This is a genomic window from Amycolatopsis roodepoortensis (assembly GCF_024628825.1).
Lineage (GTDB): Bacteria > Actinomycetota > Actinomycetes > Mycobacteriales > Pseudonocardiaceae > Amycolatopsis > Amycolatopsis roodepoortensis.
Genome location: NZ_CP102415.1, coordinates 1988257 through 2101771, shown reverse-complemented (window position 1 = coordinate 2101771; position 113515 = coordinate 1988257). Strand labels below are relative to the sequence as shown.

Below are 113515 nucleotides of genomic sequence, written 5' to 3'. Positions count from 1 at the left end.
TACGTCGTCGAAACGATGGGGCAGTCCAAGATCGTCGTCTTCCGCGCCCTGCTCGACGGAGACGAGGAACGCGCCCAGCGCGCGAACACCGCCTTCCAGGACGCCTACGAGAAACTCGTCGCCGACGGCCACTGCGAGCCGATCCCCGGTGCCGAGCAGACGATCCAGGAACTGCGCGCCCAAGGCATGAAGGTCGCGCTCACCACCGGCTTCGCCCCCGCCACGCAGAACGCGATCCTGGACGCGCTGGGCTGGCACGGCCTCGCCGACGCCGTGCTGGCGCCGGGCGAGGGAGTGCGCGGCCGCCCGTACCCCGACCTCGTCCTCGCCGCCGCCCTGCGGCTCGAAATCACCGACGTCCGCGGGATCGCCGTCGCCGGTGACACCGCTTCGGACGTCCAGACCGGGCTGCGGTCCGGCGCCTCGATCGTCGCCGGCGTGCTCACCGGATCGGCGAAGAAGCCGGAGTTCGAAGCCGCCGGCGCCACCCACGTCCTCGAATCCGTCCGCGACCTCCCCGCCCTGCTGTCCCCCAAGGAGCTTTGACGACATGAAGAAACTCGCGGCCACCGCCCTCGCCGGGCTGCTCGCCCTGACCCTGGCCGCCTGCGGCGGAACCGCAGGCGGAGCGGCGGGCGACCAGACCGTCACGCTGTACACAGTGGACGGTCTCGAAGACTGGTACGCCCAGCGCTTCGAGGAGTTCAAGGCCAAGACCGGGATCACCGTCCAGGCCGTTACCGCCGGATCGGGTGAGGTCGCCTCCCGGGTGGAGAAGGAGAAAGCCAACACCCAGGCCGACATCCTGGTCACGCTCCCGCCGTTCATCCAGCGGGCCGCGTCGCAGGGCCTGCTCGCCGCCACGGCGCCCGCCGGGATCGACCAGGTCGCCGCCGGCCAGAAGGACGGCCAGGGCCGCTACTTCGCGATCATGAACAACTACCTCAGCTTCATCCGCAACCCGCAGGTCTCGCCCAAGACCTGGGACGACCTCCTGTCCCCGTCGCTCAAGGGCAAGCTCCAGTACTCGACCCCCGGCGAGGCGGGCGACGGCACAGCGGTCCTGCTGCAGCTCCAGCACGTCCTCGGCGAGCAGGGCGCACTCGACTACCTCGCGAAGCTCGAAGCCAACAACGTCGGCCCGTCGTCCTCCACCGGCAAGCTGCAGCCGAAGGTGGCCAAGGCCGAGATCCTGGTGGCCAACGGCGATGTCCAGATGAACCTGGCCGCGATCGAGAAGAGCGGTGGTTTCGAGGTCTTCTTCCCGGCCGACGCGCAGGGCAAACGCTCCACCTTCGCGCTCCCGTACTACGCGGGCCTGGTGAACAACGCGCCGCACGCCGAGAACGCCAAGAAGTTCCTGGACTTCCTGCTCTCGCCCGAAGTGCAGGGCAAGGTCGTCGACGCCTTCGGTGCCCCGTCGCGGACCGACGTCACGTCGTCCGGCCCGCGGGCGGACAAGGTGAAGGCCGCCCTCGACGGCGTCGAGATCTGGCAGCCCGACTGGAACGCCGTCCTCGCGAAGCTCGACGCCGACCTCGCCGCGTACAAGAAGGCCGTGGGCCGATGACCCCGGCGGTCGAATTCCGCGGGGTCTCCGTCCGCTTCGGCCAGACGACCGCCCTCTCGCCACTGGATCTCACCGTGGCGAGAGGGGAGACGCTGGCGATGCTCGGACCGTCCGGCTCCGGCAAGTCGACGGCCTTGAAGGCGCTCGCGGGTTTCGTCGTGCCGAGCACCGGCCGGGTCCTTCTCGACGGCGAGGACGTCACCGAGCTCCCGCCGCATCGCCGCGGCCTCGGCGTCGTCGTGCAGAGCTACGCGCTGTTCCCGCACATGCGCGTCGAGGCGAACGTCGCTTTCGGCCTCAAGGCACGGAAAACGCCTCGGGCCGAGACGGCGAGCCGGGTCGCCGAAGCGCTGGAGCTGGTCGGGATGGGCGAGTACGCCCGTCGTTACCCGCGTGAGCTTTCGGGCGGGCAGCAACAGCGCGTCGCGCTCGCGCGGGCACTGGCGATCCGGCCACGGGTGCTGCTGCTCGACGAACCACTGTCCGCTTTGGACGCCGCCCTGCGCGAGGACATGGTCGCGGAACTCCTGCGGCTGCGGGCCGAACTCCCCGACACCACGCTGATCTACGTCACCCACGACCAGGGCGAGGCACTGGCGCTGGCCGACCGGATCGCCGTCATGCGCGACTCGAAGCTGGTCGAACTCGGCCCGAGCCGCGAGCTGTACCAGCGACCCTCCACGGAGTTCACCGCGAGCTTCCTCGGCGCGTCCAACCTCATCCCGGTCGAACTGATCCAGGCCGACGGGACCAGGGTCCGGCTCGGTGACCGCGAGCTGGCGGCCGATCCGTCCGGGACCTTCCGGGCGGGGCAGCCCGTCGCGCTCGGCGTCCGGCCGCACCGGGTCGGGATCACCGAGGCGGACGCCCCCGGCGCGCTGCCCGCGGTCCTGCGTGGGGTCCAGTGGTGGGGCACGGGCTTCCGGCTCGACCTCGAACTCGCGCACAACGGGGACGAGGTCCGGGCCGAAGTGCCGGACATCGAAGGGCTTCCGAGGGTGGGGGAACGGGTCGGAGTGTCCATTCCGGACGGTTGCCCGCTGGTGGGCGTCGGATGACCGGCCTCGCGCTCGCCACCACGGCGACGGCATCGGCGCGGCGGCGGGAGAAACAGCCAGGACGTGGTTGGTTCCTGCTGCCGCCGGTGCTCGTCCTGCTCGGCTTCTTCGGCTACCCGCTCGTGCTGGTCGTCCTCCAGTCCCTGGAATCGAAGACCGGCGAGTTCGGCTTTTCGGTGTGGCTGGAGGTCTTGGGCTCGGCGGAATTCCGGGACGCCGCCTGGAAGACCGTCGCGCTCGCGCTCGGCGCCACCGCGGGTTGTGTGGTGCTGGGGACGTTCCTCGCGCTGGTGATCGCGTTCGTGCCGTTCCCCGGCGCGCGGACGCTTTCGCGGCTGGTGGACACCGTGCTCGCGTTCCCGTCGTTCCTCATCGCGCTCGCGTTCACCTTCATCTACGGCAGCGCCGGGATCCTGGGCGCGGGCGGGTTCCTGTACTCGCCGTTCGGGATCCTGCTGGCGGAGATCACCTTCTACACGCCGTTCGTGATGCGGCCGGCGCTCGCCGCGTTCGGCCAGGTCTCGTCGGCGCAGATGGAGGTCGCGGCCAGTCTCGGCGCGAAACCCGGCCGCGTGCTGCGCCAGGTGATCCTCCCGGAAGCCTTGCCGTCACTGGCTTCCGGTGCCTGCCTGACCATGCTGCTGGCGATGAACGAGTTCGGCATCGTGCTGTTCCTCGGCGCCAAGGACGTCACGACGCTGCCGATGCTGGTCTACGGCAAGGGAATCGTCACCTTCGACTTCCCGCAGGCGTGTGTCATCGCGGTGGTCAACGTCGTGTTCTCCCTCGCCCTGTACGGAACCTACCGGCGACTGACGAAGGGAGGCCGTCGTGCTGCTGTGGACCAGGCGTAGCCGCGTCCTGCTGTGGGCGGTGTTCGCGGTGCTGTTCACCGCGATCGTGCTGGCACCGCTGCTGATGATCCTGCTGGCGTCGGTCGCCGGGAACTGGACGGGACTGCTGCCGGGCGCGCTCACCGGCTCGCATTTCGCGCAGGCGCTGTCCGGGGAGACGTTCGCGAGTCTTTCGGTGAGCATCCAGACCGGGGTCATCGCGTCGCTGGTGTCGGTGCTGCTGGGGACGTGGGCCGCGCTCGCCGCGCAGTCCGCGCCGTCCAAGCTGCGGAAGGCCGTCGACACCCTGTTCCACCTGCCGATCGCCGTGCCGTCGGTGGTGCTGGGGCTCGCGCTGCTGGTCGCGTTCAGCCGCCCGCCGCTCGCCTTCAACGGCACGCGCTGGATCGTCCTGCTGGGCCACGTGATGATCCTGCTGCCGTTCTCCTACAGCACGGTTTCCGCCGCGATCGCGCGGATGGACCCGCTGCTGGCGCAGGCGGGGGCGAGTCTCGGCGCTTCGCCGGTCCGGGTGCTGCTGCGGGTGCGGCTGCCGGTCCTGCTGCCGTCGATCTCGGCGTCGGCGAGTCTCGCGCTGGCGATGTCGATGGGCGAACTGGGCGCGACGATGATGTTGTACCCACCGGACTGGCGCACGCTGCCCGCGAGCATTTTCGCGCTCACGGACCGGGGACAGGTGTTCCTGGCGTCGGCGAGCACGGTGCTGCTGCTGGCCGTCACCCTCGCCGGGGTGGTGATCCTCGGTCTGGTCCGCGGCCGCGCGGCGCAGCGTTGATGCAACCCTCGGTGAGCTTCATTCCGTCCTGGAACCATGATGAACGCAGCGAAGACGCTGGGCGCGGGGCTCGTGCTCGCCGCGACGGCGGCCTGCGGGGCGGGCGGCCCCGGAGCACCGGCGGACACGAGTACCCCTCCGGTCGTCACCACACCTTCGGATCTGCCCACCTCGCTCCCGGCGAGCCCACCGGGAGCGAAACCACCGATGTCGCGTCCGACCGTCGGCCCGCCGCCCTCGGACAAGATGCTGCCGCCGTCCCAGGTCGAAACCCAGCTGCCCGCACAGGTCAGCGCCGAGAACGGCGGCCTGAACGTGCACCTCGAACTGAGCGGCTGCGACGAGGCGAGGGCGAACCTCGCCGAAGAGAACGCGCAGCGGGTCGTGGTCGCCGTGACCATCGACCACGGGAAGCCGGGACAGATGTGCCCGCAGGTGATCCGCTACGCCGTCCTGCCGGTGAAACTCGCCGAGCCACTCGGCACCCGGACCGTCGTTTTGTGAACGGTCCGGGATGCAACCCCGCGGCGGCTTCGTTCCGTCCCAGTCACATGAGGTACTTAACGAATGTCATCGGCCTTGGCCTGATCGTCGTTGCGGTATCCGCTTGCGGGGCGCAGAACCAGGCAGCGGAGCCCGCGGCCGGACCCGGGAGCGGCACCCTGAGTACCGTGCCGCCGTCGCCGTCCGCGCCGCCGTCCTCCTCGCCTGTGCCCGCGCCGAGCAGCAAGCCGGGGAGTCAGCCGGGTGTGCCGGGCGCGCCTCGCCAGGAGGTTCCGGAAGGCAGCACCAAGCTGCCGGACAAGCAGCTCGACGCGTCGGCACTGCCCGCGGACTATCCGCGTGAGGTGTACACCAGCAACGGCGGGACGGTCCTGAACGTCCGCGGCCAGGAAGGCGGCTGCGGGCACGCGACGGCGGAGGCCGCGCAGCAGGATGGGACCAGGGTCACCGTCAACCTGACCGAACTGAAGGGCCAGACCGGACAGATGTGCACGATGGACATCCGGCATCCGGTGATCTCGGTGACGCTGTCGGCGCCGCTGGGCGAGCGGACCGTGGTCCTGAAGCAGATGCGATAACGCTCGCGGGCGCTATGCCGCGAATTCCGTGAAGGCCTCCTTGCCTACCCTGAAGGTAGTGAAGGAGGCCTTCACGGACGTCTCAGCGGAAGCTGATCTGCAGCACCGGTTCCGAAGTGGCCTCGAAGAAGTCGTTGCCCTTGTCGTCGATGACGATGAACGCGGGGAAGTCCTCGACCTCGATCTTCCAGACCGCTTCCATCCCCAGCTCGGCGTACTCGAGGACGTCGACCTTCTTGATGCAGTCCTGCGCGAGCCGCGCGGCCGGGCCGCCGATCGAGCCGAGGTAGAACCCGCCGTGCTCATTGCACGCGGCGGTCACCTTCTTGGACCGGTTCCCCTTCGCCAGCATCACCAGCGAACCGCCCGCGGCCTGGAACTGCTCGACGTAGGAGTCCATACGGCCCGCGGTGGTCGGGCCGAAGGAGCCCGACGCGTAACCCTCGGGCGTCTTCGCCGGGCCCGCGTAGTACACGGGGTGGTCGCGAAGGTACTGAGGCATCTCTTCGCCCGCGTCGAGCCGCTCGGCGATCTTCGCGTGCGCGATGTCGCGGGCGACGACGAGCGGACCGGTCAGCGACAGGCGGGTCTTCACCGGCAGCTGCGAGAGCTGCGCGCGGATCTCGGCCATCGGCCGGTTGAGGTCGACGGTCACCACCTCGTCGGACAGGTCGTCCTCGGTGACGTCCGGCAGGAATTGCGCCGGGTCGCGTTCCAGCTGCTCCAGGAAGACGCCGTCGGCGGTGATCTTCGCCTTCGCCTGGCGGTCGGCCGAACACGAGACGGCGACACCGACCGGGCAGGACGCGCCGTGGCGCGGCAGGCGGATCACCCGGACGTCGTGGCAGAAGTACTTGCCGCCGAACTGCGCGCCGATGCCGAACTGGCGCGTCATCTCCAGCACCTGCTGTTCGAGGTCCACGTCGCGGAAACCGTGGCCCAGCTCGGAACCTTCGGTGGGCAGGTCGTCGAGATAGCGGGCGGAAGCGAGCTTCGCGACCTTCAGGTTGAACTCCGCCGACGTGCCGCCGACGACGATCGCGAGGTGGTACGGCGGGCAGGCCGCGGTGCCGAGGCTGCGCAGCTTCTCGTCGAGGAACTTCGCGAGCCGCTTCGGGTTCAGGACGGCTTTCGTTTCCTGATAGAGGAACGTCTTGTTCGCGCTGCCGCCGCCCTTGGCCATGAACAGGAATTCGTAGCTCGGGTCGCCGGCTCCATCTTTATGATAGAGCTCGATCTGCGCGGGCAAGTTGGTGCCCGTATTGCGCTCGTCCCAGAAATTCACCGGCGCCATCTGCGAATAGCGCAGATTCAACTCCTGATAGGCGTCGAAAATACCGCGGGACAGCGCGCGCTCGTCGTCGGCGCCGGTGAGCACGCCCTCGCCGCGTTTGCCGATCACGATCGCGGTGCCGGTGTCCTGGCACATCGGGAGGACGCCGCCGGCGGAGATCGCCGCGTTGCGCAGCAGGTCCATCGCGACGAACCGGTCGTTGCCGCTGGCCTCGGGGTCGTCGACGATCGCGCGCAGCTGCGCGAGGTGTGACGTGCGCAACAGATGCTGGATGTCGGTGATCGCGGTTTTGGCGAGCCTGGTCAGCGCCTCGGGCTCGACCTTGAGGAACTTCCGGCCCGCGGCTTCGACGACCTCGACACCTTCGGTGCCGATCAGCCGGTACTCGGTGCGGGTGTCCTTGGCGAGGGGAAGGACTTCGGTGTACTGGAACGTGGTGGGCGCCACTGCGCGGGCTCCTTTGCCGGCATCGGGAACCCGCCCACGGTACCCAAGCCCGGGGCCCGGCCCGGAGAGGCCACGGCGGAAGTAACCGGGGCCACTGGCGGTGGGTGCCGGCGCGCGTGGGTCGTGAGTGGCGTTTCGGGTTCTAACCCGAAACGCCACTCACGACCCACGGGACCGAGTGCAATTCCCGTGCTGCAATTTGTCGTCGCGCCGGACAAAGAGTTCGGGAGGCCGGGCCCACCCCGACGGACCCGACCTCCCGGGGAAAGCGATCCGGGTGCGAACACCCGACCGCGAAGACTTATTACCTGCTCGACGGTCTCGTGACGCAGGTCATAAGTCAACGCTGCCGAACGGGTGTTGCTTTTTCGAGCCGAAACGGCTCAATCGCATTACGAAGCGTAGGCGCGCAGGCGGTCCGCCCGCTCACCCTGACGCAGCTTCGACATGACCTCTCGCTCGATCTGCCGAACGCGCTCACGGGACAGCCCGAAGTGCTTGCCGATCTGGTCGAGCGTGCGCGGCTGGCCGTCGTCGAGGCCGTAGCGCAGGCGGATCACCTGGGACTCGCGGTCGTCCAGCGTCGCGAGCACGCGGCGCAGGTCGTCCTGGAGCAGACCGGAGATCACGGCGCTCTCGGCGTCGGTCGCCTCGGAGTCCTCGATGAAGTCACCGAGCGGGGCGTCCTCCTCGGTGCCGACCGGCATGTCGAGGCTCACCGGGTCACGCGAGTGGTCGAGCAGGTCGGAGATCTTGTGCGCCGGGATACCCGATTCGGCGGCCAGCTCCTCGTGGGTGGCGTCCCGGCCGAGCTGCTGGTGCAGGTCGCGCTTGATGCGGGCCAGCTTGTTCACCTGTTCCACCAGGTGGACCGGCAGCCGGATGGTGCGTCCCTGGTCGGCCATCCCCCTGGTGATGGCCTGGCGGATCCACCAGGTGGCGTACGTCGAGAACTTGAACCCCTTGGAGTAGTCGAACTTCTCCACCGCGCGGATCAGACCCAGGTTCCCCTCCTGGATCAGGTCGAGCAGCGGCATCCCCCGGCCGGTGTAGCGCTTCGCGAGCGAGACCACGAGGCGGAGGTTGGCCTCCAGCAGGTGGTTCTTCGCGATGTGGCCGTCACGCACCAAGGCGGACATCTCCGAACGCCGCTTCGGCGTGAGACCCTCGGCCGTGTCGAGCATGTGCTGGGCGAACACGCCCGCTTCGATGCGCTTGGCCAGCTCGACCTCGTCGGCGGCGGACAGCAGCGCCGTCTTGCCGATTCCGTTGAGGTACACGCGAACGAGGTCCGCGGCCGGGCTCTGGGCGTCGAGGTCGGCGTCGGTGAGCGCCCCCGTGCTCACCGGCTCCTGGGTGGATTGCGCCGGGATACGGCGCTCGCGAATCCCGCGCGCTTCGCGTTCGAGAGTCTGGACTGACATTCTGCCTCCCCGGTCACGGGCTGAACGTGCTGCGGTCGTCCGCCGGGTCCGTCTCGGTGTAGCAGGCCCTGTGGAAAACCGGCTACTCCTCCTCGGCCCAGCTTGGCTGGACACTTGGCTCAACGCCGGGAGGTCCGAAAACGTTCCCGGCCGCTACAGAGGAGACGGGCGGCTGACCTGGGGCGTTGCTCCACCAACCCTGAGCTTTTCCTGAGAATGCCCGTGCCGGGGAGAAAGAAACGTGGTCTAGACCTCTATGAGGAGGGTGAACGGACCGTCGTTCACGCTCCGGACCGCCATCATGGCCCCGAACCGGCCGGTTTCGACCCGCGCGCCGCGTTCGCGCAACGCGTCGACGACGGCCGTCACGAGGGGTTCGGCGACCTCCGGCCGGGCGGCCGCCGTCCAGGACGGACGGCGGCCTTTGCGGGTGTCGCCGTAAAGAGTGAACTGGCTTACGACGAGCAGGGGAGCGCCGGTGGTGGCGCAGGACTCCTCGTCGCGAAGTATGCGAGCTTCGTGCAGTTTGCGTGCCATCGTCGGCACCTTGGACCCGTCGTCGTCGGCGTGGATTCCGAGCAGCACCAGCAAACCCGGCTCGTCGATGGCACCGGTCACCTCGTCGCCGACGGTCACGCTCGCTTCCGTGACCCTCGCCACCACCGCCCGCATCAGACGGCGGGGAGGAGCATGCCGTGCCGGACCAGCTCCCGGACGACGGGCAGCGCGGCTTCGGCCAGTTCCTCCGGTTCGAGGCCCTGAGCGGCCGCCAGGAGCACGATCAGGTCCTCCATGGGAAGCGCGCCCTGGCAGCCCGCGAGCAGCCGCGTCGCGAGTTCGTCCACTTCATGCGACCACCCGGGACCGTCCGTGCGGTGCAGCCGCTGGACGGTGGTGGACCAGCCCTCCTCGCCCGGCTCGGCGACGCTTTCCAAGAGCACGGTTTCCGGCACCCGGAAACGGACATCGAGGAGCGAATCACCGTTGGCGCGAAGCCATTCCACCCGGTCCAGCCAGTTCGAGGCCTCGGCGCCCAGCGGGTCGTCGTAGGCCTGGCGCAGGTCTTCGCACACGATCGTCGGGGTCGCGCCGTCCGCCCGCCGGAGCGTGACGAAGCCGAACCCGATGCCCTGGACGTCGTTTTCGTCGAACCAGTCGAGCCACGCTCCGGATTTCGCGCGGCCTTCCGGGGACCGGGGGTCGATGCCCGCGTCGCGCAGCCACGTGCCGACATACAGCCCCGGATCCGCGATGTCCCGCTGGACGAACCACGCGTCGGTCTCGGCGGGCAGCCAGCGGGTCACCCGATCGCCCCAGTCCTCGCCCTTCACGTGCAGCCAGGACGCCAGGAGCTGGCCGGTGCCGCCGTCGTTGAGGAAGCCGGGCAGCTGCCGCACCACGAGCGCGCTGGCGTCGTCACCCGCGAGACCGGAGTCGCGGTAGGTGTAGTCGACCCGCGGCGGGCCGACCACGAACGGCGGGTTGCACACGATCTGGTCGAACCGGCGCCGCGCGACCGGGGCGAACCATTCGCCCCGGACGAGCTCGACGTCCAGTTCGTTGAGCCGGAACGTCGCCGCGGCCAGCGCGAGCGCGCGGGCCGAGACGTCGGTCGCGGTGACCTTCTTCGCGTGCCGGGTGGCGTGCAATGCCTGGACGCCGTTGCCGGTGCCGACGTCGAGCAGGCTGCCGACCTCACGGCGGCTGGTCGCCCGGATCAGGCTGAGCGAGGCGTGCCCGACGCCGAGCACGTGGTCTTCGGGCACGGTCGTGCCCAGGACGTCGGCGTCGAGGTCGGAGACGACCCACCACGAGCCTTCGTCGTCGCCGTGCGGGCGGACGTCGAGACCGGCCCGGTAGCCGTCGGCGGCCGGCACGAGCAGCGTCGCGGTGACCGCGTCATCGAGGGACAGTGGCGCGAAAGCGGCCTCGACGTCCTTCTCCGGTTCGGTGGATCCCAGCAGGAACAGCCGGATCAGCGTGCCGAGTTCACCCGCGTCGCGGGTCGCGCGGTGGGCGAGTTCCGGTTCGCCGCGGCCGAGGGCGCCGTGCGCGGAACCGAGGGCGCCGACCACGCCGTCGGCGTCGTACCCCGTCCGGCGGAAGGCGTCCCGCAGCCTCGCGCAGACGTCGTCGGACAGGTCGGGGAGGGCCGCTCGTGTGCTCACGGTGGGTAATACTGCCAGGATTGGGTCGTGAGCCTCGAGAGTGTCCTGGCACCGCTGCAGGCGGCGCTGCCCGGATTGGAAGACCTGTACACCGACCTCCACCGGCATCCGGAGCTGTCGTTCGCCGAAACCCGTACCGCCGCCGAGCTGGCGCGGCGTCTGGAGGCCGACGGCTACGAAGTGCACACCGGTATCGGGCGCACCGGCGTGCTGGGCGTGCTGCGCAACGGCCCCGGCCCGAAGGTGATGCTGCGCGCCGACATCGACGCGCTGCCGGTCGAGGAGAAGACCGGGCTGCCGTACGCGAGCACCGCGCGCGGAGTCGACGCCGAGGGCCGCGAAGTCCCGGTGATGCACGCTTGCGGCCACGACATGCACGCCACCTGGCTATCCGGCGCCGCCTCGCTGCTCGCGGCCGGCCGCGAGCACTGGTCCGGCACGCTGATGGTCGTCTTCCAGCCGGGGGAGGAAGCGGGAGACGGCGCGGCCGGCATGGTCCGCGACGGGGTCTTCGGGCCCGCCGGCAAACCCGACGTCGTGCTCGGCCAGCACGTCGTACCCGGTCCGGCGGGGTGGGTGCTGACCCGGCCGGGCGTGATCATGGCGGCCACCGACGCGCTCCGCATCACCCTGCACGGCCGCGGCGGGCACGGCTCGCGTCCCGAGACCACGGTGGATCCGGCGGTGCTCGCCGCGTCCGTGGTGCTCAAGCTCCAGACCATCGTGTCGCGGGAGATCTCGGCGACCGAGTCGGCGGTGGTGACCGTCGGGTCGCTGCACGTCGGCACCGCGCACAACATCATCGCCGACCACGCCGTCCTCGAGGTCAACATCCGGTCGTTCGACCAGGCCGTGCGGGAGAAGGTCGTCGCGGCGGTCGAGCGGATCGTCCAGGGCGAGGCGGCCACCGCGGGCGCGCCGAAACCGCCGGAGATCGAGCGGATCGGCGCGTTCCCGGTCACGGAGAACGACGACGCGGCCACGGAGGGGCTCACCGCCGCCTTCCGTGACCACTTCGGCGAGGGCCGGGTGATGCCCGCGCCGCTGGTCACCGGCAGTGAGGATTTCAGCGAGTTCGGCCGCGCGGCCGGCGTCCCCTCGGTGTTCTGGCTGGTCGGCGGCATGGACGAAGGCAAGGTGATCGCCGCGATGACCGCCGGGCGCTTCGAACAGGACATCCCGTCGAACCATTCGCCGCTCTTCGCGCCGATCCCGCACCCGACACTTTCGGCGGGTGTCGAGACGCTCGTGGTCGCGGCTCTGCACCGGCTCACCCACCCGGGTGTCGGATGAGCCCGGCGAGTGGGAGCATGGAAGCCGGAGGTGGTGCTGTGAACGCGCCCGCCCACGGTCCCGAACCGAGGGAACCCGCTCCGGTGCTGATCACCGAAGCCGCCCCGTCCTACGAAGACCAGCTGGCCAAGCGGAAGCGGAAGTACATCATCATGATGTCGTTCCGCATCCCGTGCCTCATCCTCGCCGGGATCTTCTACGAGACCTGGTGGCTGGCGCTGGCCCTGATCGCGATCTCGATCCCGCTGCCCTGGGTCGCCGTCCTGATCGCCAACGACCGGCCGCCGCGCAAGAGCGAGAAGGTCAATCGGTACCAGGCCGAACCCACGCGGATCGAGAGCTCTGGTCACCGCGTCATCGACGGCGGCTGACCCGTTTCGCCCTCGTGAGTGGTGAGGACGGTTCTGGCCGAGGGGGTCTGGAGCGGGGTGTCGCGAAAGCCACTTTCGGGACATCAGACGTCTCGAAAGTGGCTTTCGCGACATGCTCACCAGGACGGTTCTGGGTCCGGCCAAGCCCAGCACCCAGCAGAACCCCGGTACCGAATGGCTCTGGCCTCGTGAGTGGTGAGGACGGTTAGAACCGTCCTCACCACTCACGAGGGGTGGGACTACGGCTGCGGCCCGACCTTCGAAACCGCCTGGGCACCCAGCCGCGTCCCGGCCCGAAGCACCTCCGCGGTGGACTCGCCGCGCAGCCACGCCGCGAGCACTCCGGCGTCGAACGCGTCCCCGGCGCCGGTGGAGTCGACGCATTCCGCGGGCTGCGACGGCACCGAGGTGATGGTGCCGCTCGCGTCGACCCAGCTGGCGCCGTCGAGACCGGCGGTGACCACGACCTCGCCGACGTAGTCCAGCAGTTCCTTCGCCGCCTCGGGATCGCTCGACCCGGTCAGCGCGACCAGCTCGCTGGTGTTCGGCATCAGCAGGTCGACGCCGCGCACGTCGTCGAGGAAGGCCGCGGGATCGGTGATCAGCGTCGCCGCCTGCGGGTCGACCGACGTCGTCAGCCCGGCCTTCTTCGCCGCCGCCAGGGCCGCGAGCGCCGCCGGCCGCGACGACGGGTACAGCAGGACGTACCCCGAGAGGTGCAGGTGGCTCGCCCCGCGCAGCGCCGCCTCGGTGACGTCCTCGGGGCTGAACTTCGCGTTGGCGGCGCGGTCGGCGAGCATGCTCCGCTCACCGGCGCCGTCGACGAGCACGACGACGCAGAACGTCGGTTCCTCGGGGTCCACCGCGAACTCGCAGCGGACGCCCGCCGCCTCCAGTTCGCTCTTCACCATGCGGCCGCCGGAGTCGTCGCCGATCCGCGCGACCAGCGTGGTCTCCGTGCCCTCGGCCCGCAGCCACAGCGCGGTGTTCGCGCCCGCGCCGCCGCTGGTGAAGTGGACCTTCGCGCGGATGTCGCCGCCGTGCGGGATGGGGCCTTCGTGCCGCGCGACCACGTCGAGACCGACGTCGCCGACGACGACGATGCCGCTCATGCGGCGGTCCCGGCGAGCGCGACGGCGACCGAAGCGGCCAGTTCCGCGTTGGACAGCACCAGCGCCTCGTTCGCGTCCAGGCTCACGCCTTCGCTGGCGGTGTGGAAGTGCTCCAGCAGCACCGGCGTGACGTCCTTGCCGTGCACGCCGCGCGACTTGAGGAGCTCCAGCCCTTCGGCGAGCAGCCGGTCGTGCAGTTCCTTGTCCATTTCGGACGCTTCCGGGATCGGATTCGCCAGCAGGACACCGGAATCCGCGTGTGCCTGGTGGGCGGCGATGACCGAGGCGGCCTGCGCGGAGTCGTCGACCCGCCACGGCACCTCGAAACCGGACGAGCGGAGGTAGAACGCGGGGAACTCGCCGGTGCGGTATCCCAGCACCGGCACCGAGTTGGTCTCCAGCACTTCGAGGGTCGCGGCGATGTCGAGCACCGACTTCACCCCGGAGCAGACGACCGTGGTCGGCACCTTCGCGAGCACGCCGAGATCCGCCGACACGTCCCAGCTCTGCGCCGCTCCCTGGTGCACGCCGCCCAGCCCGCCGGTGGCGAACATGCCGATCCCGGCCGCGGCGGCCAGCGCCGCGGTGCTCGCGACCGTCGTCGCCCCGGACCGGCCGAGGCCGACGGCCGGACCGATGTCGCGCAGGGAGAGCTTGTCCAGCTCCGCACCGGGCGCGCAGACGCGTTCCAGTTGCTCGCCGGTGAGGCCGATCAAAGGGACGCCGTCGAGGACGGCGATGGTCGCGGGGACGGCGCCGCCGTCGCGCACGACCTTCTCCAGCCGCCGGGCGACGTCGAGATTGCGGCCGGGCGGGAGACCGTGGGAGAGGATGGTGCTCTCCAGCGCGACGACGGGGTCACCGGCGGCGAGGGCGGAGGCGACCTCTTCGTGAAGGGACAGTTGCGGAGTCACGAACGAACATCATCGGTGATGTGGATCGGCGTCACGCCATCGGGTCAGTTCGTTCGCGAGGTTCGCGCGTGCCTTGCTCTCCCAGCGTGCCCGCGCGATGTCACTGCGGTAGAGCCGCGGCCTGGCCAGCAGGTTCTCCAGTACGGCCACGCGTCCTGCCCGCCAGTCCTCGTCCGAATAGATCGAGTACTCCTCCCGGACACCGCTCGCGTACTCCTCGTAGCGCTCCGGCGGCGCACCGAGGATGGCGAGGTCGGCGTCGAGCAGCGCCGTGGCGAGCAGGTCGTCGTCCGGGGCGGCGTGGTGGATCGTGCTCAGGACCAGCTCTTGGGCACGCTCGACATCCGTCTCGGGGACGCCGGCGTTGGTGAGTTCGTCGCGCGTCCAGGCAGCGCTCGCCCGTTCGTCCTCGCCGGGACGGGCGTCGTAGACGACGTCGTGCGTCCACGCCGCGACGGCGACGAGGGCGCGTTCGCGGGAGCCCAGGCCGAAGGCGACGGCGAGGTCACCGCTGTCGTGGGCGACCGCCGTGACATGCCGGAGATCGTGGTAGCGGCGATGCGGTTCGGCGTAACGGGTCTGGAGGTCGTCCCACGCGACGGCGGCGAGTTGGTGATCGCCGCCGAGCCGGGTGATCGCGGTGGGCCACTCCATCAGTCGAAGATCCCGCGCGCCTTGGCCACCTCGTGCAGCCAGCCTTCGAGCTGCGGCTCCCACTTGACCCGCTCCAGCGCGGCGTGGTCGACCTTGAACAGGCCGAGGAACTCCTGGCCGCGGCCGCCGAACCCGCCGCTCTTGGACACCCGGACACGTTTGGTCACCTCCAGCACGACCTGGGTTTCCGACGGCGAGGACAGGAAGGTCACCGCCACCGAGGTGAACACGGGGGCGAACCGCGGCGAAGGGGTGAAGCGGATCTCCTGGAAGAACGGGAGCTGCTGGACGGCGCCGTTGATCCGGCCGCGTTCCAGTACGGCCTCGCGGAAGACGAACCCGATCCGGCTGAAGGCGTCCAGGATCCGTTTCTGCGCCGGCAGCGGCTCGATCGCGGCGGCGTCGACGTCGACCGGGTCGGTCACGGAGTTCGCGATGTCCAGGCAGGTCTGCAGGCCGACGGCCATCCCGTTCAGCGGTTTGCCGAAGACGCTGGAGATCGGCGTCTCCCAGGGAAGGGCCACCTCGAACGGGAGGCGGACCTGCTGTCCCGGTCCGATCCGCTCGTTGCCCGCCAGCTGCTGGGTGCCGAATTCGAGGTCTTCGACGCCGGGGCGTCGTTCGTCCGGGAGGGTGACCCTGGCGAGCAGCTTCACCGAGAGGCCGTTGATCTCTTGATCGACTTCGCCGCCGAGCAGCAGGACCTCGCCGCGCAACGGGCGGCCGGGGGAGATCGTGCGGTCGAGCAACCGGGCGTCGATCTTCGCCCCGCCCGAGCCGAATGTCGCGAGCACCTTCTGGAACATGGGCGAGATCCTGCCAGGTCGTCGGTGTGCGCAGGAGGATTTGGGGCACAATGGAGGGGTGAGTACACAGACCCTTCCGAAGCCGGATACCCGTCCCGAGGGCACCGACGGCACCGACGACGATTCGCCGAAGATGTTCCACTACGTGCGCAAGAACAAGATCGCCGAAAGCGCGGTCATGGGCACGCACGTGGTGGCGCTGTGCGGTGAGGTCTTCCCGGTGACGAAGTCGGCGAAGCCCGGTTCGCCGGTCTGCCCGGACTGCAAGAAGATCTACGACGGCCTCAAGCCGGGCGACTGAGTGTCCGTCCGGTGTCCGAAACCGGACAAAATCTGAAAATCCTTCACATGGCGGCTGCCCGTCCCGGTCTTCGCTGGTAATCAGTACGCGCCAGCGAAAACCCGCCGGGACGGAGCCTTCATGCGTAGAACCGGGATCGTGCTCGCCATCGCCGCGTTGGTCGCGGTGTTCTCACCCGCCGCCGCCCAAGCCGTCACCGGCTGGACCACCGTCGGCTCGGACAACGCCCGCCCGCTCGACGAGGGCCAGGGCCTGGCCACCATCGAACGGCCGTCCGGGACGATCTACCGCTACACCGGGATCGCGACCGTTCCCGTGAACCTCTCGTCCCAGGGCTGGAACCACGTCGGCGACCCTGGCTCCGCGCAGGGCTGGTACGTCGAGCCGTACCAGCGCGACGACCGGGGAGCCAAGCTCTTCCGCGTCGAGTCGCCCAACGGGACGTGGGCGAACTACACGCACGCGCTGGAGTCGTGGGAGGCGAACAACAACTCGTTCGCCGCCGTGACCCCCGACGCGCGCTGGATGGTGGCGGGCGAGTGGGGCACGATGGACCGGCTCCTCGTGCACCCGATGCCCGGCGTCGCGCACACGAACCCGTCGGCGAACCTGCCGTACGCGTCCGCGATCCGGCTCGACAAGCCAGTGCGGGACATCCAGGGCTGCGACTTCCTCACCGCGACCAGGTTGCTGTGCGCGTCCGACGACCCCGAGGGCTCCCTGTTCGGGACCACGAAGCCGCTGCTGCAGGTCGACCTCTCCGGCGCGCTGTCCGGTTCGGACGTGACCGGGCGGGTCACGTCCCTGGGGCAGCTGCCGCTGAAGAGCACCTGCAGCGGGAACTTCGAGACCGAAGGCATCGACGTCGCCGCCGACGGGACCCTGCGGGTCGTCATGCTTTCGCCGTCGTGGTGCGTGGCCTTCGACAGCAAGACGTGGCGGTTCCGTAAGGCGTAACTCGCGTGATCAGACGCGTAACTCGCGTGATTGGAGGCGTACCTGCTCCAATCACGCGAGTTACGGCTTCAAACACGCGAGTCACGGGTTGCCGCGCCGCCCCCAAGTACGTGAAGGCCCCCTTCATTGCGTCTAGCGCAGTGAAGGGGGCCTTCACGTACTTGCCGTCGGGGCACGCGCATTCAGCCGGCGGAATGCCGGAAGGCGCGCCGGGCGCCCACCCGGCCCCGGCGCGCCTTCCTCCTGCCCCCAGGGTCTACGAAGCCGGCTCCGGCGTCAGCGTCTCGGTGACCGGGGCCGAAGACCGGCGGGCGTCCTTCTTCGCGCGACGTTTCTCTTTCCGCGTCTCGACCATCGTGTACAGCGTCGGCACCAGGATCAGCGTCAGCAGGGTCGAGCTGACCAGCCCGCCGATGACCACGATCGCCAGCGGCTGCCCGATGAACCCACCCTGTCCGGTCAGCCCGAGCGCCATCGGGACCAGCGCGAAGATGGTCGCCGCCGCGGTCATCAGGATCGGCCGCAGCCGTCGCCTGCCGCCTTCGACGACGGCGTCGGTGACGCTCATTCCCGCGGCCCGGTACTGGTTGACCAGGTCGATCAGCACGATCGCGTTGGTCACCACGATGCCGACGAGCATCAGCATCCCGATCAGCGCGGGCAGGCCCAGCGCGGTCCCGGTCGCCAGCAGCAGACCGATCGCGCCGGTCGCCGCGAACGGGATCGACACCAGCAGGATCAGCGGCTGGATCAGGCTGCGGAACGTCGCCACCATGATCAGGTAGACGATCGCGATCGCGGCCAGCAGCGCGAGGAACAGGTTCCCGAAGGCCTCCTGCTGGTCCTCGCTGACGCCGCCGAGCTTGTACGCCGCGCCGCCGGCGAAGGTCAGACCGTCCAATTTGGACTGGATGGCCTTCGTGGTTGCGGCCAGGTCCGCGCCGGTGTTCTTGGCGGTGACCGTGGTGCTCAGCTCGCCCGAGGTGCGGTGCACCGCGGCCGGGCCGTCCACTGTGGACACGGTGGCGACGGAGTCCAGCCGCACCACGCCGGCCGCGCTCGGGATCGGCAGCGCCTTGACCGCGTCGACCGACACCGGCGCCGTGCCCGCGCGCAGCACGATGTCCGTGCGCCTGCCGTCGACCGGCAGCTGGGTCACCGTGCGGCCGGCGATGGCCTGGTTCGCGATCTGGCCGATCGTGGTCGCCGAAAGCCCGCTCGCGGCGGCCTTCGCGGCGTCGACCTCGACCTGCACGCGCGGCGAGCCCTGCGCGAGGTCACTGGTCACCTCGGTGAGATCCGGAACACCGGACAGCGCCTGGCGGACCTGTTCGGCGGCGGGCTTCAGCGCGGCTTCGTCCGGTGCGGTGACGGTGATCGAGATCTGGTCGGAGTTGAACCCGCCCGCTTCCGCGCCGATCTTGACCTCGCCGAGTTCCGGCTTGTCGAGCTTGCCCCGCAACCGCTCCGACAGCGCGTCGAGGTCGGTGTCCTTGGCGACGGTGACCTGGATGCTGGTGGCCGTCCCGCCGCCGCCGAAGAAGTTGCCCCCGCCGATGCTCACCTGGTAGGTCTCGACGGCGGGTTCGGCAGCGAGCGCCTGCTCCACCGCGCCGGCGGCCTTCTCCTTGGCCTCGGGACTGGTGCCGGGCGGCAGCTTCTGCGAAAGGCTCAGCGTCGTCGAGCCGGACTGGTCGAGGAAGTTCGTGTTCAGCTGCGAGGCCAGTCCGACCGTGCCGCCGAAGATGATCAGCGCCAGCAGCACCACGGTGACGCGACGCCGGGTGGCGAACCGGATCACCGGGACGTACCCGCGCTGCAGCAGCCCGCGGCGTTCCTTGTCTTCGGCGGCCTGGCGCGTGAGCTCGGCCTCGCGCTCGTCCGCCGGGGTCTTGGGCGGCTTGAGGAACCAGTACGCGAGCACCGGCACGATCGTCAGCGACACCAGGAGCGACGCCAGCAGCGCCACGGTGACGGTGATCGCGAACGGCGAGAACAGCTCGCCGACGAACCCGCCCACGAAGGCGATCGGCAGGAACACCGCGACCGTGGTGAGGGTGGACGACGTCACGGCGCCCGCGACCTCGCGCACGCCGTCGAGGACCGCGCGCTCCTTCTCCTCGCCGTACGCCAGATGTCGTTTGATGTTCTCCAGCACCACGATCGAGTCGTCGACCACCCGCCCGATGGCGATGGTGAGCGCGCCGAGGGTGAGCAGGTTCAGCGAGAGATCGCCGGTCCACAACGCCAGCAGTGCCACGACCACCGAAAGCGGGATCGACACCGCCGTCACCAGGGTGGAGCGCACCGACAACAGGAACAGCAGGATCACCACGACCGCGAACGCCAGCCCCAGCAGGCCTTCGGTGGTCAGGCCGCTGATCGCGTCCTTGACCGGGGTGCCCTGGTCGAACACGACGCTCATCTCGGCGCCGATCTTCTTCGACAGCTCGGGCAGCTTGTCCCGCACCGCCTCCGAGATCGCGACCGCGTTCCCGTTCTCCACCATGGTGATCGAGAGCCCGAGGCTCGGCTTGCCGTTGGTACGCGTGATCGACGTCGGCGGCGCGAATCCGGCCTGGACGTCCGCGACGTCACCGAGCTTCACGGGCTTGCCCGCCTGCGCGCCGGGACGGGAAGGCTGCGACGGCGTGAGGTAGAGGTTCTTGATCGTGTCCACTGTGGTCGGTCCGCCGCCGACCTGGACGGTGAGCGTCTTGCCGCCTTCGGTCAGCGTCCCGGCCGGGACGGCGGCACCGGCGGTCTGCAGGGTGGTGGCGATCGACGACGGGTCGACCCCCGCGGCCGCCAGCTTCGCGTAGTCCAGCGCGATGGTCACCCGCGGCTGCCGCGCGCCGGTCACCTCGACCTCGCGGACACCGTCGATCTTCCGCAGCTCCGGCGCGACCTCCCCGGTCAGCGCGGGCGCGAGGGCCTGCGGGTCACCGGTGGTCCCGGCGGCGAGCAGCACGACCGGGAGATCGTCGGTGGAGCCCGCCGAAACCGTCGACTCGCTGTTCTGCGGCAGCCGTGTCTTCAGCCCGTCGACGACGCGCTGGATCTGCCCGACCGCCGCGTCGATGTCCGTGCCGAACTCGAACTGCGCGGTGATCCGCGACAGCCCCTCCGACGACGTCGAGCTCAGCTCTTCGAGCCCCTTCAGCCCCTGCAGCCCGCCTTCGAGCGGCTCGGTGACCTGCCGGTCGACCGCGTCCGGCGACGCGCCCGCGTACGGCGTGATGATCTGCGCCTGCGGGAACTGCAGTGACGGGAACAGCTGCTGCTTCAGCTGTGGCAGGGCGAAGGCGCCGAAGCCGATCACCACCAGGGCGAGCAGCCCGATGAGACTTCGGTTGCGCAGGCTCAATCTGGCCAGCGTGGACATGACGGTATCCCCCAGGAATGGCTCGGGACGGGCGGTTATCGCGAGCTTTTCACGGGAGGGGGTGGGGTGGATTCACACCACGGGTGGAATCCGAGTACGACTTCGGGATGAGGTCCCGCTCAACTTCGCCGGTCTGTCACCGAATCGGCTTCGCTCTGCGTTTCCTCGTTCACCGATTGTTCCGACACGTGTTCGGGGTCACCATCGGGGGAATCGCCGTTCTGGCGGGGGCGGCGGAGCGGGACCGTCGTCCGTTCCCACAGTTTGCGACCCTCTTCGGCGCGGATCCGTTCGTTCGCGCGTTCCATTTCCAGCCGCCGCCATTTCCGGCGCTGCCGTTTCGTCGCCTTGGCTGGCCACAGTTCCTGGATCGCGCTGTTGAAGTACGCGCCGCCGACCACCGCGAGCCCGATGAAGAACATCAGCAACAGGAACGCGATCGGCGCGGCGAGCGCGCCGTAGGTGTAGCCGGTCTTGGTGATCCAGTTCAGGTAGATCCGCAGCCCGATACTGGAGAGCAGGAACACGACCATGGCGAGCACCGCGCCCGGCAGCCCCCGGTGCCATGGCAGCCTGCGCGGCAGGGCGAGCTTGTACAGCGTCGTCAGCGCGAGCACGATCATCACGGCCAGCACGGGGTAGTACAGCGTGCCGACCCAGTACGACACCGTGTCGCGCCAGTCGGTGGGGAAGAACTGGGGGAGCAGGTCCGGCCCGATCGCCAGCAGCGGCAGCCCGACCACCAGGATGACCAGCCCGGCCAGGTACAGCAGCAGCGCGAAGATCCGCTGCCAGACGTCGTTACGGACGCCGTACTGGTCGTGCGCCACCGTGATGGCGTCGACGAACGACGACATCGCCGACGAACCCGCCCACAGGGAGATCAGGAAGCCGACCGAGACGATCTCGCCCTTGCCGACGAACAGGATGCTGTTGACCGTCGGCTCGATGATGTCGTGGACGGCGTTGTCGCTGAAGATCGTCTTGCTGAAGGTGATGATCCGGTCGTGGACCGCGGTCACGACCTCCTGGCCGAACCAGTCGCCGACGAAGCCGAGACAGCCGAGAAGCCCCAGCAGCAGTGGCGGCAGCGAAAGCGTCTGCCAGAACGCGGCTTCGGCGGCCTCGGAGAAGATGTTGCCGTCCCACGCCTTGCTGAGCGTGCGGCTGAGCAGGCGCAACGGACCCCTGCGGCCCTTCGCGACCTCGGCGGCCGTATCCGGACGGCCGTTCTCCTCGCTCATGCAGCTCCTCCGCCGGCGCCGAGCGCCCTTGACGGTGTCCAGCATGGTCCATGCCGCGCCATTCGGCTCGCCACCCCTGGGTTTTCGGGTGAGTAACCCGACAACGGGGGTGGCGCTTCCGGCGTTCCACGGGCCCGCGAGGTAGGCTTCCCGGAGTGCCCTCACCTCAGGCGCCGGCGTCGCGGCCGGATACCCAAGTGGGGGTTTTCGCTTGTGTCAGGGTGGATGACCAGGCGTTTCGGGTGAGGGAGGAGGGGAACCTGCATGTCGGAAACCGTTGAACGCGATCGAGGCGAGCTGGGCGCGCCTCCCGCGGCGAAGGACAGCACGGCCCGCCCGCTGCGTGCCTGGCAGCGGCGAGCGCTGACGAAGTACCTCACGAAGAAACCGCAGGACTTCCTGGCCGTCGCGACGCCGGGCGCGGGCAAGACGGTGTTCGGTCTCCGGATCGCCGCCGAGCTGCTGAGCGACCGGACCGTCGAGCGGATCACCATCGTCGCGCCGACCGAGCACCTGAAGCACCAGTGGGCCGCCTCGGCCGCGGCCGCCGGTATCGCGATCGACTCGAACTTCCGCAACGGCACCGGCGTCACCTCGCGTGACTACCAAGGTGTCGCGGTGACCTACGCGCAGGTCGCCGCGCATCCGACGCTGCACCGCGTGCGCACCGAGAACCGCAAGACCCTGGTCATCCTCGACGAGATCCACCACGGCGGTGACGCGAAGTCCTGGGGCGACGCGATCCGCGAGGCGTTCACGCCCGCCGTCCGCCGCCTGGCGCTCACCGGGACGCCGTTCCGCAGCGACGACTCGCCGATCCCGTTCGTCACCTACGAGGCCGACGGCTCGGGTTTCCAGCGCAGCAAGGCCGACCACGCCTACGGTTACGCCGACGCGCTCGCCGACGGCGTGGTCCGGCCGGTCGTCTTCCTCGCCTACTCCGGTGAGGCCTCCTGGCGCACGAGCGCGGGGGAGGAGTTCACCGCGCGGCTCGGCGAGCCGCTGACGGCCGAGCAGAACGCGCGCGCTTGGCGCACGGCGCTCGACCCGGCGGGCGAATGGATCCCGTCGGTGCTGCAGGCCGCGGACACGCGTCTCGCGCAGCTTCGCGCCAACGGCATCCCGGACGCGGGCGGCCTGGTGATCGCCACCGACCAGGACTCGGCGCGCGCCTACGCCAAGATCCTGGAGCGCATCTCCGGCCAGACCCCGACGGTCGTCCTCTCCGACGATCCCAAGGCGTCCGGGCGGATCAAGGAGTTCTCCGATTCGACCGACCGCTGGCTCGTCGCGGTCCGGATGGTGTCCGAAGGCGTCGACGTCCCGCGACTGGCGGTCGGCGTCTACGCCACGAGCGCGTCGACCCCGCTGTTCTTCGCGCAGGCCATCGGCCGGTACGTGCGTTCGCGCAAACCCGGCGAGACCGCTTCGGTCTTCCTGCCGAGCGTGCCGGTGCTGCTGGAGCTCGCCAGCGAGCTGGAGGCACAGCGCGACCACGTCCTCGGCAAGCCGCACCGTGAGAAGGAGGGCTGGGACGACGAGCTCCTGGCCCAGGCCAACCGCACCGAGGACGAGCCGGGCGAAGAGGAGAAGGCGTTCACCTCGCTGGGTGCCTCCGCCGAACTCGACCAGGTCATCTACGACGGCAACTCCTTCGGCACCGCGGTGTTCTCCGGTTCTGACGAGGAGCAGGAGTACCTCGGCCTCCCTGGTCTGCTGGAGCCGGACCAGGTCCGCGCCCTGCTGCGGAAGCGGCAAGAGGAGCAGCTCTCCGACGAGAAGCGGCGCAAGCCCAAGGCCGAAGAGGCGGCGCCGGTCGCGCGGCCGCAGTCGGTCAGCGAGCGGCTCGGCAGCCTGCGTAAGGAGCTGAACGCCCTGGTGGGCGTGCATCACCACCGGACGAAGAAGCCGCACGGCGCGATCCACAACGAACTGCGCCGGGTCTGCGGCGGCCCGCCGACCGCGATGGCTTCGGTGGAGCAGCTCGAAGAGCGGATCGTGACCCTGCGTTCTTGGTGACCGCCCTGTTTCAAGCGCGTGAAGGCCCCCTTCCCTCGGCTCAGCCGAGGGAAGGGGGCCTTCACGCGCAACGGGTGAGGGGTGTGTGGAAATAGAGACGTTGAACGTCCTTATTTCCACACAGTCTCACTCAGGGTGATCTCGCTTCCCGTCGGTCATGTCGGCACGGGGCCGCCTCGCCTGCCGATGATCTTCGACGGAACCCCGGTCAGCGGGCTGCGATCGGTGTGAAGGTCACGCTCAGTGAGTGGTGGCGGTCACACCGTCAGCGCACCTAGACTTCGTACGTCTTGCTACGGCCACGTTGCCAAACCGTGTCCATTTGATGAGGCTTAATCGATTCAGCCGTCTTCCGCGAAACCCGTTCGGCGGCATATGTTGTCGCCCACAACATATGCGCGATGGTGCGACCGGTCCTCGAGGATCGCCGCCCGCGAGCAAGATCCGGAAGGAACGAGGATGCGCAGCAGAACCCTTACCCTCCTCGCCGCGACGGTGGGCGCCGGCCTGGTGCTCTCCGCCTGTGGCGCCAACACCGCCGACTCGGGCAGCGGCAACTCCTCGCAGTCCGCCCCCGCCCCGGGCGGTGCCGCCGCCGGTGGCAAGGTCGGCGTCATCCTGCCGGAGACCGCCACCTCGGCGCGCTGGGAGTCCTTCGACAAGCCGTTCCTGACCAAGGCGCTCAAGGACGCGGGCTTCGACGCCGACGTCCAGAACGCCCAGGGCGACGTCCAGAAGTTCACCACCCTTGCCGACGGCATGATCGCGCAGAACGTCAAGGTCCTGATCATCGCCGCCATCAACGGCGAGGTCGGCGCGGCGGTCGCCCGCAAGGCGCAGGCCGCCGGCATCCCGACGATCGACTACGACCGCCTCAACCTCGGCGGCAGCTCCGACTACTACGTCTCGTTCGACAACGAGAAGGTCGGCCAGCTGCAGGGCCAGGGTCTCGCCGACGCGCTGAAGGACAAGAAGGGTGCCGAGGTCGTCATGATCGAGGGCGCCCCGACCGACAACAACGCGACGCTGTTCGCCAACGGCCAGAAGTCCGTGCTGCAGCCGAAGTTCGCCAGCGGCGACCTGAAGCTCGTACGCGAGCAGGCCATCGACAACTGGGACAACCAGAAGGGCGGCCAGACCTTCGAGCAGATCCTGACCGACAACAAGGGCAGGGTCGACGGCGTCGTCGCCGCGAACGACGGTCTCGCCGGCGCGGTCATCACCGTGCTGAAGAAGAACGGTCTCAACGGCAAGGTCCCGGTCACCGGCCAGGACGCCACCGCGGACGGCCTCATGGCGATCCTGCGCGGCGACCAGTACATGACCGTCTTCAAGCCGATCAAGGAAGAGGCCGAAGCCGCGGCGAAGCTCGCCGTGCTGCTGGCCAAGGGCGACAAGGCGGGCGCCGACGCGCTGGCCACCGGCAAGGCGAAGGACCCGAAGGGCAACCGCGAGGTCAAGTCCGTGCTCCTCGAGCCGAAGATGACCACCAAGGACGGTGTCAAGGAGGTCGTGACGCAGGGCTACGTCAAGGCCGCCGAGATCTGCGGCGGCGACCTGGCCGCGGCGTGCACGCAGCTCGGTATCTCCTGACCCGTTAATCCAGACGACCGGGCCGGTGCGTTCCCCCGACGGAGCGCGCCGGCCCGGTACCCAGCCGGGAGAACCCCATGAGTGAACCCATCCTCGAACTGAAGCAGCTCAACAAGAGCTTCGGGCCGGTCCACGTCCTCCACGACGTGGACTTCAACGTGCGCGCCGGCGAGGTCACCGCGCTGGTCGGCGACAACGGTGCCGGCAAGTCCACTTTGGTCAAGTCGATCGCCGGGATTCACGGCTACGACTCGGGAACGGTGACGTTCCAGGGCAAGCAGGTGAACATCCACGGCCCGCGCGACGCCGCGGATCTGGGCATCGAGGTCGTCTACCAGGATCTCGCGCTGGCCGAGAACCTCGACATCGTGCAGAACATGTTCCTCGGCCGGGAACGCGGCAGCAAATGGCTGCTCGACGAGGCCAGCATGGAGAAGGCCGCCCGCGAGACGCTCGCCTCGCTGTCGGTCCGCACCGTGAAATCGGTCCGTACGCCCGTTTCGGCCCTCTCGGGCGGGCAGCGGCAGACCGTCGCGATCGCCAAATCCGTGCTGTGGGACTCGAAGGTCGTCCTCCTCGACGAGCCGACCGCCGCGCTCGGTGTCGCGCAGACCCGGCAGGTGCTCGACCTCGTCCGCCGCCTCGCCGAACAGGGCCTCGGCGTGGTGCTGATCAGCCACAACATGGCCGACGTCTTCGAGGTCGCCGACCGTATCGCGGTGCTCTACCTCGGCCGTCTCGTCGCCGAGGTGCACACCAAGGACGTCACCCACGGCCAGGTCGTGGAACTGATCACCGCCGGTCGCTCCGGCGACCTCGGCCTTGCCCGCCCCGAAGCCGCCGTCCTCTGATCCGAGGCGAGAAAGAACCGGAAATGACTGAGACACCTGCAAAGCCCGCCTCGCCGGAGGGGGGCAAGTCGGCGGCCGCCGCGCTCAACCCGTCGGCGGCCATCACGGACTTCGGCATCGACACGACATCGATGTCGACGCGCGAGGCCGTCGGCGACTACTTCTCCCGGCTCAAGGCGGGACAGCTGGGTTCGCTCCCGGCGCTGCTCGGCCTGCTCGTGCTGGTGATCGTGTTCGCCTCGCTGTCGGACACCTTCCTGACGATGAACAACATCGCGAACCTGATGGCACAGGGCGCCGGCAAGGCGATCATCGCGATGGGCATCGTGTTCGTGCTGCTGCTCGGCGAGATCGACCTGTCCGCGGGTACCGCGTCCGGGGTCACCGCCGCGGTGCTGGCGATGCACTACGTGCGCAACGGAAACCTGTTGGGCGGTATGGGGAACGGCGTGTTCATCGCGTTCCTGGTGGTGCTCGCGATCGCCGCGCTGCTCGGGGTGGTCCTGCGGATCTGGGCGGGCGTCGGGTTCGCCGTGCTCGCCATCGCGCTCGTGCTGTCGGGGACCGCGGCCAACCCGTGGATCGAGATGCTGCTCGCGATCAGCGTCGGTGGCGCGATCGGTGTCCTCACCGGCTTCCTCGTCTCCAAGATCGGGATGCCCTCGTTCGTGGTGACGCTGGCGCTCTTCCTCGCCTGGCAGGGGGTCATCCTCCAGTTCATCGGTGAGGGCGGCACGCTCGGCATCAGCACCTCGGACGTCCTGTTCAAGGTCGCCAACGGCAATCTGTCCACTTTGGGCAGCTGGATCCTCTTCGTGATCGCCGCCGGCGGGTTCGCCGCGGTGACCCTCGGCCAGCACTTCTCGCGGCTCAAACGCGGCCTGGTCACCCAGCCGACGCCGATGGTGCTGTTCAAGGTCGGCGCCATCGCCGTGGTCGCCGCGATCGCGACCTATCTGCTGACGCTGAACCGCGCGCCGAACCCGAACATCGTCATCTCCGGTGTCCCGTACGTCGTGCCGATCGTGCTCGGCCTGCTGGTGCTCGGCACCTACGTGCTCAACCGCACCCAGTACGGCCGCCACATCTACGCCGTCGGCGGCAACCGCGAGGCGGCCCGCCGCGCCGGTATCAACGTCGAGAAGATCCGGGCCTCGGTGTTCGTCATCTGCTCGGCGGTGGCGGCGGTCGGCGCGATCGTCTACTCGTCGAAGGTCGGTTCGGTCGACCCGCAGGCCGGTGGCCTCAACACGCTGCTGTTCGCGGTCGGCGCCGCCGTCATCGGTGGTACGTCGCTGTTCGGCGGCAAGGGCCGGGTCGTCGATGCGGTGATCGGTGGCCTCGTGCTCGCGGTCGTCGAGAACGCGCTGGGCCTGCTGAAGCAGTCGGCGGCGGTGGTCAACATCGTCACCGGTCTGGTGCTGCTTCTCGCGGCCACGGTCGACGCGCTGTCCCGGCGCCGCGCGGCTGCGTCGCCGCGCTGAGTCCGCATGGAATGATGAAGCCCGTGACCAGCACACCCGTTGCACGACCAGACGAGGTGCGCAGGCACAACCGCACGACCTTGCTCCGGTTGCTGCACGTCAGCGGCCCGAGCACCAGGGCGACCCTCGCCACCGAGCTGGGGCTCAACCGCAGCACCATCAAGACCCTCGTCGACGGCCTCGCGGAAGCGGGTGTCGTCGAGGAGCGGGTCCCGAGGCCGGGACGAGGGGCGGGCCGTCCCTCGCTCCTGGTCCTGCCGCAGCCGCACGCGGCGGTGGTGCTCGCGGTGGACCTCCAGGTCGAACACGTGGCGATCGCGCTGGTCGGGTTCGGCGGCCAGATCCTCGGGCGCAACAGCTGGAACCTCCACGGCCGGACGCGGGAGGCCGACGAAGTGATCACGCACGTGATCGAGTCGACCACCGTGCTGGCGGGCGACCTCGGCGTACAGCCGATCGCCGCGGGGGTGTCCGTGCCCGGCGTCGTCCGCCGGGCCGACGGGCACGTCCACGAAGCGCCCAACCTGCGCTGGACCGACGTGGCGCTGGGGGAACGGCTCGGCGGTGTGCTGCGCATTCCCGTCCTGGTCGGCAATGACGCCGAACTCGGCGCCATCGCCGAACACCTGCGCGGTGCCGCGCGGGGTTCCTCCGACGCCGTGTACGTCTCCGCCGACGTCGGTGTCGGGGGAGGGATCATCGCGGACGGATCGTCGCTGCGCGGCGGCGCGGGCTACGTCGGCGAGATCGGGCATATGGCGATCCGGCCCGGCGGCCGTCCCTGCTACTGCGGGTCGAGCGGCTGCTGGGAGACCGAGGTCGGCGAGGCGGCGCTGTGCCGCGCGCTCGATCTGCCCGAGGACACCCCGCGCGGGGCGATCCTGTTCGAACTGCGCGAGCTGGGCCGGGATCCGCACGCGGCCGAGGAACGGCTGTCGGAGTTCGCGGAATGGCTGACGCTGGGCCTGGTGAACGTGGTCAACCTGCTCGGCCCGCAGCTGGTCGTGCTGGGCGACCTGCTCACCGTGCTGCCCGATTCGGTCGTGAAGTCGGTGGCGGCCGAGGTGCGGCGGCGGAGCCTGGTCAGCCGGGCCGTGGGCGGGACGCAGATCGTGAGCTCGGCGCTCGGGGCGGACGTGAAGCTCCTGGGGGCGGCCGAGGCGGCCTTCGAGATGATTCTGGACACCGTCTAGCTCGCGTTTAGTCCTCTGGACGCGGTAGTTGCCCCACGCAAGGACCGCATCCAGAGGACTAAACGCGTTCTTTCACGAGGCCGGAGAGCAGGGCCACCAGGGCGGCGAGGGACTTCTCCTTCGCCGCCGCGGGGTCTTCGGCGTGCGCGATCATCAGCGCCGCCTCCGCGCACGCGCTCAGCGCCAGTTGCGCCAGCTCCGGGATGGGCGCGTCGATCAGCAGCCCGGCCGCCGCGGCGGCCTCCAGGATCTCCGTGATCAGGCCGAGCCCGTACCGGTTCTCCAGCTCCCGCCATTCCTGCCAGCCGAGGACGGAGACGGCGTCCGTGAGCGCGATCCTTACCACTTCGGGTCGCAGGCACAGGTCGAGGAACCGGCTCAGCACGCCGAGCGCCCCCGCCCACGGGTCGTCCGTGGCGCGCAGGACGGTCTTCAGTTCCTCGGTGATCTCGGTTTCGATCTGCTCGATCACGGCGCGGAACAAGCCCTGCTTGTCCCCGAAGTGGTGATACAGCGCGCCACGGGTCACGCCTGCCGCCCGGACGATCTCGTCCGCTGGGACGGCGGCGTAACCCTGCTCGGCGAACAGGGTGCGCGCCGCCGTGATCAACGCGGCCTGCGTCGACTGCGAGCGTTCGGTCTGGCTACGTCGTGGCGTGGGCACGCAGGAATTCCACCATCATGCCGCTCAGCCGCTCCGGCTGGTCCTCCGGCACGAAGGCGTAGGAGTCCTCGATCGTCTTCAGTTCGGCGTTCGGCAGGACCCCGGCGAGCTTGCGGCCCAGCCACAGCGGGAAGTGCCGGTCTTCGGGTGCCCAGGCCAGCAGAACGGGCTTGGTGAACGCCGGCAGCCGCTCGGCGGCGGTCAGCGTGTATCGGTTGTCGACGCTCGCGGTGAACCGGCGCAGATCGTCGCGGATCTCCGCGCTCCGGCGGCTGGGCAGCAGATACGCGTCGAGGATGTGGTCCGGGACCGGATGTTTGGTCAGCCAGAGGAAGTCCGTCTTCTCCAGGAGCCAGCGCCAGCGCAGCGCCTGGACCATCAGCCCGACGCCGCCGGGGATCCGCGCCAGCGTGCTCAGCCCCGCGAACAGCGGCGGCAGGAAGCGTTCGAAGGAGTCCGACGGGGTCAGCACGACCCGGCCCACCCGTTCCGGGTTCGTGGTCATGAGCAGTTGCGTGAGCGCGCCGCCGGTGTCGTTCGCGACCACGGTGACGTCGGTCAGGTCGAGCACTTCGAGGAACCGCGCGATGAGCGCGGCGACCCCGGGCGGGCTCAGGTCGGCGTCGGGGACCGGGATCTCGTGCGAACCGAGCGGCCAGTCCGGGGTGAGGCAGCGGAAGCCGGCGTCGGCGACCGCGGGGGCCACCTTGCGCCAGAGCAGGCCGTTGGTCAGCAGTCCGTGGACGAAGACCACGGGAGGGCCTTCACCGCGGTCGCGGTAGCGGATACGGGCGCCGCCGAGGTCCGCCTCGTGCACCTCGCCGAGCAGGTCGCTGGTCGTCATGGGAGTAACATACATGCTGTTTGTATGTTTTTGGAAGACGCAGGTCTCGGTGAGCGTCCGCAAGGGCACCTTCGGGACTTGGGGGCGACGTCGAGCCGTTCCAGGGGCGGAAAACAGGGCGGCCGGCGCGCTCCCAGGAGGAGCGGCCGGCCGCCGGGTGGTCGTGGACTGGTGGGCTACCGCTGAATGTCCGCGGACATTTCCTTGAGCTTCGTCTCGTGTGCGCGGGCGTGGTGACCACAGAAGAGCAACTCGCCACCGGTGCTGAGAATGGCTCGAACCTGGGCTGCAGCTCCACACCGGTCGCATCGGTCGGCAGCGGTCAGTTCGGGGCGGGTGAGCGTCGGTGAAGTCATTGGAGTCTCCCTCCGTCCCGGCACCGGTGGCCCGGTGCCATCGATCCAGCTACGACCACTTCGGCACTGATGCCGGCAACATTCGTTCCCGGCCCCGCCGTGTTCGTGCTTCCACTCTTCCAGACGTTTGGCGACCCGCAAGTGTTCCCGTGCGGGTGTCTCATTTGTCACTGGTAATTACCTCGGATGCCGTAGCGTAATCACGCAACGTGGAAGAAGACTCCCCGCTGAACCGTCTTTTCCCACGTCAGGCACCATGCGGGGGTGGGTATCGCAGTCGTCCGGAACCGTCTTCCCAGCGTGCCGCCGCCGGTCTTGTTCGTTCTCAGCGGAATTTCCATGTACGCCGGCGCGGCCATCGCCGTAGGTCTCTTTTCGGTCGCCTCACCCGCGGGGGTGGCCTGGCTTCGCTGTCTCGGGGCGGCCGTGGTCCTCCTGGCGTGGCGCAGGCCACCCCGCTCGGCGTGGACCGGGCGCGCGTTCCTGCTCGCGGGTGCCTTCGGCATCGTCACCGCCGGGATGAACGTGCTCTTCTACGAGGCGATCGCGCGGCTGCCGCTGGGCACCGCGGTCGCCCTCGAGTTCGCCGGGCCCGTGGTGGTGGCCGCGTTCGGTTCGCGCACGCGCCGGGACGTCCTCGCGCTGCTGCTGGTGGCGGCCGGGGTGGTCGCCATCGCGGACGTCCGGCTCGAAGGCAGCCTGCTCGGCGTGCTGTTCGCGCTCGGGGCGGCGGCCGCCTGGGCCGGGTACATCCTGCTCGGGAAGCGAGTCGCGGTCGGCGGGAACGGGATCGACGGACTGGCCGTCGGGTTCGCCGTCGGCACCGTGGTGCTGTCGCCGCTGGCGCTCGGCACCGGCGCGGTGTGGGGTTCGCCACGTCTGCTGCTGCTCGGCATCGGGGTGGGCGTGCTCTCGACCGTCGTGCCGTACGCCCTCGACCAGGTGGTCCTGCGCAAGGCCGGGCAGGCGCGGTTCGCGCTGCTGCTCGCGTTGCTGCCGGTCACGGCGGGGCTGGTCGGCTTCCTGTGGCTCCGGCAGATCCCGACCCTGCCCGAGGCGATCGGCACGCTGGCCGTCGTCGCCGGGGTCGCGCTGCGATCGCCGGGGAAACGTGATGACTCGGCGCCCCTCTGAGCGGGATACTGACCAGCCTGAGGCGTCGCGAACACCGGGAGGACACGTGGCCGAGATCCGGCGGGCAGTCACCGTCGAGGAGGTCGTCGCCGCTCAGCACCTGTTCGACGGACCCGCGCAACGGGAGGCGTCCGAGAAGTTCCTCGCGGGGGAGGAGAACCACCTCCTCATCGCCTACGAGGACGGCGAGCCCGCGGGGATGATCACCGGCACCGAGGTGACGCATCCGGACAAGGGCACCGAGATGTTCCTCAACGAACTCGACGTCAGCCCGGACTACCAGCGGCGCGGGATCGGCCGCGACCTGGTCGACGCTTTGGCCGGGATCGCGCGGGAGCGTGGCTGCCGGGGGATGTGGGTCGGCGTCGAGACGGACAACAAGGCCGCGCTGGCGACCTACACCTCGGCCGGCGCGTCGAACGACGGGCCGTTCATCATGCAGTCCTGGACGTTCGAAGACTGATGTCCTCCGGAATCGACGGCGACCGGACGGGCCTGTCCGGTCGCCGCTGGCTGCCCGGTGGCGAGCACCTTGTCGCCGTCGCCCGCGCCGAACTCCCGCAGAAGGACGGGTTCGCCGGGCCGTTCACGGCGCTGGCCGCCCTGCGCGCGGCGGGGTTCGCCGTCGCGGGACAGGACGAGGTCGCGGCGCTGTCCGGCACCACGACCGAAGGACTGGCCAGGGCGATCGGGACGCTGTCCGGCGGACGGCTCGCCGCCGTGTCCGCCAGCGGGAACTGGGCACCGCAGTCGTTGTTCATGCTCCTGGCCGCGCTGTGGCATCTGCCGCGGGTCGCGTTGATCGCGGAGGTCGACGCGCGCGAATTCGGCGCGCACGACACCCCGGCGCGGGCGCTTCTCGACTACCTCGACACAGGGATCCCGCCGCTGTGGTCGTCCCGCTGGCGCCCTGCCGCCGCGCACCACGTACTGGCCGCCGGGATGCGGATCGGCGCCGAAGGAACTCTTGTGTCCATTATGGACGGTTATCCGTCCTTGGGGGACAACGGGTTGCACGACCAGCCGGTGGAATGGGTGGCCGCCGCGCTGAAGCGGATGCTGGTCGTGGTCGACGACGGCGACGCCGAGGCCGCCGTCGCCGCGATCACGACGGCCGGTCTGTGGAGCTGAGCCCGTCCTTCGCGAACCGGGAATGCCTGCGCCCGTAGAAGAGATAGATCAGCAGGCCGAGCAGCAGCCACGCGGCGAACCGCAGCCAGGTCATGAGGTCCAGGTTCAGCATCAGGTAGAGACACGCCAGCGCCGCGACGACGGGCAGATAGGGCGAGAACGGCACGGTGAACGGGCGTTCCAGGTCCGGGCGGCGTTTCCGTAGCACCGGGACGGCCACCGCGACGATGATCATCGCCGACAGGGCGCCGATGCTGACCATGTCGGCGAGTTCGGAGATCGGCACGAACGCGGCCAGCGCCGCGATCAGCACCGCGCCGGCGATGGTCATCCGGTGCGGGGTGCCCCAGCGCGGATGCGCCGTGCCGAACCTCTTCGGCAGCAGGCCGTCGCGGCCCATCGCGAACCCGATCCGGCCGATCGTCACCAGTTCCACCATCATCACCGACGTCAGCCCGGTGACCGCGCCGAGCGAGATGAGCGCGCCCACCCAGTGCTGCCCGACCCGGTCGAACGCGTCGGCGAGCGGGGCGCCCGCGTCGATCTCGGTGAACGGCACCATCCCGGTCAGCACCAGCGAGACCCCGATGTAGAGCAGCGCGCAGACGCCGAGCGCGCCGAGGATGCCGACGCGCAGATCGCGTTTCGGGTTCACGGTCTCCTCGCCGAGGTTGGCGAGCGCCTCGAAACCGGTGTAGGCGAAGAAGACGACGGCGGCGGCCGTCACCATCCCGGCGATCCCGTAGACGGACTGTTCGAGCCCGAGCACGGCTTGCACGATCGGCTGGTGCAGGGTCCCCGCCGTCTCCGTCGGCGGCTGGGCGGGCGGGATGAACGGGGTGAGGTTCTCCCCGCGGACGTAGAACACGCCGACCGCGAGGATCAGCACGCAGACCGCGACCTTGACCAGCACGAGCAGATTCGTCACCCGCGCCGACTCCTTGATCCCGAGGACGGCGATCACGGTCAGCACGGCGATGATCGCGACCGCGCCTATGTTCACCTTCGCGTCTTCGCCGAACCACTCTGGGGAAAGCCCCATCAGATTCGCGAGATAGCCGGACCAGCCGCGGGACACGACGGCCGCGCCCAGGGCGAACTCGAGCAGCAGATCCCAGCCGATGATCCAGGCGAAGGTCTCGCCGAGGGTGGCGAAGGCGTAGGTATAGGCGCTTCCCGCCGTCGGCACGCTGGAGGCGAGTTCGGCGTAGCAGAGCGCGGCCATCCCGGCCACGACGGCGCCGAGCACGAACGACAACGTCACCGACGGGCCGGCGTGGGTCTTCGCCTCGACCCCGGCGAGGGTGAAGATCCCGGTGCCGATGATGATGCCGACCCCGAACCCGATGAGATCGCGCCCGTGCAGGCGGCGTTTCAGCTCACCCGAATCCTGCCGTTTCAGGACTTCGTCCACGTCCAGAGTTCGCCGCATGAAGGGTCACGCTAGAAGATCGCCGTCCACCTCGCAGATCGGTGGGTTTCACTCCTCCAGCACGACGCCGTTCTCCTGCGCGAGGATCGCCGCCTGCACCCGCGACCGCAGTTCCAGCTTCGTCAGCACCCGGGAGACGTGGGTCTTCACCGTGGTCTCGCCGATGTGCAGCCGCGTCCCGATCTGCGCGTTGGACAGGCCGCCGCCCAGGCACGCCAGCACTTCGCGCTCGCGTTCGGTCAGGTCTTCGAGCCCGTCGGGGACCAGTGAAGGCTCGCGGGTCCCGGCGGCGAAGGCGGCGATCAGCTTCCGCGTGACCTGCGGGGCGAGCACTCCTTCGCCCGCCGCGACCAGTTTCACCGCCTCGATCAGCCGCGACGCCTCCACCGACTTCAGCAGGAACCCGGCCGCGCCCGCCCGCAGCGCGGCGTGGACGTACTCGTCGAGGTCGAACGTCGTCAGCACGAGGACCTCGCACAGCCCCTCCGCGGTCAGCTCCCGCGTGGCCGCGATGCCGTCGACGCCGGGCATGCGGACGTCCATCAGCACGACGTCCGGTTTCAGCGCCTTCGCCTGCCGGACGGCGGTGGCGCCGTCCGCCGCTTCGCCGACCACCTCGATCCCTTCGGCGTTGCCGAGGATCATCATCAACCCGGCACGGATGGCGCCGTGGTCGTCGGCGACCAGTACCTTGATGTTCCCGTCGCTCAAGACCCCTCCAGAGGCAGTTCGGCACGGACCAGCCAGCCGCCGCCGGAGGGCCCGGCGGCGAGGGTGCCGCCCACCGCGGCGGCGCGTTCCCGCATGTTCAGCAGGCCGAGTCCGGTCCCGCCGTCGTCACCCGAGCCGGAGCCGGGACGAAGATCGTTGCGCACTTCGACGGTGAGTATGCCTCCGTCGGCGCGGATGTCGAGCACGGCCCGGCCACCCGCGGCGTGCTTGGCCGCGTTGGTGAGCGCCTCCTGCGCGATCCGGTACGCGGTCAGGTCGACCGCGGCGGGCAGGTGGGCGGACTGGCCGGGCGTGGAACCGATCTCGACCTCCAGCCCGCTCGCGCGCGCGGATTCGACCAGTTTGGACAGTTCGGCCAGCCGGGCGGGCGCGGTCGGCTCGATCTCGGTGTCCCCGGTGGACGGATCCGCGCGCAGCAGCCCGATCATCGCGCGCATCTCGTCCAGCGCGCTCACACTGTTCTCCCGCACCGATTCCAGGACCTTCCTCGACAGCTTCGGGTCGACGGTGGCCATCGACAGCGCGGCCTCGGACTGGATCGCGATCGCCGAAAGATGCCCGGCGATGACGTCGTGCAGATCCCGCGCCATCTTCGAGCGTTCCCCCGCGACGGCGGCCTTCCGGTCCAGCTCGCCGATCGTGGCCAGCTGGACCGCGTTCGCCCGTTCGCTGTCGGCGATGTCCCGCTGCTGGCGCACGTTGGCCGCCCACCACACCGGCGTGACCAGGAACGGCAGGAGGGCGAACGCGGCGAGGATCGCCGTGCGCCACTGCGCGGAGAAGATGAGCGCCAGGCAGACCACCGCGATCGTGCCGATCGCGGCGACGCCGATCATCAGCCTGCTGGTGCGCCGTGAGCCGTAGAGCGTCGTCGCGTACAGGAAGTCGGTGAAGACGATGAGGATCGGGAGCGACGGGCCGAAGGCGATGTCCACGGCGAGCACGCCCAGCGCGCAGATCAGCGCCAGCGGGACCTTGCGGCGCAGCATCTCCAGCCCGCACAGCACGGTCAGCTCGCTCAGCCGGATCCACAGTGGCGTGTCGTCGGGGCCCGCCAGGAGCACCTGCATCCCGCTCACGTAGACCAGCACGCCGAGGACCCAGGTGCCGAAGGCGATGACGAGGTCCTGTTTCCATTCGGCGAGGTGGTTCAGGCGCGGGACGAACGTGGGCACCGTCCCATCCCAGCACACCGGGACGGGCCGCGGGGTCCTACTAACTGATGACGGTGATCTCGGTCCGTACGCCGACGCGGAGGACCGGTGCGGTCGGCGAGGCTTACCGTGTGAACAAGATCTGGGACTTCATCGCGGAAAACCCGATGGCGGCCGTGGTCGCCGGCGGGGAGATCGGTTTCTGGGTCGCCATCGTCGCCGGCCTCGTGGCCCGCTATCTGCTGAAGCTGAAGCGGACCAGTGTCGTGCTGTTGCTCCTGACCCCCGTGATCGACCTCGTCGTGCTGGTCGCGACGGTCATCGACCTGCGCAACGGCGCCACGGCGAACTTCGTGCACGGCCTCGCCGCGGTGTACCTGGGCTTCAGCGTCGTGTTCGGGCATTCGATGATCAAGTGGGCCGACGTCCGGTTCGCCCACCGGTTCGCGGGCGGGCCGCCACCGCCGCCCAAGCCGAGGGGCCGGGAGAAGGTGCGCGCCGAATGGCGTGACTGGTTCAAATGCGTGCTGGCCTGCGGGCTGGCCGCGGGGGTCCTGCTCCTGCTGATCTTCATGGTCGGCGACACCGAGCAGGTCGACCCGTTGTGGGGCTGGCTGCCGAGGCTGGGGGTCGTGACGGCCATCTGGTTCGCCACCGGGCCGCTGTGGCAGGAACTCTCCCTCAAGGACGAGAGGGTCAAGGAAGGGGCTCGACGATGATCGAACTACTGGGAATCCTCCTGCTGGTGCAGGGCGGGGGCGGGCTGATCAACCGGCTGCTCGGCAGCGACGACCCGAGCTGGTTCGTGCAGCTCCACCTGCTCCCGCCGGGGATGCACGTGGTTGCCAGCGCGCTGATGGTGGCCGGGGGCGTGGGGCTGCTCTTCGGCGAGCGTGCCCGCAAACAGCGCCGCCGGTCAGAGTGAGACCACGACCTGCAGGACGCCGAGGACGATGGTGACGACCGTCAGGACGACGGTGACCACGGTGAGCCGCGTGACCCGCGCGCTCACCGTGTTCTCGTAGGCGTACCTGGTCTCCTCGTCCATCGCCTCGGCCTGACGGTCCAGCTGGGCGATGATCCGCTCCACGCCCATGCTGGTGACCAGACGGCGCTCCAGCGAATCGATCTCGGGCGGCAGCACCGAGTGCAGCATCTCGAGGATGTCGTCGAGCGAGCCGCGCAGCAGCCGGGTGCGGCTCCCGGACTTCTTCATCGACGCCAGCCACTGGTCGGCCAGCGCCATCCGGATCAGGACGCGTTCGAGGATGAAGAGCATCCCGTGGTCGAGGCCGCCGATCTCGCTGTCGATGCCGAAGTACGGTTCGGCGGCGCCGAACGGGCCGCGCATCAGCTCGTCCTGGTGCTCGACGTAGTCGGAGTCCTTGCTGTTGAGGCAGACGATCCCGCCCGCCATCGTGTAGGCGGCGACGAACGAACGCGTCCCCCACGACGGGCCGAGCGCGTCCCGAGCGACCTCGCGGGGCACGAACCGCCAGCCCTCGTCGCTGGTCGCCAGCCCGTAGTACGGCCGGGGGTCGGCGGCGACCCGCTGGGCGGGCGGATGCCCGTCGTGTGACCGCAGCTCGACACACCAGCCCTTGCGGCTGAGCCCTTCGGTGAGGCCGCATCCCCTGGTCAGATCCTCGAAGACGTGGGTGACGGCCTTGAGCAGCGAGGGGAAGGTCTTCTCACCGTAGGCGCCGTGCAGGCCGTTCTCCCCGTTCGCCGTCTCCCGGCCCTGAAGGCTTTGCAGGACTGCGATGGCGAGGTCGAACTCGGCGGCGTGACCCTCCGCCGCGCCGCTGATCGTGGTGGCGAGGACCAGCGTCATCGCGTGATAGGCGGGATGCCAGGTGACCACGAGCTCGCATGGCAGGCCGGTCGTGCCGACGCGGATCGACAGCCTGCGTTTGCACAGCACCCGTCTTCGCGGTGGTCGCGTGTAACTGGCCAGGAAGTTCTCCGCCGCCGTCCATTCCTCGCCGAGTTTCCCGTCGAGGTGGGCCAGCAGCCCGCGGTCCCGGCCGCCGTCCAGCACCTTCCCGGCCTCCCGCTCCGACAGCGGGACCGCCCACGCGAAGGTGAGGAGCAGCGCGGTCATCCGCGGCGCAGGAGGGTGATCAGGTCCCGGCCGAGATGGCGGCGCAGGGGGCCGGAGGCGTTGACCAGTTCGTCGCGGTCGATGTGCTCGTCGGCCGGGCCGAGATCGTCGAGGACGTGGTATGTCCACTCCCAGGCGGTGCGCCAGCCCGCCTCGGCCGCGTCGGCGGCGACCTCCTCGGGATCGAGGTGGCGCACCGGGAGTGCCGGGCCGCCGTCGTGCAGCGCTTTGTCGAACTCTTCGCGCGAAACCCGGCGGGAGCGGACTTCGGTGCCCGCTTCGACGCTGTCGAGGCTGAAGGCGCCCTGCCCGATCGGCGACCGGCTGTAGGCCAGCACCAGGGCGCCGCCGGGCGCGGTGATCCCGGCCAGCCGTCGCAGGATCGGCCCGACGTCCGGCGTGGGCACGTGCTGGATGACGTGGCTGCACAGCACGAGGTCGTACGGGCCGCCGTCCAGTTCGGTGATCGGTGAGACGGCGAAGGAGAGATCGGTGTCCGCGACGGTGGTTTCCCGCGCCTTGGCCAGCCTGGCCGGGTCGGGGTCCGCGGCGGTGACGTCGGCGGAGAACCGCGCGAGCCAGGGGAGAAGTCTGCCTTCCCCGCAGCCGGCGTCGAGCGCCTTGACCTCTTCGCGCGGGCCGAGGATCGCGGTGAGCTCGTCGGCGACCTTGGCGAGCGCGCGGTCCTCGCTGGCCGTCCAGTAGCCGTCGTAGGGTTCGTGCCGTCGGATGAACGCGCCGGTGACGTGGTCGCCGGTGTCCGGGTAGCGGTAGCTCTCGGTCAGCACAGTCGCGAATATAGCCCCGATTCGCGGGTTCTCCGGTGCTCCGCGCGGGTTTACCCTTAGTCGTGGCCATCGGGCCTGTCGCGCTGTACACCGTTGTCGCCGTGGCGCCTTCGGTTCTTTTCTGGTGCGCGCTGAAGGTCCCCGAGGCGGTGCGCCGGTGGCGCCGCCGCCGTGAACCCGAGGTCCCGGCGGGCCCGCCCATCGAGAAGCTCGCCGCCGATCTGCGCCGGGTGCACCGTCTGCTGGCGGAACTCCCGCCAGGGGCCTCCGCCGTCCGCCGGTACGGCACCAGGCAGGCGTACGACGCGCTGCTCGTCCAAGCCTGCCGGGAGGTCGAGGTCGACCACCGGCTGGACACCCTGCCGGAGGGCTTCGACCGCGAGATCGAACGGCTGCGGATCGAGGAATCCCTGGCCGAGCGCGGACTTTCGGTGTCCTGACGCGATTTGTATCGAAAGTATGCGCGCGGCCGGGAGGCTCGCGGGCATGAAGAGGCTGGGACTTCTCGCCACGCTGCTGCTGGTGTTCGGGCTCATCCCCGGAGTCGCGTCGGCCGCGGCCGCCTTCCCGAGGATGGACGCGGCCACGGTCGACGCCTTCCGCTGGACGTCCGGTTCGACCTTCGGCACCTACGGCGCCCGGATCGCCGCGCTGGAGAAACACCTCCCCGCCCGCGGGCTGCCGGAGATCCTGTCGTCGGCGAACCGGAAGGCGCGGCCGTTGTGCCACGCCACGTATCTCGCGACGGCGCTGAAACCGGCGGGGTTCTGCTGGGAGGACGCGAACGACGACAAGACCAACGACTGGATCCCGCAGGGACTGACCGGTTCCGGCGACGCGGACGCGGCGACCGGGAAGGTCGGCGGCAAACGGGTCGTCGCGACGTCCTGGCACACCCCGGGCGACACCATGGTCCGTCTGTCCTTTGTGGACGCGACCGGGCTGGGCTACCGGCACGTGCTGCTCGTCGAGCCGACGTCGGACGACAACTTCGCCGTCGTGCAAGGACACGGGCACGGGATGACGTGGATCGGGAACCGGCTGTTCGTCGCGACCACCGGGGGAGTGGTGCGTGTCTTCGACACCACGCACTTCTGGAAGGTCGACGACAGCTCCGGCGTCGTCGGCAAGGGCCCGGACGGTAAGTACCACGCGGCGTTCTACGACTACGCGATGCCGCAGATCGGCGCGTACTGGTATCCGGGTGGCGGCGCCTGCACCAACGCTCCCGGGACGAGGCCGTGTCTCGCGACGATGTCGTTCGACCACAGTGACGGCTCGATCGTGACCGCGGAGCACATCCCGAACGCGGCGGGCGGCAGGGTCCTGCGGTGGCCGTTCGACCGCGCGACCGGCCTGCCGAAGGTGTCCGCCGATGGCACCGTGCACGCGAAGGAAGGCTTCGTGTCGCCGGTGTGGGGAATGCAGGGAGCGGTGGCGCGTAACGGATATTTCGTGCTGACCGGCGTGTGCCCCGAGTACGCCGGGGTGGCGGGCGACCATCCGTCGTGCCTGCACGGCGGTGTCGGCGGCACCTCGACGTCGCGGCTGAGCGGCCGCGCGCCGGTGAACTCGCAGAACCTGTCCTACTGGCCGGCGACAGGGGAACTTTGGCTGATGAACGAGCAGCTGCGGGAACGGGTGACCGTGCACGTCCCGTGGACCACCCTCACCGGCCGCGCCTGAAGCCTCGCAAGTCCGTGCCAAGTACATGAAGGCCCCCTTCCTTGCGCCAGGCGCAAGGAAGGGGGCCTTCATGTACTTCAGGCGGGCAAGGGAGCGCCGGTAGCGAGGTGATCAGGTCTCGTGACTGAACGGACGACACGCGTGATCCGGAGGACGACACGCGTGACTGAATGGACGACACGACCGCGGCCGGGGTGCCGCCGGGAGCCGTCCGTCCAATCACGCGAGTCGTCCGTCCAAGCACAGGTGTCGTCCGTCCAGTCACGCGAAACCGCCGCCCGCACATCGGCAGCACGCGCCTAAGCCGCCCTTTGGCTCTAACCGGCCGGTCACGGGGTGAAGTCCCAGCGCGTGGCGCCATGCGGTTCCGCGCTCGCCACGCCGATCGCGCGGCGCAGGGTGAGGCGGTACAGATACCAGGGCGGCGGTCCCGCGCTGGGCGCGCTGAAGGGGGCCGTGAGCGCGTCGCCCTCGACCGACGCGGGCCAGCCGCCCGTCCGGTAGACCGCCGCCACGCGTTCCAGCGTCGCCGGGTCGGTGACGCGGTGCGCCTCGCCCTCCAGCGTGAGGTCGATTCCCCGCAGCCGCACCGAAACGGCGCACGCCGGGTTCGCGGCCAGGTTGCGGGACCGGCGCGTTCCCGGCCCGCCCTTGAAGTACAGGGCGTCGTCCACCCAGACGGCGCCGACGCCCGCCGAATGCGGGCGCCCGTCGGGACGGACGGTCGTCACGAAGAAGGTCAGGTCGGCGGTCGGCGTGTCCTCGGCGAGGACGTCGCGCGCGCGGCTCCAGGGGAGTTCCGCGGATCCGTAGCGGTCGAGGTTCTTGGTGGCGTGAGGTTTCGTCATACCCACGCGTCGAACGGGCGGGCCGCGATTCGACACCGGACACGAAAAACCCCGCCACCGGAACGGTGACGGGGTCTTCCGTGAACCCTGGGCTCAGTCCAGGTAGTCGCGCAGGACCTGCGAACGCGACGGGTGACGCAGCTTCGACATCGTCTTCGACTCGATCTGCCGGATGCGCTCACGGGTGACCCCGTACACCTGGCCGATCTCGTCGAGCGTGCGCGGCTGGCCGTCGGTGAGGCCGAACCGCAGCCGCACCACACCCGCTTCGCGCTCGGACAGCGTCTGCAGCACCGACTGGAGCTGGTCCTGCAGCAGCGTGAACGACACCGCGTCGACCGCGACGACGGCCTCGGAGTCCTCGATGAAGTCACCGAGCTGCGAGTCGCCCTCGTCGCCGATGGTCTGGTCGAGCGAGATCGGCTCGCGGGCGTACTGCTGGATCTCGAGGACCTTCTCCGGGGAGATGTCCATTTCCTTCGCGAGCTCTTCGGGGGTGGGCTCGCGACCGAGGTCCTGCAGCAGTTCGCGCTGTATACGGCCGAGCTTGTTGATGACCTCGACCATGTGCACCGGGATACGGATGGTGCGGGCCTGGTCGGCCATCGCGCGGGTGATCGCCTGACGGATCCACCAGGTGGCGTACGTGGAGAACTTGTAGCCCTTGGTGTAGTCGAACTTCTCCACCGCGCGGATCAGGCCGAGGTTGCCCTCCTGGATCAGGTCCAGGAACGCCATGCCGCGGCCGGTGTAGCGCTTGGCCAGCGAGACCACGAGCCGGAGGTTCGCCTCCAGCAGGTGGTTCTTCGCCCGTTCACCGTCGCGCACGATCCACTTGAGGTCGCGCCGCATCTGGGTGACGAGCTTCTCGCCCTCCTCCTCGGCGTTGCGGACGCGCTCGGCGGCGTAGAGCCCGGCCTCGATGCGCTTGGCGAGCTCCACCTCCTCCTCGGCGTTCAGCAGGGCGACCTTGCCGATCTGCTTGAGGTACGCGCGGACCGAGTCGGCCGAAGCGGTGAGCTCGGCGTCCTTGCGGGCCTGGCGCAGTGCCTCGGACTCTTCCTCGTCCCAGACGAAGTCCGGGTTGTCGGAGGTCTTCCCGGCGTTCTTGTCGGTCGACGTGCGGCGGCCGCGCGCGGGCGTCTCTTCGACGTCCTCGTCGGACTCCGCGTCCTCTTCCGTCTCCTCGGTGACGGAAGCGTCGACGACGTCCACCTCGACCTCTTCGAGGTCCGACAGGTCCGGGGTTTCGAGGTCGGCTTCGTCGAGCTCTACCGGACCGTCTTCCGGGTCGCCGTCTTCGGTCTTGGCACCCTTGGTGGTGGGTTTCTTGGCCGGAGCCTTCTTCGCCGGGGCCTTCTTCGCGCCGGCCGCCTTGGCGGCGGTCTTGCGCGCCGCGGGCTTCGCCGCGTCGGTGGCTGCCTCGTCGGCCGGCTCGCCGGCTGCGGTCGCTGTCTTCGTCCCGCTTCGGGTTGCGGTTCTTGCGGCTGCCACTTACGCCCTTTCGCAGCGGTCGATCATGACGAGCCGAGGCGTGATGGTCTCGGCTGCCTCAAACTTCGGGGAACACCCCTCGGCCTGCGGTTTCCCTCGATCTCCTGGGTGCCGCCGCCGTGGGCCGTGTTCCATTGTAACGACGATACGTGACAGCGTCGCGGCGCGGACCACCACCCGCCGGGCGCGACACGCCGTGCGACCCGCCGAAGTGACATCCGAGACGCGGATGTCAGCGTGCGCGCGTCAGTGCTCGATGCCCTCCGCGGCGGCGGCCGCCGCGCCGGCGATGCCCGCGTTGTTCTGCAACGACGCGACGATCACCGGGGTGCGGATGTCCAGCAGCGGGACCCATTTGTGCGACTTCTTGCTGACCCCGCCGCCGACGATGAACAGATCCGGCCAGATCAGGTTTTCCAGCACGGAGAGATACCTGTTCACCCGTTCCGCCCATTCGGGATACGAGAGCTCCTCGTTGTCCTTCACCGATGCCGCGGCTTTCTTCTCCGCGTCGAAGCCGTCGACCTCGATGTGGCCGAACTCGGTGTTGGGCACGAGCTTCCCGTCCTGGAAGACCGCGCTGCCGATACCGGTGCCGAAGGTCAGCAGCGCCGTCACGCCGCGGCGCGCGGCCGGGTCGCCCCAGCGGATCTCGGCCATGCCGGCGGCGTCCGCGTCGTTGAGCATCGCGATGTCGTCCACGCCGCGGCCGAGGCGCTTGGCGAACAGGGCGTCGGCGTCGGTGCCGATCCACGCGCGGTCGATGTTGGCCGCGGTGTGCGCGACCCCCTTCTTGACCACCGCGGGCAGGGTGACGCCCACCGGGCCGTCCCAGCCCGCCTGGCCGGTGATCTCGGCGACGACGTCCGCCACCGCCTCCGGGGTCGACGGCTTCGGCGTGTCGATGCGGATCCGGTCGCCGATCAGCTGTCCTTGCGCCAAGTCGACCAGCGCGCCCTTGATCCCGCTGCCGCCGATGTCGATACCGAAACCTCGGGTCGCCTCCACCACGGACGTGGTCCCTTCTCGCACGATTCAGAAGCCTGCCTCGGAGACTTTAACCGGATGTGGTGACATGGCGGACGTGGGAGTTGACGAGACGTTGCTGAAGAGTGTCGCCGAGCGTGTCGCGGGCGAGGCCGCCGAGCTGGTCCACGAGGCCTGGACCGGGATGAACGCGGGCCGCGAGGTGCGCGTGGACACCAAATCCGCCGACACCGACGTGGTGACCGCGGTGGACCACGAGTCGGAACGGCTGGTACGCGCCCGGCTCGCCGAACTGCGCCCGGACGACGCCGTGCTCGGCGAGGAGGGTGGCGGGATCGCCGGGGACGGGGTGACCTGGGTGGTCGACCCGATCGACGGGACGGTGAACTTCCTCTACGGGCTGCCCTGGTTCGCCGTGTCGGTGGCCGCGCAGGTCGGCGGGGTGTCGGTGGCGGGCGCCGTCGTCGAACCCGTCAGCGGGCGCCGCTGGAGCGCCGCACGGGGGCAGGGCGCGTTCCTCGACGGGCGGCCGCTGGCGGTCAACGCCCCTTCCCGGCTGGATTTGACGCTCGTCGGCACCGGGTTCGCCTACAAGGTCGAACGGCGGACGAAGCAGGCGCGGTTCGTCGCCGAACTGGCGACCCGGGTGCGGGACGTCCGGCGCAACGGGGCCGCATCGCTGGATCTGTGCGCGGTCGCGGCGGGCTGGCTGGACGCCTACGTCGAGCACGGCCTCGGGCACTGGGACTGGGCCGCCGGCGCGCTCATCGCCGCCGAGGCGGGCGCCCAGGTGTCGCTGCCGGGCGAGGACGCCGGGCTGGGGCCGGACGCGACCTTCGCGGTGGCGCCGTCGATCGCGGCTCCGTTGCGTCAGGCGCTGATCGATTCGGGCGTGGGCACCATCTGAGGGTCAGCAGGGAGCTTCGCGGGCGGCCTTCAGCAGCGCCTGGTCGATCACCGGGGCGCCGCCGCCCGCGGACTGCTCACCGCCGCCGCTGCCCTGCTGCGCCTTCGACCATTGCGTGAGCTGGTCGAGCACCTGGCGCGCCTCCGCCTTCGGGCGGACGTCGCCGAGCAGGGTGCCGGTGGTGAGCGTGACCGAAGCGTCCTTGCGGTTGTCCTTGACCAGTTCGGCGCACGGGACCACCAGGCTCAGCGTGCGGGCCGCGGCGGCGCCGTTCTCACCGAAACGGATCTGGCCGCGGCACTTGGCTTCGGCGTTCTTGTAGGCCGGGTCGACGTCCGGCTCGACGATCTGGGAGAAGCCGAGTTCCCGCAGCGTGCTGGTGACGATCCCGCCCTGGCCGCGGACCTGGGACCCGTTGAGGACCTGGACGGCGACCTTGTCCGGCGGCACCGGCGCGCGGTCGTCGAGACCGTTGTGCGCCAGCGGCGTGTAGGTGACACCCTGCTGCGGGGCGGGCGGGGGATCGCAGCGGACCCTGGCGTCGATGTCGGACTTGCTCGCGACGACGTTCACCCAGACGATCACCGCGCCGAGTGCCATCACCCCGATGACGATGAGCGCGGGCAGCGGCTTGCGCTTGCGATACGGCCTCGCCCCGCGGTCCCCGATGCCGTTCCCCGACGCCACCTGCCAGTCCCTTCCCCAAAGCCCGGATCCCCGGATGGTGCTTCATCTCACCATCGTGTCCGATCAGCCTATGCGTTGCGGCGAAGGTGAGCGGCGCGGGCCTCCGGATAGCACCACGCGATGACCACTCCGGGCAAGCAGCCGGGCCCAAGGGGTGAGGTACCCGACCCGTGGGCAACCCATTCGGACGACAGGCGTCTTGACAGCAGGGTTCCCCCTGTTGGGTGACGTAATCGCGGCTATGTCTGACTCGTTGCAGAGCCGGTATCAGCGTGAGCTACCCTTCGCGGGCTCAGGCGGCAGTAAGAGGCGCAAAAGAGAGACCTCGCTCACTGCCCAGCCGGGCACAAACAGGGGCGCTGGGACGTTAACCAGCGGCACGAAGGACTCACGAGCCGCGCGCTCGCGGGTCCGGGCCAATCGACATCGAAAGCATCGCAGGGGTGAGGGACCAATGGCGACCGACTACGACGCTCCGCGCCGCAGCGAAGCCGACGAGCTGGCCGAAGACTCGTTGGAAGAGCTGAAGGCAAGGCGTAACGAAAACCAGTCCGGCGTCGTGGACGTCGACGAGGACGCGACCGCCGAGAACTTCGAGCTGCCGGGCGCGGACCTCTCCGGACTTTCCGGTGAGGACCTGACCGTCAAGGTCGTGCCCAAGCAGGCCGACGAGTTCACCTGCTCCGTCTGCTTCCTGGTGCACCACCGCAGCAGGCTGGCCGAGGAGAGTGGCGGACGGCTCATCTGCCGCGACTGCGCCTGAGCCTACGGGCACAGGGGACGGCGCGACAGGGGTTTCGGGGACTGAACAGGAATAAAGGGGGCCGACCGTCCGGTCGGCCCCCTTTCCTATGCCTGGGGCTTCGAGGCGGGGTGGCGCAGCAGCGCGGCCACCTTCTCCGGATGCCTGGTGCTGAACAGCCAGTGCGGCGTCGGGTCGTCGGGGTCGGTGAGCCAGACCCGCACGACCGGGCCGACCCAGCCCCGGTGCAGCACGAAGGCCGCCGGATCGGCGTCACGGCCGAGCGCCTTGCGCTTCGCCTCCTTGTCGATGACGTCCACGTCGCCGACGAACTTGAGCGGAAGGTGCGCGTCACGCAGCCACAGCTCCGGCTCGGCGCCGCCGGTCACCTTCACGCGGGACCGGCCGAGCGAGATCATCAGCGCGATCACCGCGGGGATCAGCACCACGTACGGCAGCCACCCGCGCAGCCCGGGATAGCCCATGTCGATCTCCGCCGCCAGCAGCCCGCCGCCCAGCAGCGGCAGCGGCCAGCCCCACCACGGGACGTAGAGCCGCTCTGAATGCTTGACGGCGCCGCCTTCGGCCGTGTTCACGCTTTCACCCACGCGTTCAGGGTAGTCTCGCCGCCCGTGTCCACCGTTCAGGTACTGCTTTCCCGGATCGATCCTTCGGTCCCCCTCCCCGCCTACGCGCGCCCCGGCGACGCGGGCGCCGACCTCGTCACCACCTCGGATCTCGTGCTCGCGCCCGGTGAACGCGGCGTGGTCGGCACGGGCGTCGCGATCGCGCTGCCGCCCGGATACGCGGGCTTCGTCCACCCGCGCTCGGGTCTCGCCGCCCGCGTCGGCCTCTCGGTCGTCAACACCCCGGGCACGATCGACTCCGGGTACCGCGGTGAGATCCGCGTCTGCCTGATCAACCATGATCTCTCCGAGAAGGTCGTGCTCACCCGCGGCGACCGGATCGCGCAACTGGTCGTGCAACGGGTCGAACAGGCCGAGTTCGTCGAGGTCGCCGAACTCGAGCCGTCCGAGCGCGGCGAGGGAGGGTATGGCTCCACGGGCGGACACGCCACACTGGGAGCCGGAGCCAGGGAAGGAACGGAGAACTAGTGGGGATTTTCGGACGCAAGCGCGCGAAGCCGACCGGACGGCACGCCGCGCCCGAGGTCGATGAGCGTCCCGTTGCCGAGGACACCGACGACGAGATCGAGTCGCAGCTGTCGGAGACCTCCGACGGCCCCTTCGACCTCGCCGACGCGCCCGACGACGGCATCCCGCGGATCGACCTCGGTTCGGTGAAGGTGCCGGTGCCCGACGGTTCCCAGGTCCAGGTCGAGATGGACCCGGAGAGCGGCGGTGTCCGCGCGGTGCACGTCGTCACCGAACAGGGCCAGATCACCGTCAGCGGTTACGCGGCGCCCCGGTCCGGCGGCCTGTGGAAGGACGTCAGCACCGAGCTCACCGAGCAGCTGCGCGCCGACGGGGCCAAGGTCTCGGTCGGCATGGGGGAGTGGGGGCTGGAGCTGTCCGCGATCGTCGGTGACGTCGCGCTGCGGTTCGTCGGGGTCGACGGCCCGCGCTGGATGCTCCGCGGCGTCATCGCCGGCCCGCAGTCGCAGGCGTCACAGGCGCCCGCCGTGCTGCGGGAGATCGTGCGGCACACCATCGTCGACCGCGGCGACGCGCCGATGCCGGTCCGCACCCCGCTGACCATCACGCTGCCCGACGCCGTCGCGCAGCACATCGCCGAGCAGCAGGGTTAAAGAACCCTCAGCCAGGCCAGGACGGTCGCCCGGCCCAGGGATTCCCGGTCCGCGCCGAGGGCGGTGAGCGTCGACTCGCCGACCTCGGCGCGCGGCAGGGCCTCCGCCCAGGCGCGGGCGACCTCCGCCGGATGGATCGGATCGTCGACGCACGCGCCGATCCCCGCAGGCACGTCGAGTGCCTTCAGTGCCTCCAGAGACGGGGCGGGATGGCCCGCGGCCGTCCGCAGGCTCGCCGCCAATCCGTCGCCGTGCCGCCGCCACGCGCGGCCGAGTTCAGCCGAAAGCCATTCCGGGACGCCGTCGGAGGATTTCGCCAGCGCGCCGTCGACCCCGTTTTCGGCCACCAGATCCGCTGAGAGCCGCGCGGCGAGCGACGCGGGTGCTCGCCCGGCAGGCCCGTTCCAGGCCGGGAGCGCGGCCAGCAGACCGGTGCAGCGGGCCGGATCGCGCACCGCCCACTCCGCCGACAGGTGCGCGCCGAACGAGATACCGCCGACGAGCAGCGGACCGTGCTCGTCGGCCAGCCTGTCGAGCTCGGCGAGATAGCCGTCCGCGAGCCGATCACCGGGAGGCGGCGGCGGGGCGATCAACCGGATGCCGAGCGCTCGCAGGGGACCGGCGAACACGGCGCGCACGAACACTTCGTCGGACCCGGTGCCGGGGAGCACTACTGCCGTCGTAGGCGGAATAGCGGAGGTCACGTTGCGATATTCCCCTAAACCCGTTCTCCTGGTCGGAGCACAGTTACGCTGGATTACGCACGGGCCGTTCAAGTCGGGGGCCCCGGAGCACAGGAGCACCGTTATGTCCGCCAAAGACGGCGGCTACTTCAGCCGGCTGGTCCGCAAGCTGACCAGCGACGTCGAGGATCTCGACGCCGACGATCTGTCCGAAAAATCCGAGGCCGGCGGAGCGCAGCGCGCCTGCGACTGCCGGTCGGGTCAAGAGGTGACGGTGCTCGGGAGACTCCGCAGCGTGGAGCTCTGCCCGACCAACGAGGCGGCGACGCTGCAGGCCGAGCTGTTCGACGGCACACAGGGTGTGACGCTAATCTGGCTCGGACGCCGCCGGATCCCCGGGATCGAACCCGGGCGAACCATCAAGGTGCGCGGCCGGATGGCCGAACGTGATGGTCAGAAGGTGCTGTACAACCCCTATTACGAACTTCAGAGCCCTGTGAGTTGATCCCGCATCGTGACTGAACCCGTCGGCGGCGAAGAGAAGACCGAAGACAAGAAGCCCCAGCCCACCCTGTTGGAACAGATGGGCGGGCTGTCCGGACTGTTCTATTCCTCGCTGCCGGTCATCGTGTTCGTGATCGCGAACGCGATCTTCGGGCTCACGGTGGGGATCTGGGCCGCGGTGGGCAGCGCGGTGGCGATCACCGTGCTGCGGATCGTGCGCAAGGAGCCGCTGCAGCCCGCGATCTCCGGCTTCTTCGGGGTCGCGATCGCGGCGTTCATCGCCTACCGGACCGGCTCGGCCAAGGGATTCTTCCTGTTCGGCATCTGGACGAGCCTGGTCTACTGCGGCGTCTTCGTGCTCTCGATCGTCGTCCGCTGGCCGCTCGCCGGCGTGGTGTGGAACGCGCTCAACGGCAGCGGCCACGCCTGGCGCAAGGACAAGAAGTCGCTGATCGCGTACTCGATCGCGACCGGTGCGATGGCGCTGATCTTCGGTGCCCGGTTCGTCGTGCAGCGCTGGCTCTACGACGAGGACTACACCGGCTGGCTGGCCTTCGCGAAGATCGCGATGGGCTACCCGCTGTACGCGCTCGGCCTGCTCACGGTCGTGTGGGCGGTGCGGCGGTCGGACAAGCACCTCAAGGCGCTCGCCGAAGAGGCCCCGCGCGAAGAGACCGACGAAGAGATCGAGGCGCGCCTGCGCGCGAAGTACGCGCAGGCGCCCGCCGTCGACAACTAATATCCCAGCGCGGTCCGGATCTCCGGTTCCACGTCCGAGGTCGCCACGAAGAGCAGCTCGTCGCCCGGCTCCAGCGGGTCTTCGGGCTGCGGCACGATCACGCGGTCCCCGCGCAGGATCGTCACCAGCGCGGCGTCACGCGGCAGGTTGATCTCGCTGACCGCCTTGCCCGCCAGCGGGGTCTCCTCCGGCAAGGTGAGTTCGACGAGGTTCGCCTGGCTCTGGCGGAACGTCATCAGCCGCACCAGATCGCCGACGCTCACGGCTTCCTCGACCATCGCCGCGAGCATCCGCGGGGTCGACACGGCGACGTCGACGCCCCAGGCGTCGTTGAACAGCCACTCGTTGGCCGGGTTGTTCACCCGCGCCACCACCCGGCGCACCGCGAACTCGGTCTTCGCCAGCAGCGAGACCACCAGGTTCGCCTTGTCGTCGCCGGTCGCGGCGATCACGACGTCGCACTCCTCGATCCCGGACTCCTCCAGGATCGACACCTCGCACGCGTCGCCGAGCACCCAGTCCGCCTGCTCCACGGTGTGCGGCTCGAACTGGTCGGCCTCACGTTCGATGAGCATCACCTGGTGCCGCCCGTCGATCAGCTCCGCGGCGATCGACCGGCCCACCGCGCCCGCCCCGGCAATCGCGACCCGCATCAGTTCTCCTCTTCCGGTTCGCGAGCGGCGACGGTGGTCACGTCGCTGACGGTGCCCGATTTCGCGGCGACGTACACGACGTCGTCGGCCTGGATCACGGCCTTGGTGTCGGGCAGCACCGCGGTGCCGAACCGCATGATGAACGCGACCCGCGCGCCGGTGGTGTCCTGCAGTTCGCGCACGCTGCGCCCGACCCAGCCCTCGTGGAGCGGGAGCTGCAGAAGCGCCACGCTGCCGGACGGGTCCCGCCAGACCGAGGCGACGCCGTCGGGGAGGAGGGTGCGCAGGAACCGGTCGGTCGTCCACGGCACGGTCGCCACGGTCGGGATGCCGAGCCGTTCGTAGACCGCCGCGCGTTTGTGGTCGTAGATCCTGGCGACGACCTTGTCGATGCCGAAGTTCTCCCTGGCCACCCGCGCCGAGATGATGTTGGAGTTGTCGCCGCTGGACACCGCCGCGAAAGCACCCGCGCGTTCGATCCCGGCCTCGATCAGCACCTGCCGGTCGAAGCCGACGCCGACCACCTGCTGACCGTGGAAATCACTGCCGAGCCGCCGGAACGCCTGCTGGGTCTTGTCGATGATGGCGACTTCGTGCCCCAGCCGCTCCAGCGCCGCGGCAAGGGATGCGCCGACCCGGCCGCATCCCATGATCACCACGTGCACGCCCTGCCTCCTTCGTCGTCGGACGTTCACCCGTCCGCAGGTACCCAGACATACCAGCGCCGAACCTACCGTGAGCACCGTTGGTTAGTCTTCCGTGGTGTCGAAGTTCCCGACCGTATTGAAGCGGCTCGTCCTCGGACGTCCATTCCGGAGTGACCGCCTCTCGCATACGCTGCTGCCGAAGCGCATCGCGCTGCCGATTTTCGCGTCCGACGCGTTGTCGAGCGTCGCCTACGCGCCTGAGGAGATCTTTCTGACCCTCAGCGTCGCCGGGTTGTCCGCGTACGCGTTCGCGCCGTGGATCGGCGTCGCCGTCGCGCTCGTCATGCTGGTCGTGGTCGCTTCCTACCGGCAGAACGTGCACGCCTATCCCAGCGGCGGCGGTGACTACGAAGTCGCCAACACCAATCTCGGCGGCAAATTCGGGCTCACCGTCGCCAGCGCGCTACTGGTCGACTACGTGCTCACCGTGGCGGTGTCGACGTCGTCCGGCGTGGCGAACATCGGTTCCGCCATTCCCTGGGTGGCGCAGCACAAGGTGATCGCCGCGGTCATCATCGTGGTCGTGCTGACCGCGCTGAATCTGCGCGGCGTGCGCGAATCGGGCAAAGCGTTCGCGATCCCGACCTACGGGTTCATCATCGGCATCCTCGGCATGGTGATCTGGGGGCTGATCGAGGCGGCCTCCGGTGCCGACATGCGGGCCGAGAGCGCGGATTTCCAGCTGCACGAAGAAGCCTCTTTGACCGGTTTCGCCTTTTTCTTCCTGTTGCTGCGCACGTTCTCCTCCGGTGCGGCGGCGCTGACCGGGGTCGAGGCGATCAGCAACGGTGTCCCGGCGTTCCAGAAGCCGAAGTCGAAGAACGCGGCGACCACCCTGCTGATGATGGGCGTGCTCGCGGTGACGATGCTGATCGGCATCATCACGCTGGCGATCATCACCGACGTCAAATTCGCCGAGCACCCGGAGACACAGCTCACCGGCACCCCGGCGGGCTACGAGCAGAAGACGATCGTCGCGCAGATCGCGCAGGCGGTGTTCGCCGACTTCACCCCCGCGTTCTACTACATCTCTTTCGCCACCGGCATCATCCTGCTGCTGGCCGCGAACACCGCGTTCAACGGTTTCCCGGTACTCGGCTCGATCCTCGCGCAGGACCGCTACCTGCCGCGTCAGCTGCACACCCGGGGCGACCGGCTGGCCTTCTCGAACGGCATCCTGTTCCTGTCGGCGTTCGCGCTGGTGCTGATCATCGCGTTCGACGCCGAGGTCACCAAGCTGATCCAGCTCTACATCGTGGGGGTGTTCGTCTCCTTCACGATCAGCCAGGCGGGCATGATCCGGCACTGGAACCGGCTGCTGGCCAGGGAAACCGATCCGGCGGTGCGGCGGCGGATGCGGCGTTCGCAGACGGTCAACGCGATCGGCCTCACCATGACCGGCACCGTGCTGATCATCGTGCTGGTCACGAAGTTCCTGCTCGGCGCCTGGATCGCGATCGCGGCGATGGTGGCGATCTACGTGCTGATGACCGCCATCCGGAAGCACTACGACCGGGTCGCCGAGGAATTGCGCGAGATGGACCGCAAACCGACTGTATTGCCTTCGCGCAACCACGCGATCGTGCTGATTTCGAAACTGCACCTGCCGACCCTGCGCGCCCTTTCCTACGCGAAGGCCGTGCGGCCGGATGTGCTGGAAGCCGTCACGGTGAACGTCGACGACGTCGAGACCCGCAAACTCGTCCAGGAATGGGACGACCACAATTTCAAGGTGCCGCTGAAGGTGATCGAATCGCCCTACCGCGAGATCACGAAACCGGTGCTGGACTACGTGAAGCGCGTCCGCGGCGACAACCCGCGCAACGTGGTGACCGTGTTCATCCCCGAGTACGTGGTCGGGCACTGGTGGGAGCAGGTCCTGCACAACCAGAGCGCCCTGCGTCTCAAGGGGCGACTGCTTTTCCAGCCCGGCGTCATGGTGACGAGCGTGCCGTGGCAGCTCGAATCGTCGGAGAAGGCGATCAAACGCGACCGGAAGGCCCGCCCGGCGGCGGGCGACGTGCGGCGCGGGTTCTCCCCGGTCGTCAAGCAACCCGAAAATACTAAGGACAAAGCAGAATGAGTGTGGACGCGTCGACCGGCACCTGGCTCGGACGAACCATCGAGCTGGAGGTCGGCGCTGTCGCGCACGGCGGCCACTGCGTCGCGCGGGCGGAGGGCCGGGTCGTGTTCGTGCGGCACGCGCTGCCCGGCGAGCGGGTCCTGGCCTCGGTCACGGAGGACAAGGGCGGCTCGTTCTGCCGCGCCGACGCCGTCGAGGTCCTGGAGGCGTCCCCGGAACGCGTGGAGCCGCCGTGCCCGCTCGCGGCGCCGGGGGAGTGCGGCGGCTGCGACTGGCAGCACGCCACGCCCGGGCATCAGCGTGAACTCAAGGCCGCGGTGGTCATGGAACAGCTGAAGAGGCTGGCCGGGATCGAGCGCGAGGTCGTCGTCGAAGAACTCGACGGCGGGCCGCTGGACTGGCGCAGCCGTGTCCGGCTCGTCGCGGGCAAGGACGGCAGGGCGGGTTTCCGTGCGCACCACAGTCACCGCGTGATCGCGATCGACGACTGCCCGATCACCGTCCCCGGCGCGCTCGACGACGTCGTGTCGCGGAAGTGGCGACCGGGCAGCGAAATCGAGGTCACCAAGGACGGCGAGGGACAGGTGCACCTTCGCGACCTGTCGACGGTCCACGGGAAGACCCGCTCGCGGCAGCTGGCCGGTGGTATTGCCGTGCAGCACGCCGCCGGCCGCGACTGGCGCCTGGACGCCCACGGCTTCTGGCAGGTCCACCCGGCCGCCGCGGAGGCGCTCGCCGCCGTCGTCGCGGAATGGGCGGAGGCGCCGCGTGACGGCGTGGCTTGGGACCTGTACGCCGGTGTCGGCCTCTTCGCGTCGGTGCTCGCCGAGCAGGTCGGCCCGCGTGGGCGCGTCCTCGCCGTCGAATCCGGCCGTCGTGCCGTCGCCGACGGCGAGGAGAACCTGGCCGACCTCCCGCAGGTCCGCTGGCGCTCCGGCAAGGTCGAGCAGCTGCTGGCCGACGCCCCGAAACCGGTCGACGTCGTCGTCCTCGACCCGCCGCGCAAGGGCGCGGGCAAGGCCGTCGTCGATTCCATTGTGGAGGGTTCGCCCGACCGGATCGTCTACGTGGCGTGCGACCCCGCCGCGCTGGCGCGGGACATCGCGCTGTTCGCCGGGCACGGCTACGGGCTGGTGGATCTGCGCGCCTTCGACGCTTTCCCGATGACGCACCACGTCGAATGCGTTGCGTTGCTGCAATAATTCAGGATTTGTAATCCGTCGGAATGGACTGGCTTCGTTCGGCTTGTCCGGGTGTCGTCGTGCTCGCTAGCGTGATTTCACGTGAACTATCTTACTTCGTTCTTTGGTTACTGTGGTGAAAAAGATTGTTCCGGCGGCGGGCACGGTGCGATCAGCGTCGTGGAGGGCTGATCAGTGGAGCCCTCGATGCTTCCTCCTGGTATCACGGCACAGGAGATCAATTACCGCAGTGGCCGGAAGCAAGTGATCTACACGGCGCCGTACCCGTCCGAGGGGCCGTTGCTCGCGCGCGATCTGCTGGGCAGGCAGGCGTGGATGTTCATGTACGCGCATTTCGTCTTCACCTGGGCGGAAGGCGCGGTCCAGGTGCAGGTCAGTCACGGAACCCTGAACGGGCCGAAGATGCCGCTGTGGAAGGGAATCAGTATTCCCGCGTATTGGTCGGGCCCCGCGCTGGCCGATTTCGGGCGGGCCTGGGCGCTGGAACAGATGACGGGAAATCGGGGGACTCCGGCGGCCGTTTACTTCGAGGAGTCCGAGTGGCCGACCCGGGGGTAGGGAAGGAGGCCTTCACTATGCCGCTGAGGTGGCTTGGGGAGGGCTCGTGGTCTGGATGTGTCGCGAAAGCCACTTTCGCGACGTGTGATGTCCCGACAGTGGCTTTCGCGACGTCACAGGTCAGCGGGGGAACTGCCGCTCAGTGAGTACGAGAATCCGGGCCGAACATGGGCGTGCCGAGGAGCCCGTCGCCGGTGCGGTCGGCGGGCTCCTCGGGCTTGGATCACGTCACGACGCGGTGGAGAGTGTTGCGCCGTGGCATCTGTAGCGGGTCGAGGTACTGGGGCGGCACGAACTCCGGTATCCCTTCGGGCGCCATTCGAACCTGCCAGTCACCATGGTGGATGAGCCGGTGGTGGAAGGAACAAAGCAGGACCAGGTTCCGCAGGTCGGTCGGGCCGCCGTCTGCCCAGTGCCGGATATGGTGGGCGTGACAGTGCTTCGGTGCCCGCTGGCAGCCGGGGAAAGCGCAGCCACCGTCGCGGATGTTCAGGGCCCGGCGTTGGCCGGGAGTGACGAAACGCTTCATCCGTCCGACATCGAGAGGCTCACCGGCGGCGCCGAGCACTACTGGGATCATCAAACAGTCGCAAGCGGCCATGCGGGCTTCGCGGGCAGTGATTTCCCCGACGAAGTCGAGGCACGCGGTCCCGAGCCCGGACTTCAAAGCTTCGAGACCGACGGTCACGTGCACCAGCGTGCGGTAGCCGGAGGTGCCCGGTTGGTCGGGGCAGGCGATGGCGAGGTCGAGAAGGTCGGCCCACGCGTCGCCTCGGCGCTGGGGCATGGTTCGGTGGTCGGCCTGCCCGAATTCGTCGAGCGGCCGCTTCGCACCGTAGGCGTCCAACGCGGCGGCGGTGCGGGCGCCGGTCTCGGGGTCGAGAAGGCCGGAGAGCTTCCAGAAGCCGTCCTTGCGGCGCTCGACGAACACCTCGCGCCGCGGCGGGGCCGGCTCGGGGTCTTTCGGCTCGTTCCCGTCGGGGTCAAGGTGGGCGAGCAGGTCGGCTCCGGCCCCGGCGATCTCTTTCGGCCCGGCGTTGCGGGCGAGGTCGGCGAGGATCTTCTCGGCCCCGGCTCGGTCCTCCATGGGCACGTCGGCGGGAATCTTGCGCAGGATCTCCAGGATCAGGTCGATGTGCTGCTCACCGATCGCGCCGTCGTCGGCCGCGGCGGCGGTCGCGGGCGCGAACACGGCGCCGTCGGCACCGACTTTCGGCGCGGGGTTCAAGGCCAGGGCCCGGTCCACCATGTCTTGCGCGTCGCCCCGGGAGATCCGGGCTACGTCGGCGAGCCACGACGCCACGCTCCCGTAGCCGTACAAGTCTTCCGCGCCCCGCGACTCGACCTCCGCGAGGTACTTCCCCAGCCCGGCGGAGGCCATCCGTATCACCCGCAGCAGGTGCGTCACGCCGTGGGCAAGCTCCAGCTTGCCGGCGCGCCACAGCTCCTGCGGCAGTTCGGGAATGGTCGTCTCGGGCACGTCTCCATATTACCGAAAAATGCCAAGGGAATCATGGGTAACTTTAAGCAATAATGGTAAGTGTGCATTTGCCACTGACGGGTGATTCGGATGCTGTGCGTCGTGACGCTCGCGCTTGGTGAACGTGGCTTCCGGCTGCTCTTGGCGCGGCGTTGCGAAAGCCACTTTCGCAACCTTCAACTGTGCGAAAGTGGCTTTCGCGACAGGTCACGAGCCCCACAAGATCAGCGTTTCAGGGTAAAGGTGAAGTCCCCGGACACTTTCCCGGTCAACCGCACCCCCGAAACCACCTTCCCCGCATCGATCAGCCTCTCGACTTCACCCCGCGAAAGACCGCACCCTTCGGCGATCAGCCGAGCGGGCCGGACGGGAATCGGTACCTCGAAACGAACCGAGACATCGCGAAGGTCCGAGTGACACGAGGAGCCGGTGTCGAGGCGCCAGGAGCCGTCCCAATCGAGGGCGATGCGGTTCCGGCGGAGCACGGCGGGATCCTGGAGCAGTTCGGCCGCCAACCCCAGGTCGTTCTCGTGCAGCCGGTCCAGCAACTCGGGCCGGACGGAGCGCACGTTCACCCGCTCCAGGATCGTGAGCTTCGCGGTGTCCCCGCACGCGACACAGCGCACGAGGAGCCAGACGTCGAGGAGTTTGTGGTTGGCGTTGACCCGGAATTTGCCGTTCGCCCGGAAACGCCCGGCAGGGCAGGAGCGGCAACGGCGGAGGACGACAGGCAGGCAGACGGGTACGACGACCCAGTTTTCGAGCACAGGAAATACACCCGTTCCAGTGAGAAATCCGCAGCAAAAGGAAGCGCGGCGCCCCAGGCGCGACGCGCGACGAAATCAGCGCTCGGCAGGTCTCACAGGGTGTACAACGGCAGGCCTCCGGCTCGGCGACGTGGTCCGGCAGCAAGGTAATGGCCCGGCAGCGCCCGCTCCACCGGTTTTCCGGGCAAGAAGAAGGCCCCCTGGCCGAAACCAGGGGGCCGGACGAGCGAAGCTAGGAGCGCGCGTCCTCCTTCAGCATGTCCGCGCACTTCTCACCGATCGCCATCGTCGTGATGCACGGGTTCACCGCGACCAGGAACGGCATCGCCGAACCGTCGGCGACCCGCAGGCCCTCGACGCCTCGCACGCGCAGACGCGCGTCCAGCACCGCCATCGGGTCGTCGTCGCCGCCCATCTTCGCGGTGCACGAGGGGTGATAGACCGTGTTGTGCGTCTTGCGCAGGTAGTCCGCGATCTCGTCGTCGGTCTTGACGTCCTTGCCGGGCGCCAGTTCCGTGCCGACCCATTCGTCCAGCGCGGGCTGCTCGGCGATCTTGCGCGCCAGTTTGATGCCGTAGGTCATCACGCGCATGTCGTGCTCGTCGGTGAAGTACCGCGGGTCCACCTTCGGCTTGTCCCGGTAGTCGCGGCTGCGCAGCCGCACCGTCCCGGTCGACCGTGACCGCGTGACGTTCGGGGTCAGGCAGAAGCCGTTCTCCGTGGTCGGATACCCCTGCCGGAGGGTGTTCATGTCGAACGGCACCGAGCCGTAGTGGAACATCAGGTCCGGCCGGTCGAGACCCTCCTCGGTGGTGGTGAAGATGCCGATCTCCCACCATTGCGTGGATTCGGTGGTCATCGGCTGCAGCGCGTCCCACTGGATGACGCCTTCGGGGTGATCCTGCAGGTTCTCGCCGACGCCGGGGGAGTCGACCAGCACGTCCACGCCGACCTCGCGCAAGTGTTCGGCGGGGCCGATTCCGGACAGCATCAGGAGTTTCGGCGTGTCGATCGCGCCCGACGAAAGAATCACCTCGCGTCGCGCCCGCAGCGGGACACCGTGGATCAGGTCGTCGGCCAGGTATTCCGCGCCGGTGCAGCGTTTGCCGTCGAACAGCAGCCGCCGGACGCGGGCACCGGTGATGATCTCCAGGTTCGGCCGCTTGCCGATGATCGGGTGCAGGTACGACACCGACGCCGACGACCGCGTGCCGTCCTCGCGCGCGTTGATCTGGAACCAGTTCGCCCCGTGCGTGACGGTCTTGCCCGAGTTGAACTCCGTCCTCGGGATGCCCGCCTGCTCGCAGGCCTGCAGTAGCGCGACACCGGTCGGGTCGTTCGGCGGCACCGAGCGGATGGTCACCGGGCCGGAGCGGCCGTGGTGGTCACCGGGGCCGTCGTTGGTCTCAAGACGTTTGTACAGCGGGAAAATGTCCTTCGCGGCCCAGCCGGGCAGGCCGAGCGACGCCCATTCGTCGAGGTCTTCCGCCGGTGCCCAGAACGCGATGCACGAGTTGTGCGACGAGCAGCCGCCGAGCACTCGCGCGCGAGCGTGGCGCAGGAAGGAGTTGCCGGACTCCTGCGGCTCGACCAGGTAGTCCCAGTCGTAGCCGGATTCCAGCAGCGCCATCCACTTCGTCAGTTCCAGCACCGCTGGATCGTCCACATCGGACGGTCCGGCTTCGAGGAGCGCCACGGTGACGTCCGGATCTTCCGAGAGTCTCGCCGCGACCACCGAACCCGCCGTCCCGCCGCCGACGACGATGTAGTCGAACTCTCCGGTCACTGTGCTGCCTCCTCGGGAAGTGCTTCCGCGGCGTGGTCGGCCAGGACGCCGCTCTTGTGCCGCAGGACGAACCAGTAATACGCGAAACCGACGACCGCCACCGCGCCGACGAACAGCACGGCCCCCCATTCGAGGTACCAGTGATACGGCTCGGTCGCGTTGTAGACCTCACGCCGCGGCCAGGCCAGGTTCACCACGATCGCGCCGCCCCACAGCACGCCGAGGATGTTGACCGGCAGCCCCAGTTTGCCGAGCGAGAAGTACTTGGTGCCCTCCACCTTCGGCGGTGGCCACTGCCCGCGCAGCCGCTTGACCAGCATCGGGATGGTGACCAGCAGGTACGCCAGGTAGATCATGATGATGCCGATACTGGTGATCACCGTGAAGATCTGCGGCTGGCCGACGTTGACCACCAGGATCAGCACCGCGATGACGCCGGACACGATCGCGGGGATCACGGGCGTCTTGGTCTTCGGCGACACCCTCGCCAGGTGTTTCCCGGCGGGCAGGTTGTTGTCGCGGCCCATCGCGAACATCATCCGGATCGACGCCGACTGCACGGCCAGGTTGCACACGGTGATGGCCACGACGACCGCGAGCAGGAAGATCGTGCCGATCGTGCTGCCGAGGACGTCCAGCACGATGAACTGCAGGCCGCCGGTGGCGATCTCGGGGTTGTTGATGTCGCCGACGGCCATCAGCGCGAGGATCAGGATCAGCCCGCCGATGACGAACGACGCGATCAGCGCGCGCAGGATCGCCTTGGGCGCGTTCCTGCGCGGGTCGTGGGATTCCTCACCGAGCGAGCTGGCGGTGTCGAAGCCGTACATGACGTAGGTCGACGCGAGCGACGCGACCAGGAACGCCCCGAAATAGCCCCACGGCTGGTCGGCGCCGGTGTTGTTGGTCTGCATGACGACCTCGGGGCCCCGCGTGATGTTCACCGCGAGCGCGACGATCAGCAGGACCGCGGCGATCAGTTCGATGAACACCCCGGCGCTGTTGATCCGCGCCATCAGCTTGACGCCCCAGGCGTTCACCAGCGTCGTGAACACGATCAGCGCCGTACCGAGGATGACCGCGTTCACCGCGCTGTCGCCCGAGAAGGAGAAGAACGACGAGATCTGGGGGAGGGTGATCTGGTAGGCCAGCGCGACCGCGGCGATGCTGACGATCGACGCGGTCAGCATCATCCACCCGGCCATCCAGGCGACGTGCGGGCTGCCGAGCCGTTTCGACCAGTTGTAGATCGAACCGGCGACCGGATAGTGCGCGGCCAGTTCGGCGAACGACAGCGCGACCATCAGCTGGCCGGCGAACACCATCGGCCACGACCACCAGTACGCCGGCCCGCCGAAACTGAAGCCGAAGTAGAACAGCTGGAAGGTCCCCGTCAGGATCGAGATGTAGCTGATCCCGGCGGCGAAGGTGTGGAAATTGCCGAGCGTTCTTTCGAGTTCCTGTTTGTAGCCGAAACCGGCGAGGCCGTCATCGGAAGGATTGCTCATCGGCAATTTCCCCTCTTTAGTTGGACGCGGGCTCCCCGGAGAACCAGCGCTGTGGAGCGGGCCGGAGGTTCTGGTAGATGTGCTTCGCCTCCGTGTACTCGGCGAGCCCGGTCGGGCCGAGTTCGCGCCCGAAGCCGGACTGCTTGTAGCCGCCCCATTCCGCCTGCGGCAGGTACGGGTGGAAGTCGTTGATCCAGATCGTGCCGTGCCGCAGCCGGTTCGCGACCCGCTGCGCGCGGGAGGCGTCCGAGGTGAACACCGCGCCGGCGAGGCCGTAGTGGGTGTCGTTGGCGATGCGGACGGCGTCGTCCTCGTCGGTGAAGGTCTCGACGGTGAGCACCGGACCGAACGATTCGTCGACGACGGCGCTGCTGCCCTGCTTCACGTTGTCGAGGATGGTCGGCAGGTAGTAGTGCCCCTTCGCGAGCTCGCGATCGTCGGGGCGTTTGCCGCCGGTGCGCAGGACGGCGCCCTCTTCGAGCGCCGCGGCGACGTAGCGTTCGATCTTTTCCAAATGGGCGGCCGAGATCAGCGGACCGGTTTCAGCCTTCGGGTCGAAAGGTCCACCCAGTCGGATCAGCTCGGCGCGGCGGACGAGTTCGTCGACGAACCTGTCGTGCCACTCCTCCTGGACGATCAGCCGCGCACCCGCCGAGCAGACCTGCCCGGAGTGCAGGAACACCGCGGTCAGCGCGTAGTCGACGGCGGTCTCGAAGTCCGAGTCGGCGAAGACGACGTTCGGGTTCTTGCCGCCCAGCTCCAGCGCGACCTTCTTGATGGTCGCGGCGGCGGACGCGGCGATGATCTTGCCGGTCGCGAGGCCGCCGGTGAACGACACGAGGTCGACGTCCGGGTGTTCCGAAAGCGGCGCTCCGGCCTGGGCGCCGGCGCCGAGCACCAGGTTCGCGACGCCGCCGGGGAGCCCGGCCTCGGTCAGCAGCTTCATCAGCATGATCGAGGTGTGCGGGGTCAGCTCGCTGGGCTTGAGGACGAACGTGTTGCCCGCCGCGAGCGCGGGGGCGACCTTCCAGATGGTCTGCAGGAGCGGGTAGTTCCACGGCGTGATCAGTCCGCAGACGCCGACCGGCTCGTGCACGATGCGGCTGAACGCGTCCGGGTTGCCGGTGTCGACGACGCGGCCGGCGTCGTTCGCGGCGAGCTTGCCGAAGTACCGCAGGCACGCGGCGATGTCGGCCATGTCGTATTCGCTCTCGACCAGCCGTTTCCCGGTGTCGAGTGATTCGGCGCGGGCGAAGGCGGCGGCGTCCCGGTCGAGCAGGTCGGCGGCCTTCAGCAGCAGGTCACCGCGCTGCGGGGCGGGCGTCTGCGGCCACGGGCCGGTGTCGAACGCCTTCCTCGCGGCGGCGATGGCCGCTTCGGTGTCCTCGCGGGTGCCTTCGGCGACTTCCGCGACCAGCGACCCGTCCGCGGGGCAGCGGATTTCCCGGCGACCACCGCCGACCGCGTCGACCCACTCGCCACCGATGAAAAAGTCCGCCATCAAGCCCTCCGAACCGGCTTCTGCTCAACCGTCGATCAGCGATTATCGCGGCCACCCGACGTGACCGCTACTTGGCAAAAGAGACCATGTTCACACCTTCGGGTGTCGAGTGGTGATTTTCTGACATGTGACCCGTGACGCGGCGGACGGAAGACTCTCAGGCGTCCTCCGTAGACTGGTCGGAACGGCGGAAGAGGAACCAGGCGAGGTGGGAGAGTGACGTTGCTCGAGTCCGTGCACGGACCGGCCGACTTGAAGCGGATGAACCAGGAGCAGCTCGACGAGCTGGCCGCGGAGATCCGGGACTTCCTCGTCGAAAAGGTGCGGCTCGCCGGTGGTCACCTCGGCCCGAACCTGGGTGTGGTCGAGCTGACGATGGCGCTGCACCGCGTCTTCGACTCGCCCAGCGATGCCATCGTGTGGGACGTCGGTCACCAGGCGTACGTGCACAAGATCGTCACCGGCCGTCATGACGGCTTCGGCAAGCTGCGCCAGCTCGGCGGCCTCACCGGCTACCCGGCGCGCTGCGAGAGCGAGCACGACCTCGTCGAGAACAGCCACGCCTCGACCGCGCTGTCCTATGTGGACGGTCTGGCGAAGGCGTTCGAGCTCGAAGGCGGTGGCAGGCACGCGATCGCCGTCGTCGGCGACGGCGCGCTGACCGGCGGCATGTGCTGGGAGGCGCTCAACAACATCGCCGCGAACCCGCGCCGGCCGGTCGTCATCGTCATCAACGACAACGGCCGCTCGTACTCGCCGACCATCGGCGGCGTCGCGGACCACCTCGCGTCGCTGCGGCTCAAGCCCGGCTACGAGCGCGTGCTGGACCGCGGCAAGGAACTGCTGCGGCACACGCCCGTCGTCGGCAAGCCGATCTACGCGGCGCTGCACGCGGCGAAGGCGGGGCTCAAGGACGCGCTGAGCCCGCAGATGATGTTCTCCGACCTCGGCCTCAAGTACCTCGGGCCGGTCGACGGGCACGACCTCGTCGCGCTGGAGAAGGCGTTCCAGAGCGCCCGCGACTTCGGCGGCGCCGTCATCGTCCACGTGGTCACCGAGAAGGGGCACGGTTACGAGCCCGCGGTGACCAACCAGGCCGACCAGATGCACCAGACCGACCCGATCGACCCGGAAACCGGCCTGCCGCCGGTCAAGGGCCCGAGCTGGACCGGCGTCTTCGCCGACGAACTGGTGAAGATCGGCGCCGACCGCGAGGACGTCGTCGCGATCACCGCGGCCATGCTGCGCTCGACCGGGCTGCACAAGTTCGCCGAGGCGTACCCGGACCGCTGGTACGACGTCGGGATCGCCGAGCAGCACGCCGTGACCTCGGCCGCCGGGCTCGCGATGGGCGGCAAGCACCCCGTCGTCGCCGTGTACTCGACCTTCCTGAACCGCGCGTTCGACCAGGTCCTGATGGACGTCGCGCTGCACCGGCAGCCCGTGACGCTGGTGCTGGACCGCGCGGGCATCACCGGCCCGGACGGGCCCAGCCACCACGGCATGTGGGACCTCTCGCTGCTCGGCATGGTGCCGGGTATGCGGGTCGCCGCCCCGCGTGACGCCGGAACGCTGCGCGAGGAACTGCGGGAGGCCGTCGCGGTCGAGGACGGGCCGACGGCGCTGCGGTTCTCCAAGGGCGGCGTGGTCGATTCGGTGCCCGCCGTGGAACGCGTCGGCACCGTGGACGTGCTGCGCAAGCCCGCCGGTGAAGCCGACGTCCTGCTGGTCGCCGTGGGCGCGTTCGCGCTGCTCGGGCTCGCGGCCGCGGACCGGCTGGCCGACCAGGGCATCGGCGTGACCGTGGTGGACCCGCGCTGGGTCGTCCCGGCCCCCGCCGAGCTGGTGGCGCTGGCCGAGCAGCACAAGCTCGTCGTGACCGTCGAGGACAGCGGGCGGCACGGTGGCTTCGGCTCCGCGCTGGCGGCGCTGTTCCGCGACGCCGAATGCGATGTGCCGCTGCGCGATCTCGCGGTGCCGCAGGTGTTCCACGACCACGGTTCGCGCGAGGAGGTGCTGGCCCGCGTCGGGCTCACCGCGCAGGACGTGGCGCGGCGGGTGACGGAGTGGTCGGCGAAGCTGGCGAGCCGGACGCCGGCGCCGGAGGACACGCGGCGCTGACAAGTGTCCGGCGCGCGTGTGGTGGTCGCTGAAGCTACGGCCTCGCGTCAGGCAGTGCCTCTCCGCTGGAGAGAGGTCGGTGACCGTGTGGATTTCTGGTCGTCAGATGACCAAAAATCCACACGGTCCGGCGAGACAGTCACTGTCACGACCAGGTGTGGGGAAATAGGGACACTCAACGTCCCTATTTCCACACAGCTTTAGGCCCGCCAGACGGTGCCCCGCCGCTCGTACTCCAGCACCACTTCGGTCCGCTGAGCCGCCTTCGCGCCCAAGAAGCGCTCCACGAGCCACAGCGATACCTCAAGACCCGCGGTGATTCCGCCGCCGGTGATCAGATCCCCGTCGTCGACGACGCGCGCATCGATCACTTTCGCGCCCTGCGTGGCCAGATCCGCCTTCGCGCCGTGGTGCGTCGTCGCGTTGCGGCCCTTCGTCAGGCCGGCGGCGGACAGCACCATGCTGCCGGTGCAGATCCCGACGGGCAGCGCCCGCGACGCGGCGAGGCGCCGCAGAAAGCCCTGATCGGCGGTGAGCCGGTGCACCCCGGGCCCGTTGCGGTCGGTGTAGCCGCCGCCGGGCACCACGAGGACGTCGGCCTCGCCGGGCGACCAGGGACGCGGGACGTCGACGACGGTGCCGTAGGTGCATTTCACGGATCCGGGCCGTCCCGCGGAAACCAGCGAGGTGACCACGGCGCCGCCGGTGAGTTTCCCGGCCAGGCCCAGAACCTCGACGGGCGCGACGAAATCCTGTTCCTCCACGCCGTCGAACATCAGGATCTGCACCCGTAGCGGGGCGGCGGCGGAAGCGGCGGGCGCGGTGACGCCCACCAGGCCGGCGGACAAGGCTGAAGCACGTAAGAACGTACGACGCTGCATACCCAGTGGTCGCGCGAAAAGGGGCTCAGGTTCCCACGATCCGGCCGACCGCGCGGACGACGAGGTCGCGGGTCGCGGTGGGGGAGGAGAACCCGAGGATCGACAGGTGCACGACGAGGCTCAGCAGTTCCTCGGCGTCGAAGTGGTCCGGCACGGTGCCCGCGCGTTGCGCCTCCCGGATCGCGGCGACCTTGTCCGCGTGCGCCCGGACCTCGGCCTCCGGCGTCGCGTCGAAGCCGTTCTCCAGTCGAAGCCAGCCCATGAGCCGCAGGAGGTGGGGGTGTTCGAGGTAGCGGTCGAACAGCTTGCCCGCGTAGCCGGGCAGGTCCTCGGGGGTGATCGTGAGCGTCCGGATGGCGAGGTCGACCTGCTCCTGGATGACCATCTCGAACAGGTATTCCTTGCTGCAGAAATAGGCGTAGATCAGCGCCTTGTTGGCGCCCGCGTTCTTCGCGATGCGATCCACCCTGGCGCCGGCGATGCCGTACGTGGCGAACTCGGTCGTCGCCGCGTCCAGCAGTTTCCGCTTGGTCGCTTCCTTGTCCCTGACCATGTGACCCAGTCTAACTAACCGGTTGGTTGACATCCAGTCGGGCCGCGTGGCAACCTGAATTGGCAACCAACCGGTTAGTTAGGAGATGGGCATGAAGGTCGCACTGGTCACGGGCGCTTCGGCGGGCATCGGCGAGGCCACGGCGCTCGCGCTGCACGAAGCGGGCTACACGGTCTACGGCGCCGCGAGGCGCGTCGAGCGGATGGCGGGGCTGGCCGAACGCGGCATCAAGATCCTCGGGATGGACGTCACCGACGACGCGTCGATGGTCGCGGGGGTCGAGCGGATCATCGAGGAGTCGGGCCGCATCGACGTCCTGGTCAACAATGCGGGATACGGCTCGTACGGCGCCTTCGAGGATGTGCCGCTCTCGGAAGGGAAGTACCAGTTCGAAGTCAACCTGTTCGGGCTCGCGCGGCTCGTCCAGCTGACCACGCCGCATATGCGCGCCCAGGGCTCGGGCAGGATCGTGAACATCTCGTCGATCGGCGGCAAGATCTACGAACCGCTCGGCGGCTGGTACCACTCGACGAAGTTCGCGGTCGAAGGACTCAGCGACTCACTGCGGCTGGAGCTCAAACCGTTCGGCATCGACGTCGTGGTGGTCGAACCCGGTGCCATCAGGACCGAATGGGGCGGTATCGTCATCGAGAACCTGATGAAGACCTCGGGCGACACCGCCTACGCGCCGCAGGCCAAGGCGCTGGCGAAGTTCTTCGACCAGACCGCGCGCGCCTCCCATCCGAAGGTGATCGCCGACGTGATCCTGAAGGCCGTCCGGGCCCGGCGCCCGAAGATCCGCTACGCCGCCGGTTTCGGGGCGAAGCCGATCCTGTTCGTGCGCCGGGTGCTCCCGGATCGTGCCTTCGACGCGCTGTTCCTCGGGGCGCTGCGCCGTTTCGCCTAAACGGCGACGGCCGGTTCCGCGACGGGCTCGGCGTACGAGTAGACCTCGGGCGGTTCGGGGAAGAGCTTCACCAGCACGGGATACGCGATCGCCGCCGTGCACAGCGTCACCACCATGCTGATGTCGACGCCGCCCGCGATGTCCTTGAACGGCCCGGCGATCATCGGGGTGTTGGCGGTCAGCAGGCCCAGCGTCGTCGCCGGGATCCACGCCGCCATCGCCCGCCAGTTCACCCCGCGGGTGAACCAGTAGCGCCCGCCCTTGCGGCCCTGGTTGAACACCTGGAGGTCGTCCGGGTCGTAGAACCCGCGCCGCAGCACGAAACCGATCATCATGATCACCATCCACGGCGAGGTGCACAGCACGATCAGCGTGGCGAAGGCGTTGATGCTGGAGACCATGTCCAGCACGAAATTGCCGACGAAGATGAACACCACACTGAGCGAGCCGATCAGCAGCGTCGCCTGCACGCGGCTGAGCTTCACGAAGATCGAGCTGAAATCCAGCCCGGTCCCGTAGAGCGACGTCGTGCCGGTCGACAGCCCGCCGATCAGCGCGACCACGATCAGCGGGATCGCGTACCAGAGCGGGGAGATCGCGGTCAGGCCCGTGATGTAGTCGGCCGGATCCGCGACCAGCGTCGCGGTGGCGATGCCGAACCCGAACGGCAGCAACGTCGCCACCTGCGCCAGGAACGGCGCGGCCAGCAGGGAACGGCGGCTGTGGCGCGCGGGGATGTAGCGCGTCCAGTCGCCGAGGAAGGCGCCGAACGAGATCGGGTTCGCCATCGTGGTGAGCGCGGCCAGGATCCACGTCGGCCAGAAGTCACCGAGCGCGTAGGTGCCGGTGCCGGCGAACCCGGGGTCGAAAGTGCCGCCGTAGGCCACGATGCCGAGCAGCATGATCGCCGTGCCCAGCACCACGGCGACCCGGTTCACCAGCAGCATGAACCGGTAGCCGTAGATGCACACCACCAGCGTGGCGATCGCGATGACGCCGTACGCGACGCCGCGCAGCACTTCGCCGCCGTCGAAGCCGAAAAGCCGTTGTGCCGCACCGGCGACGGCGTCGCCGCTCACCCAGACCGAGATGGCGAAGAACGTGATCGCCGTCAGCAGGGAGAGGAAGGAGCCGACACAACGGCCGACGACGCCGAAGTGCGCGCCGGAGGAGACGGCGTTGTTGGTCCGGGTGAGCGGGCCGAACAACGACATCGGCGACAGCACGAGCGCGCCGACGACCACGCCGGCGACGGTGGCCGCGACCGCCGCCCAGAAGCTCAGGCCGAAGGCGATCGGGAGCGTCCCGAGGATGATGGTGGCGAAGGTGTTCGCGCCGCCGAACGCCATCCGGAACAGGTCGCGCGGGCGCGACGTCTGCTCCTCCGGCGGGATCGGCGCGATGCCGTGCTGCTCGACTTCGGTGACCTTGTCACCCATGGGGACCTCCGGTACGGCTTCAGGCGAAGCGGGTCATGACGTGCTTCACGCGGGTGTACTCGGCGAAGGAGTAGGACGAGAGGTCCTTCCCGTGGCCCGAGTGCCCGAAGCCGCCATGGGGCATTTCCGAGACCAGCGGCCCGTGGGTGTTGACCCAGACGCAGCCGAAGTCGAGTTCGCCCGAAACGCGGGTCGCGCGTGACAGGTCGTTGGTCCAGATCGACGACGCGAGCCCGTACGGGACGCCGTTGGCCAGGCGCACCGCCTCGTCCTCGTCCACAAAGGACTGGACGGTGATCACCGGGCCGAAGATCTCCTCCTGCACGATCTCGTCGTCCTGCTTCAGGCCCGAGATCACGGTCGGGGAGAAGAAGAAACCGCGGTCACCGGCGGGTACGCCGCCGGTCTCCACGCGGGCGTGCGACGGCAGCCGCTCGACGAGCCCGCGGACCCGGCCGAACTGGGCCTCGCTGTTGAGCGGGCCGAAGTCCGTGCCGGGCTGCTGCGTGGCGGCGGCCTTGGTCAGCTCCGCGACGAACTCGTCGTGGATCGCCGCGTCCACCAGTACGCGGCTGCCCGCGGTGCAGTCCTGCCCGGCGTTGTAGAACGCCGCCCCGACGATGCCCTCGGCCGCCTCGGCGAGGTTCACGTCGCCGAAGACCAGCAGCGGCGCGTTGCCGCCGAGTTCGAGGTGCGTGCGCTTGAGGTCGGCCGCCGCGACGGTGGCGACGTCGATCCCGGCGCGGGTCGAGCCGGTGATCGACACCAGCTCGGTGATCGGGTGCTTCACCAGCGCGCGGCCGGTGTCGCGGTCGCCGCACAGCACGTTGAACGCGCCCTGCGGCAGGAACTCCGCCGCCACCTTCGCCAGCAGCACGGCCGTCGACGGCGTGGTCTCCGCGGGCTTCAGCACGACGGTGTTGCCCGCGGCCAGCGCGGGAGCGATCTTCCAGACACCCATCATCAGCGGATAGTTCCAGGGCGCGATCTGCGCGCAGACGCCGACCGGCTCGCGGCGGATCGCGGACGTGTGGCCGGGCAGGTACTCCCCGGACGCGGTGCCTTCGAGTTGCCGCGCCGCACCGGCGAAGAACCGCAGCGCGCTGACGCACTCCGGGATCTCCTCGTCCAGCACGACGGCGCGGATCTTGCCGGTCTCGCGGATTTCGAGCTCGGCGAACTCCTCCGCGCGGGCCTCCACCGCGTCGGCGATCTTCAGCAGCGCGAGCTGGCGCTGGGCGGGAGTGCTCTTGCGCCACACCTTGAACGCCCGCTCGGCGGCCGCCAGCGCGGCGTCCACATCGGACTGTTCGGACAGGACGCTGGTGCCGAAGACCTCACCGGTGGCGGGATCCACCAGGTCGAGCGTCCGCGAGCCCGCCGCCGGTACCTCGGCGCCGTCGACGAAATTCAGGACCTGAGTCATTTCTTCTCCAGGTGGGTCGGCTCGAACATCTTCAGCAGGGCGGGGAGGACGACCAGCGACGGACCGGGGGTGCCGAGGGCTTCGGCGAGATCCTTCCCGACGGTGTCCAAAGAGGACACCGTGGCCGGGACGCCGAAGGACTGTGCCAACGCGGCGAAATCGGGCCGCGCGAGTTCGGTGGCCGTGGACTGGCCGAACGCGCCGGTCAGGTACTCGCGCAGGATGCCGTAGCCGCCGTCGTCGATGACGAGCCACGTCACGTCCAGCCCGTGCTGGACCGCCGTGGCCAGCTCCGCGATGCCGTACATCGCGCCGCCGTCGCCGGACACCGCCAGCGTCGGGCCGCCGGTCGCCGCCGCGCCGCCGAGCGCGCCGGGCAGACCGTAACCGAGCCCGCCCGCGCCCTGCGCGGTGTGGATCGGCGCGCCCTCGGGGTTCCACGCCGACCAGGCCCAATAGGCCGCGATCGTCATGTCCCAGAACGTCTGTGTGCCCGCCGGGATCACCGCACGGATGTCGTCGATCAGCTTGCGCTCGGCTTCGAGGGCCTGGCCGTCGAGACGTTCGCGCACCTTGGCCAGCAGATCCGCGACCGCCTTCTCGGCGACGCCGTCGCTCGGGCGGAACGGAACCTGCTCCAGAAGCCCTTGCAGGGCAAGCCGGACGTCGGCGTGGATACCCAGGGCCGGGTAGTTCGACTCCAGCTTCCCGAGATCGGCCTCGATCTGGATCAGCCGGCCGCGCGGGGCGAATTCGCGATAGTTGCTGGACAGCTCGCCGAGCCCGGAACCCAGCACCAGCAGCACGTCCGCGGCCGACAGGAACTCGGTGCTGTGCCAGTCTTCGAGCCACGACCGGCCGGACAGCTCGTGGTCCCAGCCGAACACGCCCTTGCCACCGAACGTCGACAGCACCGGCGCGCGCAGCGCCTCCGCGAGCGCCTTGAGTTCCGCCTGCGCGCCGGAGCGCAGCGCGCCGCCGCCCGCGAGGATCACCGGATTCTTCGCCGCGCCAAGGAGATCCGCGGCTTCGGTGATCAGCTCCGGCAAGGGCTCCAGCGGTGCGGGCCGTGCCGTCACCGACGTGATCCGCGGCAGATCGGCGGGTGCCAGCAGGATGTCCTGCGGGATCTCGACCCACACCGGGCCGTACGGCGCGGTCGCCGCCGACTCCCAGGCCTCGCGCAATGCCGTCGGGATCTGGCTGACGGTGCGCACCACGTGCACCGACTTCACCACATCGCGGAAACTGGCCTGCTGGTCGGGCAGTTCGTGCAGGTACCCGTGCCGTCCACCGCCGAGCCCGGCGACCGGGATCTGGCTGGAGATCCCGAGCACTGGCACCGACGCCGCCCGGGATTCCTGCAAGGAAGCCAAAGTCAGCAACGCGCCGGGGCCGGTCGACACGATCATCGGCGTCACCGGGACCGGGCCCTCGGGATTCGCCGCGAGCCGGGCCCGGGCGTGCCCGTCGGCCGCGAACGCCAGGTTGTTCTCCACCCGCGAGCTGACGACGCGCAGGTCGTCCGTGCGCCGCAGCGCTTCGAACAGGCCGAGCGCGTGCTGGCCCGGCAGGCCGAAGACGGTGTCCGCGCCGAGCGCGTGGAGGGTTTCGACGACTACGTCGCCGCCTATCCGTTCAGTGCTGGTCATGCGCCCTTCCCCAAACTGAGCAGGCTCACCAGGTCGTAGGCGACGTGGGAAGCCGCGATGGCGGTGATCTCGGCATGATCGTAAGCCGGGGCCAGCTCCACCACATCGGCTCCGACGAGGTTGCAGTCCCGCAGCCCGCGCAGGATCTCCAGCAGTTCGCGGCTGGTCATTCCGCCCGCTTCCGGGGTCCCGGTGCCCGGCGCGTGCGCGGGGTCGAGCACGTCGATGTCGACCGAGATGTAGAGCGGGCGGCCGCCGATGCGCTGGCGCAGCGCGTCGACGGTCTCGGCGACCCCGCGGCGCATGACGTCGCCGGAGGTGACGATGCCGAATCCGAGGCGGCGGTCCTCTTCCAGATCCCGCTTGCCGTACAGCGGGCCGCGCGTGCCGACGTGGGACAGCGCTTCGGTGTCGAGGAGGCCTTCCTCGGACGCCCGCCGGAACGGGGTGCCGTGGGTGTACGGCTCGCCGAAGTAGGTGTCCCAGGTGTCGAGGTGCGCGTCGAAGTGCAGCAGTGCCACCGGTCCGTGCTTCTTCGCCGCCGCCCGCAGCAGCGGCAGCGCGATCGTGTGGTCGCCGCCGACGGTCACCAGGCGCGTCCCGTTCGCGGTCAGCGCCTCGGCCTCGCTCTGCAGCGTTTCGATCGCTTCGCCGATGTTGAACGGGTTGAGCGCGATGTCACCGGCGTCGACCACCTGCGTTTCGGCGAACGGGGAAACGTCGAGTTCCGGGTGGTACGGGCGAAGGAGGCGGCTGGCCTCACGCAGCGCCGCCGGGCCGAACCGCGCGCCGGGGCGGTAGGACACCCCGGCGTCGAACGGCACCCCGACGACGGCGACGTCGGCGTGCTCGACCTGATCGATCCGCGGCAGCCTCGCGAAGGTCGCGAAACCGGCGAACCGGGGCACCCTCGAAGAGTCGACGGGTCCGATCGGGGTCTGCTCAGGCACTGTGTCTCCTTCGAATGGTTGTCAGGACTGCGAAGCGGCGAGTTTCGCCTCTTCTTCTTCGTCGGCCGCGCTGCCGTTCAGGCGGCGGGTCCACACGGAGAGGATCTCGTCCGAGGTCCGCGGGGTGAGGAAGCTGACCAGCAGGTACACCGCGAGGCTGGACCCGAGGCCCCAGTAGATCGGGCTGTTGGCCTCGACTCCGTCGACGAACATGAACGTGATGACCACGACGGTGCCGACGACCATCGACGCGAGCGCGCCCTGGCGGGTGCCGCGTTTCCAGGCCAGCCCGCCGATGATCGCGACCAGCAGGCCGCCGACGAGGATGTCGTAGGCGATGGTCAGCGCGTTGACGACGTCGTCCACGACCATCGCGATGCCGATCGCCGCGATGCCGAGTACCAGCGTGGTGACCCGGTTCCTCGTGACCTCGTTGACGGCCTTCTTCAGGCCCAGCTTGGAAAGCAGGTCCGAGGTGCTGACCGTCGAGCACGCGATGAGCGCGCCGCTCGCGGTCGACATCATCGCCGAGAGCGCCGCCGCGAGCACCAGCCCGCGGACCCCGGAGGGCAGCTGGTCCTCGACGATGGTCGCGAACGCGTCCTGCGCGCTGGCGAGGTTCGGGTACAGCGTCTTGGCCGCGGTGCCGATCAGCGCGCCGGCGAGACCGTAGACCAGGCAGTAGACACCGGAGATGACGCCGCCGCCGGTCGCGATGCCCGGCGTCCGCGCGGTGAACACGCGCTGCCAGATGTCCTGGCCGATCAAGAGGCCGAAGCTGTAGATGAGGAAGTAGGTGAAGATCGTGTCGCCGCCGATGGCGGTCAGTTCGAAGTAGCTCTCGTCCAGCCGCGCGGCCATCCCGTCGAAACCGCCCGCGGAGACGATCGAGACCGGCAGGAGGATCAGCAGGATGCCGATGGTCTTGATGACGAACTGGACGATGTCGGTCAGCGTGATCGACCACATGCCGCCGAGCACCGAGTAGAGCACCACGATCGACCCGCCGATGGCGATGCCCGCCCAGCTCGGCACGTTGAACAGGACCTTGAAGATGGTGGCGAACGCCAGCGTCGAGGTGACGGTCAGCATCAGCGTGTAGCCCCACATGACCACGCCGGAGATGGTGCTGGTGGAACCGCCGTAGCGCAGGTCGAGCATCTCGCCGACGGTGTAGACCCGCAGTTTCACCAGCCGCCGCGCGAACAGCGTGTGGAGGACCAGGATGCCGACGCCGATCGCGATCACGAGCCAGGCGCCGGAGATGCCGTAGGTGTAGCCGAGCTTCACCCCGCCGACCGTCGAAGCGCCGCCGAGGACGACCGCGGACATCGTGCCCGAGTACATGAACCAGCCGAGGCGGCGGCCCGCGACGAGGTAGTCGGATTTGGTCTTCGCGAGCCGAAGCCCGAACCAGCCGACCCCGATCATGCCCGCTATGTAGAGCGCGATCACCGCGTAGTCACCGGCCACGGTGTCCTCCTTGACTTGGGCTGTTCGCTTCGTTCGGGTCACCGTAGGTTCGTTCGCGGCTTGAACGACATGGGATGATCCATCCGAACTCTGGTGTGAGTGAGGATGAAATGACCCGAAGCCACGATCCGTTCGACGCGGATGTGAATGTCCCGTTACGGGCCGTGGTCGGCAACCCGGAACTGGCACTCGACCCGGTCGTGGAGACCCTGCGGCCGGGCGCGCTCGACGCCCCGGTGCGCTGGGCCCACGTCAGCGAGCTGCTGGATCCCGCGCCGTACCTCCTCGGGGCGGAACTGCTGCTCACCGCCGGGGTGAACCTGCCGGTCGAGCCTGCCGAGATCGACCGCTACGTCCGGCGGCTGGCCGAAAGCGGGATCTCCGCGCTGGGGTTCGGGCTCACACCGGGGGCCTACGAGACGCTGCCGCCGCCGTTGCGGACGGCGTGCGCCCGGCACGGGCTCCCGCTGCTGGTCGTCCAGCCGCGGACGCCGTTCCTGGCGATCAGCCGCGCGGTGTCGGTCGCCCTCGCCGAGGCGGGGCAGCGGGAGCAGCGGCGGATCGCGATCGCGCGCGAGGCGCTGACCAGGGCGGCCGGTGAGGGGCTCGGCGAACTGGCCGGCGCGCTGGCCGGGCGGCTCGGGGCCTGGGTGGCGCTGGTCGGCGTCGACGACGTCCTCGCCGCGGACCACGGGGCGCCGTCGCCGCTGCCCGCGGAAGTCCGCGAGCTCCTCGCCACGCTCCGGACGGGCCGGGGGATCCGCAGCGCGACCACGGAACTGGCCGACGGCACCCACGTCGTCGCGCAGCCGGTGTACCCGCAGGCGACGGCGTCGCATCTGGTCGTGGTCGGCCGCGTCGCCCGGTTCGACGGCGCGGACCGCTCGATCCTGTCGGTCGGGGCGGCGCTGCTCGGGCTGGCGGGCCGCGCGGGTTCGGACGCGGCCGGACTGGGCGCCACCGCCACGGCGTTGCTACTGGGGGAGACCGGCGTGATCGGCGGGGACGAACGCCGTGTGGTCGCGGGGATCGCGTACCGCCGGGGGCCGAACGAGGTCGCCGCCCGCTACGACTGGCTGCGCGCCCGGCTCGACACCCCGCTCGTGCGGTTGCGGCCGGGCCCGCGGTTCACCGCGATCGTCCGCGAGGCGCCGGAGATCGGTGACCTCGACCGGCTCCGCGCCGACGGCTGGCTCGCGGTCGTGGGTTCGCCCGTCCCGCCCGCACGGCTTCCCGAAGCGGCGGGGGAGATCGAGCTGCTGCTGACGCGGGCCGCCGCGCTGGAACGGCCGATCGTGGCGGAAGGCACCGCGGGGCTGGACGCGCTGATCGATCCGGGCGCCGCCGCCGGGTTCGCCGCCCAGGCACTGGCGCCCCTGCGCGAACTCGACCGGAAGGGTGACCGCGAACTGGTCGGGACGCTGCGCACCTGGCTCGCGCACCACGGCGGCTGGGACCGGACGGCCGCCGAACTCGGCGTGCACCGCAACAGCGTCCGGCATCGGATCGGGCAGATCGAACGGGCGCTGGGGGTGGACCTGGCGGATCCGGAGATCCGGATGCGGCTGTGGTTCGCCTTGCGGTGGTCGTGAGTGGCGTTTCGGGTTCTAACCCGAAACGCCACTCACGACCACCGGTACCGAACGGTCACCGCCGGTTGGTCCAATAAGGTCACTCTCAGGAATGTGTGGCAACGTAGGGTCGTGCGAATTCTGGTAGTCGAAGACGAAGAACCCCTCGCCGACGCGATCGCACGCGGCCTGCGGCGCGAGGGCATGGCGGTGGACATCGCGCTCACCGGTGACGACGGGCACGAGAAGGCGGCCGTCACCCGGTACGACGTCGTGCTGCTCGACCGCGACCTCCCCGGCATGTCCGGCGACGACCTGTGCCGGGAGATCGTCGCGTCCGGCGAGCTGACCCGCGTCCTGATGCTCACCGCGAGCAGTTCCGTTTCGGACCGCGTCGACGGGCTTTCCCTCGGCGCCGACGACTATCTCGCCAAACCGTTCGCCTTCCCCGAACTCGTCGCGCGTGTGCGGGCGCTCGGCCGCCGCGCGACTCCGGCCGCGCCGCCGCTGCTGACTTCGGGCGACGTCGAACTGGACCCGGCGAGGCGGACCGTCCGCCGCGCGAGCGGTCCGATCGAGCTGACCCGCAAGGAGTTCGGCGTGCTCGAGGTGCTGCTTTCGGCCGCCGGTTCGGTGGTCAGCAGCGAGGAACTGCTCGAACGCGTGTGGGACGAGAACGCCGATCCGTTCACCACCACCGTCCGGGTCACCGTGATGACCCTGCGCAAGAAGCTCGGTGAGCCGGGCATCATCGAGACCGTCGTCGGCTCCGGCTACCGGGTGCCGGAGCAGGGGACCGCACGCGGGTGAACCTGTCCGGTGCCCGCAGCCTGCGCGCGCGGGTCACGCTGCTCGCGACCGGGCTGGTGGCACTGGTCAGCCTCCTGTTGCTCTGGCTGACCTGGAACCTGGTCGGTGACGCGGTTTCCGCCGTCCCGCAGCTGCCGCCGGGCACCACGGTGCGGGTCGACGGCGTCGACGTCGACGCATCCGCGGTCACCGAGCATCTGCGGGTGTACGCCAGGAACCGGGTGCTGCTCTTCGGCGCGGTCGCGTTCTGTTTCGTCGTGCTGGCGGCGGGAATCCTCGCGTGGACGTTCACCGCGCGGGTCCTGCAACCGCTGCGCGAGATCACCGGTACCGCGCGGCGCCTGTCGATCGAATCGATGGGCGAGCGGATCGGCGAGGTCCGCACGAAGGACGAACTCGCCGAACTGGCCGAGACCTTCGACGACATGCTCGACCGGCTGCAGGCCGCGTTCGACGCGCAGCGGCATTTCGTCGCGAACGCCAGCCACGAACTGCGGACGCCACTCGCGGTCATCCGCACCGAACTCGACGTCACCCTCGCCGACGAGCACGCGGACGAAGCCGAATTACGCCGGATGGCGGGTGTGGTCCGCGACGCGACCGAGCGGGCCGAGCGGCTGGTCGGTTCGCTGCTGCTGCTCGCGCGCACCGACGGCGCGGGACTGGTGGCCAGGGAACCGGTCGATCTCGCGGTGATCGTCGCGACCGCGTGGCGCGCGGCGCGGCCGGACGCGGAGAAACGCGGTCTCCGCGTCGAATTCGCGACCCAGGGCGCGCCGACGTTCGGCGATCCGGCGCTGCTGGAGCGGATCGCGGGAAACCTGCTGGAGAACGCCGTGCGGCACAACGTCGACGGCGGGTGGCTGGACGTCGTCACGCAGGCGGGTCCACAGTGGTCGGTGCTGCGGGTGCGGTCGTCCGGCGGCCTGCTCGACCCGGCCGCGGTCCCCGAACTGTTCGAACCGTTCCGCCGCGCCGGTGTCGCCAGGACCGCCCGCACCGGCGCCGGGCTGGGGCTTTCGATCGTGCGGGCCGCGGTCCAGGCGCACGGCGGCACGGTGTCCGCGGAACCCGTTGTGGGCGGCGGTCTTTCGGTGACCGTGCACCTGCCCGCTCTGCCCTGACCCCCGCCTGGGGTTACTGTTCGACCATGGTCCCCAGTATTCGGCTGAACAACGGCACGTCCCTCCCGCAACTCGGGTTCGGGGTGTACAAGATCGGCGACGACGAGGTCGTGGCCGCGGTCCGCACCGCCATCGAGGCGGGTTACCGGGCCATCGACACCGCCACGCTGTACGCCAACGAACGCGGAGTCGGCGAGGCCGTCCGCACCAGCGGGCTGCCCCGCGAGGAACTGTTCGTCACCACGAAACTGTGGAACACCGAGCACGGCTACGACTCGGCGTTGCGCGCCTTCGACACCAGCCTCGGCGAGCTCGGCCTCGAGTACGTCGACCTGTATCTGATCCACTGGCCGCTGCCCGCGCAGGACAAGTACGTGGAAACGTGGCGGGCGCTGGAAAAGATCGCCTCCGACGGCCGGGCGAAGGCGATCGGCGTCTCGAACTTCCAGATCCCGCATCTGGAGCGGCTGATCGAGGAGACCGGGATCGTCCCGGCGGTGAACCAGATCGAATGCCACCCGTGGCTGCAGCAGCCGTTGCTGCGGAACTTCCACGAGAAGCACGAGATCGTCACCGAGGCCTGGGGTCCGCTGGCGCGCGGCGGGGAACTGCTCGCCGACGAGAAGATCACCACGATCGCGGAGAAGCACGGCAAGACACCGGCGCAGGTCGTGCTGCGCTGGCATGTCGAGATGAACCATCTGGTGATCCCGAAGTCCGTCACGCCGGAACGGATCAAGGAGAACATCGACGTCTTCGACTTCGCGCTCGACGCGCACGACGGCGCCGCGATCGCGACCCTTGAGCAAGGCAAGCGGCTGGGACCGGATCCGGACACACTGGGCGCCTAGACCCGGCCCCGGTCGCCTACCGCACGTCCACGAAGATCGGGTTCCCGTAGAGCCACAGGTCTTCGAACGGGTTCGACTGCCCGACCACGTCGGCGCTCGGTTCGATCCCGCCGGCCACGTGCTTCTTGCCGTCCGTGCCGCGCGTGCGCACGAAGAACGGCTCGCGCACGTTGCGGAACGTGTGCCGGAAGGCCACCCGCCGGCCCGGCGCCCACCGCGGTTCGAAGGACCGCACGACCCGCGTGCCCGGGGCGGTCTGCGTGTCCCGGTCGGCGGCCGGGCCGGTCACCGGTCCCGAAACGAGGTCGAGCCGCGCGAGCCGGGGGATCGTGCCGCCGCCGTTCGGCCGGGCGGCCAGCTTCGCCGAGACGACGACCGTGACGTCGGATCCGCGCCGGACCCGCAGCCTGCCGCCCATCGTCGCCGAGCTCCACCCGCTGTACGCGCCGAACTCCAGTTCCTGCGCGAGCCCGCCGTGGACCACCCAGACGCGTCCCGCGCGCAGGCCCTCCAACACACCTTCGTGGCTTCGGCGCGACACACCGACGACGGTCCTGCTGAACTCGGCGGGCGCGAAGTCCGCGTACGGCGGCAGAGTCTGCGGGACGCCGGTGTCGATCGGGTCCGGGTAGGCGCCGTGCTCGTCGTAGTAGCCGTCCGGGACGCCGGGCCGGACATGAGTGTCGCCGCGGTTGTAGTGCGAGTCGGAGTTGCTCGTGATCCACCACGGCTTTCCTTCGGCCAGCATCGAATCCCAGAGCCCGCCGACGGTCGCGGTGCTCCAATCGAAGCCGCCGTAGGTGCGGTACGCCGACGCGGGGAAACCCGGCCACGAGTTCGAACCGGGGGAGTTGCCGTACCCGCCACGCGCGCCGCCGCCGCTCCCGAGCGGTTTCGGGAAGCCGTCGGCCTGGGCGCCCGGCGCGCCTTCCATGCCGATGACGATCCCGGGCGCGGCGTCGCGCAGCGCGCGGATCTCGTGCGGGGCGATCCGGCCGTTGCGCAGCGGATGGTTGACGACCACCACCGGCGCGTGGATCCGGCGGGCCCGCTCTTCGGCGGCGAGCCAGCGGATCGCCGCGACGGCCAGCGCCTCGTTGTCCGGGGTGCCCGGTTCGGTCCCGGTCAGCCGCCAGTCGAAGGTGCGCTCGAACTCCCGCAGCTTCGCGGCCTGGTTCGCCCCCGCCTGGAAGAACAGCGTGGCGTGCTCGGCGCCCGGCACGTTCCACTCCATGCCCTGCCACAGCAGGAGATCGGGGTGCTCGCGCTGCGCCGCCCGGATCGCGGCGTCCGTGCGCTCCACCGACGACTTCTCGTGCGCGGCGTGGCCGTGATCGGTGATCACCGCCCAGTCCGCCCCGTGGCGGCGCGCGTCGACGGCGATTCCGTCCACTGTGTACATCGCGTCGTAGGAGTACTGCGTGTGGATGTGGTGATCACCCACCAGCCACCGGTAGCGGTCCCGGCCGAAGAGCAGGTCGACATCGATGTCGAGGTTCAGGTCGAGGGCTTCCGCCGGGGCGGTGGCGGCGAGCGGGGCACCCGCGGCCGCCGCGGACACGAGGCCCGCGCGCTTGAGGAATCCGCGGCGGTCGACGCCGGGCTTTTCGCTGTTCACCGGCGGCACGGTAAAGAGCCCGGCTGAACGGGTGATGTCCGGACGGCGAATGAACCGCGCCGTGTGATGATCGTCCCTGTGGAACAACCGGAACGGACACCCAAGGCACCGCGGCGGTTGCTCTGGGTGGTCGGAGTCGTCGCGGTCCTGGTCGTCGCCGCCGTCGTGACGACGGCCGTCGTCGTCCTGAACCGGGTCACCGATCCGCCCGCCCCGGCGGCGTTGCCCCGGGACACCGGGCCCGTTCCGCTGGGGGAGCGGGAACTCTGCGGGCTTCGGCTGGCGGTGTTCATCGACGCCGACGAGGACATGAATACCGCTGCCCAGGCCCTCCGGGACGATCCGAAGGCCCGCCGGGTGTTCACCGAAACCAAGGCGCAGGCGTACGAGCGGTTCAAGGAGCTTTTCGCGAACAAGCCGGAGTTGCTGGAGAACGCGACACCGGATGCCCTGCCGGCGGTCGTGCATCTGGTCCCCGTCGCCGGAACCGACGTCGAAGCGTGGGCGAACGAGCTGCGGCAGCGGTTCCCCGAGGCGAAGAACGTCGACGTGCTCGATCCCGCGCGGATCGCCGCTCAGCTGACGGCCACGCCGCCGCCCTGCCCGCCTTCGGGGGAACGCTGACGGCCCGTCTCCCCGGGGGATGGCCGGGGAGACGAACTTTCCCGTACAGGCCCAAGGCTTTCACGAAAACGTAGCGGCTCGCCATCAAATCCGCGGAAAACGTGAAAGGCCACCGCCTGCGATCAAGGGATCGCCGACGGTGGCCTTTCGTCGAGGCTCAGGAGAGCGGCACGCTCGCCACGCCAGGGGCCAGGAACGGCTTGCCGTTGACCTTCTCGGACACACCCGCCCGGTCGAGGTACGGCGTGATTCCGCCGAGCCAGAACGGCCAGCCCGCGCCGAGGATCAGGCACAGGTCGATGTCCTGCGCCTCCGCGACCACGCCCTCGTCGAGCATGATCCGGATCTCTTCGGCGATCGCGGCGAGCGCGCGGTCACGCACCTGCTCGGACGTCGACGGCGAGTCGCCCTGCTGCCAGAGCTCGGCCACCTCGGGGTCGACGGTGGCGTTGCCCTTGTCGTCCCACTGCCAGACGCCCTTCTTGCCCGCCTTCACGAAGCGGTCCAGGTTCTCGCTGACGGTGAACCGGTCCGGGAACGCCTCGTGCAGGGTCTCCCCGACGTGCAGGGCGATCGCCGGGCCGACCAGCTGCATCAGCGTCATCGGCGTCATCGGCAGGCCCAGCGGTTCGAGTGCCTTGTCGGCGACGTCGAACGGCGTGCCCTCGTCGACGGTCACCAGCACCTCGCCGAGGAACCGCAGCAGCAGCCGGTTGACCACGAACGCGGACGCGTCCTTGACCAGCACGCTCGACTTCTTGAGCTGCTTGCCGAGCGCGAACGCCGTCGCCAGCGCGGCGTCGTCGGTCTTCTCCGCGCGGACGATCTCCAGCAGCGGCATCACCGCGACCGGGTTGAAGAAGTGGAACCCGACCACGCGCTCCGGGTGCTTGAGCTGCGACGCCATCGCGGTGATCGACAGCGACGAGGTGTTCGTCGCCAGGATCGCCTCGGGCGAGACGTACTGCTCCAGGTCGGCGAAGACCTTCTGCTTGACGCCCAGCTCCTCGAACACCGCCTCGATCACGAAGTCGGCGTCGGCGAACGCGGACTTGTCGAGCGAGCCGGTGACGAGCGCCTTCAGCCGGTTCGCGCCGTCCGGCGAAACCCGCTTCTTGGCCAGCAGCTTGTCGATCTCATCGTGCACATAGGACACACCCTTGTCGACGCGTTCCTGGTCGACGTCGGTGAGCACCACCGGCACCTTGAGGCGGCGGACGAACAGCAGCGCCATCTGGCTGGCCATCAGGCCCGCGCCGACGATGCCGACCTTGTTCACCTTGCGCGCCAGCGACTTGTCCGGCGCGCCCGCCGGCCGCTTGGCGCGCTTGTTGACCAGGTTGAACGAGTACAGCCCGGCACGCAGGGTGTCGTCCATCAGCAGTCCGGCGAGCCCGTCGGTCTCGGCCGCGTAACCGCGGTCGAGATCGTTCTCGCGGGCCAGCTCCAGCAGCTCGACGGCCTTGGTCGCGCCGGGGGACGCGCCCTTGGTGCGTCCGTCCACAATGGCCTTGGCGCGGGCGATCGCGGCGTCCCAGCCCGCGCCGCGGTCGATCTCGCGGCGGGCGGGGGTGATCTCGCCGTTGACGACCTTCGCCAGCCACAGCAGGGACTGCTCCAGGTAGTCGGCAGAACCGAAGACCTCGTCGACGATGCCGAGCTCCGCCGCCTGCGCGACCTTCAGCATCTTGTTCTGCGCCAGCGCGTTCTCGATGATCACGGTCACCGCGGCGTCCGGGCCGATGAGGTTCGGCAGCAGCTGTGTGCCGCCCCAACCCGGGAACAGGCCGAGGAAGACCTCGGGGAACGCGATCGCGGCCGTGTTCTCCGAAAGCGTGCGGTAGTGGCAGGAGAGGGCGAGTTCGAGCCCGCCACCCATGACCGCGCCGTTGATGAACGAAAACGTCGGGATCTCGGATTCGGTGAGGCGCCGGAACACGTCGTGCCCGGTCTGCGCGATCTCCCGCGCCAGCGCCGGGTCCGCGACCGCTTCGACACCGGAAAGGTCGGCGCCGACGGCGAAGATGAACGGCTTGCCGGTGACCGCGATCGCGGCGGGTTCCGCGGCGAAGGCGGCGTCGATCGCGGCGTCGAGGCTCACCAGGCCCTGCGGGCCGAAGGTGTTCGGCCGGGTGTGGTCGTGGCCGTTGTCCAGGGTGATCAGGGCGACCGGCTTGTCGAGCCCGGGCACCTTCACCAGACGCGTGACCGCGTTCGTGACGACCTCGTCGGGGAAGGCGGCTTTCGCCTGCTCAGCGGTGAAAGTCATTACTTCGCCCCCTCAAAGGCCGGGTTCTCCCAAATAACGGTGCCGCCCATGCCGATGCCGATGCACATGGTGGTCAGGCCGTAGCGCACGTCGGGGCGCTCGGCGAACTGACGCGAGAGCTGCGTCATCAGCCGGACGCCGGACGAGGCGAGCGGGTGACCGCAGGCGATCGCGCCACCCCACTGGTTGACGCGGGGGTCGTCGTCGGCGATGCCGAAGTGGTCGAGGAACGCGAGCACCTGGACCGCGAACGCCTCGTTGATCTCGAACAGGCCGATGTCGTCGATCGACAGGCCCGTGCGCTTGAACAGCTTCTCGGTGGCCGGGACCGGGCCGATGCCCATGACCTCCGGTTCAACGCCGGCGAAGGAGTAGCCCACCAGGCGCATGCCGATCGGCAGGCCGAGCTCGCGGGCGGTGTCCTCGTCGGCGAGCAGGGCCGCGGTGGCGCCGTCGTTGAGACCGGCCGCGTTGCCCGCGGTGATCCGGCCGTGCGGGCGGAACGGCGTCTTCAGCCCGGCGAGCTGCTCGACGGTGGTGCCGGGGCGCGGCGGCTCGTCCTCGGTCGCGAGACCCCAGCCGAGCTCCTTGGACCGGGTGGCGACCGGGACCAGCTCGGGGCCGATCTTGCCGGTCTTCACGGCCTCGGCGTACTTCTCCTGGCTGCGCGCGGCGAAGGCGTCGGTGCGCTGCTTGGTGATGGCAGGGAACCGGTCGTGCAGGTTCTCCGCGGTCTGGCCCATCACGAGCGCCGTCGGGTCGACGAGCTTGTCGGCGATGATGCGCGGGTTCGGGTCGACGCCCTCGCCCATCGGGTGGCGGCCCATGTGCTCGACGCCGCCGGCGATGGCGATGTCGTACGCGCCGATGCCGATCCCGCTCGCGGTCGTGGTGACCGCGGTCATCGCGCCCGCGCACATCCGGTCCAGCGCGAAGCCGGGCACCGACTTCGGCAGACCGGCCAGCAGCGCGGCGGTGCGGCCGATGGTCAGGCCCTGGTCCCCGATCTGGGTGGTGGCGGCGATCGCCACCTCGTCGACGCGCTCGGGCGGCAGCTCGGGGTGCCGCCGCAGCAGTTCACGGATGGCGTTGACGACGAGATCGTCGGCACGGGTGCCGGCGTACATACCCTTTTCGCCTGCCTTGCCGAAGGGCGTTCGCACCCCTTCGACGAAGGCGACATTGCGTACCGACCGCGCGTTCGGCGCGAGCGGTGTTGCTCCTGCGGCCACGAATGCTCCTGAAGTTGAGGTAGTCCTGACCGCACCCTAGCCCCGGTTACCCGTCGGTAACCAGGATGGTGGCCCGGTCGAGTGGGCGAAGGCACACTCCCGGGGTCACCCGCCTCGGCCGCTTGGCCGATCCGGGGGCCGTGGGGAAGTTGCTATGTTCGAGGTGATCAGGGGGAGGGATCACGATGAACTCGCCGGGGCCGGCCGTCACCCGTCGCGCGCTGCTGGGGATGGCGGTCCTCGCCTCGCTGGCCGCCTGCACCCGGGGGAATCCGCCCGCCTCGCCGACGCCTGCTCCTCCGCCACCACCCACTACGCGTCAGTTCCATGACCGGCTGATGGAGCTGGAGAAGAAGTTCGACGCCAGGCTCGGCGTGTACGCGGTCGACACCGGAGGCGGTGCCACGGTCGAGTATCGGGCCGACGAGCGTTTCGCGTTCTGTTCGACGTTCAAAGGGGTGGCCGCCGCCGCGGTCCTGCAGCGCAATCCGTTGTCGCATCTGGAAACCCGGGTCGAATACTCGCGGGACGACCTGATGAAACACGCCCCGGTCACCGGGCGGCACGTCGCCACCGGCATGACGATCCGCCAGTTGTGCGACGCCGCCATCCGGTTCAGCGACGGCACCGCGGGCAACCTGCTGCTGCGGGACCTCGGCGGTCCCGCCGAACTGACGGCGTTCACGCGCAGCCTCGGCGACACCGTCACGCGGATGGACCGGGTCGAACCGGCCATCACCGAAGCGACGCCGGGCGACCTTCGCGACACCACGACGCCGCGGGCCTTCGCCGCCGACTACCGGGAGATCGTGCTGGGCGACACGCTGACGGCCGACAAACGGGACTTCCTGCGCGACCTCTTCCAGCGCAACACCACCGGCGCCCAGCGGATCCGCGCGGGCCTGCCGTCCGGCTGGACCGTCGCCGACAAGACCGGGACCGGCGAGTACGGCACGCTGAACGACATCGCCGTCGTGTGGCCGCCGGACAAAGCACCGATCGTCGTCGCGATCATGTCCAGCAAAGCGACCAAGGACGCTCCGTACGACCAGGCGCTCCTCGCCGAGGCCGCGAAGTACGTCGCCGAAACGCTGACCTAGGCGTAACTCGCGTGTTCAGAGGAGTTACGCCTTCAATCACGCGAGTTACGTCTCCAAGCACGCGAGTTACGCGTTAGTTGCCGGTGGCGCTGGGGAGCAGGGCGGGGCAGCCGGCGGTGATCCAGGCCGGGTCGTATTCGAAGTGCCACTTCTCGTTGTCGTAGCGGCGGCACCAGCCGAGCGCGCCGCCGTTCTTGTCCACCCAGGCGGCCGAGTTCAGCGGCTGGATGTCGACGGCGATTCCCTTGACGTGCATGGAAGTCTCCGGCTGCAGTGCCCATTTCTTGGCCTGCTCCACGGAGCCGAACCGCTCGACGGCCTTGTCGAATTCACGTTGCTGCTGGGCCCGGCTGCGTTTGCCGTCGTTCACGCAGAGCGTGACGTTCTGCTCTTTGGCCTTGGCGCGGAGGGCGTTCCACGCGTCGATCACGTCCGGGCGCATGCCGAAGGTCTCTTCGTCGACATAGCGCTTGTCGACGGCGCAAGTCGGGCCGGACTCGGGTCCGGGGACCTCTTCGAGGACCGCGAGCGCCTGCCCGGTCACCTGCTTGACGGCGAAGCCGGTGGCGCCCAGCGTCACCATCGCGGCCACGACGAGTCCCAGCGCCACGAACACGCTGATCACGGTCCGGCGGCTGGAGATGGATGTGGTCGGCACCACCTCGAAACTACCCAGCGCCCGGCGGGGCGCCAGGGTTTGTGAGGTTGTTCCCAGAACCGCCCGGTAAGCCAACCGAATCGGAAAGCCCAGGTGGAGGGCGGCGTTGCGAAAGCCACTTTCGCAACCTTCAACGTTGCGAAAGTGGCTTTCGCGACGTTCCTGCGGGGCCGTCGGCGGCTGGGTGTCGCGAAAGCCACTTTCGCGACGTCTGACGTCCTGAAAGTGGCTTTCGCGACGCGTCCGGCGAGGCGCGACTCAACGGCTCAAGTACCCGAGCCACCCGCCGTACGACGTGATGTCCTCGGCGCCCTCCACCGCGCCGGGTTCGCACACGAACCCGGACACGTCGCTCCCGTCGGCCAGCCGCACCTTCCCGATCGCCAGCGGCGCCGGGACACCGGCGACGAACTCCCCGAAGCCCGCGAGCGGCAGGTCCCACACCTCGGCCTCGATCGCCGCGCCGCCCGAAGCGACCCGGACGAGACCGGGCTTCGGCGGCACGGTGTCCAGCGCGAACAGCCGGTACTCCGCCGCGGTCGGCCCCGCCGCCACGAACCGGCCGCCCCGCGAGGTCAGTTCGTGGTTCAGCGGCTGCCCGCGCAGATGGGCGCCGACGACGGCGATCCGCGTCCGCCGCGGCACCGAGCGGGCGACGTCGGCGAGGATCCGGTCGGCGTAGGCGGCACCGACCAGCATCACCCCGAACGGCAGCCCGCCCACTGTCCCGGCGGGCACGGCCAGTGACGACAGGCCCAGCAGGTTCGTCGAGTTCGTGAACCGGCCCAGCCGGGCGTTCACGCCCAGCGGATCGGCCTCGACGTCGGCGATCGTCGGATGTTCCGTCGTGGTTGGCAGCAGCAGGCAGTCCACAGTGGACAAGACAGCCGACGCTTCCCGCGAAAGATCCCCGAGCGTCGCGAGGTCGGAGAACAACCGGTGCGCCGGGATGTCCTTGGCCGCACTGATGATCCGCCGCACGGCGGGATCGACGGCGTCCGGGTGGGCGTCGATGAACTCGCCGACCGCCGAGTACCGCTCGGCCACGAACGCGCCCTCGTACAGCAGACGCGCCGCGGCCAGGAACGCCGATATGTCGACAGTGACCAGTTCGGCGCCCGCGTCACGGAACTCGTGAGCCGCCGCGGAGAACGCCTCGGCCCAGCCTTCCTGTAACGGACCCAGCTCCTCAGGCACGCCGATCCGGAAAGGGCGATTCAGCATGGGAAGATCCCGCGGCTCGCTCAGGCAGGCGAACGCCGCCGTCGCCTCGTCGACCGTCCGCGCGAACACGGTCACGCAGTCGATGCTCGCGCACGCGGGCACGACACCGGTCGTCGGCAGCAGCCCGCGCGTCGGCTTCAGCCCCACGATCCCGTTGAACGCGGCCGGGACCCGGCCGGATCCGGCGGTGTCGGTGCCCAGCGCGAGATCCGCGATCCCGAGCGCCACCGCGACCGCCGACCCCGAACTCGACCCGCCCGAAACGTACGCGGGATCGATCGCGTTCCGGACCGCGCCGTGCGGGCTGCGCGTGCCGACCAGCCCGGTCGCGAACTGGTCCAGATTGGTCGTGCCCAGGATCAGCGCCCCGGCCGCACGCAGCCGCGCCACCACCGGCGCGTCCTCGGCGGGCGAGTAGGCGTACTCGGGGCAAGCCGCCGTCGTCGGCAGCCCGGCGACGTCGATGTTGCCCTTCACCGCGGCGAGTTTCCCGTACAGCGGCAAGGATTCCCCCGCCGCGCGACGGGCTTCCAGCTTCTCCGCGTCGGCGAGGACGTCTTCCTCCGGCCGCAGGCCGATCCAGATCTCGGGCCGGTCGACCCGCGCGATCCGGTGGTACGCGGCGCGCACCCGCTCCGGCACGCTCATCCCGCGCTCCTTCCCAGAACCACCAGCGGCGTGCCGGGGGCGACCTGATCGCCGGGGGAGACGAGCACCTCGACGACCTCCCCGGCGGCGGGCGCGGGGATCCGCGCCTCGGTCTTCATCGCTTCGAGGATCACCAGCGTCTCCGCCGCGTCGACCTTCTTGCCGGGCTCGACGTCCACCCGCCACACGGTCGCGGCGAACGGCGCCTCGACGACGTGCCCACCGGGCGGCGCCTCGACCTTCGTGGTCGGGACCTTGGCCCCGACGGGTTCCGGTCGCGGGTCGAATTCGCCCGCCGCCGCCCAGGCCTGCCGTTCCGCTTCGAACGCCGCGCTCTGCTTCGCCCGGAAGGAGGCGATGTCGTCGGCGTTGTCGGCCAGGAACCGCTCGTGGTCGGCCAGCGCGAACTCGCCGTCGGTGATGTCGAGTTCCAGTTCCCCCGCCGAACTCTGTGCCCGCAGGTCGAGCAGTTCCTCGGCGGTCACCGGGTACCACGAGATCCGGTCGAAGAAGCGCAGCAGCCACGGTGAACCCGGTTCGAACGACCCGCGTTGCCGCCAGCCGCTCCACACCTGCACGGTCCGCCCGACGAACTGATACCCGCCGGGGCCTTCCATCCCGTAGATGCACAGGTACGAGCCACCGATGCCCACGGAGTTCTCCGCGGTCCAGGTCCGCGCCGGGTTGTACTTCGTGGTGACCAGCCGGTGCCGCGGGTCCAGCGGGGTGGCCACCGGCGCGCCGAGGTAGACGTCGCCGAGCCCGAGCACCAGGTACTCCGCGTCGAACACCGTGCGATAGACGTCGTCCACACTGGACAGACCGTTGACCCGCCGGATGAACTCGATGTTCCACGGGCACCACGGCGCGTCGTCGCGCACGCCCGCCATGTACCGCTCGATCGCCTCGCGCGTCGCCGGGTCGTCCCAGGACAACGGCAACCGTACGGTCCGGCTCGGTACCACGAGGTCGGCGGTGCGCGGCAGATCGTGCTCCACCTCCTGTACGAGGCCGAGCAGTTTCGGCACCGGGAGCACGTCCGGGTCGACGTGGACCTGCAGTGAGCGGATGCCCGGGGTCAGGTCGACGACACCGCCGCCGCCCTCGAGTCCTTCTCTGGTCAGCCGATCGGCCAGCGCGTGGACCCGCATCCGCAGCGCCAGGTCCAGTTTCATCGGCCCGTACTCGATCAGCAGGTTGTCGTCGCCGCTGCGCCGGTAGGTGACCTCGGGATTCTCGTCCGACGTGGACAGACGACCGAGGATGCCGCCGTCGTCGATCGGCTTACGGCTCGCCTTGACCGCCGAGCCCGGCGCGATACGCAAAGAGCCCGCGTGCTCGGTCGTGATCGGCACGAACCGCACGGTGTCGCCCGGCCGCAGCTGGCCGAGTTTCCACCGCTGCCCGGTCACCACGGTCGCCGGGCAGACGAAGCCGCCGAGGCTCGGCCCGTCCGGGCCCAGCAGGATCGGCAGGTCACCGGTGTAGTCGACGGCCCCGATCGCGTACGGCGTGTCGTGGATGTTCGACGGGTGGAGACCCGCCTCGCCGCCGTCCTCCCGGGCCCAGCGCGGCCTGGGCCCGACCAGCCGGACACCGGTCCGGGCGGAGTTGAAGTGCACCTCCCAGTCGGTGGCGTAGAACGTTTCGACGTCGTCCGGGGTGAAGAACTCCGGCGCCGCGTGCGGTCCCTCCGCCGCGCCGATCTCCCAGTGCGCGGCGAAGACCGGGCGTTCGGCCTCGGGAACGGGGCCGGTGACATCCTGCTCCGGAAGAGGACCGGGGTAGAGGACGTCCCCGGTCGCCAGCGCGCGCCCGCCGTGCCCGCCGAAACCGCCGAGCGTGAACGTCGCCGCGCTGCCAAGGAAGTCCGGCACGGCGATCCCGCCGCGGACGAGCACGTACGCGCGGAGCCCGGCGGTCCCGGTGCCGACGTCGAGCACTCCGCCCGCGGGGATCTCGACCGGCGTCCACTGTGGAACGGGGGCGCCATCGACGGTCACCGGCGACGGCGATCCCGTGACGCAAACGATCGCGTCGTCGGTGAACTTCAGCGAGACACCGTCCACAGTGCACTCCAGGCCCGCCGCGCCTTCGGGATTGCCCAGCGCGCGGTTGCCCAGCCGCAGGGACAGGTCGTCCATCGGCCCGTTCGGCGGGACACCCACGTGCCAGAATCCCAGCCGGCCCGGCCAGTCCTGGACGGTGGTCATCGTGCCGCCGCGCAGAACCTCGATCCGCGGTTCGGGGTCGGCGATCGTGTCGAGGGTCGCGGTGTCGTGGGTGACCTCGTGCAGCCGCCGATCCGCGGCGGCCGCGCGCAGCTGACCGAGGTTCGTCCGGACGCCGTCCACCCGGCTTTCGCCGAGCGCCTCGCCCAGCGCGGACAGCGCCTCGGCCCGGTCCGCGCCGACGGTGATCACCTTGGCGAGCAACGGGTCGTAATGCGTCGTCACGTTCGCGCCGGCCTCGACCCAGCTGTCGACCCGGACGTTTTCGGGGAAGTCGGCGCGGGTCAGCAGGCCCGCGCTCGGCCGGTGCCCGGCGGCGGGATCCTCGGCGTAGACCCGCGCTTCGATCGCGTGCCCGCGTGGCGACGGCGCGGTGGCGAACATCCCGGTGTCGCCGTCGGCGAGCCGGAGCATCCACGCGACCAGGTCGATCCCGTACACCGCCTCGGTCACCGGATGCTCGACCTGAAGCCTCGTGTTGACTTCGAGGAACGCGGCCTCTTCGCGGACTGGGTCGTAGATGAACTCGACCGTCCCTGCCGACCGGTAGCGCACCGAAGCACAGAGGCCGACGGCCGCCGAGACCAGTTTATCCCGCACCGCTTCGGAAAGTCCCGGAGCGGGGCACTCTTCGAGCACCTTCTGATTGCGCCGCTGCAGGGTGCAGTCCCGCGTGCCCAGCGCCATCACCTCACCTGTGCCGTCGCCGAAGACCTGGACCTCGACGTGCCGCGCGCGGGTCACGAGCCGTTCGAGGAACACGCCCGAGGTCGAAAAGCTCTTGGCCGCGATACTCTGCACCGCTTCCCAGGCGTCGCGCAGTTCGGCGGCGGACGCGCAGGCGCGCATGCCGATCCCGCCGCCACCGCCGGTGGCCTTGAGCATCACGGGATAGCCGATCTCCTCCGCCGCCGCCTCGGCGTCTTCCAAGCCGGCCAGCAGCCCGGTGCCCGGCAGCAGCGGAACGCCCGCCTCGACGGCCTTTTCCCGTGCGGTGTGCTTGCTGCCGAAAACCTCCAGATGCTCCGCGGCGGGACCGGCGAACCGGATCCCGGCCGCTTCCACGGCCCTGGCGAAAGCGGCGTCCTCGGACAGGAAACCGTAACCGGGGTGGATCGTGTCCGCCCCGGTCTTCAACGCGGCTTCGATGATGGCGTCGGCGAGGAGGTAGCTCTCCCTCGCCGGCGCCGGGCCGAGCCGGACGGCTTCGTCGGCGAGTCGTACGTGCGCGGCCGTACGGTCGGCGTCGGAGTGGACGGCGACCGTCGGAATGCCCATCTCCTTTGCGGTGCGGATGATCCGGACCGCGATTTCCCCCCGGTTGGCGACGAGCAGCTTCACGCGTCACCGCCGGTGACGATCATCCGGACCGGTGTCGGGTCGAAGCCGTTGCACGGGTTGTTGATCTGCGGGCAGTTCGACACCAGTACCAGAACCTCGGTCTCGGCGCGCAGCTTGACCTCCAGGCCGGGCGCGGAGATGCCGTCGACGATGCCCAGCGTGCCGTCCTGTTCCACCGGCACGTTCATGTACCAGTTGACGTTGCTGACCAGATCTCGTTTGCCGAGACCCCATTTGGCGCCCTCGGTCAGGAAGTTCTCGACGCAGGCGTGCTGGTACCGCGTGTGCTGGCCGTAGCGGAGGCTGTTCGACTCCTTGCTGCAGGCGCCGCCGATCGTGTCGTGCCGTCCGCAGGTGTCTTCGACGACGGTCAGCAGCGGCGCGCCCTCGCCGGTGCGCAGCACACTGCCGGTGGTCAGGAAGATGTTGCGCTGTGCGGCGATCGTGGCGGCCGCGCTGTATCTCTTCGCCGTGTCGGCGGCGTCGTAGCAGAGGAAGTCGACGGCCTGGTTGCCGCCGAGATCGATGATCGCGAGCGTCTCGCCCTTCCGCAGCACGGTGGAGTACGGCGCCCGCGCGGCGACCACGGTGTCGGAGATGATCGTCATGCCAGGCCCCTTGCGGTGAGGTAGTCGGCGGTGTTCTCGAAGGCGCGCTGTGCTTCGGGTGACGCAGTCCATTCGGGACTGTCCGGAGTGGACGGCGCGGACTGCTGGGCGAGCACGCGCAGCGGGGTGACCGTGTAGCCGGGGCGCGGGTCGAGCGGATGCGGCACGTTGGCGATCAGGACGACCACCGGCAGTTCCGTGCGCAGGACCACGGTCTTGCCGGGGCCCGCCGAGCCGGTGAACGTCAGCCCTCCGTCGGCCTCCACGTGCACGCCCTGGAAGAAGGACAGGCTCGGCGGCAGATCGCGCGGGGTGAGGCCGTGTTTGGCGGCGGCGAGGGTGAACAGCGCGTTCCCCGACGGCGAACCGCCCTGCGGGCTACCATCCCCGTAGCGCCCGGCGTTTCCGTCCACAGTGGACGTTCCGCAGAGGGCGTCGTGCTTGCCGCTCTCGTCGGTGACGACGGTCGCGAGCACCCGCGCCTGGTCCGACAGCAGCGCGATCGCCTCGCCGAGATAGGCGTTCCACTGGACCTTCACCGTGTCCGCGACGTTCAGCCGCTCCCAGGGCTGGTCCGCGTTGTACAGCAGCAGATGCGCGCAGGCGTCGCCCTCGACGTCGGTCAGCCGCAGCTCGGTGCCGCGGGCGAGGACCTTGTGGGTGTAGCCGCCACCGGCGACGGTCTCGGCCCAGACCAGCTTCGCCGGGTCGATCCCGGGCGGCGGATCCGGCCAGGTGGACGCGGGGATGGACGGCATCGCTTCGGCCACCGTGCCCGCTTGGGCGCGGGCGTGGTCGCGAGCGCCGTACGTGGTCGATGTCGTGCTCATGGAACCTTCCTTCAGGTCGCGGGGACGGGAACCGTGGTGAGCGCGGAGCGGCGGCGCCAGCAGAGGTAGCCGGTGAGCAGCGCGGCGCCGACGAACTCGATCGGGAACAACCGGACCCAGACGGAACCGGTGCCCGCCAGGTCGTAGATCTCGGCTCGTGGCCAAGCGATGTTGACGATCATCATCGCGCCGTACCCTACTGCCGCGATGTTGACCGGAATAGCCCATCGTCCCAGCGAGAAATGGCCGGGTTCGGCGCTGAACCGGCCTTGACGGCGCCGGATCAGCAGCGGTCCGGTCACCAGGAGATAGGCGAGGTAGACCACGACCACCGAGGTGCCGGTGATGGTGCTGAAGATGGTCGGATTCCCCAGATTCAGCAGCAGAAGCCCGATGGCGAGCAGCCCGGAAAGGACCGCTGGCGCGATCGGCGTACCGGTGCGGGCGTTGACCGCGGAAAGGCGTTTGGCGCCAGGGAGCGCGCCGTCGCGGGCCATCGAGTAGATCAGGCGGACGGTGCCGGTCTGGATGGTCAGGGTGCAGACGACGACCGCGATCGCGACGTCGGCGAGGAAGACCCGGCCGAGGGTGTCGCCGAAGACGGCCGTGATCACGTACGGCAGGCCCTTCCCGGCGAGTTGCCCGTCGGTCAGGCTCGGTGCCGCCATCAGCGCGGTGATGACGACGGCGAGACCGCCGACCCCCGAGATCAGCAGTGCGCGAAGCACGGCACGCGGGGCGATGCGGCGCGCGTCCTTGGTCTCTTCGGCGACGGAGGCTGCGGTGTCGAAGCCGTACAGAACGTAGGCCGCCATCAGCGCCGAAGCGAGAACGCCACCGGCTCCCGGGCTTTCACCGGCGGGCTGGAGCACGACCTGCGGGCCGCGGACGGCGAACAGCGCGAGACCGACGATCAGCACCAGGACCCCGACGAGTTCGGCCCCGACCCCGATGTCGTTGATCCGCGCCATGAGCCGCACGCCGCCCGCGTTGATCGCGGTGGTGAGGACGATCAGCAGGGTGCCGAGCAGGACCGCGTTGCTGGCGCCGGTCGGGGAGGTGATCGCCGGATCCCCGCCGACGAGCTGGAACCCGCTCCAGACCGACGGGAGGACGACCTGCAGCGCGATCGCGGCGCCGGCGAGGGCCACGACGCAGCCCACCAGCATCATCCAGCCGGCCAGCCACCCCGCGAATCCGGGGGAGAGGTGTTTCGCCCACTGGTAAACCGATCCGGCCAGCGGAAATCGGGCGGCGAGTTCGGCGAAGTTGAGCGCGACGAGCAATTGCCCGGCGATCACCAGCGGCCATGTCCAGAAGAAGAGCGTGTCGCCGAAGGAATAGCCGAAGGCGAACAGCTGGAACACCGTCGTAAGGATGGAAACGAAGGAGAAACCGGCGGCGAAGGCGGAGAAACCGCCCAGTGTACGGCGAAGTTCTTGGCGGTACCCGAAGGCGGAAAGGTCCTCGGAGGGCATTGCGGAGGCTCCTGTCTCAAGGGCCGGATTTCGATCGGCTGACCGAAATTAAGCGCGTGCGGGATCCTTCCGATCTCCGCCGGGTAAGCGCGGTGTTAACAGATACCGGATTCGGTAACCTTGGCCGACCGCCGGACGTAACAAAGATCTTCGCGGAGAAATGGCAGGATCGGATAGATGACGAAAACGACCGGGGTGGGCAGGCCGAGAGCCAGCGGCGCCGCCGCGAGCAAACAGGAGGCGCGGCTCGCCGTCTTGGACGCGGCGGGGGAGCTGTTCACCGGTGCCGGGTACGCGGCGACGACCACCCGGGCCATCGCCGAACGCGCCGGGCTGCGCCAGGCGTCGCTCTACTACCACTTTCCGTCCAAAGAGGACATTCTCGCGGCGCTGCTGGAGGACACCGTCCGGCCGTCACTGGACGTCGCGGGCGGGCTGTCGGCCAAGCTCGCGCCGGTCGGCACACGGCTGTGGGCGCTGGCCTACGCGGACATCAACCTGCTCGGCAGCGCGCGGCACAACCTCGGCGCCCTGTACCTGCTGCCGGAGATCTCGTCGCCGCGGCTGGCGCGATTCCGGGCCGAGCGGGCGGAGCTCAAACGCGTCTACGGCTCGCTCGTCGCGGCGGCCCGGGTCCCCGCAGACCTTCGCGGCATCCGGACCGACCTCGTGTTCGGGCTCGTCGAGAGCATCGCGATCGTCCGGCGGGACCAGCCGGACCTGGACGTCGAGGCGCACGCCGTCGAAGGGGCCGACGGCGTGCTGAGGCTCGCCGGTCTCGGGGAACCGGACGCCGCGCTGCACAGGGCGGCGCGGGCGTTACTGGAGGGCTGAAAGCCGGGTCAGGCGGCGGTGGCGTGCAGTGCCTTGCTCAGCACGGCCACCGTCAGCTCGACCTGCCAAGGCCGGGCGCCACCGTCGCGCAGGACCTGGGCGACCGAGTCCTCGCTCAGATCCGCGGGGGGACGCCAGCAGGTGCGGCGCACCAGCTCCGGCAGCAGCAGGTTCTCCACCGGCAGCCGCCGGTCCTCCGCGATCGCGGACAGCGCCGCGCGGGCGGCCGAAAGCCGGGCGGCGGCGTCGGGATCCTTGTCCGACCACCGGTTCACCGGCGGCGGTCCGTCGGTCTGTTGCGCGGGGGTCGGCAGTTCGTCGGCGGGGAGCGCGCGGGCGGCCTGCAGATGCCGCAGCCAGCTCGCGGTGTACTTGCGCTGGACCCGGCCGCTGAACACCGGCAGCGCCTGCAGCTGCTCGACGGTCTTCGGGTCCGCGGTGACGGCGTTGATGATCGCGCTGTCGGGCAGGATCCGGCTCGGCGCGCGATCGCGTTTGCGGGCGAGCTCGTCGCGCGCCTGCCACAGTTCGCGCACCGCGGCGAGGCCACGGGCGCTGCGGATCTTGTGCACGCCGGACGTCCGGCGCCACGGCTCGGCCCGCGGTGCGGGCGGCGGCGCGGTGCGGACGGCCTCGAACTCCTGCTGGGCCCATTCGAGCTTGCCCTGGGCGGCCAGGTCTGCTTCGAGTTTCTCGCGCAGCTCGATGAGCAGCTCGACGTCGAGGGCGGCGTAGTTCAGCCAGTCGACGGGAAGCGGGCGCTTCGACCAGTCGGCGGCGCTGTGGCCCTTCTCCAGCTGGTAGCCGAGAAGCAGCTCGACGAGGGTGCCGAGGGCGACGCGTTCGTACCCCGCGAGCCGTCCGGCGAGTTCGGTGTCGAAGAGGCTCTTCGGACGCAGATCGAGTTCGGCGAGGCACGGCAGGTCCTGAGAGGCCGCGTGCAGCACCCATTCGGCGTCGTTGAGCACTTCCGCGAGGGGTTCGAGCTGCCCTTCGAGCGGAATGGGGTCGATGAGGAAGGAGCCGGCACCTTCGCGGCGCAGCTGCACGAGATAGGCCTTCGGCCAGTATCGGTAGCCGGACGCGCGTTCGGTGTCCACGGCGATGGCCCCGCTGCCGCCCGCGATCTTCGCGCAGGCTTCGGCGAGGGCGGTCGCGTCGGCGATCACCGGTGGAGTGCCCTCGGCGGGCTCGCGCAGCAGGACCGGTCCACCGGTGTCGTCGGTGCCGGTCTTCGGGTCCGTCTGCGGTTCTCCGGGTCGGTCGCCTTCCATAGGTGAAGACCCTACGGGACGAGCGGGCCGCGCCTGGTCCGCCCGCCCCGCAGGGCTGTTCGCCTTTGTCAGCGGATCACGCCGGCACGCATGGCCAGCGCCACCATCTGAGCCCGGTCACCCGTGCCGAGCTTGCGCCCGATGCGGGAGAGGTGAGACTTCACCGTGAGAGCGGAGAGGCTGAGTTCCTCGCCGATCTCCTTGTTGCTCTGGCCGTCGGCCACGAGCTGCAGCACCTCGACCTCGCGCGCCGAAAGCTCGCGCGGGGTGTTGTCGGTGCCCGCGACCCGGGTGCCGGTGGCCAGGACCGGTGCGACGCTCGGGTCCGCGTAGACGCCGCCCTCGAGCACCCTGCGGACGCCGTCGGTCACTACGACCGGCGAAGCCGACTTGAGCAGGTATGCCTGGGCGCCGGCCTGGAACGCCGACCTGACCGCGTACGGGTCGTCTGATGAAGCGAGCACCACTACTCGAGGCCAGCCGTGGCTACGGAGTTCCGTAACCAGCTCGATGCCGCTGCCATCCGGCAGTCCGAGATCGAGGATCGCCAGGTCACAAGGCCCGGTGGCCTGTGCTCGCGCCCTCGCCTCGGCCACCGTGGCGGCCTCGTGGACGGTGCCCGCACCCATCTGTGCGAGTCTTGCTGAGATTGCCTCCCTCAACAGCGGGTGGTCATCGACCACCAACACGGAAAAAAGCTCTTCCCGCGGGTGCGGAACCATGCTCGCCGGCAATGAACCGGCTGGCGTGGATCGGACGGCCTGAGAAATGCCGACGGTAGCCACGTCACTACCTCCCTGGAGTCGGTCGTGCCCCCCGACCGGCACCGGGACTTTCGGCCGTTTAGCCGCGCCAGCTTTAGACCGAAAGTGGTGTCGTCGATGGCACTGTAGCCGCCCTGAGGCCTTCGCGGGGGGATCGAATGGGTATCTATCTCAAACCAGTGGTCACTCAGGGAGTTCGTAGTAACACGATCGGGCTAGTACACAGCCGGTGGCTAACACATCGCCGAAAGAACGCGATGGACTTGAGTTACCGGGGCGCGACCGACTGTGCAGATGGGGCGTGCACCTGCCGGTGCCGCTGCCCGGGAGCCTCGGCGGACGGTGCGGCGGGAGCCGGAAAGCGGCTCCGGCATGGGGCTTGATCAACTTCGCGGAGCGTCATGATCGCTTCGCTCGGTGACAATCACGGTGACGCTCCGGAAGCGTATCGGGGTGCTCGCGGGCGGATTCGATCTTGTTGCTGACGGTGACAGCCGGGTTAGCACGAACGGGGTGGTCCAGACCTCTGAGCGACCGGCTCCGCGCAGGTGGGAGCTGGTCTAGTCCAGATGGCCGCCAAGTGACCTTCGGGGGCGTACGGACGCTCTGAGGGGCTCGCGAATGGCTCACGAAGCCTCCTTCGGCCGCTTCGTGAGCGTTGCGGCTATCCGTGAAGGCCTCCTTGGCTGCTTTTCAACTTAGGTTCCCAAACTTATGACTGGAACCCAAGCTGGAAAGGGTGCTGGACCTGCGGGAACGTGGGTCCAGCACTCCGCCACTGATCATGTCCCTGCCCTGGTGTTGCGTGCTGTGTCGGCTAGACTCGGCGTGCACAAAATGGGGTCCAATGGCGACCGCCGCCCAGCGAGCTTGCTGGGGGTTTGTTCATGACGAAAGCTTTGACTCGCCGTCTGTCGGGTCGCCGTCTGTCCGAGGTAATCGACTCTGGGGAGTACCCGCAGCTGCGCGCGGTCATTTACGCGAGGGCGTCGAACGCGGTCAAGGGTCGGAAGGTCTCGGTGGCCTCGCAGATCGCGACGGGCCGCAAGTTCTGCTCCCAACACGGCATCGCCGTGGTCGCGGTCCTGGTGGACAACAACCTGTCGGGGTCGCGGTATGCGACCGAGGAACGCCAGGACTACAACGAGGCGTTGCGGCTGTTGTCGACCGGGCAGGCAAACACGCTGTGGACGTGGGAGAACTCCCGGGCTCAGCGGAACCTGTCGGTGTTCGCCAAGCTGCGCGACATTCTGGAAAAGGTCGGGGGCTACTGGGCTTACGACGACCGGATCTATGACATGAACGATCCGGACGACCGGATCGACACCGCCGAGGACGCCGTCGACGCGGAGCGGGAGTCGGAGAAGATCCGCAAGCGGACCCGCCGGGGTGTCGAGGCTCGCGCAATGGAAGGGCTGTGGGCTGGCCCGCTGGGCTACGGGTACCGGATCGTCTATGACCAGCGGACAGGCGAGGCGCACCGTGAGGTGGATCCGGAGACGGCGCCGTTCGCGGAGGCGATCGTGGACCGGTTGATCGAGGAACCGAACGCGTCGGTGCTGGTGCGGGAGCTGATCGAGGCGGGTGTTCCGTGCGCTCGCGGTCACGTGTGGCGGGCAGACCACGTGAAGAAGCTGCAACACCTGTCGAAGGACCCGCACGGCTGGGCGAAACTCATTGACTCGCTTTCCACCGCGCAGCAGGAGGCAGCGTATGAGGCGCTGGTGCGGGCGCGGAAGGACACGCCGTCTCAGGTCGCGCAGCAGATGAATCGGGAGCAGTGGGATCACCCGCTGCCCGGGGAGTGGAATGTGTCCAAGGTCCGCAACATCGCGCTCAGCCCTGTGATCGCCGGGTTGCGGGTGTTCCGCAAACAGATCATCGGCAAGGGAGTCTGGCAGCCGATCATCAGCGATCGGAAACGCGCGCTGATCGTGGCCCGCCTGGGCGATCCGAGCCGCAGTACGGTGCGCGACGGAACGCGGGTCAAGTACTTGCAGACCGGGATCCTGTTGTGCGGGATCTGCGAGACCCCGACTCGCTCCACCCCGCTGAAACGGGCGCGGCCCGGCTACCGCTGCCCCCATGGGCATCTCATGCGGGACATGGAACGCACGGACGCCTACGTGGTGGAGGCGGTGCTGTCCCGGCTGGAGTCCGAGGACGCGCGGGAGCTGTTCCGCTACGAGGACCAGGCCGACGAGCTGACGAAGGCCGTAGCGACCGCGCGGGAGCTGCGTGCACGGCTGGACGGGTTCACCGACTCGGCCGCCAACGGCGGAATCGGACCGGAACGTCTGTCCCGCATCGAGGCGAAGCTGGTGCCGCAGATCGAGGCGGCCGAGGAACGCGTGCGCCAGATTGGAGTGTCGCCGGTGGTCGCGGACCTGCTCGGCGCGGACGCCAGGACAGTGTGGGCGGGGCTGTCGCTGTCGCAACAGCGGGAGGTATTGCGGGCGGTGGTCACTCCCCGCCTGCTGCCCACCAAGGGCGGGCGCGCACCGTTCAACCCGGACGACATCATGCTGACCTGGCTGGGCGCCCCGGTAGCTATACCGGGCGTGGACGACTCGTTCGACGACGAAGTGCTGGCCGAGGTCAGCTGAGACGAATAGAGCGTGGCCCCGGCATCCTGTGAGGATGCCGGGGCCACGTGCTGTCAGCCGACTGCCTTGTTCAGGTGGACCCGGCGCACGGTCGGGCCGAAGATGCAGGAGAGCCGGTCACGCTGAGCCGTGGTGAACGGCGGTGCGGTGGCCGCCGCGTCCCGTGCGGCCTGGAGAACGGCGGGTGTGAGCACGGAGGCCGGATCGGTGATCGCCGTGCCGGAGCGGGTGTCAGCCACGGCCGGTCTCCCAGCCCTCGGCGGCCCGGTACGGGGTGTCTCCGGCGGTCTCAGCGGGCACAAGCGGTGCCCCCTGGCGGGTGCGGGGGTCTACCAGCGGGGTGACCTTCCTTTCGGTGGAGATGACGACGCCGAAGGCGGCCAGCAGGGTCACCAGGCCGGTGATGACACCGGTGGTGGCGTTGCCCTGGTCGGTGGTGATCAGTCCGGATCCGACGAGGCCGGACACGATCGCGGTGAGCGCGCCGACGATGGATCCGGCGATGCGCAGGGGGTAACGAGACACGTGTGTTTACTCCTTGGGTGTGCGGGGTGGGACGGAATCGAGGTAGTCGTAGGCGCGGACGAACGCGCGGGCGGTTTTCCAGGCCAGCCAGACGAACAGGACGAGCAGGAGCAGCCAGCCGCCGTTGCCGGTCACGGGATCGTGAGCCATTGGCCCGCGTAGATGCGGTTCGGGTTCGAGATGTTGTTCCGCGAGACGAGAGCGGTGACGGTGGTCCCGAACTTCGCGGCGATGCCGGAGAGGGTGTCACCGGACCGGATTTGGTATCGCTGGCCGCTGGAAGTGGCGCCGCGGATTCGGATCTTCTGCCCGGCGTAGATGCGGTTCGGGTCGGAGATTCCGTTGAGCGCGGCCAGCGCGGCGACGGTGGTGCCGAACTTCGCGGCGATGCCGGAGAGGGTGTCGCCGGAGCGGACGGTGTAGACCTCGGTGTCGGCCGGTGGCGTCGGTGTCGGAGGAACCGGCTGCGGCGCAGGGCCGCTGCCGCCGGTGACGAGATCGGAGAGCGTGAACTGCCCGATGGTGGCGTTGCGGTCGACGTGGCCGCCGATGCCGGGAACGGTCCCGGTCTGGGTGTGCTGGTGCAGCGCGAGTTTCGGGTGGGTCCAGCCGGGGTTTCCGGGGTTGCCGTTGTAGCGGGCGATCCACAGCAACACGCCGTCATCAGCCCACCGGGCGGGGTCGAGGACTCGGGTGAACCAGTCCAGGTTCGCGTACACCAGCACCTTGCGGACGCCGGTCGCGGCGCGCAGGCGTGCGATGAACCGCGGAATGAAGGCGTTGGCGGTGCCACGCAGTTCGGCGGCTTCCATGTCGAGCATCGGCGCCAGGGATCCGCTGGTGTGCAGGTTGTTCTGGCGCAGGTGGTGGGCGAAGTGATCGGCCTGGGCGTCCGGGTTGCCGGGGCGGGCGAAGTGGTAGCCGCCGGGGACGACGCCGGCGAGGCGGGCGGCGGGGACGCGGGGGCCGCTGGTGCGGTCGGTGTAGCCGGTTCCTTCGGTGAGTTTGAACGAGCAGTAGGTGATTCCGTTGCCTCGCACGGCGTTCCAGTCGTGGACCGGGTTCCAGTGCGACACGTCGATGCCGTAGTCGGTCAAGGGGTTGGTGGTCCTTCGGGTGGGCGGTTCATCTGGGCGCGCAGGGCGCCGACTTCGAGCAGCAGCCGCGCGTTCTCCTGGCGCACGGCGGACAGTTCGGTTTTCACGGCCGTGAGTTCGGCCAGGACGTCACGGGTGTGCGTGGCGCGGTCTTTCAGCAGCGCCTGATATCCGGCGTGCAGCTCGGCCAGCGCCTGGTGATCGGCCGAGGTACGAGCGGTGCGGATCGCGCGGCGAGCCGCGAGCAGGCCGGTGAGGGCACCGGTGGCGGGGCCGAGGGTCGCGGCCAGCGCGGTGAGCCAGTCAGGCGTCACAGGCGGCTCCAGGGTTCAGCGGCGGACCCGGAGGGTGAGGGTGTCGGCGAGGCCGTCGGTGGTGCTGAGGGTGCGGCGGCTGCCGATGACGACAGCGGCGATAGGGCCGCCGAGCCCGTCGGGGTCATGGATGTGGAGTGTGTCGAGGAGTCGTCGGCGAGGGTCTCCGACGACGGCAATGTCTCGAAGGACGGTGGTGGGCTGGGCGAGGTCGGCCAGCAGGGACGTGGTGATGGCCTGCATGGAGTCGAGGGTTTGCCGGAACGGGTTGTCCGGCAGGGCGAGGACACGTCGGCCATAGCGGGCGATGGAAGCGTCATGGGTGGCGACGTGGGCTATGGGGCGGCCGTTGATCACGGGATTACCGACGAGCCGCAAGGCTGGCGTGCGGCGGTCGTCGAGGGCGAACCGCAGCGCGAAGCTGTTGGTGTTCTGGATTTCCAGCTTGACGCGGTCCTGGCTGACGGGCATCGCTCGCACCGTGATGCCGGTGGTGACCTCGGCTCCGGTGTCCCGGCGTATCGGGCGGCACGCGGAGAAATGTTTGTAGCCTTCGTTCGTGTAGGTGCTGAGGGGGTACACCGACAGAAGGTTGCCGAGGAACGTGGACCTGGTTTGGAAGGTGACGATCGGTCGGCTGGTGCCCATGGGGGCTTCGAGTTCGTCGGCGGTCGCGGGTTCGTAGACGTTGACGTCTTTCATGGATTTCAGCCGGGGTACGGCGGTGAGGCTGATCTCGTTGCGGATCGAGTCCAGCGAGGTCGAGAGCGACAGTTCCGTGAGCGCCCCGGCAGCGGAGAGGGTCGCGGTAGCCGGTCGCGCGGCCAGGGCGTGCACGGTGTCGCGGTTAAGGAACCGGAACCGCCCGTTCTCGCTGTAGCTGATCACCCCGAACTCCGCTGCCGCTGCTTGTTTGAGGACGTCGAAGGAGTCGGCGTTGACGATGTCGGGCAGACCGGTCATCCAGTTCAGGCCGGTGTCGATTTCCGCTTGCGGCGTGTGCGGTGCGCCCCAGTCCGCGGGTGGCGCGGCCGCGATGCTGATTTGCAGGCAGCTCACCGGGACCGGCGTGCAGGCGAAGACCCGGGTTCCGCCGCTGCTGCTTTCCTCGGAGATCAGGGGCACGGTCTCGGTCGCGATGGGCGTGATCGTGCCGTCGACCATCCAGCAGGTCTCGATCGTGTACTTGGGCGACGAGGTGTAGCGGAACCAGAGGCCGACCCGATGCCACGCGGCCTCACCGGCGAAAGTGGGGCCGTTGATCGTGGTGACCAGGGACCGGTTCGAGTGGACCTTCAGCACGACTCGCCCGCCGGTGGTCACGCCGACAGCGAACGTCCCACCGGAAATGCCCCGGACGCCGGTGCTCATGCTGAGGATGTCGCCGTTCATGTTCGGCGCGAAGGTGTTGCTGGCACCGGCTTTGCAGTGGAATTCGAACAGGTGCCCCCGGCCCGGCCAGCTGGGATAGAACTCCAGCGCCGCGTTGGCGTTCATGTTCGCGGACAGTTTCGCCGTCCCGTTCGCCGCGAGCATCCCGTAGGGACCGGGGACGAACGCGGGCACGCTCGCGTCGAGCTTTTCGCCGTAGCCGAAGTCGGAGTTGAAGCCGACGTCGGCGATCAGGCCGCCGTGACAGGTCATCGCGAACATGCAGTCGGGCCGGGGTGGTGGGGAGGCGAAAATGCCGTTGCGCCGCAACACGTAGTCGATGACCCATTGGGTGTTGATGCGCCATTGGAACGGCCACTCGGTGGTGTTGTAGTGCTGCTCCTCCTCTTGCGCGACCGGTGGCAGCGTCACCGATGCCCGGAGCGTTTCGGCTGGATCCAGCGCGGCTAGCTCCACCGACCGGCCGGTCGCCGACAGCGTCAGCGTGCGGGTGGAGCCGGTGAACTGGCGGACGAGTTCCCGCCCCGACGCGGTGAGCAACCCCAGGTCACACGTCAGCGGGGCGTCGACGAGGTCGGTGTCGCGCAGCAGGGAATCCGGCCTGTACGGCGTGAGCACCCTGGCGATGTCGCGGGAATCGTCGGCGCGCTGGCCGGCGAGGGTGGCAGCCAGGGTCGCGGTTGTGTAGCCCTCGATCAGGGTGCACTCGTCCGGGAGATCCCCGGAGATCTGCCGTTCGATGACCAGGCTTTCGGCAACAGTGGACAGATCCGAGAGCGGATGGTCGAACCCGCCGCTCCGGCCCCAGTCCACGCGAACCTTGGCGCGGGGCTGGCGTTGCGGGGCGTCGACCGCCGCCGCCAGTTCGTCGGGTTGGGTCATCTATACCTCCAGCAGGGTGAGCGTGGTCGCGAACGATCCGGGAACGGGGTACGTCCATGGCATCGACTCGATCAGCACCATTGCGGCGCCGCCCCCGGCCGACCACCCCACCGGCTCCGGTCCGCTGGTGAGCGACCACGCCGAGGTGGTCACCATTGCGGCCTGCCCGAGCAGCAGACCCGGGCGTACCGACGCGGCACCGCCGGTCGCGGGCACGGTCAACCTCATCCGGGCGCCGTCGCTGGTGGGTGTGGCCGGTGTCGTCGACATGGTGGTGATCACGACGTCGGCCGCGTTGAGCACGAACGCGGTCAGCGTCACCGGGACCGTGGAGGCGACGCTGGCGGCGAACGTCACCGGCTCGCCCGGCAGGATCGGGACGGCGGACCGGGTCAGCAGCAGACCGCCGCCAGTGTCGGCCGTGGTCCACGTCAGAGCCCCGGATCCCGCAGGTGCCGGGTGTTCGGGAGGGGTGAGCGGGGTGGCCTGCCAGGTGAGGGTTCCGGCGGTGGCGAAACCTTCTGGGCCATGCTCGACGCTCCCGGCCGTGGCCACCTGGACAGGTAGCCGGTTTCCGGCGGTCGGGTCCAGCAACCACACCGGTCCGCCGAGCAGGCCCGCGTACAGCAGCGACAGCCACCGGTGTGTGTCCTCGTCAAGGTAGGGCCATGAGAGGACCCAGGTGCGGCGGATCCCGAGCCGGTCGATTGTCGGGCGCCCCGTGATCGACCGGTGCAGCCCGCCGGTGCGGACCTGCACCATTTCCGGGGCTCCGCCCAGCGACGGTGACGGCAGTGCCCGTAGCGCGCCGAGCGGCCCCAGCCAGAACACGGATTCGTCCACCGCAATCACCGTTCCTTTCGTTAGCGTCGGGCGTTGGCTGCGTTGACCGTGTTCACCAGTCGTGCAGTCCCCGCCCCGTCGACGTGGAGCCGTGCGCCGTCCAGCGCGAGCAGGACCCCAGCCGTCACGGCGGCCGAGATGGACGCGGCGTCCAGTGCGGACGTTCCCGGCTGGAACACCGGCCGGACCGGTGCAGCTATCTGGCCGTTCACCGCCGATGCGGTGCCGGGAGCGGGTGGTGTGTCCACTCGTAGGGTGTTGGTGAGGCCGGTCAGGTAGTCCCGGATCGACGGTTCGCCGTCTTCCAGCCCGCTCAGCAGACCGCGCATGATCAAGCGGCCGTTCCCGGTGAGGAGGACCCGGTCCCGTGCGGGTGGTCCCTTCCACGAGGTGATCCAGTTGGTGAGTTCGCCGAGCCGGTCTTTCACCCAGCCGAACCCGGAGGTGAGGCCGTCGACCAAGCCGCGGATCACGTTCCGCCCGGCTTCCCACAGCAGGGAGCCGAGGTTCCCGAGCGCGCCGAGGATGCGGCCGGGAATGCTGGCGACGAGATCGAGCACGCCGCCGATGCTGTGCGAGACGATCCCTTTGATCATTCCCCAGGCGCCGGAGACGATGTTCTTCACGCCGGTCCACGCCTGATCCCAGTTGCCCGAGATCAAACCGGTCACCACGGAGATGACGCCGGAGATCACGGTCAGCGCACCGGAGATGATCTCCACGATCGCGGAGAACTTGCCCTTCACCAGGCCAAATAGCTCCAGGATGATCGGCATCAACAGCTGGCTGATCTGCGTGATCAGCGGAGTCAGCGCGACGGCGAGCTGGGTGAACAGCCCTGCGGCCTGCACGATCACCGGCAGCAGCGACGTCACCAAATCGAGCAACGGCGGCAGCAGCCCGGACACCAGTTGCAGCAGCGGCGGCAGGATCGGCAACAGCGCCGTCACGATCCCGAGGAACGCTTCCGCCAGCGGCGGGATCACCGGCAGCAGCGCCGCGAGAATTTGGCCCGCGATCTGACCGAGCAGACCGCCTACCTCCGACAGCACCGGCGTAGCCGCCTGCAACGCGGTCGACACGACACCCGCGAGTTGCTGAATCGCTTGCACCACAACGGGAAGCACCGGCATGACCGCGTTCAGCGCGGCCAGCAGCACCGAGGTGAACACCCCGCCCAGCGCGGACAACACCGGCAGCACGGCCGAGAGGGCTTGCAGCAGCGCGCCACCGAGCTGCCCGATGATCGGCGACAGCGCGGTCAGCAACTGCCCGAGCGCGGGGGCAGCGAGCCGCAGCGCCTGCACCAGGAGCCCGCCGAACTGCGTGATCAGCGGCGCGAGCGTCCGCGCGAGCTCCACCAGGGCGGGAGTCAGCTCGGTGACCGCCGCGCCGAGAGCGCCGCCGAGCTGCCCCACCAGCTCCGCGACGGCCGGGGCCAGCGCGCCGACGATCGGCGCGAGCGCGGCAGCCGCCGGAACCAGGACCGCCGCCAACGCCTGGGCCGCCGTGCCCAGCACGGGAGCCAGGGCGGCGAGGACCTGGCCGAGCGGAGCCATCGCGGGTGCCAGCGCGGCGAACGCCGCCCCGATCATCGGCCCCAGCTGCGCGATCGCCGGAGCGATCGAGGTGACGATGGCCTGGCCGAGCGCGACGAGAACCGGCATCAAACCGGAGGTGACCGCGTGCAAGCCGTCGAAGATCTGTCCCAAAGCCCGCGCGCCCTCGGCGGAGCGCACGAACTCAGCCATCTGGCCCGTGACGTCGACCAGGACCGTGAGCAGCCCACCGCCGCCTGTGCTGGCAGCGGAGAACACCGCGAACACGACCTGCCCCAGGTTCTTCAAAACCGTGACCAGGTCACCGACGGCCGACAGGCCCGCTGAGAGCCAGTCGCGGAGCTGCCCGGACTCGCGTGCCGCCGCGATGAAGTCGGCGAACTTCTGCGCACCGTCAGCGAGGCCGGAGCCGAAGCCGGGCAGGAACTCTGCGCCCACGGCGGCGATATCGCGCAGCCCTTGCAGGAACGGCTGCACCGCTCGTGAGAGCTCGTGCATGGTCTCCGAGGTGTTGCCCAGGATCGAGCCGACGTCAGCGACCGTGCGGCCTTCGCGGGCGAACGCGGCGAAGCCGAGCGCGCCGGCGTTCAGCCCCTCGGAGATCCCGCCCAACCCGTGCCGCAGCAACGGCAGATACGTGCCCGACAGCGCGGTGATCTCCGAAGCCAGGCCGGTGAACAGCCGCTGCTGCACCTCCTGCCGCAGCCCGATGAACTCCGGGCGCAGCGCGCGGACCGCGTTCGCGGCCGCCGCCATCGCGGGCGGAAAGTCCTTGATCGCCTCGGCGTACTTCTTCGGATCCTCCTGCTTCAGCGCATCGGAGAACCCAGACACACCGAGCTTGAGCGTCTGCATGACCGCCACGGCCGCGAGACCGGCAGCAGGCACCGCCAGCAGCGACCCCGACGCGGTGGCCGCGACCGACCCGAGACCACCCAACGCGGTCACGGCCTGCCCGGCACCGGCCGCCATCGCCCCGTACTTCAAGGTGGCCAGGCCAACCGCGCCCGAGTGCAGCGCTATCGCACCGGTGGCCGACCGCATCCGGGAGTCCACGTCGGACAGGCCGCGGATACTCGCGCCGACCGACTTGTCCAGTACGACCTTGAGCGTGATGTTCTGACTGTCGAGACGCCGTTTCAGCGCGGCGAACCGGGTTTCGGCCGGTTCGGCCTCCAGCTCGGCCAGCAGCCGGATCGCGGTCTGATCGCCCTCGCGGGCGGCCACGCGCAGCTGTTCGCGCAGCAGCGCGGTTTTCACCTCGGCCGACAGGCTGATTTTCGGGGCCTGCCCTTCGGCCTCACGGACCTGATCGCGCAGGTGCCGCCCGAGCCCTTGGAGGGACGGCATGATCTTGAGGTAGGCGTGAGCAACCGAAGTCACGGGCGTTCACCACCCAGACACTTAGACCGGTCAGGGCGGACTTACCCGCGTCTCGATAGCGCGCTGTGCTGGAATAGCAGGATGAGTGGTGGGACGAAGGGGTATTCGCTGCGCGAGTTCGCGTGGGTTTGGGTGTGGCTGACCCTGGCGGTGAGCGTCGCTGTGGGGACCGTGATCACCATGCTGCTGTGGGGTGACACGCCGACCAATCATCGCGACGCGTTCGACATTGGATGGAAAAGCTCCGCCGCCGTGCTCGCGATCCTCGCTGCTTTTGTCACGGTCGAACGGCTACGGTTGAGCCAACGGGAGCATCACCGGCAGCTCGCCAACGATGAAGCCACCCATATCAACACTCTGTCCTCGCAAGCCAGCGAGCAACTCGGCAGCGACAAGGCTGCTGTCCGAATCGGTGGACTTACCGACCTGGAACGGCTCGCCGAGCAGCACCCGCTCTTAAGGCAAACCGTGGTCGACCGGATTTGCGCGTACCTGCGCGCCCCCTATCAGCCCCCACCTGATCTCGCCGCTCTCGCAGACGATGCCGAGCCTGTCATGGCGGCCAAGAGCTCTGCGCAACCTGCACAAGCGGAACCGCTTGCCTCAGAACTGTCTGATGATGAAATCGCGGCTCGACGCCTGGAACTGGATGTGCGCCGCACCGCACAGCAGATCTTGCAGCGTCATCTTCGGCAGGAGCCAGATCCAAACGCAGAGGCCGCGCCCCACGCGTTCTGGGAGAAAATCAGCCTCGACCTTCGCGACGCCGTGCTCATTGAAACCGACTTCGCAAACTGCCACATGGAATTCGCGGACTTCCGAGACGCCACATTCTGCGGCAACACTCAGTTCACCGAAGCGGTATTCACCGGGTATGCATTCTTCGCTAGGGCAACATTCACGGGAATCGCCGGGTTCAATAAGGCGACGTTCACCAGGGATGCCCTCTTCGACAATGTGACTTTCACCAAGGGCGCCTTGTTCAGTAGCGCAACCTTCGCAAAGACGGCCTCGTTTGAGAAGGGGATGTTCACTAGGCACGTCAGATTCGGTAAAGCGACCTTCGCCGAAGAAGCCTGGTTCAGTGATGCAACGTTCACCAAGGAAGCGTTCTTCGCTAAGGCGAGTTTTGCAAAGGACGCCTTGTTCGGCGACGCGACCTTTTCCGAGAGTGCCTGGTTCAATAAAGCGACATTCTCCGAGGGTGCCCAGTTCGACCGGGTGACGTTCTCCGGGAATGTCCGGTTCGACGGCGTGGCCGATCGCGATATCCAATTCGGCGGGGCCCGCGCCCGCTTGGACCGCAAGCACATATGGCCTGAAGGCTGGCGTACAGAAACTTCTCCGCAGGACCATAAAAATGAGGCGCAGGTGGTACGGTTTGTTCCGTCGGAGGGTAGCGGTTCCGACGATACGCCGGAGGTGCCGGTATAGCTCGCTGCACCGGCTCAGATCAAACACCGCGCATCCATAACGCAATTTCTCGCAGTGATTTCGGCTCTGCGTCATCCAACGCGCGGTCCATACTCGGACGAGCGTCGGACACATGTGTCCATGTGTCCAACGGTCCAGCCAACTGGGCATCGGAGACTTCCTGGCCAAGCGCCACGGCCACAGTTGCCCACAGGGCCGTGACCCGTCGTTCGACTGTGGCGACGACGAGTTCGGCGCGGGTCATTGCGCGGTGCGGGTCGTGCACTCGCCAGACGGCCGCGTCGTCCGGCAGATGCGCCACCAGCGCACACACCCGCCGGTAGGACAGGAATCCGCGGTAGAGGTCGAGAAGATCGACCCCGTACCGCAGCAGGTCCGTTTCGAGGGCTTCAGCGGTCGCCTCGTCAGCTAGGAGCAGGGCGACCGTTAGGGGTTTCCCCGCCCCAGCTCCTTCATGACCACGGCCGAGAAGTCTTCGGCGTCTGCGGCTGTGGTGGCCAGACCTCGCCACTTGGTGTACTGGTCGGGTCCGAGGATGAGTTTCAGCGCGGTCAGGTGCTTGCCGTCTTCCTCGGCTTCGAGGGCTTCGAGCGGGAACCGGTCCGGACTGGGCAGGGTGAACCGCTTGCTGCGCCAGGTCACGGCCAGGTCCGTGCCGGGCGAGGCGGGCTTGCCGGTTGCTTCCGCGCGCTGTCGAGTCGCCATCAGGTGGTGTGCTCCTTTAGTGAGGTGTTCGGAACGGTTCTTGCGGTGTGGACACTGACTAGCCGAGTTGGCTTAGCGTCACTTCACGCGCGGCTGGTCCTCGGTGATCACGTCGAGCGCTCCAGTGGTCACCGCAGGTGCCCCGAACAGCACAGCGGGGTCGTCGGTGAGCCACACGGCGATGTAGGTTTTTCCCTTCGGTGGCGCCAGGGCGGAGAACTTCATGCCCCAGCGCGCTTCCTGGGCGCGGCCCCACTGAGCGTCTTCGGTTTCGGACACCTCGGCGCGCGGCAGGTACAGGCGGTGGTGGTAGACCTCGGTATCGGAGACGGTGTCGATCCAGTCGACGCAGAGCGCGCGGACGTCGCCTTTGGGGATGGAGCTGATCTCGGCCCGGTAAACCTTCGGGGTACTGGTGCCGACGGCGGCGAACTTCATGCCACCGAAGTACGCGCTGAGCACTTCGCCCTTGGTTTCCTGGAACACCGACGCCACGGTGAGTTCCTGGGATTTGTAGACGTAGCGGGCGGGAGTGAGTTGCTGCCAGTGCTCGGTGCCCTCTTTTTCGACTTTGCGGGCCAGGGTGGTGCCGTCCGGGGTGGACAGCCCGAGCCCGACCCACGGGGCGGCGAGTGGTGCGATGGGGTCGGCGGGTTCGGGGGTGTCCGCTGGCGCGAGCGACACCTCACCGGTACCGGGGACACGGACGAGCGCGGAATTCATTGCCATGTAGGGGAAACCTCAATTGGTGGGGGTGCGCGCGAAGACAGCGGCGGCGCAGGTGGCCAGCGGTGCGGCCGTGTGTGGATCGATCCCGGCCAGTGGCGCGGCGATCGGTTCGGCTCGGATCATCAGGCCCGGCGGGCCGGGTGCGCAGAGCAGGCCGAGCGCAAGTCCGGCGAGGGCTTTCGAGGTGTGCGGGCTGTGGTGCCAGACGGTCAGCCGGATGACGGCACGTTGCACGGCGGGCCAGGTCCAGGTGTGGCCGTCATCGGCGACGAGCAGCCACGGCAGCGACGGCGGTCCGCCGTCCGGGCCCGCGCCGGTCTCGGTCGAGACCTGGACGCGTTCGGCGACCGCGAGGCCCTGGCCGGCGAGCAGACCGCGCAGGCGCCGCACGACCAGCCCGGCGACGTCGACCGGCACCGGCACACGACCGGTCACGTGCCGTCGTCCTGTTCGCTCTCGACCGACAGGCCCGCGGTTTCCGCCGAGCGTTTGAGCAGCCCGTAGCGTGCTTCCATCCCGAGTCCGGCAGGGTGGCGGATGGCGACCGACCAGCCCACGCGGTCGGTGTCAGGGTCGGAGTAGACGTCGATCGGCAGCGGCTCGCCCGAGGTCACCAAGTGCCCGGACGCGCGGGCGATCTCGGCGACCTTTTCAGCAACGGCCCGGATCTCTTGCTCGAACTCGGCGGAGTGCAGGAGTTCCGCGACGGCGGCGTAGTCGATCGTTATGCGTTCCAGGGCCATCGGTCAGCCCTCCACGTGGGTCAGGGTGAGTTCGTAGTGGACGTAGCCAAACCGCGGTGACCACCGCGCCGGTTCTCCGGACACCTCGAACGTCCGCCCATCCCACTCGATTCGCTCCCGTGCGGTGACCGGTGCGGCGGTGAACGCCCGCCAGCCGGTGACCACGGCCTGGCGGCCGGGCGCGGCCGGTTCGGTCGAACTCCCTGGCTGCATGAATCCGGCCACGGTCCGCCGAGGCGCGTCCGGGCCGTAGGTGAGCCGAGGAACCGGGTTCTCATACTCGTCCGGCACCGGAACGGGGGTGATGACGATCAAGCGATGCGGGAGACGCACGAGCGGTTCACCGCCTCACACAGTCCAGATGGTGAACGCCGCGCGCGGTGCAGGCACCGGTGGACGCAGCAGGTCTAGTTCGTCTTCGGTGAAGTACAGGCCGCCCCCGGCGTGGGCAGCGGTCCGGGAATGCCCGCCTATGGTTTCGGAGGTGTTGCCGTCCGCCGGGGACGCCAGCGCCCGCAGGACGGCCGTGCAGACGATTCCGGGGGCGGTGTCCGGCGGCGGGTCTGACAGGTCGGGTATCTCGTGGCGGACCCAGGCGGATGCGTCCTCCAGGAGCACGGCGGCGCGGGCCTCCTGTTCGACGGTCAGCGGTGCTTCGGATCGTGCGCGGACGCCGGCGACGGTCGCCAGCGGCGGGAGGGACACGAGGTGATCACCTCCCACCACCGGCTGGTCTTGCTCAACTGTCCGGGCCGTCCTTCGGCGGACGTCCACCGGCCGCCCGGACGCCGATCTCGGGCGGCAGTTTCTTGAGAGCGTCGGCGGTTGCCTTGTCGGTGACCTCGGCCTCGCCGTCGACGAAAGTCACTTCGAGGTCGTGCACGGTCAGCGCCGGGTACTTCGTGCTGGTGAACTTCATCAGGCACCCGCCACAGTGAGGCCGGTGATCTTGCCGTGGGCGTTCTCCGGCCCGTACTCCAGTCCGATCTCCCCATAGATCTGGGCCTTGTCCACTGAGCCGGTCTTGGCCAGGGGTTCGGAGAACAGGAAGCCCTTGCCGGGCGTCTCGAGCAGCACCGGCGCGCACTGGTCCAGGGACACCACTTCGACGGCATCGGCGGGCATGTAGCGGTTGAGCATCACGTTCAGCGTGCCGAAGTCCGTTTCAATGGTCGTCACGGAGACACCGGCGACGTTGCGGGTCTGTTCGCGGTAGTTCTTCTTCGTGATGAACTCGTTCGTCAGCTGCCGCTTCTGCCACGCCCCGCACATCAGGGTCGCGGTCTCCGACACCTGGATACCGCCGCTCGTCCAGACCTTTTGCAGCAGGTCCAGCACCATCGCTTCCGTCAGCGGCGCGGGCGTGGCGTTGGTGATCACGTTCGTCTTGGTCGCCTCCAGGATCCCGCGCGTCTTGCGGACCTTGGAGTTATCAGTGGGCTCCTGGAACGTGCCGGTGATGAACCCGGCTTCGACGTCGCGCCCGATCTGGATCAGCGCCTGGCGGGTCTGCCAGTCCATTTCGTTCACGACCGGGTTGGTGCCGCCGATCGACGCGGCGTTGGGGTTCGCCGAGCCGGTGGCGGCGAACATCTGCTGCGTGGCCTGGCGGGTGTAGGTGACGCCGATGGTTTCCTGGTGGATCTCCAGGACGTTGCGGTCCGTGCCCCGGACGCGGGTGTCCGGGCTGGGCGCGTCCGCGCCTTCGGCCCGCTGCCGGTTGGCGTCCGGGGCGCGCAGGTCGTAGACCTGCCAGGTGTGCACGACGGCGTTGGCGCGCTTGCCTCCGGTCAGGCCACCGATGGCGGACAGGAACGGGGTGTCGGTCGGGGTGAGGGCGAACAGTTCGCCCACGAAGTTCGGTGCGTTGTAGGTGTTGGCAATCGCGGCCACACCAGGCATAACGGTCTCCTGAAGGGTGTACGGGTGGTGTGCCGCCGGTGCGGCTGGGAACAAGCGCGGCTAGCGCTTCTGAGCTGCCTGTTCGGCGAGGCGCTGGTTTTTCAGCGTGATCGCGGTGGCCCAGTCGCCGCGCTTCTCCGCGTCGGCGATCTGCGAGTCGTAGCCCGCCGGGCCGGACTGCCGCGCGCCCTGCGACGGGTCGGGCGCAGGCCGGCGAGTACCGGCCGGTTCGCCGGTCCGGGCCAGATGCGGGCGGGCGAGGAGAACCGCGGCGAGGTCGGCCGCAATGGCGGTGGTGTCGATCTCCCCGTCGGTGCTGACGTAGCGGTCGCGGTCGTCGAGGTAGCGGGGCGCGTCGGTCGGATCCGCCCACCCGGATGCGGCGGCGCGGATCTCCGCGTCCACCGCCCGCCGCCGCAACACGGTCAGCTG

109 protein-coding genes (2 of these 109 running past the window's edge) are annotated in these 113515 nt (G+C 69.3%); 43 read left to right on the top strand and 66 right to left on the bottom strand.

Annotated features, from left to right (window positions below; genetic code table 11):
* The 7 genes from NQK81_RS09640 to NQK81_RS09610 form a co-directional block, all read left to right on the top strand.
* Positions 1-546: the 3' portion of a phosphonatase-like hydrolase gene (locus tag NQK81_RS09640; RefSeq protein ID WP_257489727.1), read on the top strand. The gene continues 141 nt to the left of window position 1, outside the view; 546 of the gene's 687 nt are visible here — the last part of the coding sequence; its start codon lies beyond the left edge, outside the window; its stop codon occupies positions 544-546.
* Positions 547-550: 4 nt separating this feature from the next.
* On the top strand, positions 551-1570 hold the full coding sequence (locus NQK81_RS09635; protein WP_257487918.1) for a 2-aminoethylphosphonate ABC transporter substrate-binding protein: 1020 nt from the start codon (positions 551-553) through the stop codon (positions 1568-1570).
* Positions 1567-2628: an ABC transporter ATP-binding protein gene (locus NQK81_RS09630; protein ID WP_257487917.1), complete on the top strand. Its 1062-nt coding sequence runs from the start codon at positions 1567-1569 to the stop codon at positions 2626-2628. The genes NQK81_RS09635 and NQK81_RS09630 overlap by 4 nt, the downstream gene beginning before the upstream one ends.
* A complete protein-coding gene (locus tag NQK81_RS09625; RefSeq protein ID WP_257487916.1) occupies positions 2625-3482 on the top strand; it encodes a 2-aminoethylphosphonate ABC transporter permease subunit in 858 nt (285 codons plus the stop codon). Before NQK81_RS09630 ends, NQK81_RS09625 begins: the two co-directional genes overlap by 4 nt.
* Positions 3460-4257 (top strand): ABC transporter permease, encoded by a 798-nt coding sequence (locus NQK81_RS09620; protein ID WP_257487915.1) that lies wholly within the window; start codon positions 3460-3462, stop codon positions 4255-4257. Before NQK81_RS09625 ends, NQK81_RS09620 begins: the two co-directional genes overlap by 23 nt.
* Before the next feature lie 36 nt (positions 4258-4293).
* Positions 4294-4761 (top strand): hypothetical protein, encoded by a 468-nt coding sequence (locus NQK81_RS09615; protein WP_257487914.1) that lies wholly within the window; start codon positions 4294-4296, stop codon positions 4759-4761.
* A 167-nt stretch (positions 4762-4928) separates the two neighbouring features.
* Positions 4929-5339, top strand: a complete 411-nt coding sequence (locus NQK81_RS09610) for a hypothetical protein (RefSeq protein ID WP_126731467.1) — start codon at positions 4929-4931, stop codon at positions 5337-5339.
* Positions 5340-5421: 82 nt separating this feature from the next.
* On the opposite strand, the gene NQK81_RS09605 is transcribed toward NQK81_RS09610, so the two are convergent.
* The 4 genes from NQK81_RS09605 to NQK81_RS09590 all read right to left on the bottom strand — a co-directional run bounded on the left by NQK81_RS09605 (position 5422) and on the right by NQK81_RS09590 (position 10672).
* Entirely contained in the window at positions 5422-7080 is a 1659-nt protein-coding gene (locus tag NQK81_RS09605; RefSeq protein ID WP_257487913.1) for a fumarate hydratase, read from the bottom strand.
* Between the two features lie 392 nt (positions 7081-7472).
* Positions 7473-8504, bottom strand: coding sequence for a sigma-70 family RNA polymerase sigma factor (locus tag NQK81_RS09600; protein WP_126731471.1), 1032 nt, complete (start codon positions 8502-8504; stop codon positions 7473-7475).
* A 246-nt stretch (positions 8505-8750) separates the two neighbouring features.
* Positions 8751-9176, bottom strand: coding sequence for a D-aminoacyl-tRNA deacylase (gene dtd, locus NQK81_RS09595; RefSeq protein WP_257487912.1), 426 nt, complete (start codon positions 9174-9176; stop codon positions 8751-8753).
* Complete coding sequence (locus tag NQK81_RS09590) at positions 9176-10672, bottom strand: DUF7782 domain-containing protein (protein ID WP_257487911.1); 1497 nt, start codon at positions 10670-10672, stop codon at positions 9176-9178. Before NQK81_RS09590 ends, dtd begins: the two co-directional genes overlap by 1 nt.
* Positions 10673-10699: 27 nt before the next feature.
* Between NQK81_RS09590 and NQK81_RS09585 the strand changes: the two genes are divergently transcribed.
* Both NQK81_RS09585 and NQK81_RS09580 read left to right on the top strand, forming a co-directional pair.
* Entirely contained in the window at positions 10700-11965 is a 1266-nt protein-coding gene (locus NQK81_RS09585) for an amidohydrolase (protein WP_257487910.1), read from the top strand.
* A gap of 17 nt (positions 11966-11982) precedes the next feature.
* Positions 11983-12336 (top strand): DUF3099 domain-containing protein, encoded by a 354-nt coding sequence (locus NQK81_RS09580; protein WP_126731478.1) that lies wholly within the window; start codon positions 11983-11985, stop codon positions 12334-12336.
* A gap of 239 nt (positions 12337-12575) precedes the next feature.
* Here the strand turns inward: NQK81_RS09580 and NQK81_RS09575 are convergent, their stop codons facing one another.
* From NQK81_RS09575 to NQK81_RS09560, 4 genes are read right to left on the bottom strand one after another with little or no spacing between them, the layout of a single operon-like run.
* Complete coding sequence (locus NQK81_RS09575; RefSeq protein WP_257487909.1) at positions 12576-13448, bottom strand: carbohydrate kinase family protein; 873 nt, start codon at positions 13446-13448, stop codon at positions 12576-12578.
* Positions 13445-14362, bottom strand: a complete 918-nt coding sequence (locus NQK81_RS09570; protein ID WP_257487908.1) for a pseudouridine-5'-phosphate glycosidase — start codon at positions 14360-14362, stop codon at positions 13445-13447. The genes NQK81_RS09575 and NQK81_RS09570 overlap by 4 nt, the downstream gene beginning before the upstream one ends.
* A gap of 9 nt (positions 14363-14371) precedes the next feature.
* Complete coding sequence (locus NQK81_RS09565; protein ID WP_126731484.1) at positions 14372-15016, bottom strand: HD domain-containing protein; 645 nt, start codon at positions 15014-15016, stop codon at positions 14372-14374.
* Positions 15016-15822, bottom strand: coding sequence for a sporulation protein (locus NQK81_RS09560; RefSeq protein ID WP_126731486.1), 807 nt, complete (start codon positions 15820-15822; stop codon positions 15016-15018). Before NQK81_RS09560 ends, NQK81_RS09565 begins: the two co-directional genes overlap by 1 nt.
* Positions 15823-15880: 58 nt before the next feature.
* Here NQK81_RS09560 and NQK81_RS09555 point away from each other — a divergent pair, with 58 nt between their 5' ends.
* Both NQK81_RS09555 and NQK81_RS09550 read left to right on the top strand, forming a co-directional pair.
* Positions 15881-16123, top strand: a complete 243-nt coding sequence (locus NQK81_RS09555; RefSeq protein WP_007033595.1) for a DUF3039 domain-containing protein — start codon at positions 15881-15883, stop codon at positions 16121-16123.
* A gap of 120 nt (positions 16124-16243) precedes the next feature.
* Positions 16244-17080, top strand: coding sequence for a hypothetical protein (locus NQK81_RS09550; protein WP_257487907.1), 837 nt, complete (start codon positions 16244-16246; stop codon positions 17078-17080).
* A gap of 256 nt (positions 17081-17336) precedes the next feature.
* On the opposite strand, the gene NQK81_RS09545 is transcribed toward NQK81_RS09550, so the two are convergent.
* Together NQK81_RS09545 and NQK81_RS09540 are read right to left on the bottom strand one after the other, a co-directional pair.
* Complete coding sequence (locus NQK81_RS09545) at positions 17337-20465, bottom strand: efflux RND transporter permease subunit (protein WP_257487906.1); 3129 nt, start codon at positions 20463-20465, stop codon at positions 17337-17339.
* Positions 20466-20584: 119 nt separating this feature from the next.
* On the bottom strand, positions 20585-21709 hold the full coding sequence (locus tag NQK81_RS09540; protein WP_126731493.1) for a YihY/virulence factor BrkB family protein: 1125 nt from the start codon (positions 21707-21709) through the stop codon (positions 20585-20587).
* A gap of 264 nt (positions 21710-21973) precedes the next feature.
* Here NQK81_RS09540 and NQK81_RS09535 point away from each other — a divergent pair, with 264 nt between their 5' ends.
* The 5 genes from NQK81_RS09535 to NQK81_RS09515 all read left to right on the top strand — a co-directional run bounded on the left by NQK81_RS09535 (position 21974) and on the right by NQK81_RS09515 (position 28849).
* The gene (locus NQK81_RS09535) at positions 21974-23728 is read left to right on the top strand and encodes a DEAD/DEAH box helicase (RefSeq protein ID WP_034317045.1); all 1755 of its coding nucleotides are present in this window, start codon (positions 21974-21976) and stop codon (positions 23726-23728) included.
* A 459-nt stretch (positions 23729-24187) separates the two neighbouring features.
* On the top strand, positions 24188-25321 hold the full coding sequence (locus NQK81_RS09530; protein WP_192745403.1) for a sugar ABC transporter substrate-binding protein: 1134 nt from the start codon (positions 24188-24190) through the stop codon (positions 25319-25321).
* Positions 25322-25398: 77 nt separating this feature from the next.
* Positions 25399-26172 carry an ATP-binding cassette domain-containing protein gene (locus NQK81_RS09525; protein WP_005164482.1) on the top strand — a complete coding sequence of 258 codons (774 nt, stop codon included), beginning with the start codon at positions 25399-25401 and terminating at the stop codon, positions 26170-26172.
* Between the two features lie 23 nt (positions 26173-26195).
* Complete coding sequence (locus tag NQK81_RS09520; protein ID WP_126731496.1) at positions 26196-27656, top strand: sugar ABC transporter permease; 1461 nt, start codon at positions 26196-26198, stop codon at positions 27654-27656.
* An 11-nt stretch (positions 27657-27667) separates the two neighbouring features.
* Positions 27668-28849 carry an ROK family transcriptional regulator gene (locus NQK81_RS09515; RefSeq protein ID WP_051972592.1) on the top strand — a complete coding sequence of 394 codons (1182 nt, stop codon included), beginning with the start codon at positions 27668-27670 and terminating at the stop codon, positions 28847-28849.
* A gap of 58 nt (positions 28850-28907) precedes the next feature.
* On the opposite strand, the gene NQK81_RS09510 is transcribed toward NQK81_RS09515, so the two are convergent.
* The 3 genes from NQK81_RS09510 to NQK81_RS09500 form a co-directional block, all read right to left on the bottom strand.
* Positions 28908-29513 (bottom strand): TetR/AcrR family transcriptional regulator, encoded by a 606-nt coding sequence (locus NQK81_RS09510; protein ID WP_257487905.1) that lies wholly within the window; start codon positions 29511-29513, stop codon positions 28908-28910.
* Complete coding sequence (locus NQK81_RS09505) at positions 29494-30357, bottom strand: alpha/beta fold hydrolase (protein WP_257487904.1); 864 nt, start codon at positions 30355-30357, stop codon at positions 29494-29496. The genes NQK81_RS09510 and NQK81_RS09505 overlap by 20 nt, the downstream gene beginning before the upstream one ends.
* A gap of 176 nt (positions 30358-30533) precedes the next feature.
* Positions 30534-30713, bottom strand: a complete 180-nt coding sequence (locus NQK81_RS09500) for a DUF7455 domain-containing protein (protein WP_016332937.1) — start codon at positions 30711-30713, stop codon at positions 30534-30536.
* 339 nt (positions 30714-31052) lie between these two features.
* On the opposite strand from NQK81_RS09500, the gene NQK81_RS09495 reads away from it, so the two are divergent.
* From NQK81_RS09495 to NQK81_RS09485, 3 genes are read left to right on the top strand one after another with little or no spacing between them, the layout of a single operon-like run.
* Positions 31053-31847, top strand: a complete 795-nt coding sequence (locus NQK81_RS09495; RefSeq protein WP_192746834.1) for an EamA family transporter — start codon at positions 31053-31055, stop codon at positions 31845-31847.
* A 46-nt stretch (positions 31848-31893) separates the two neighbouring features.
* Entirely contained in the window at positions 31894-32310 is a 417-nt protein-coding gene (locus tag NQK81_RS09490; RefSeq protein ID WP_240597737.1) for a GNAT family N-acetyltransferase, read from the top strand.
* A complete protein-coding gene (locus NQK81_RS09485) occupies positions 32310-32978 on the top strand; it encodes a DUF6885 family protein (protein ID WP_257487903.1) in 669 nt (222 codons plus the stop codon). The genes NQK81_RS09490 and NQK81_RS09485 overlap by 1 nt, the downstream gene beginning before the upstream one ends.
* On the opposite strand, the gene NQK81_RS09480 is transcribed toward NQK81_RS09485, so the two are convergent.
* The 3 genes from NQK81_RS09480 to NQK81_RS09470 all read right to left on the bottom strand — a co-directional run bounded on the left by NQK81_RS09480 (position 32953) and on the right by NQK81_RS09470 (position 36317).
* Positions 32953-34392 (bottom strand): APC family permease, encoded by a 1440-nt coding sequence (locus NQK81_RS09480; protein WP_257489726.1) that lies wholly within the window; start codon positions 34390-34392, stop codon positions 32953-32955. The two genes, NQK81_RS09485 and NQK81_RS09480, sit on opposite strands and share 26 nt — an antisense overlap.
* A gap of 66 nt (positions 34393-34458) precedes the next feature.
* Positions 34459-35121, bottom strand: coding sequence for a response regulator (locus NQK81_RS09475; RefSeq protein ID WP_126731506.1), 663 nt, complete (start codon positions 35119-35121; stop codon positions 34459-34461).
* The gene (locus NQK81_RS09470) at positions 35118-36317 is read right to left on the bottom strand and encodes a sensor histidine kinase (RefSeq protein ID WP_257487902.1); all 1200 of its coding nucleotides are present in this window, start codon (positions 36315-36317) and stop codon (positions 35118-35120) included. The genes NQK81_RS09475 and NQK81_RS09470 overlap by 4 nt, the downstream gene beginning before the upstream one ends.
* 110 nt (positions 36318-36427) lie before the next feature.
* Here NQK81_RS09470 and NQK81_RS09465 point away from each other — a divergent pair, with 110 nt between their 5' ends.
* The gene (locus tag NQK81_RS09465) at positions 36428-37015 is read left to right on the top strand and encodes a hypothetical protein (protein WP_257487901.1); all 588 of its coding nucleotides are present in this window, start codon (positions 36428-36430) and stop codon (positions 37013-37015) included.
* Positions 37012-37221, top strand: coding sequence for a hypothetical protein (locus NQK81_RS09460; protein ID WP_257487900.1), 210 nt, complete (start codon positions 37012-37014; stop codon positions 37219-37221). The genes NQK81_RS09465 and NQK81_RS09460 overlap by 4 nt, the downstream gene beginning before the upstream one ends.
* On the opposite strand, the gene NQK81_RS09455 is transcribed toward NQK81_RS09460, so the two are convergent.
* Positions 37213-38400, bottom strand: coding sequence for a hypothetical protein (locus NQK81_RS09455; protein ID WP_257487899.1), 1188 nt, complete (start codon positions 38398-38400; stop codon positions 37213-37215). The two genes, NQK81_RS09460 and NQK81_RS09455, sit on opposite strands and share 9 nt — an antisense overlap.
* Complete coding sequence (locus tag NQK81_RS09450) at positions 38397-39188, bottom strand: class I SAM-dependent methyltransferase (RefSeq protein WP_257487898.1); 792 nt, start codon at positions 39186-39188, stop codon at positions 38397-38399. Before NQK81_RS09450 ends, NQK81_RS09455 begins: the two co-directional genes overlap by 4 nt.
* Before the next feature lie 62 nt (positions 39189-39250).
* Between NQK81_RS09450 and NQK81_RS09445 the strand changes: the two genes are divergently transcribed.
* Together NQK81_RS09445 and NQK81_RS09440 are read left to right on the top strand one after the other, a co-directional pair.
* Positions 39251-39628 (top strand): hypothetical protein, encoded by a 378-nt coding sequence (locus NQK81_RS09445; RefSeq protein WP_257487897.1) that lies wholly within the window; start codon positions 39251-39253, stop codon positions 39626-39628.
* 46 nt (positions 39629-39674) lie between these two features.
* Positions 39675-40874 carry a hypothetical protein gene (locus NQK81_RS09440; protein WP_257487896.1) on the top strand — a complete coding sequence of 400 codons (1200 nt, stop codon included), beginning with the start codon at positions 39675-39677 and terminating at the stop codon, positions 40872-40874.
* Between the two features lie 329 nt (positions 40875-41203).
* On the opposite strand, the gene NQK81_RS09435 is transcribed toward NQK81_RS09440, so the two are convergent.
* The 3 genes from NQK81_RS09435 to ppgK form a co-directional block, all read right to left on the bottom strand.
* Positions 41204-41722, bottom strand: coding sequence for a pyridoxamine 5'-phosphate oxidase family protein (locus NQK81_RS09435; RefSeq protein ID WP_126731517.1), 519 nt, complete (start codon positions 41720-41722; stop codon positions 41204-41206).
* Between the two features lie 93 nt (positions 41723-41815).
* The gene (locus tag NQK81_RS09430) at positions 41816-43216 is read right to left on the bottom strand and encodes an RNA polymerase sigma factor (protein WP_126731519.1); all 1401 of its coding nucleotides are present in this window, start codon (positions 43214-43216) and stop codon (positions 41816-41818) included.
* A gap of 246 nt (positions 43217-43462) precedes the next feature.
* Entirely contained in the window at positions 43463-44224 is a 762-nt protein-coding gene (gene ppgK, locus NQK81_RS09425) for a polyphosphate--glucose phosphotransferase (protein WP_257489725.1), read from the bottom strand.
* 67 nt (positions 44225-44291) lie between these two features.
* On the opposite strand from ppgK, the gene NQK81_RS09420 reads away from it, so the two are divergent.
* A complete protein-coding gene (locus NQK81_RS09420; protein ID WP_257487895.1) occupies positions 44292-45110 on the top strand; it encodes an inositol monophosphatase family protein in 819 nt (272 codons plus the stop codon).
* Positions 45111-45113: 3 nt separating this feature from the next.
* Here the strand turns inward: NQK81_RS09420 and cei are convergent, their stop codons facing one another.
* Positions 45114-45797 carry an envelope integrity protein Cei gene (cei, locus tag NQK81_RS09415; RefSeq protein WP_257487894.1) on the bottom strand — a complete coding sequence of 228 codons (684 nt, stop codon included), beginning with the start codon at positions 45795-45797 and terminating at the stop codon, positions 45114-45116.
* Positions 45798-46251: 454 nt separating this feature from the next.
* Between cei and NQK81_RS09410 the strand changes: the two genes are divergently transcribed.
* Positions 46252-46560: a DUF4193 domain-containing protein gene (locus tag NQK81_RS09410; RefSeq protein WP_005164528.1), complete on the top strand. Its 309-nt coding sequence runs from the start codon at positions 46252-46254 to the stop codon at positions 46558-46560.
* An 86-nt stretch (positions 46561-46646) separates the two neighbouring features.
* Here NQK81_RS09410 and NQK81_RS09405 read toward each other — a convergent pair whose 3' ends face one another.
* On the bottom strand, positions 46647-47147 hold the full coding sequence (locus tag NQK81_RS09405; protein WP_257487893.1) for a DUF3093 domain-containing protein: 501 nt from the start codon (positions 47145-47147) through the stop codon (positions 46647-46649).
* Positions 47148-47171: 24 nt separating this feature from the next.
* Here NQK81_RS09405 and dut point away from each other — a divergent pair, with 24 nt between their 5' ends.
* Positions 47172-47654: a dUTP diphosphatase gene (gene dut / locus NQK81_RS09400; protein ID WP_007033571.1), complete on the top strand. Its 483-nt coding sequence runs from the start codon at positions 47172-47174 to the stop codon at positions 47652-47654.
* On the top strand, positions 47654-48307 hold the full coding sequence (locus tag NQK81_RS09395) for a DUF3710 domain-containing protein (RefSeq protein WP_257487892.1): 654 nt from the start codon (positions 47654-47656) through the stop codon (positions 48305-48307). The genes dut and NQK81_RS09395 overlap by 1 nt, the downstream gene beginning before the upstream one ends.
* On the opposite strand, the gene NQK81_RS09390 is transcribed toward NQK81_RS09395, so the two are convergent.
* Entirely contained in the window at positions 48304-49011 is a 708-nt protein-coding gene (locus tag NQK81_RS09390; protein WP_257487891.1) for an alpha/beta fold hydrolase, read from the bottom strand. The two genes, NQK81_RS09395 and NQK81_RS09390, sit on opposite strands and share 4 nt — an antisense overlap.
* 103 nt (positions 49012-49114) lie before the next feature.
* Between NQK81_RS09390 and NQK81_RS09385 the strand changes: the two genes are divergently transcribed.
* Both NQK81_RS09385 and NQK81_RS09380 read left to right on the top strand, forming a co-directional pair.
* Positions 49115-49495 carry an OB-fold nucleic acid binding domain-containing protein gene (locus NQK81_RS09385; protein WP_034316985.1) on the top strand — a complete coding sequence of 127 codons (381 nt, stop codon included), beginning with the start codon at positions 49115-49117 and terminating at the stop codon, positions 49493-49495.
* A gap of 9 nt (positions 49496-49504) precedes the next feature.
* Entirely contained in the window at positions 49505-50233 is a 729-nt protein-coding gene (locus NQK81_RS09380) for a DUF3159 domain-containing protein (RefSeq protein WP_126731527.1), read from the top strand.
* Here the strand turns inward: NQK81_RS09380 and NQK81_RS09375 are convergent.
* Both NQK81_RS09375 and NQK81_RS09370 read right to left on the bottom strand, forming a co-directional pair.
* Complete coding sequence (locus NQK81_RS09375) at positions 50230-50886, bottom strand: potassium channel family protein (RefSeq protein WP_016332961.1); 657 nt, start codon at positions 50884-50886, stop codon at positions 50230-50232. The two genes, NQK81_RS09380 and NQK81_RS09375, sit on opposite strands and share 4 nt — an antisense overlap.
* Positions 50886-51551: a potassium channel family protein gene (locus tag NQK81_RS09370; protein ID WP_257487890.1), complete on the bottom strand. Its 666-nt coding sequence runs from the start codon at positions 51549-51551 to the stop codon at positions 50886-50888. Before NQK81_RS09370 ends, NQK81_RS09375 begins: the two co-directional genes overlap by 1 nt.
* A gap of 97 nt (positions 51552-51648) precedes the next feature.
* Here NQK81_RS09370 and NQK81_RS09365 point away from each other — a divergent pair, with 97 nt between their 5' ends.
* The 3 genes from NQK81_RS09365 (at position 51649) to NQK81_RS09355 (ending at position 55436) form a co-directional block, all read left to right on the top strand.
* On the top strand, positions 51649-53676 hold the full coding sequence (locus NQK81_RS09365) for an APC family permease (protein ID WP_185927008.1): 2028 nt from the start codon (positions 51649-51651) through the stop codon (positions 53674-53676).
* Positions 53673-54878 carry a class I SAM-dependent RNA methyltransferase gene (locus tag NQK81_RS09360; protein WP_257487889.1) on the top strand — a complete coding sequence of 402 codons (1206 nt, stop codon included), beginning with the start codon at positions 53673-53675 and terminating at the stop codon, positions 54876-54878. The genes NQK81_RS09365 and NQK81_RS09360 overlap by 4 nt, the downstream gene beginning before the upstream one ends.
* A gap of 186 nt (positions 54879-55064) precedes the next feature.
* Complete coding sequence (locus NQK81_RS09355; RefSeq protein WP_257487888.1) at positions 55065-55436, top strand: hypothetical protein; 372 nt, start codon at positions 55065-55067, stop codon at positions 55434-55436.
* A gap of 223 nt (positions 55437-55659) precedes the next feature.
* Here the strand turns inward: NQK81_RS09355 and NQK81_RS09350 are convergent, their stop codons facing one another.
* From NQK81_RS09350 to NQK81_RS09330, 5 genes are all read right to left on the bottom strand, one after another.
* Positions 55660-56916 (bottom strand): HNH endonuclease signature motif containing protein, encoded by a 1257-nt coding sequence (locus NQK81_RS09350; RefSeq protein WP_257487887.1) that lies wholly within the window; start codon positions 56914-56916, stop codon positions 55660-55662.
* Positions 56917-57140: 224 nt separating this feature from the next.
* On the bottom strand, positions 57141-57683 hold the full coding sequence (locus NQK81_RS09345) for a DUF1062 domain-containing protein (protein ID WP_257487886.1): 543 nt from the start codon (positions 57681-57683) through the stop codon (positions 57141-57143).
* Between the two features lie 232 nt (positions 57684-57915).
* Positions 57916-59469, bottom strand: coding sequence for a GMC family oxidoreductase (locus NQK81_RS09340; RefSeq protein ID WP_257487885.1), 1554 nt, complete (start codon positions 59467-59469; stop codon positions 57916-57918).
* Positions 59466-60977, bottom strand: a complete 1512-nt coding sequence (locus NQK81_RS09335; RefSeq protein ID WP_257487884.1) for an APC family permease — start codon at positions 60975-60977, stop codon at positions 59466-59468. The genes NQK81_RS09340 and NQK81_RS09335 overlap by 4 nt, the downstream gene beginning before the upstream one ends.
* A 16-nt stretch (positions 60978-60993) precedes the next feature.
* Positions 60994-62478 carry an aldehyde dehydrogenase family protein gene (locus tag NQK81_RS09330; protein ID WP_257487883.1) on the bottom strand — a complete coding sequence of 495 codons (1485 nt, stop codon included), beginning with the start codon at positions 62476-62478 and terminating at the stop codon, positions 60994-60996.
* Between the two features lie 216 nt (positions 62479-62694).
* Between NQK81_RS09330 and dxs the strand changes: the two genes are divergently transcribed.
* The gene (gene dxs / locus NQK81_RS09325; RefSeq protein WP_257487882.1) at positions 62695-64599 is read left to right on the top strand and encodes a 1-deoxy-D-xylulose-5-phosphate synthase; all 1905 of its coding nucleotides are present in this window, start codon (positions 62695-62697) and stop codon (positions 64597-64599) included.
* 200 nt (positions 64600-64799) lie between these two features.
* Here dxs and NQK81_RS09320 read toward each other — a convergent pair whose 3' ends face one another.
* The gene (locus tag NQK81_RS09320; protein WP_257487881.1) at positions 64800-65447 is read right to left on the bottom strand and encodes a DJ-1/PfpI family protein; all 648 of its coding nucleotides are present in this window, start codon (positions 65445-65447) and stop codon (positions 64800-64802) included.
* Between the two features lie 58 nt (positions 65448-65505).
* Positions 65506-66033 carry a TetR/AcrR family transcriptional regulator gene (locus tag NQK81_RS09315; RefSeq protein ID WP_126731543.1) on the bottom strand — a complete coding sequence of 176 codons (528 nt, stop codon included), beginning with the start codon at positions 66031-66033 and terminating at the stop codon, positions 65506-65508.
* Between the two features lie 91 nt (positions 66034-66124).
* Between NQK81_RS09315 and NQK81_RS09310 the strand changes: the two genes are divergently transcribed.
* Entirely contained in the window at positions 66125-66940 is an 816-nt protein-coding gene (locus NQK81_RS09310; protein ID WP_257487880.1) for an oxidoreductase, read from the top strand.
* On the opposite strand, the gene NQK81_RS09305 is transcribed toward NQK81_RS09310, so the two are convergent.
* From NQK81_RS09305 to NQK81_RS09285, 5 genes are read right to left on the bottom strand one after another with little or no spacing between them, the layout of a single operon-like run.
* On the bottom strand, positions 66937-68379 hold the full coding sequence (locus NQK81_RS09305; RefSeq protein WP_257487879.1) for a purine-cytosine permease family protein: 1443 nt from the start codon (positions 68377-68379) through the stop codon (positions 66937-66939). The genes NQK81_RS09310 and NQK81_RS09305 overlap by 4 nt on opposite strands.
* Positions 68380-68398: 19 nt before the next feature.
* A complete protein-coding gene (locus NQK81_RS09300) occupies positions 68399-69805 on the bottom strand; it encodes an aminobutyraldehyde dehydrogenase (RefSeq protein ID WP_257487878.1) in 1407 nt (468 codons plus the stop codon).
* The gene (locus NQK81_RS09295; protein ID WP_257487877.1) at positions 69802-71457 is read right to left on the bottom strand and encodes a thiamine pyrophosphate-binding protein; all 1656 of its coding nucleotides are present in this window, start codon (positions 71455-71457) and stop codon (positions 69802-69804) included. The genes NQK81_RS09300 and NQK81_RS09295 overlap by 4 nt, the downstream gene beginning before the upstream one ends.
* Positions 71454-72407, bottom strand: a complete 954-nt coding sequence (gene speB / locus NQK81_RS09290; RefSeq protein ID WP_034318045.1) for an agmatinase — start codon at positions 72405-72407, stop codon at positions 71454-71456. The genes NQK81_RS09295 and speB overlap by 4 nt, the downstream gene beginning before the upstream one ends.
* Before the next feature lie 21 nt (positions 72408-72428).
* On the bottom strand, positions 72429-73880 hold the full coding sequence (locus NQK81_RS09285) for a sodium:solute symporter family protein (protein WP_257487876.1): 1452 nt from the start codon (positions 73878-73880) through the stop codon (positions 72429-72431).
* 110 nt (positions 73881-73990) lie between these two features.
* On the opposite strand from NQK81_RS09285, the gene NQK81_RS09280 reads away from it, so the two are divergent.
* From NQK81_RS09280 to NQK81_RS09265, 4 genes are all read left to right on the top strand, one after another.
* Complete coding sequence (locus tag NQK81_RS09280) at positions 73991-75472, top strand: PucR family transcriptional regulator (protein ID WP_257487875.1); 1482 nt, start codon at positions 73991-73993, stop codon at positions 75470-75472.
* Positions 75473-75583: 111 nt separating this feature from the next.
* Complete coding sequence (locus tag NQK81_RS09275; RefSeq protein WP_185927010.1) at positions 75584-76261, top strand: response regulator transcription factor; 678 nt, start codon at positions 75584-75586, stop codon at positions 76259-76261.
* Positions 76258-77385 (top strand): sensor histidine kinase, encoded by a 1128-nt coding sequence (locus NQK81_RS09270; RefSeq protein ID WP_126731554.1) that lies wholly within the window; start codon positions 76258-76260, stop codon positions 77383-77385. The genes NQK81_RS09275 and NQK81_RS09270 overlap by 4 nt, the downstream gene beginning before the upstream one ends.
* 26 nt (positions 77386-77411) lie before the next feature.
* On the top strand, positions 77412-78236 hold the full coding sequence (locus NQK81_RS09265) for an aldo/keto reductase (protein WP_126731556.1): 825 nt from the start codon (positions 77412-77414) through the stop codon (positions 78234-78236).
* A gap of 16 nt (positions 78237-78252) precedes the next feature.
* Here the strand turns inward: NQK81_RS09265 and NQK81_RS09260 are convergent, their stop codons facing one another.
* Positions 78253-79854: a CehA/McbA family metallohydrolase domain-containing protein gene (locus NQK81_RS09260; protein ID WP_257487874.1), complete on the bottom strand. Its 1602-nt coding sequence runs from the start codon at positions 79852-79854 to the stop codon at positions 78253-78255.
* Between the two features lie 78 nt (positions 79855-79932).
* Between NQK81_RS09260 and NQK81_RS09255 the strand changes: the two genes are divergently transcribed.
* The gene (locus tag NQK81_RS09255) at positions 79933-80478 is read left to right on the top strand and encodes a permease-like cell division protein FtsX (RefSeq protein WP_257487873.1); all 546 of its coding nucleotides are present in this window, start codon (positions 79933-79935) and stop codon (positions 80476-80478) included.
* 157 nt (positions 80479-80635) lie between these two features.
* On the opposite strand, the gene NQK81_RS09250 is transcribed toward NQK81_RS09255, so the two are convergent.
* Both NQK81_RS09250 and NQK81_RS09245 read right to left on the bottom strand, forming a co-directional pair.
* Positions 80636-82747, bottom strand: coding sequence for a 3-hydroxyacyl-CoA dehydrogenase NAD-binding domain-containing protein (locus NQK81_RS09250; RefSeq protein WP_257487872.1), 2112 nt, complete (start codon positions 82745-82747; stop codon positions 80636-80638).
* Positions 82747-83979: a thiolase family protein gene (locus tag NQK81_RS09245; protein WP_257487871.1), complete on the bottom strand. Its 1233-nt coding sequence runs from the start codon at positions 83977-83979 to the stop codon at positions 82747-82749. The genes NQK81_RS09250 and NQK81_RS09245 overlap by 1 nt, the downstream gene beginning before the upstream one ends.
* Before the next feature lie 185 nt (positions 83980-84164).
* On the opposite strand from NQK81_RS09245, the gene bla reads away from it, so the two are divergent.
* Positions 84165-85079, top strand: coding sequence for a class A beta-lactamase (gene bla, locus NQK81_RS09240; RefSeq protein ID WP_257487870.1), 915 nt, complete (start codon positions 84165-84167; stop codon positions 85077-85079).
* A gap of 73 nt (positions 85080-85152) precedes the next feature.
* Here bla and NQK81_RS09235 read toward each other — a convergent pair whose 3' ends face one another.
* The 6 genes from NQK81_RS09235 to NQK81_RS09210 form a co-directional block, all read right to left on the bottom strand.
* A complete protein-coding gene (locus NQK81_RS09235; RefSeq protein ID WP_126731566.1) occupies positions 85153-85740 on the bottom strand; it encodes a D-alanyl-D-alanine carboxypeptidase family protein in 588 nt (195 codons plus the stop codon).
* A 255-nt stretch (positions 85741-85995) separates the two neighbouring features.
* The gene (gene atzF, locus NQK81_RS09230) at positions 85996-87609 is read right to left on the bottom strand and encodes an allophanate hydrolase (RefSeq protein WP_257487868.1); all 1614 of its coding nucleotides are present in this window, start codon (positions 87607-87609) and stop codon (positions 85996-85998) included.
* Positions 87606-91181, bottom strand: coding sequence for an urea carboxylase (uca, locus tag NQK81_RS09225; RefSeq protein WP_257487867.1), 3576 nt, complete (start codon positions 91179-91181; stop codon positions 87606-87608). The genes atzF and uca overlap by 4 nt, the downstream gene beginning before the upstream one ends.
* The gene (locus tag NQK81_RS09220; protein WP_257487866.1) at positions 91178-91789 is read right to left on the bottom strand and encodes an urea amidolyase associated protein UAAP2; all 612 of its coding nucleotides are present in this window, start codon (positions 91787-91789) and stop codon (positions 91178-91180) included. Before NQK81_RS09220 ends, uca begins: the two co-directional genes overlap by 4 nt.
* A complete protein-coding gene (locus tag NQK81_RS09215; protein ID WP_257487865.1) occupies positions 91786-92619 on the bottom strand; it encodes an urea amidolyase associated protein UAAP1 in 834 nt (277 codons plus the stop codon). The genes NQK81_RS09220 and NQK81_RS09215 overlap by 4 nt, the downstream gene beginning before the upstream one ends.
* An 11-nt stretch (positions 92620-92630) precedes the next feature.
* On the bottom strand, positions 92631-94097 hold the full coding sequence (locus tag NQK81_RS09210; protein WP_257487864.1) for an amino acid permease: 1467 nt from the start codon (positions 94095-94097) through the stop codon (positions 92631-92633).
* Between the two features lie 177 nt (positions 94098-94274).
* Between NQK81_RS09210 and NQK81_RS09205 the strand changes: the two genes are divergently transcribed.
* On the top strand, positions 94275-94931 hold the full coding sequence (locus tag NQK81_RS09205) for a TetR/AcrR family transcriptional regulator (RefSeq protein ID WP_257487862.1): 657 nt from the start codon (positions 94275-94277) through the stop codon (positions 94929-94931).
* A gap of 8 nt (positions 94932-94939) precedes the next feature.
* On the opposite strand, the gene NQK81_RS09200 is transcribed toward NQK81_RS09205, so the two are convergent.
* Both NQK81_RS09200 and NQK81_RS09195 read right to left on the bottom strand, forming a co-directional pair.
* The gene (locus tag NQK81_RS09200; RefSeq protein ID WP_126731577.1) at positions 94940-96205 is read right to left on the bottom strand and encodes a ribonuclease D; all 1266 of its coding nucleotides are present in this window, start codon (positions 96203-96205) and stop codon (positions 94940-94942) included.
* A 68-nt stretch (positions 96206-96273) separates the two neighbouring features.
* Positions 96274-96990, bottom strand: a complete 717-nt coding sequence (locus NQK81_RS09195; RefSeq protein WP_034318331.1) for a response regulator transcription factor — start codon at positions 96988-96990, stop codon at positions 96274-96276.
* An 866-nt stretch (positions 96991-97856) separates the two neighbouring features.
* Between NQK81_RS09195 and NQK81_RS09190 the strand changes: the two genes are divergently transcribed.
* Positions 97857-99575 (top strand): recombinase family protein, encoded by a 1719-nt coding sequence (locus tag NQK81_RS09190; protein WP_257487861.1) that lies wholly within the window; start codon positions 97857-97859, stop codon positions 99573-99575.
* A gap of 53 nt (positions 99576-99628) precedes the next feature.
* Here NQK81_RS09190 and NQK81_RS09185 read toward each other — a convergent pair whose 3' ends face one another.
* The 8 genes from NQK81_RS09185 to NQK81_RS09150 are packed head-to-tail and all read right to left on the bottom strand — an operon-like array spanning position 99629 to position 107570.
* Positions 99629-99814, bottom strand: coding sequence for a hypothetical protein (locus NQK81_RS09185; RefSeq protein WP_257487860.1), 186 nt, complete (start codon positions 99812-99814; stop codon positions 99629-99631).
* Positions 99807-100100 carry a hypothetical protein gene (locus NQK81_RS09180; RefSeq protein ID WP_257487859.1) on the bottom strand — a complete coding sequence of 98 codons (294 nt, stop codon included), beginning with the start codon at positions 100098-100100 and terminating at the stop codon, positions 99807-99809. Before NQK81_RS09180 ends, NQK81_RS09185 begins: the two co-directional genes overlap by 8 nt.
* Positions 100101-100106: 6 nt before the next feature.
* Positions 100107-100250, bottom strand: coding sequence for a hypothetical protein (locus NQK81_RS09175; protein ID WP_257487858.1), 144 nt, complete (start codon positions 100248-100250; stop codon positions 100107-100109).
* Complete coding sequence (locus NQK81_RS09170) at positions 100232-101197, bottom strand: LysM peptidoglycan-binding domain-containing protein (protein ID WP_257487857.1); 966 nt, start codon at positions 101195-101197, stop codon at positions 100232-100234. The genes NQK81_RS09175 and NQK81_RS09170 overlap by 19 nt, the downstream gene beginning before the upstream one ends.
* Positions 101194-101511, bottom strand: coding sequence for a hypothetical protein (locus tag NQK81_RS09165; protein ID WP_257487856.1), 318 nt, complete (start codon positions 101509-101511; stop codon positions 101194-101196). The genes NQK81_RS09170 and NQK81_RS09165 overlap by 4 nt, the downstream gene beginning before the upstream one ends.
* Positions 101512-101526: 15 nt before the next feature.
* Positions 101527-103785 (bottom strand): hypothetical protein, encoded by a 2259-nt coding sequence (locus tag NQK81_RS09160; RefSeq protein ID WP_257487855.1) that lies wholly within the window; start codon positions 103783-103785, stop codon positions 101527-101529.
* Complete coding sequence (locus tag NQK81_RS09155; RefSeq protein WP_257487854.1) at positions 103786-104628, bottom strand: hypothetical protein; 843 nt, start codon at positions 104626-104628, stop codon at positions 103786-103788. It abuts the gene before it with no gap.
* A gap of 20 nt (positions 104629-104648) precedes the next feature.
* Positions 104649-107570: a phage tail family protein gene (locus tag NQK81_RS09150; protein ID WP_257487853.1), complete on the bottom strand. Its 2922-nt coding sequence runs from the start codon at positions 107568-107570 to the stop codon at positions 104649-104651.
* 81 nt (positions 107571-107651) lie between these two features.
* Here NQK81_RS09150 and NQK81_RS09145 point away from each other — a divergent pair, with 81 nt between their 5' ends.
* Positions 107652-109004: a pentapeptide repeat-containing protein gene (locus tag NQK81_RS09145; protein ID WP_257487852.1), complete on the top strand. Its 1353-nt coding sequence runs from the start codon at positions 107652-107654 to the stop codon at positions 109002-109004.
* Between the two features lie 426 nt (positions 109005-109430).
* Here the strand turns inward: NQK81_RS09145 and NQK81_RS09140 are convergent, their stop codons facing one another.
* The 9 genes from NQK81_RS09140 to NQK81_RS09100 all read right to left on the bottom strand — a co-directional run.
* Positions 109431-109709, bottom strand: a complete 279-nt coding sequence (locus tag NQK81_RS09140; protein ID WP_257487851.1) for a hypothetical protein — start codon at positions 109707-109709, stop codon at positions 109431-109433.
* A 78-nt stretch (positions 109710-109787) separates the two neighbouring features.
* The gene (locus NQK81_RS09135) at positions 109788-110438 is read right to left on the bottom strand and encodes a phage tail tube protein (RefSeq protein WP_257487850.1); all 651 of its coding nucleotides are present in this window, start codon (positions 110436-110438) and stop codon (positions 109788-109790) included.
* 12 nt (positions 110439-110450) lie between these two features.
* Positions 110451-110873, bottom strand: coding sequence for a hypothetical protein (locus NQK81_RS09130; protein ID WP_257487849.1), 423 nt, complete (start codon positions 110871-110873; stop codon positions 110451-110453).
* Positions 110870-111181 carry a hypothetical protein gene (locus NQK81_RS09125; RefSeq protein ID WP_257487848.1) on the bottom strand — a complete coding sequence of 104 codons (312 nt, stop codon included), beginning with the start codon at positions 111179-111181 and terminating at the stop codon, positions 110870-110872. The genes NQK81_RS09130 and NQK81_RS09125 overlap by 4 nt, the downstream gene beginning before the upstream one ends.
* A 3-nt stretch (positions 111182-111184) precedes the next feature.
* A complete protein-coding gene (locus NQK81_RS09120) occupies positions 111185-111472 on the bottom strand; it encodes a hypothetical protein (protein ID WP_257487847.1) in 288 nt (95 codons plus the stop codon).
* A gap of 57 nt (positions 111473-111529) precedes the next feature.
* Positions 111530-111886 (bottom strand): phage Gp19/Gp15/Gp42 family protein, encoded by a 357-nt coding sequence (locus tag NQK81_RS09115; RefSeq protein WP_257487846.1) that lies wholly within the window; start codon positions 111884-111886, stop codon positions 111530-111532.
* Positions 111887-111920: 34 nt separating this feature from the next.
* The gene (locus NQK81_RS09110) at positions 111921-112100 is read right to left on the bottom strand and encodes a hypothetical protein (RefSeq protein WP_257487845.1); all 180 of its coding nucleotides are present in this window, start codon (positions 112098-112100) and stop codon (positions 111921-111923) included.
* Positions 112100-113083, bottom strand: a complete 984-nt coding sequence (locus tag NQK81_RS09105; protein ID WP_257487844.1) for an SU10 major capsid protein — start codon at positions 113081-113083, stop codon at positions 112100-112102. The genes NQK81_RS09110 and NQK81_RS09105 overlap by 1 nt, the downstream gene beginning before the upstream one ends.
* 60 nt (positions 113084-113143) lie before the next feature.
* A protein-coding gene (locus tag NQK81_RS09100) for a hypothetical protein (protein ID WP_257487843.1) crosses the window boundary here: on the bottom strand, positions 113144-113515 show its 3' portion. 300 nt of this gene lie beyond the right edge of the window; only the last 372 of its 672 coding nucleotides appear in the window; its start codon lies beyond the right edge, outside the window; it ends in the stop codon at positions 113144-113146.

Bases quoted from the DNA above. Each gene is read 5' to 3' on its own strand.
- NQK81_RS09635 (WP_257487918.1), top strand. From the start codon at position 551: ATGAAGAAACTCGCGGCCACCGCCCTCGCCGGGCTGCTCGCCCTGACC.
- NQK81_RS09630 (WP_257487917.1), top strand. From the start codon at position 1,567: ATGACCCCGGCGGTCGAATTCCGCGGGGTCTCCGTCCGCTTCGGCCAG.
- NQK81_RS09625 (WP_257487916.1), top strand. From the start codon at position 2,625: ATGACCGGCCTCGCGCTCGCCACCACGGCGACGGCATCGGCGCGGCGG.
- NQK81_RS09615 (WP_257487914.1), top strand. From the start codon at position 4,294: ATGATGAACGCAGCGAAGACGCTGGGCGCGGGGCTCGTGCTCGCCGCG.
- NQK81_RS09600 (WP_126731471.1), bottom strand. From the start codon at position 8,504: ATGTCAGTCCAGACTCTCGAACGCGAAGCGCGCGGGATTCGCGAGCGC.
- dtd (WP_257487912.1), bottom strand. From the start codon at position 9,176: ATGCGGGCGGTGGTGGCGAGGGTCACGGAAGCGAGCGTGACCGTCGGC.
- NQK81_RS09580 (WP_126731478.1), top strand. From the start codon at position 11,983: ATGGAAGCCGGAGGTGGTGCTGTGAACGCGCCCGCCCACGGTCCCGAA.
- NQK81_RS09575 (WP_257487909.1), bottom strand. From the start codon at position 13,448: ATGAGCGGCATCGTCGTCGTCGGCGACGTCGGTCTCGACGTGGTCGCG.
- NQK81_RS09565 (WP_126731484.1), bottom strand. From the start codon at position 15,016: ATGGAGTGGCCCACCGCGATCACCCGGCTCGGCGGCGATCACCAACTC.
- NQK81_RS09560 (WP_126731486.1), bottom strand. From the start codon at position 15,822: ATGTTCCAGAAGGTGCTCGCGACATTCGGCTCGGGCGGGGCGAAGATC.
- NQK81_RS09550 (WP_257487907.1), top strand. From the start codon at position 16,244: ATGCGTAGAACCGGGATCGTGCTCGCCATCGCCGCGTTGGTCGCGGTG.
- NQK81_RS09545 (WP_257487906.1), bottom strand. From the start codon at position 20,465: ATGTCCACGCTGGCCAGATTGAGCCTGCGCAACCGAAGTCTCATCGGG.
- NQK81_RS09540 (WP_126731493.1), bottom strand. From the start codon at position 21,709: ATGAGCGAGGAGAACGGCCGTCCGGATACGGCCGCCGAGGTCGCGAAG.
- NQK81_RS09535 (WP_034317045.1), top strand. From the start codon at position 21,974: ATGTCGGAAACCGTTGAACGCGATCGAGGCGAGCTGGGCGCGCCTCCC.
- NQK81_RS09530 (WP_192745403.1), top strand. From the start codon at position 24,188: ATGCGCAGCAGAACCCTTACCCTCCTCGCCGCGACGGTGGGCGCCGGC.
- NQK81_RS09525 (WP_005164482.1), top strand. From the start codon at position 25,399: ATGAGTGAACCCATCCTCGAACTGAAGCAGCTCAACAAGAGCTTCGGG.
- NQK81_RS09520 (WP_126731496.1), top strand. From the start codon at position 26,196: ATGACTGAGACACCTGCAAAGCCCGCCTCGCCGGAGGGGGGCAAGTCG.
- NQK81_RS09515 (WP_051972592.1), top strand. From the start codon at position 27,668: ATGATGAAGCCCGTGACCAGCACACCCGTTGCACGACCAGACGAGGTG.
- NQK81_RS09505 (WP_257487904.1), bottom strand. From the start codon at position 30,357: ATGACGACCAGCGACCTGCTCGGCGAGGTGCACGAGGCGGACCTCGGC.
- NQK81_RS09500 (WP_016332937.1), bottom strand. From the start codon at position 30,713: ATGACTTCACCGACGCTCACCCGCCCCGAACTGACCGCTGCCGACCGA.
- NQK81_RS09495 (WP_192746834.1), top strand. From the start codon at position 31,053: ATGTACGCCGGCGCGGCCATCGCCGTAGGTCTCTTTTCGGTCGCCTCA.
- NQK81_RS09485 (WP_257487903.1), top strand. From the start codon at position 32,310: ATGTCCTCCGGAATCGACGGCGACCGGACGGGCCTGTCCGGTCGCCGC.
- NQK81_RS09460 (WP_257487900.1), top strand. From the start codon at position 37,012: ATGATCGAACTACTGGGAATCCTCCTGCTGGTGCAGGGCGGGGGCGGG.
- NQK81_RS09455 (WP_257487899.1), bottom strand. From the start codon at position 38,400: ATGACCGCGCTGCTCCTCACCTTCGCGTGGGCGGTCCCGCTGTCGGAG.
- NQK81_RS09440 (WP_257487896.1), top strand. From the start codon at position 39,675: ATGAAGAGGCTGGGACTTCTCGCCACGCTGCTGCTGGTGTTCGGGCTC.
- NQK81_RS09435 (WP_126731517.1), bottom strand. From the start codon at position 41,722: ATGACGAAACCTCACGCCACCAAGAACCTCGACCGCTACGGATCCGCG.
- NQK81_RS09420 (WP_257487895.1), top strand. From the start codon at position 44,292: ATGGCGGACGTGGGAGTTGACGAGACGTTGCTGAAGAGTGTCGCCGAG.
- NQK81_RS09410 (WP_005164528.1), top strand. From the start codon at position 46,252: ATGGCGACCGACTACGACGCTCCGCGCCGCAGCGAAGCCGACGAGCTG.
- NQK81_RS09385 (WP_034316985.1), top strand. From the start codon at position 49,115: ATGTCCGCCAAAGACGGCGGCTACTTCAGCCGGCTGGTCCGCAAGCTG.
- NQK81_RS09375 (WP_016332961.1), bottom strand. From the start codon at position 50,886: ATGCGGGTCGCGATTGCCGGGGCGGGCGCGGTGGGCCGGTCGATCGCC.
- NQK81_RS09360 (WP_257487889.1), top strand. From the start codon at position 53,673: ATGAGTGTGGACGCGTCGACCGGCACCTGGCTCGGACGAACCATCGAG.
- NQK81_RS09355 (WP_257487888.1), top strand. From the start codon at position 55,065: ATGCTTCCTCCTGGTATCACGGCACAGGAGATCAATTACCGCAGTGGC.
- NQK81_RS09335 (WP_257487884.1), bottom strand. From the start codon at position 60,977: ATGAGCAATCCTTCCGATGACGGCCTCGCCGGTTTCGGCTACAAACAG.
- NQK81_RS09330 (WP_257487883.1), bottom strand. From the start codon at position 62,478: ATGGCGGACTTTTTCATCGGTGGCGAGTGGGTCGACGCGGTCGGCGGT.
- NQK81_RS09315 (WP_126731543.1), bottom strand. From the start codon at position 66,033: ATGGTCAGGGACAAGGAAGCGACCAAGCGGAAACTGCTGGACGCGGCG.
- NQK81_RS09310 (WP_257487880.1), top strand. From the start codon at position 66,125: ATGAAGGTCGCACTGGTCACGGGCGCTTCGGCGGGCATCGGCGAGGCC.
- NQK81_RS09305 (WP_257487879.1), bottom strand. From the start codon at position 68,379: ATGGGTGACAAGGTCACCGAAGTCGAGCAGCACGGCATCGCGCCGATC.
- NQK81_RS09300 (WP_257487878.1), bottom strand. From the start codon at position 69,805: ATGACTCAGGTCCTGAATTTCGTCGACGGCGCCGAGGTACCGGCGGCG.
- NQK81_RS09295 (WP_257487877.1), bottom strand. From the start codon at position 71,457: ATGACCAGCACTGAACGGATAGGCGGCGACGTAGTCGTCGAAACCCTC.
- NQK81_RS09280 (WP_257487875.1), top strand. From the start codon at position 73,991: ATGACCCGAAGCCACGATCCGTTCGACGCGGATGTGAATGTCCCGTTA.
- NQK81_RS09265 (WP_126731556.1), top strand. From the start codon at position 77,412: ATGGTCCCCAGTATTCGGCTGAACAACGGCACGTCCCTCCCGCAACTC.
- NQK81_RS09250 (WP_257487872.1), bottom strand. From the start codon at position 82,747: ATGACTTTCACCGCTGAGCAGGCGAAAGCCGCCTTCCCCGACGAGGTC.
- bla (WP_257487870.1), top strand. From the start codon at position 84,165: ATGAACTCGCCGGGGCCGGCCGTCACCCGTCGCGCGCTGCTGGGGATG.
- atzF (WP_257487868.1), bottom strand. From the start codon at position 87,609: ATGAGCGTGCCGGAGCGGGTGCGCGCCGCGTACCACCGGATCGCGCGG.
- NQK81_RS09220 (WP_257487866.1), bottom strand. From the start codon at position 91,789: ATGACGATCATCTCCGACACCGTGGTCGCCGCGCGGGCGCCGTACTCC.
- NQK81_RS09215 (WP_257487865.1), bottom strand. From the start codon at position 92,619: ATGAGCACGACATCGACCACGTACGGCGCTCGCGACCACGCCCGCGCC.
- NQK81_RS09210 (WP_257487864.1), bottom strand. From the start codon at position 94,097: ATGCCCTCCGAGGACCTTTCCGCCTTCGGGTACCGCCAAGAACTTCGC.
- NQK81_RS09205 (WP_257487862.1), top strand. From the start codon at position 94,275: ATGACGAAAACGACCGGGGTGGGCAGGCCGAGAGCCAGCGGCGCCGCC.
- NQK81_RS09200 (WP_126731577.1), bottom strand. From the start codon at position 96,205: ATGGAAGGCGACCGACCCGGAGAACCGCAGACGGACCCGAAGACCGGC.
- NQK81_RS09190 (WP_257487861.1), top strand. From the start codon at position 97,857: ATGACGAAAGCTTTGACTCGCCGTCTGTCGGGTCGCCGTCTGTCCGAG.
- NQK81_RS09175 (WP_257487858.1), bottom strand. From the start codon at position 100,250: ATGGCTCACGATCCCGTGACCGGCAACGGCGGCTGGCTGCTCCTGCTC.
- NQK81_RS09160 (WP_257487855.1), bottom strand. From the start codon at position 103,785: ATGACCCAACCCGACGAACTGGCGGCGGCGGTCGACGCCCCGCAACGC.
- NQK81_RS09145 (WP_257487852.1), top strand. From the start codon at position 107,652: ATGAGTGGTGGGACGAAGGGGTATTCGCTGCGCGAGTTCGCGTGGGTT.
- NQK81_RS09140 (WP_257487851.1), bottom strand. From the start codon at position 109,709: ATGGCGACTCGACAGCGCGCGGAAGCAACCGGCAAGCCCGCCTCGCCC.
- NQK81_RS09135 (WP_257487850.1), bottom strand. From the start codon at position 110,438: ATGGCAATGAATTCCGCGCTCGTCCGTGTCCCCGGTACCGGTGAGGTG.
- NQK81_RS09125 (WP_257487848.1), bottom strand. From the start codon at position 111,181: ATGGCCCTGGAACGCATAACGATCGACTACGCCGCCGTCGCGGAACTC.
- NQK81_RS09110 (WP_257487845.1), bottom strand. From the start codon at position 112,100: ATGAAGTTCACCAGCACGAAGTACCCGGCGCTGACCGTGCACGACCTC.
- NQK81_RS09105 (WP_257487844.1), bottom strand. From the start codon at position 113,083: ATGCCTGGTGTGGCCGCGATTGCCAACACCTACAACGCACCGAACTTC.